Origin of the sequence: Vibrio sp. A2-1, from assembly GCF_021728355.1 — a bacterium.
GTDB classification, from domain to species: domain Bacteria; phylum Pseudomonadota; class Gammaproteobacteria; order Enterobacterales; family Vibrionaceae; genus Vibrio; species Vibrio splendidus_K.
Map to the genome: position 1 here is coordinate 57,672 of NZ_JAKKCO010000007.1, position 112,990 is coordinate 170,661.

The window sequence follows — 112,990 nt, forward strand, 5'->3', positions numbered from 1 at the left end:
TTCATAAATCGAGAACAGATCCAACAAGGTTTGAGTTGGATGTTGGTTTGCACCGTCGCCACCATTCACGACCGGAACACCGTTAGAAAATTCAGAGGCTAAACGTGCCGCGCCTTCTTGTGGGTGACGCATGACAAAGGCGTCGACGTAAGAAGAAATGACCTGCACTGAATCTGCAAGTGTTTCACCTTTCTTAGCCAGTGATGTGTTGCCGCCATTATCGAAGCCAATTACCGTGCCGCCAAGGCGTTGAACTGCGGTTTCAAATGAAAGGCGAGTTCGAGTTGAAGGCTCAAAGAAGCAACTCGCGACAACCTTGTTTTTCAGTAATTCCGGATTTGGCTCAGCCTTGAGCCTTGCTGCGGTATCGACGATAAGCTCCAGTTCATTACGAGTGAGCTCTGGAATAGAGATGATGTGCTTGTTAAATAACGAATGCGCCATAACGGGTCTTCCTTCTATGCATACAGTCAAATTGCAGACAAAAAAAAGCCCCCTAAAAATAGGAGGCTTCGAAACGATCAATAGAGCAAAATAAAAATGATACCAACGCCATTCTAAGGCGTATTGGTTGACAATCATGTGCGACAAAATTGCGGTTCATTTTTTGCTCTCTTAAGACAAATTGCGGAGGATTATACTCAGATAAAAAGGCCATGCAATACTTTCTGTAAAGTATTCATTTTATGGATTTTTATGCGAAATAACGTCCGTTTTTAACTTCCATTTAAGCCTTTGTTGAAACTGAAAAACTTGTGTTTTTTTTGCGATAGTCTCTTCAATCGAATGAAAAAAAATGCGAGCTTTATCCAAGGGCTAAATCCCAAGTACGCCACCCGCATTTCCCTGTTATTGCACTTAACTTATTAACGTCTTGCGAACAAGTGAGTGCTTAACTGCTTAACTTCTTAACTTCTTAACTTCTTAACTTCTTAACTTCTTAACTTCTTAACTTCTTAACTGCCTAGTGTCGCGACCATTACTGCTTTGATGGTGTGCATGCGGTTTTCAGCTTCATCGAACACGATAGAGTATTCAGACTCAACCACTTCATCTGTCACTTCAACGCCGTCTTTTAGCTGAGGGTACTCAGCCGCAAGTTGTTTACCGATCGTGGTGTCTTCGCCGTGGAAAGCGGGTAGGCAGTGCATGAACTTCACATGTGGATTACCTGTTGCTTTGATCATTTCCATGTTGACTTGGTAAGGCATCATTAGGTTGATGCGCTCAGCCCACGCTTCTTTTGCTTCGCCCATAGATACCCAAACGTCGGTGTATAGGAAATCACAACCTTGCACGCCTTCTTGAACATCTTCAGTTAGCGTGATTTTGCCGCCAGTGTGTTCTGCGATTTCACGACATTGAGCCAATAGCTCTTCTTGTGGCCAGAATTGTTTTGGAGCAACAAGGCGAATGTCCATGCCCATTTTCGCAGCGCCAACCATCAGAGAGTTACCCATGTTGTTGCGAGCATCACCTAGGTAAGCAAAGCTGATTTCATGCAGTTGTTTACCACGACCGTATTCCGTCATAGTTAGGAAGTCAGCAAGGATCTGTGTTGGGTGGAATTCGTCAGTCAGACCATTCCATACCGGTACACCAGCGTAAGCGCCTAGCTCTTCAACGATTTCTTGACCGAAGCCGCGGTATTCAATGCCATCGTACATACGGCCAAGAACGCGAGCGGTATCTTTCATTGATTCTTTGTGGCCAATTTGAGAGCCAGATGGGCCTAAGTAAGACACTCGAGCACCTTGGTCGAACGCGGCAACTTCAAATGCACAACGAGTACGAGTAGACGTTTTCTCAAAGATAAGCGCAATGTTTTTGCCAGTCAGTGTTGGCTGTTCGTAACCGTTGTACTTCGCTTTTTTTAGCTCCATAGAAAGATCTAACAAGTGTTGAATTTCGCGTGGAGTGAAATCTAGTAGTTTTAGGAAGTTACGATTGCGTAGGTTAAAAGCCATGATGTATTCCTTCTTAGATTTAGGCGCTTTCTTGTTACAGGGAAAGAAAATTCAAGAAAGCGCGATTCAATTTTTTAGTTAAATTTGTTCGGTTCTGTTTGTTTCGTTTAATTCTGTTTTCGCAAGTTTTAAAAGCTCTCAAGGTTTCAGCTTCTTAAGCTTTAAGGTTCTCAAGCTTTAAGTTTTTCAAGATGATAAAGCTCGCTAGTGCGTTAATCTTTGGTGATATTGGTGCCCGCTTGGCCTTGCAGTATTTGCAAGCCATCTTCGAGTGCGCCGATACCAACCACTTTGCCGCCTTGTTGAATGAATTCGCATGATGCTTCAATTTTTGGCCCCATTGAGCCTTCATCAAATTCAAACTTCTCCAATTCACCTGGTGTGGTACTGCGTAGTGCGTGTTGAGTTGGTTTGCCCCAATCAAGGTATACAGCGTCAGCGTCGGTCAAAATAAGCAGCGCATCTGCATCCAATTGTTTAGCTAAGAAAGCGGCCGACATGTCTTTATCGATAACAGCTTCAACCCCGACTAATTTGCCATTCTCTTTTTTCACTGGGATACCACCGCCACCAGTACAAATGACTAGGTGACCCGCCTCAATAAGCTGTGTGATCGCTTCGTGTTCAACAATGCCTGTCGGTCTTGGGCTTGGTACTACACGACGGAAATGTTTGCCATCTGGTTTTACTATCCAGTGGTATTTTTCCGCCAATTCACGTGCTTCTGCTTCTTCGTAGATCGGGCCAATTGGCTTCGTTGGATCAGCAAATGCAGGGTCGTTCGGATCGACGGTCATTTGCGTTAGCATGCATGAGATGTTGCGGTCAGGCAGGTAGTTCTTAAACTCTTGCATCAACATGTAGCCGATCATGCCTTGAGTTTCACTGCCCAAAACATCTAGCGGGTATGGGTTTACTTTTTTGTATTCCAAACCTTGCAAGGCAAGTAAGCCAACTTGTGGGCCATTACCATGCACTAACACGACGTTGTACACTTTCGCGATTTCAGAGATGGTTTTAACCGCTGTTTCAATATTACGGCGTTGAACGTCGGCTTCTAACGGCTCACCGCGACGAAGTAGGGCGTTACCGCCGAGTGCAACAACAACAGTTTGCTTAGTCATAATTGTGTTCTCTCATTTTGGCCAAGTTGAGATTATTTAAGATTGTTCAACTTGGCCGTTTTCGTCTTAGTGATTAGATACCATCACGCTCAATTGGGCAGCTCATGCAGCGTGCGCCACCACGACCGCGGCCAAGTTCGTCTCCTGGAATCGGAAGAACCGTGATGCCTGCTTTGTCGTATTTTTCGTTGGTGTATGTGTTGCCTTCGTAGCCAATAACGACGCCTGGTTTAACTGTCAGTACGTTGTTCGCATCGTTCCACTGTTCACGTTCCGCATGGAAGTTGTCACCACCTGTGGTGATTAGGTTCAGCTTGTCTACGCCAAGTGCTTTTTCGATAGCGGTAACGAAGTAGCCTTCTTCTTTCACTTTTACAGCGCCAGATTCATCGCCAGTTAGGTTCCAACACTGCACATCTTTACTCACCACTTCAGGGTAAACAGAGAACGTATCTTCACGCATGTGAGTCATAACGGTGTCTAAGTGCATGCAAGAGCGGTGTTTTGGTAGCTGCATTGCGATAACTTGTTTCGCTTGGCCGTGTTTGAATAGGCTAGATGCTAAGTGCTCAACACCTTGTGCTGTTGTACGTTCAGACATGCCGATAAGCACCGCGCCACGACCGAGCACAAGAACGTCACCACCTTCAATTGTTGAGTTGTCGTAGTTGATTTTTTCTTCATCGCCGAAGTATTTAATGAAGTCTTGTCCTGCGAATGTTGGGTGCCAGCGGTAAATAGCGCGAACGTGGTTTGTTTCACGTTGACGAGCAGGTTTCGCCATTGGGTTGATAGATACACCGCCGTATACCCAGCAAGACGTGTCGCGAGTAAATAGGTGGTTTGGTAGAGGCTCGATAATGAAGTCGGTTGGTGCGTGCATGCCTTGCATCATTGAAGATGATTTCATTGGCATCTCAGCGTAAGACAAACCGCCCGTTAGAATTTTTGCTAGCTCTAGGTTTGGTAAGTCACCCAAGTAGCAGCGCACATCATTGGCGAATGTTTTACCCAAACGGTAATCAGATACTTGGCAGCTTAGTAGCCAATCTTTCGCTTCTGACACCGCTAGTGTGTCGGCTAGCAAGTCAGTAAGAAGAAGAACCTCAACACCTTGATCACGTAGCGTTTGAGTAAATGCGTCATGCTCTTTACCTGCACGCTCAACAGCCAGTACGTCATCAAACAGCAAATCGTGACAGTTAGAGGGTGTTAGGTGAGTCAGTGCGCGTCTTGGACGGTGAACTAGAACGCGGCGTAATTGACCTATTTCAGAACCTACATAGAACTTACTCATGATCGTCTCTCTCTTATATATGTGAATTACTTTTATTGCTAAGAGTAATTATTTATTTTCAGTTGAGAAGAATGAATTATTTTATTCATATCTCTTGTCTGGAATTAATATTACGCCTGCTAGTCAGGTATTCTTAGAGATCTATCACAAATCGTTTTTTATCCCACAGCCCTTTAAAATCAAGGGTTTTAACAAACTTTATGCACTTTCAACTATTGTCAGACTTTTCTAAATAGTTAACTCCTTGGGAATATTATGCATGCTTTTTTCATTCGCCTAGCTAGAATCCAATTTGTGAGGGATTATATGCAAAATGGTTTTATTGATAAGAATGAGCTTAGATTGGAAGTATGCAATGTTAGTATTTATATATTTAATTTTGTACGTAGAATTAATTATTATTTAACAATTTAAATGCGAATAAAGCTATTGTGGTCACACTTTATAATTGGGCTTTTTAAGCCGGTTTTCTATAAAAATCACTACTGTTTCCTCTTTGGTTATTACGGAGTGAATTACTTTAAATATAATTAACGCTAATAAATGACTAAATATTTGTATAAATATAAGAGCGAAGAATAGTTGGCGTTTTATTAGCCTTAATGTTGATATTTAAACGTTGGCTTACTCTTTGTCGCAAGTGGTTTTTGCTTGTTTAAGCTTTGCTACTGAGATAGGTCATAGAGAGGCGTTAAATGAAGCGTGTGCAGCTCGGCAGGTTGTTTTGGTGATTGGGCTGGAATTGGATTAGATAGCAATAAAAAAAGCCGCTATGGAAGCGGCTTTGGATGAGAACGGAGTGAAGTGCTTTAAGTTAGATAAGCGCACCAATACTTAGTACAACGATGCAGAACACCATTAAGATACCGACTAATGGCATTACCCATTTAACCCAGCGAACATAAGGGACGCGGGCAATTGCCAAGCCACCCATTACTACCGCAGAGGTCGGTGTGATTAGGTTCACCAAGCCGGAAGCGGATTGGTAAGCGGTGATAACAAGGTCACGACCGACGCCTGCAAAATCGGCCAACGGTGCCATGATCGGCATAGTCAGTACCGCTAAACCAGAGGTCGAAGGTACCAAGAATGACAAGAGAATCTCTAAGAAGAACATCACGTTAATAAAGATAACCGAAGATAGCCCGGTCACCATTTGTTCTGCAGAGAAGAGAATGGTGTCGGTGATCATACCGCGGTCCATTACGACAACGATACCACGTGCGATACCTATGATAAGCGCAACGCCCAGTAGGTCTCGAGCACCGTCAATGAAGCTAGTGGTAAACTCTTCCTCGCTCATACGAGATACAATTCCGACGATGATGGTCGCCGCTAAGAACATCGCGGAGATCTCAGCCATCCACCATCCAGCAACGGATACGCCGTAAATCATCACAGCGAAAGAGCCACCGAAAATGGTCAAAATCAGTTTACGAGTGGCGGTGAATTCAAGTTTTTCACCACTCGCGTTACCAAGGAAATGTGCTTTGTTCTCTTCGTATTTGTCGTAGACAATCGATGTTGTTGGGTCAGCTTGAACCATTCTTGCGTAACGCATGACGTAAGCGACACAAATACCCCAACCAATAATCAGCATACCAACACGCAGCACGATACCGTCGGTGAATGGGATACCAGAGGCGTTGGCAGCAATAACGGTCGCGAATGGGTTAATCGTTGAACCTAGTACCCCAATCCCTGCGCCAAGCAGTACCGTGGCAGCAGCCACTAGAGGGTCAAAGCGAGCGGCCATCATTACTGGTACTAGCAGCGTATAGAATGGCAGTGATTCTTCCGCCATGCCGTAGACGGTACCGCCAGCAGCAAACAGCGCCATCAGTATCGGTATCATCAACTCTTCTCGCCCTTCTAGGCGGGCGGTGACACGTTCGATACCGGCATCAATAGCACCAGTTTTGGTTACTAGTCCTAAGAAGCCACCAATGATTAGAATGAACAGTGAAACGTCGATGGCTGCAGCTTCATAGCTATTGTGGTCGTAGAAACCGTCAATGGGCGCGAGTAGTACGTCAATCACACCTTGAGGGTTACCTTCTACTGCTTGATAGGTGCCGGTTACCGGTACTTCTCGACCTAACTCTTCATTCATTGCTCGGTCGTATTGGCCTGCTGGAACAACCCAGGTAAGCAGGGCTACGAATGCAATTAGAATAAATAGAATGGTGTAGGCAGAAGGGAATTTAAAGTTGGCAAAGAAGCCGCCCTTTTTTTTCTCGCTTGGTATCGTCTGAGTCGTCATGGCTATCTCCTTACATCATCCTAAATAGAATTGACGTGAATTAGCGACTAATGTTTATAGATTGTAAATACAGTGATATTTATAAAGCATTCAACGATATGAAATTATTGCCCTTATAGAGCGGTTATCTATATGACGTTGCCGACTTTAAATATAAGTATCTTTATATTTATATATCCAAATGAATTAAGATTTAATTTAACTGCGGTTATTTTATTCCTTACGTCGCCATTTAATTTTGGTATTGTTCACAAAAATAGTGACCAATGAATAGGCTTAAAAACGTTAGAAAAAGAGCAAGGTTTTTTGGTTAGTTAGCTTGGATTAATATTCGATGTAAATTAGATAGAAACAAGGGGTGGTTGCGTTGGCAGGCATTGTTAATGAATGGCGTGAATATTCTTGGAATTTTATTCAAACGTTATTTTTGTTCGGGTTTTTAAGTTTATAATGTTTATTTGATACGTATCAAATAAACACATTGTTCAGAAAAGAAAAAAGGAAGCCGAAGCTTCCTTTTAGGTTTGGTTTTTCAGCGAGTGTTAGATAAATAGACCGCCGAATGCGAAGCCTAGTGCTACCGCTGTACTGATTGTTGCTACACCAGGAATGAAGAATGGGTGGTTAAATACGTACTTACCAATACGAGTTGAACCTGTGTCATCCATCTCAACTGCTGCCAGTAGCGTAGGGTAAGTTGGAAGTACGAACAGTGCACTTACTGCAGCAAAAGAAGCTACGGCTGTTAGTGGTGCTACGCCAATCGCTAGAGCTGCAGGCATCAGTGCAACCGTTGTTGCGCCTTGAGAGTAAAGCAGCATAGAAGCGAAGAACAGAACAAGAGCCAGCATCCAAGGGTAGTCAGCCAGTAGAGCACCAGCAACGTCTTTGATTTCAGCAACGTGTGCATTCACAAACGTTGAACCTAACCAAGCCACACCCAGTACACAAACACACGCTGTCATACCTGAACGGAATGTTGGAGCCGAAGAAATCTTCGCTGCATCAATCTTAGTGAACATCACGATTGCCGCTGCTGCTGCCAGCATCACAGACATGATCGCTTCATTACGGCCCAGTGCTGGGTTTTCAATTAGGCCAACAGAGCTAGAGATAGCGGCTGCGTAGCAAACAACAAAACCAATCGCCGCAAGGAAGATGTAAGTCGCTTTTTTCGCTGTTGGTAGAATTTCGCGTTTCTCTTCTGTTGCTAGCTTGATTAGACCTTTCTCTAGACGTTCTTGGTAAATTGGATCGTCTTTCAGTTCACTGCCCATGTAGTTCGCGACAACCGCACCAACCATACAAGCGATGAAGGTTGTTGGAATACAAACCATCAATAGCGTTAGGTAATCGACACCAAAGGGTGCAAGCATCGCTGCGAAAGCTACAACTGCTGCCGAAATAGGCGAAGCTGTGATCGCAATTTGAGAGGCTACAACTGCGATAGACAGTGGACGAGAAGGACGAACACCTTGGCCTTTTGCTACTTCTGCAATAACAGGCAGCGTAGAGAATGCTGTGTGACCAGTACCCGCCATTAGTGTCATTACAAAGGTCACAATCGGCGCGTAAAAGGTGATGCGTTCAGGGTGTTTACGCAAGAAGTTTTCTGCAATTTGTACCAACCAGTCCATACCGCCAGCAACCTGCATTGCTGCAATTGCGGTGATAACCGACATGATGATCAAAATTACATCGACCGGGATAAAAGATTGGCTTGTTGGAACACCAAGAATTAATGAAAGGGCAATAACACCAGCACCACCGGCAAAACCAATACCGATACCGCCAATTCTGGCCCCCAAAAAGATAAAGAGCAGGACGACAAATAGTTCTACTGCAATCATAAGTAACACCTCATTTTAGATTTTATTATGTGAACATTCGCCACTGGAATGTTCACATAATAGTTCTATGGTTTAGGTCTAATTAAGCAAAAACGCAACTAACGGAAATCCACAAGAACAGCATGGTTAACCGTATTGGAGCCTAAAAAAGGGCTCCGTTTGGAGCCCTTTCTCGCTACCGTTATTCGTAGCGTTTAGCTTTATACTGAGGATGCATCAGATTTTCAACAGAGAAAATGTCATCAAGTTCTTCTTCGCTCAATAAACCGCGCTCTAGAACCACATCACGAACACTCTTACCTGTTTCAGCACAAATCTTACCTACAATGTCACCCTCGTGGTGGCCAATGTATGGGTTTAGGTAAGTAACGATACCGATAGAGTTAAATACGTGAGATTCACATACTTCTTTGTTCACAGTAATGCCGTCTACACACTTGTCGCGTAGGTTCACACATGCGTTTGTTAGGATGTCTAAAGACTCAAACATGCTTTGTGCGATAACAGGTTCCATTACGTTCAATTGAAGCTGACCGCCTTCTGCTGCGAAAGAAACCGTGTTGTCGTTACCTAGAACTTTAAAGCAAACTTGGTTTACTACTTCAGGTACAACTGGGTTTACTTTAGCAGGCATGATTGAAGAACCCGCTTGCAGTTCCGGTAGGTTTAGCTCGTTGAAGCCAGTACGTGGGCCTGAAGAAAGAAGACGTAAGTCGTTACAGATCTTAGACAGTTTAACCGCTAGACGTTTAAGTGCGCCGTGCGTCATTACGTATGCGCCACAGTCAGACGTTGCTTCGATTAAATCTTCAGCCGCTACACACTCTAGGCCTGTTACTTCTGCTAGGTGTTTAACTGCTAGGCCTTGGTAGCCAGGAGCTGCGTTCAGACCAGTACCGATAGCTGTTGCGCCTAGGTTAACTTCAAGCAGAAGCTTTGAAGTGTATTCTAGGTTTTTGATTTCTTCATTGATGGTTACAGCCCAAGCGTGGAACTCTTGGCCAACCGTCATAGGCACAGCATCTTGAAGTTGAGTACGACCCATCTTCAAAATTGTGTTGAATTCTTGGCTCTTAAGCTCAAATGCACCTTTTAGGTATTCGATAGCATCGATCAGTTTACGAACGCTGTTGTAAACAGAGATACGGAAGCCAGTTGGGTAAGCACAGTTTGTAGATTGGCTGCGGTTTACATGGTCATTTGGGTTGATGAACTCGTATTGGCCTTTTTCTTTGCCCATAAGTTCAAGCGCCACGTTTGCCACGACTTCGTTAGCATTCATGTTTACAGAAGTACCAGCACCACCTTGGAAAACGTCCGATGGGAACTGATCCATGCACTTGCCAGTGTCTAGAATGAGATCACAAGCTTCGATGATGTATTTAGCCACTTCGCTTGGAATTACACCTAACTCTTTGTTTGCTAAAGCCGCTGCTTTCTTTGTCATCACCATACCGCGAACGAATTCAGGTACATCTGAGATCGTTACATTTGAGATGTTGAAGTTTTCAACTGCGCGTAGAGTGTGGATGCCGTAGTAAGCATCAGCCGGAACATGACGTTGACCTAATAGATCTTCTTCGAGACGAGTAGCTTGAGGAGCTTCAACTTGAGCTTCTGATTGAGTAGCCATAACAGGATCCTTAGAGAATTATTCTGATTATATAGTTAGTTATTAGCCTATTCTGTGTGCAAATACTCCGTTCGCTAGAATATTGGGCTGATAAATCCGTCCTGACTTATGTGGCACATGATACTGTACTTAGCGCATAAAAATATTAAGTTGATCACCTTTTTCGTTTTTGTTTCGTCAATATTTAGCAAACTTATTCCGGGTCAATAAACACGCTTATTTACAGGATAAATTTGAGATTGGTAGGGCTTTCAGCGTAAACTGGACGTAACAAAGGAGGGCGTGTGTTTCCTATCTTATTATTACTCTTTATCTTCGTACCCATCATTGAGATTGGGCTATTTATTCAAGTTGGTGGCTTCTTAGGATTGTGGCCAACTATCGCGTTGGTTTTGATCACTGCATTTGTTGGTGCATCGCTGGTTCGTAGCCAAGGCATTCAGACACTTATGTCTGTTCAAGGTCGGTTGCAACAAGGCGAAATGCCAGCACAACAGATTCTTGAAGGCGTGATGCTTGCGGTTGCAGGCGTATTGCTGCTGACTCCGGGCTTTATGACGGACGCACTCGGTATGTTGGTATTGTTACCAGCACCAAGAGCGATGATTGCCAAGAAAATGATGGAAAAAATGGTGGTGACCAATATGTCTGGTGGTTTTCATGCGGGTGGACAAGCTGGTTTTGGCCAGAGCCCATTTGGACAAGACCCATTCAATTCAGGTCCATCTGACCAATCAAAAGACGGCAACACCTTTGAGGGTGAGTTTGAGAAGAAAGACGACGACAACGATCGTAACCGCTTAAATTAATGGTTTGTCTCTTTATATAGAGAGACAAACAGAAAAGGCTCTTACCGTTATCCTTCGCAAGAAAGTGATAATGGTAAGAGCCTTTTTTATTGCATGTTACCTGCTATTTACGATTGCTAGTAGGAACAGATAACAGGCCGTGTGAACAGTTATTTACTGAGATTAATTTACTGAGATTGGGTTATATCGCGCCTTCAAAACCCATTTGTCGCCATGCTTCGAACGCAATAATGGCCACTGCGTTAGACAGGTTCAAGCTACGTGCTTCTGGCATCATTGGAATACGAATGCGTTGCTCCATTGGCATGCTTTCGATGAACTCAGCAGGCAGACCGCGAGACTCAGGGCCAAACATCAGTACATCACCTTGTTGGAATTTCGCATCAACGTGGTGGCCAGTGGTCTTGGTCGTACAAGCAAAGATACGGTAGTCACCCTCACGTTCATTCTCTAGATACTCAAGGAAGGCTTCTAGATTCTTGTGACGCTTTACTCGTGCGAGGTCGTGATAATCTAAACCCGCACGACGAACTTTCTTCTCTTCGAAATCAAAACCAAGCGGCTCGATAAGGTGCAGGTTTGCGCCGCAGTTAGCTGATAGGCGGATGATGTTACCCGTATTGGGCGCGATTTCTGGTTCATATAGAGCGATATCAAACATGTTGGTTCACAAGAATAATCAAAGATAGCCAGAGTATACGGTGGCAAGCTGAGTGAGTACAGTTCGCCACCCTCAGCTTAGGCCTGGTTCGCTAGTGCCTGCGCGTAGTTTTCAGATACCGCATTCCAATTCACTACGTTCCACCATGCATTGATGTAATCAGGACGACGGTTTTGGTAGCTGATGTAGTAGGCGTGTTCCCAAACATCGAGTGCAAGGATGGGCTCGCCATTACTGGCAACCGTATCCATCCACGGATTGTCTTGGTTCGAAGTCGAGATGATCTTCAGTTGTCCTTCTTCAACCACTAGCCAAGCGAAGCCTGAACCAAAGGTATTGATTGCCGCTTGAGCGAACTGATCTTGGAATGTCTCGAAATCTCCGAAAGTACTTTTGATAGCCTCGCCAAGCTCGCCCGTGGGTTCACCACCACCGTCTTGCGACATGCAGTTCCAATACAAGATGTGGTTGTAGTAACCGCCACCATTGTTACGAACCGCTGGGCTGTGCTGAGAAATGTTAGCGAAGATCTCGGTCAGAGACTGTTGCTCTAGCTCGCTGCCAGAAATAGCCGCAACAAACTTATCGTAGTAGGTTCTATGGTGCTTGCTGTAATGCACTTCCATCGTCTTAGCATCAATGTAAGGTTCTAGGGCGTCGTAAGCGTAGGGTAAAGTAGGGAAAGTGTGTGACATGGTAAATCCTCCTTAATTAGAGGATTTACCATAATGATAATGACAATCATTATCAACTGTGATCTTTGTGGGGGTATTATACCGGCAAGATTGGTAGGGTGATTTCGAGTTGTAATCCACCGAGCTGGCTACGGCTTGCAGTGATGGTTCCGCTGTGTTGGCGAATCGCACTTTCTGTAATGGTGAGGCCAAGCCCAGTGCCACCTGAATTACGATCGCGTGCCGTTGAAACTCGGTAGAAAGGTCTGAAGATAGAATCCAGTTCATCCTCCGGTACACCATCACCGTTGTCATTGACGCAAATCGTCAGTTGATCTTGGACAACATGGAATTGCACATCGACTTGGTCTTTACCGTAGTAGATAGCATTGCGCGTAATATTGTCTAAGGCACTCATCAGTAGCTTAGGATTACCTGAAATAGAACGTTCTGGGATCTCTGAAAACGTCAGTAATTTACCCATCTGTTCAGCTTCAAACTCTGCATCTTTTAAGATCTCTTCCCATAAGCTCGAGATAGGTTGAACCTCGCGAGTTATGTGGCTGTCGACCTGCATACGAGATAGCGTCAGTAGCTCACTGATCATTTGTTCCAAACGCTGCGCTTCGGTATCAATACGTTCTAATTCTTGGCTCTCACCTTGCTTACGAATTGCCAGTGCATTGGCCATACGTAGACGAGTCAATGGCGAGCGCAGTTCGTGTGAGATATCAGAAAGTAGTCGCTGTTGCCCTGAAATCATCTGGTTTACCGCTTCCACCATTTGGTTAAAGCTTTCACCCGCTTGTCTGAATTCTGATGTGCCTTTTTCAAGTGTTGGATCAACCTCAAATTGCCCTTTTGCTACACGCTGCGCTGCGCGTTCAAGCCTACGTGCGGGTTGACTCAATGCCCAAGCTAACCAAAGCAAGAGCGGGGTGCTTGCTAGCATTACCGCGAGCAACAGCTGTAAAGGTCTATCAAACAGTCGTAGCAAAAATGGCGGTGGTTGGTTCCACTTTACTCCGGCATACATCAGTAATTCTTCACCAGCGAGTGTGATAGGTACTGGCCCTGCCACCATGTAGTGTCCGTACAGTTTCTGTTTTGGTACTTCAGGGTTATCAATCGAGGTAACAAAGTTGCGAATCGCCTTAAGTTTATAGTCCGAATGTCTTTTCGACGTAAGGACAGCACCTTCAAGGTCGGTTAAATAGATGCGAGCTCGAGAATCCTTGCGGCTACGTGGTGCCTCAAGTTGGAAAACAATTTTGCCTAGATTAGGTTCTTTGGCGTAGCGTTTCTCTGTGATTTTAGCGATACGCTCCAATTTATTTAGATGATCGGTAGGCACATCACGCGCCACTCTAGGGTCTAAATGAGGAAGTGACAGCACCGATAAAAGCACCAGTAACATGGTGAACCAAAAGATGGCAAAGATACGTCCATATAAGCTGGTGATTTTAGGGATGCGCATTAATCTTCCTCTACCAATAAGTAGCCACGGCCTCGTAAGGTTTTGATGCGAGACTTACCATCGCTGCGTTCTGGAATCTTCTTGCGCAAATTGGAGATGTGCATGTCTATCGCGCGGTCAAACGCCGCCAGCCTTTTTCCTAAAACATCCAAGCTCAGTGCTTCTTTGGTGATCACTTGTCCCGGGTTTTGGATGAGATGGCTCAGCAAAGCGAATTCTGTGGTGGTGAGATCGATAATCTGTCCATTACAGTAAGCCTCTTGTTTGCCAGGGAAGACTTCGATGTCTTGGTATTGAATGGTGTCGCTGGCTGATTTAGGCGCGGTGTTAGTCTGTGTTCGACGCAAGATGGCACGAATACGAGCGAGCAGTTCTCGGTCACTGAACGGCTTTGGCAAGTAATCATCTGCACCAAGTTCAAGGCCAATAACACGGTCGATCTCTTCGCCTTTGGCAGTCAGCATCAATACTGGTGTTTCCCAGTTTTCTCTCAATTTCTTTAGCGTTTCCATACCGTTAAGGCGCGGCATCATCACATCCAAAAGAATCAGATCAATCTCATCATTGATAGCGTCAAGCCCCGCATAGCCATCATTGGCTTCGGAAACAGTGAAGCCCTCAAAGCTCAGGATGTCTTTAAGTAAACTGGTTAGTTCTGTGTCGTCATCAATAAGAAGAATGTTCGCCATTGGGAAGCCTTAATCGGTTATCTACTATTTACACGTTAATAATACTGCTAATTATTCGTCAACTTTCACTCTTTACGATTCTTTACGCTTTCTAAACGTCACTTTACGAGGGAAAGACTAATCTATATCTAAGCGCTGAGAAACAGACGCAATACATGACTTATTATACCGAATCGAGGCAACAATTATGAAAATGACTAAGAAACTTGTACTAGTAGCTGCGGCACTTCCACTTATGTTAGGTACAGCGAGTGCGTTTGCATACGGCGGCGGTGATAAAGGTGATCACAAAGGTATGCACGGTAAGTGTGGTGGCTTCGATAAGAAAGTGATGCGCCAACTAGACCTGTCGGATGCTCAAAAAACAGAACTAAAAGAGATGCGCGAAGCGAATCGTGCTGAGATGAAAGCAAAACACTCAGGCAACAAAGCCGATAAAATGGCGCAAATGAAAGCGCATCACGAGAAAGTTCAAGATCTAGTTCTCGCGGATACTTTTGATGAAGCTGCAGCAAACGACCTAGCAAGCCAAATGGTTGAGAAGCAAACAGAGCGTCGCGTAGCAATGCTTAAGAAGCAACACCAAATGATGAGCGTACTAACACCTGAGCAAAAGACTCAGCTGAAAGAAATCCAACAAGAGCGCATGGCGAAGTGTGCTGACAAAATGGAAAAACGCATGAACAAAGACAAGTAATTCATGGCTTGAGAAAGCTGAATTGATTGAAAGTGTTTAGAAAGAAGCGGCCTAGTGCCGCTTTTTTGATCTTTAAAAATGAATGTATTACATCATGGCTGTCATATTCAATCGGTTGTTTGCGGGTTATACTTTGTGCTATCAGTCACTTTATAGCCAATTTATGAAACAAGAATACGCACGTTTAGTTACGCTCGCCGCTTGGGCTGCCACCATCATTGCCTCCATATTATTGGTTGTGAAGGTTGCTGCGTGGTGGGTGACAGGTTCAGTCAGTTTATTAGCTTCTGTGGTCGATTCGCTGTTGGATATCGCCGCTTCTGTCGTCAATCTGGTGGTGGTTCGCTACTCTCTTCAGCCTGCCGATAAAGAACATACCTTTGGCCATGGTAAGGCAGAATCTCTTGCTGCATTAGCGCAGGCAATGTTTATTTCCGGTTCCGCTTGTTTCCTTATTCTTAATGGTATTGAGCGTTTCTTCCGACCGCATGAGCTGAACTCTCCTGAAATTGGTATTTATGTCAGCTTGTTCGCGATCGTAATGACCTTTGGTTTGGTTCGATTCCAAAAACATGTTGTCAGCAAAACGGGCAGCCAAGCGATAGCCGCCGATTCACTGCATTATCAATCCGACCTTTATATGAATGCAGCGATCATGCTCGCGCTAGCACTGAGCTGGTTTGGCATTGGTCAAGCGGACTCGGTATTCGCGATTGGTATCGGTATCTACATTCTTTACAGTGCCTACCAAATGGCAACAGAAGCCATTCAATCTTTGCTTGATAGAAAGCTGCCAGATGAAGAATTAAAACAGATAAAAGAGACATCGCTGAGTGTGGAAGGTGTGCTTGGCGTGCATCAACTAAGAACGCGTCGTTCAGGGCCTGTTCGGTTCATTCAATTGCATTTAGAACTCGAAGATAATATCCCACTTATTGAAGCGCACCGCATTTCTGACGAAGTAGAAGACAAGCTTATCTCCGTTTTCCCTGATGCTGATGTATTAATTCATCAAGACCCGTATTCGGTCGTATTTGGACCCGAGAAGCAGCAGAAATTTCACTCATGGTAAGCGAGCTAAAAAAGGGTTGGCAAATGGTAAGTAGGTGGCTTTTGAACTAAAGTGAGTAAAAATCACTAATTCTTCGGTGATTCAAAAATCACCTTAGTAACAATTAATGTTGATTCTGATGTGAATCAACAAAGTTACTGAGTAAAACTGTAATACTCTTACAGAAGTAGAAATGTTACATAATTTTACGCGATTTAAGTGCTATTCCTGTTGAGGAAATGTAACATAACGCACAAATATAGATTTAAAATCTTGTTGATATACAATCAGCAAGAATAAGAATTGAATAATAGATTCCCAAAAATCGAGGGTGAGCATGATTAAGAAGATCGGTGTTTTGACCAGTGGTGGTGACGCTCCAGGCATGAACGCAGCAGTTCGTGGTGTAGTTCGTACTGCGCTATCAGTTGGCATTGAAGTTTACGGTATTTACGATGGCTACCAAGGCCTTGTTGAAGACCGTATCGAAAAGCTTGACCGTTCAAGCGTATCTGACGTGATCAACCGTGGTGGTACTTTCTTAGGTTCTGCACGTTTCCCTGAGTTCAAAGACGTTGCTGTTCGTGAGAAAGGCATCGAGAACCTTAAGAAGCACGGTATCGAAGCACTAGTTGTTATCGGTGGTGACGGTTCTTACATGGGTGCTAAGAAACTGACTGAGATGGGTTACCCATGTATCGGTCTTCCAGGCACAATCGATAACGATATCGCGGGTACTGACTACACAATCGGCTACCTAACAGCGCTTAACACTGTTATTGATTCAATCGACCGTCTACGTGACACGTCTTCTTCTCACCAACGTATTTCTATTGTTGAAATCATGGGCCGTCACTGTGGTGACCTTACGCTTATGTCAGCAATTGCGGGTGGCTGTGAGTACATCATCACACCTGAGACTGGCCTAGATAAAGATCAGCTTATCAGCAATATCCAAGATGGTATTGCGAAAGGTAAGAAGCACGCAATCATCGCTCTAACTGAGTTAATGATGGATGCGAATGAACTAGCGAAAGAGATCGAAGCTTCAACAGGTCGTGAAACTCGTGCAACGGTTCTTGGTCACATCCAACGTGGTGGTCGCCCGACTGCATTTGACCGTGTACTGGCTTCTCGCATGGGTAACTACGCTGTTCACCTTCTTCAAGAAGGCCACGGTGGTCGTTGTGTTGGTATCGAGAAAGAAGCGCTTGTTCACCACGACATCATCGACTGTATCGAGAACATGCAGAACCCAGACCGTTCTGAGCTGTTCCGCGTTGCAGAAGAGTTGTTCTAAGACACGCTTAGCGTTCGCTTAAAATATTAAAAACCGCTGATTTATCAGCGGTTTTTTTGTGCCTGCCATTTGGATTTTAAGCTTGAATCTCAAATTACAGCCAATAAAAAAGGCCAACCTAAGTTGACCTTTCATTTAATCTAAACGGTGAAGTTTAAACTAAGCTTTTGCTTCAGCAGCTGCTTTAGCGATAGCTGCGAAGCTTTTCGCGTCTAGAGCTGCGCCGCCAACTAGAGCACCGTCGATGTCTGGTTGTGCGAAGTAAGCTGCTGCGTTTTCTGGCTTAACAGAACCGCCGTATTGGATAACAACTTTCTTAGCAACGTCTTCAGATTTCTCTGCGATGTGTGCACGGATTTGAGCGTGGATGCGTTGTGCATCTTCAGCTGTAGCTGCTTTACCAGTACCGATAGCCCAGATTGGTTCGTAAGCGATGATAGCGCCTTCAAGAGCTTCAACACCTTGAGTGTTGATAACAGCGTCAAGTTGACGAGCACATACAGCAACAGTTTCGCCTGCTTCGTTTTGTGCATCAGACTCACCGATACAAAGAACTGGAGTTAGGCCGTTCTCTTTTAGGAATGCGAATTTCTTAGCAACGAATTCGTCAGACTCAGCGTGGTATTCACGACGCTCAGAGTGACCGATGATGATGTGAGATGCGCCGAACTCTTTAAGCATTGCTGGAGACATGTCGCCAGTGAATGCACCGCTGTTGTTTAGGTCAGAGTTTTGAGCACCTAGGATGATAGCGCTGCCCGCTTCAGTAAGCGTACGCTCAGCAAGATCAACGAAAAGTGCTGGTGGAGCAACTGCTACGTCTACGCCTGTTACGCCTTCAAGTTCAGCGTTAAGACCGTTTAGTAGATCAACAACCATTTCTTTGCTGCCGTTTAGTTTCCAGTTACCCATAACTACAGGATGACGCATAGGAATATCTCCAAAGTATTTAAATAAATCGAATGTAAAAAAGTAAACTTTATTACGAAATAATATAACAGAATAATATCAACAGATCATGACTGTGGTCATGACTTTCTTGGATCTTACTCAATGGTCAGAGTAGATTTTGAGCATATATCAGTGATCCGGCAGACAGAATAATAGCTAACTTCTCGGATTTTTCATCGTTAGTTGCTATTAAGGGACAAACGATTGCGTTAACAATAGGAAGTAATAATGCCGAATCTAGTTCTAGAGTACTCAAATTCAGTGGATGAGCGAGTGAATATCCAAGGTTTACTGGAAGACCTTCATCAAGTTACATTAAACTGTGGTTTGTTTGATGTACCTTCTGTGAAGTCTCGTTCACTGCGCTGTCATAACTGGTTGGTCGGTGATGAAGAGGACAATGTGGATTTTGTTCATATTAGCTTTGAGTTACTTTCAGGACGTACCGAAGAACAGAAAAGAGAATTGTCGCGTTTGTTGATGCAAACCCTACAAGAACAGGCAAGCCATATCCGTAGCCTAACGGTCAACATACGAGATATGGATAAAAGTTGCTTTCAGAAAGTGATGAACTAGCTAAAAAGAATCAACGAACTAAAAGTGATTAACTGACTATTTGCTGCTAACTTTTTGGTAGCGTATTAATTTTTGAGTATTTAAGATGTCGATGAAAGATTTACTGCTCTCTTTCAAGGGGAGAATTGGTCGTAAGATTTACTGGATTTGGAATGTTTTCTACTATGTAGCGATTACTGGTTTTGCTTCCGGTATTTCTGTTCTGTTCCCTGCATATTCCTATATCCTGCTACCAATCTTCCTACTGTTGCTGGTTATCCCGGATCTTGCAATTACCGCTAAACGCTGGCACGATCGCAATAAGTCGAACTACTGGCTGTTGTTGAACGTGCCACTGGTGCTTGGGCGTTTGGCTTCGCCAATGGTAGCAACGACAACAGAGTCGGTATCGCCAGTTCATATGGCGGCAACCGTTGCAGCATTAGTGTGTGGCTTGTGGATTCTGATTGAGTGTGGCTTGTTGAAAGGCACAGAAGGCCGCAATGATTACGGCGAAGATCCCGTTTAAAGGTTGAATGATTGATAAGTAAGAAGGGAGCCTTGTGCTCCCTTTTTCTTTTTAAGGCGTTTTTCTTTGAATGGTTTTTGTCGCTAGTCCCTTTCAACGGTTAGTACATTTCAACAGTTAGTATACTTTAACGGTTAGTACATTTTTGGCTCTGTATTTGGCCTGAAAGGCACGACATTTTCAGGCAGAGATTCTTCAAAATCGCAGCGGCCTTTGAGTGCATCTTGGAATTTACAGACCTGACAGCGCAGCTCTTGCATCAGAACAACATTAGCGTGATGTGGATTCTTGCAGCGGCTGACGACTAAATCGATATGACTTTGTTGAGCGCGAAGCCTGTTTTGCATGGTCTCTGAGGCTGAGCAAATCATCTGTTCGCACATCTCGTGTTTGAATTGATCGAATGCTTTCGGATCGCTTTTCGCGAGTTGGACCAGTTCATCAAAAGGGGGCAGTTTTTGATTGGGCTGTGGATGTGCCATGATTCCTTCCTTAGCATTAAGCATGTTTCATATGCTTTAAGCTTAAGAAAGAAATTTGTACAAATTTTAATCTATTGGTGTTTTCTCAATATTGAGACAGGATCAGTAACTTGGCGTTAGGGTATAAGTACAACGACGCTCGCCAGTAATGATGTGTTCAGTGCGGCTCACATGACATTCATCTTTGAGTAATTCTTTGAAAACATTGAGCTCAGATTGGCACAGGCTAGGGCAGCGAGTTGCAGCTTTGCAGATAGGGCAGTGGTTCTCGATCAAGATGTAGTGATCGTCATGCTCTTGAAGTTCTGCCATGTAGCCTTCGTCTTCACGCAGCTGGGTGAGTGTTTTAAGTTTGCTGAGCAGCGAGTCACAATCAGACAGCGCGGTTTGATATTGCTTAAGGGTGTGTTGTTCGCGCTCGGCCGCAACCTTAGCTAACCCCTCTTTACCAAACAGATTCTCGACAGCGTCGATCACTTGAATGGTGAGTTCACCGTGTCGATCTGAAAATTGACCATGGCCTTGTTGAGTCAGGGACCAGTGGCGAGTCGGGCGACCCACTTTTACTTTAACATCATGAAACGCAAGAATACCGTCATCTTCCAGACTTTGCAGATGTTGCCTTGCACCCATTGTCGTCATGCCAAATTCTTCTGACAACTGTTTCGCGGTTACCGCGCCTTGACGCTTAATGGTCTGTAAGATTTTGTCGCTTGTTTTCATACTATCTCTACCTCATGAACCTTACTATTATGAGGCAAGGTGTTTATAAAGCAAACCATTTACTATGGTGTAGGTGAAATGCACAGATTATTGATGACCAATAAAACAAAAGGCTGATACTTGGTATCAGCCTTCGAATGTTCTGCTTGAGCGAGTTTAGGTCTACAGGATGTGACCGATTACTTCTGGGTCTTTACGCTCTAGGTAGTGGATAGATTTGATGCGGCGAATCGTACGGCAGCGACCACGGATAAGCAGTGTTTCTGTGGTTGCGATATTACCTGTACGTGTGATGCCCTCTAGAAGGTCACCCTTAGTAATACCGGTTGCTGAGAATACAACGTTGTCGCTACGAGCCATGTCTTCCATCTTCAGCACGATACCCGCTGTTACGCCCATTTCAGCACAACGCTCTAGTTCAAGCTCACCGTGTTTGCGGTTCTCTTCTGTATCGCCTTTTACTTCATGACGAGGAAGCAGACGTGCGTGCATGTCGCCGTCGAGTGCGCGAATAACCGCAGCCGAAACCACACCTTCAGGCGCCCCGCCGATGCAGTACATTACGTCCACTTCGCTGTCTGGCATACACGTGAGGATAGAAGCAGCAACATCACCGTCTGGCACTGCGAATACACGAACGCCCATCGCCTGCATGTCGGCAATCACTTGATCATGGCGTGGCTTAGCCAGTGTCGTTACTACCAGTGTATCGAGTGTTTTACCTAGTGCTTTCGCAATGTTTTCTAGGTTTTCTGTCAGCGTCAGTTCTAGGTCAATCACGCCTTTTGCGCCAGGACCAACAACCAATTTTTCCATGTACATGTCAGGTGCTTTTAGGAAGCTACCTTTTTCGCCTGCAGCCAATACAGCCAATGCATTTGATTGACCCATTGCTGTCATGCGTGTCCCTTCAATTGGGTCAACGGCGATATCTACCGCATCACCGCCAATACCGACGTTTTCACCGATGTATAGCATAGGTGCATCATCGATCTCACCTTCGCCGATAACGATTTCGCCGCTAATTTCGGTTTTGTTCAGTAGGCTACGCATTACTTCTACAGCAGCGCCATCTGCAGCGTTTTTATCGCCGCGGCCAAGCCACTTGTAACCAGCTAGTGCTGCACCTTCAGTGACACGAGAGAATGACATTGCTAAATCGCGTTTCATGCGGACTCCAAAATTTTCAAAAGGGGAATAGAAATTTCGCGGCGAATTTTACCATATCCCAAAGGAAACGTTTGCCTTTTTGTTTTTTTGGGATTGCTCTTGATCAATTTGCGGGTGAAAACAGGTAATATTCATCAAAATAATCAGTCTGTTGTCGCGGTAGTAATAATTCACGTCAATATTCGGTAAAAAGCGCTGTTTTTTTCATCGAATGGCGCAAAATATCGAATATATTGAGTGTTTATCCTTGCTCTGCTGAGTAGAATGGGGAAATAAGTGGAGTAGACCTTCACCATCAAACGGATAACTTAAAGGTAGGCCAGAATGTCTTTTGAAGTACTAGAGCAGCTAGAAGCAAAAATTCAAACAGCAGTAGATACAATTGCACTTCTTCAAATGGAAGTGGAAGAGCTTAAAGAAGAGAAACAAGCACTAGCAACAGAAGCTGGTGAGCTTAAAGAAAGCCGTCACGAGCTAGAGCAAAAAACTCAGCAAATGCAGGAAGAGCATTCAGCGTGGCAAGATCGCATCCGTAACCTTCTTGGTAAAATGGATGACGTAGAGTAATTGACTCTTCAGATTTAAAAAAACGCCCGCTACTGAGTAGCGGGCGTTTTTGTTTGTATTCTTATGCTTCGTGTTCTTATGGTTTGTTTTATTATTTGAAGCTGAGTGAGAGTTACTCGATCTCTTCTTCTTCAACATCCAGATCAAGTTCTACATCTAAAGGCTCTGCCGAAAGAATAATGCCGGTGTTGTCAGCGTAGAGGTAATCTTCCGGTAAGAAGGTTACGCTGCCAAAGTTGACCGGTACGTCCAATTCGCCGACACCTTCTTGGCTCGCACCAACAGGGATTGAAGCCAAAGCCTGAATACCAATGTTCATGTCTTCTAGCTCATCGACTTCACGAACGCAGCCGTAAACCACAATACCTTCCCACTCATTGTCTTCGGCAAGCAGGGCAATCTCAGCATCGATCAGCGCTTTGCGTAGTGAGCCGCCACCGTCGATTAACAACACTCGTCCTAGACCATCTTGCTCTAATACGGAGCGAATTAAAGCGTTGTCTTCAAAACACTTTAATGTCGTGATCTGTCCGGCGAAGGATGCTCGTCCACCGAAGTTGCTGAACATTGGCTCCACGACATCAACTTGATCCAGATATATGTCGCACAGTGCTGAAGTGTTGTATTCCATTTGCGTACCTTTTGAACAATGAGCTTAGTTTGAGTATATCGGTGCTTGATCCCTTTGCAATGATTAGTCTCAATTAACTCAATAGAGTTTGAGCTACGACAACCCCTGCAAACAATAGGTTAGTGACCAGTGAGCATTTAACAATAACAGGCATCATTGGCGCGATCTGTGCAGGTTTCTCTGTTTCCCAAACGGCCTTGCCATGCTTGTAGACAATAATAATACTGAGCAAAAACGGCAGGCTGATCCAGACCGGTTTCTCTTGAATGAGCAGGTATAGAGCGAAAGAGGCAAGGGCAAGGCCAAGCAGAGCAAAATGATAGTGCTTGGCTTTACGTTGGCCTAGGCGAACCGCCATGGTGCGCTTACCACATTCGCTGTCGTTTTCAATATCACGCATGTTGTTGATGTTGAGAACGGCAACCGCCATGAGTCCACAGCCTAGTGCTGGAAGGAATAAGCTTGGTTCAACATGGCCAGTGTGTAAAAAGTAAGTACCGGATACACCGAGTAGGCCAAAGAAGATAAATACCGATAAGTCGCCAAGGCCAATATAACCATAAGGTTTATTGCCCACGGTATAGGCAATGGCTGCGACAATCGCTAAAACACCCAAAGCAATGAAAGATAAGATGCTTTCGAGTGAACTCAGTGCATGAAAAATAAGAATCAACCCAGCGATTACCGTGAACACGATATTGAGAATGATCGCTTGTTTCATGGTTTGGGCGGTGACAGCGCCCGATTGCATGGCTCTCATTGGGCCTAGGCGTTTGTCGTTATCCGTGCCTTTAACCGCATCACCATAGTCATTCGCTAAATTCGATAAAATCTGTAATAGCGTGGCAGTTAAAAATGCCAGCAGGGCTATCGACAAAGAAAATTGGTCGTTGGCGAACGCTAAACTACTTCCTGTAAGAATAGAGACAAGTGCGAGAGGCAGAGTTTTTGGTCGTGCGGCATCAAGCCAAATCAGTAGAGATTGTTTCATCGTAGGTCTAATTCTTTGTAAGTCTTCGTTTCAAACTGTGTTTTGAGTATACGCCCATTTTTCGGGTAATAAAAAGCCCACTCGAAAGTGGGCCTTGAATTCGCTTACTAGCTGCTATTTCTTTGAGATAGAGCAATAAGTTGGAGTTTCCTGTGCTACAGGATGAAGCGACTTAGGTCTTCGTCTTCCACGAGCTCGCCAAGCTTAGATATTACATAAGCTTCATCAATCAGCAATTTACTGCCTGCTCGGTCTGTTGCGTCAAATGAAATTTCATCCATTAGGCGCTCCATGACTGTGTGTAGACGACGCGCACCGATGTTTTCAGTAGTTTCGTTCACACGCCATGCTGCGTCTGCAATTTGGTTGATGCCATCTTCAGTGAACTCAATGCCGACATCTTCTGTTTTCATCAGGGCAATGTACTGTTCTGTCAGTGACGCCTTTGGTTCAGTAAGAATACGTTTGAAGTCATGTGCTGATAGTGCTTCAAGTTCTACACGGATTGGTAGACGACCTTGTAGTTCAGGGATCAGGTCTGATGGCTTAGCCACTTGGAATGCGCCTGAAGTGATAAACAAGATGTGGTCAGTTTTAACCATGCCGTGCTTCGTTGATACTGTGCTGCCTTCGATTAGAGGCAGTAGGTCGCGCTGAACACCTTCACGAGATACGTCTGGGCCTGAGCTGTCGCCACGCTTACAGATTTTGTCGATCTCATCGATGAATACGATGCCGTTGTTTTCAGCGTTGAAGATCGCGCTCTCTTTTAGCTCTTCTTGGTTCACAAGCTTCGCAGCTTCTTCTTCCGTCAGTGCTTTGAATGCGTCTTTGATTTTCATCTTACGTTTTTTCTTGGTGTCGCCCGCTAGGTTTTGGAACATGCCCTGCAGCTGGTTCGTCATCTCTTCCATACCAGGAGGTGACATGATTTCAACGCCCATTTGCGGTGCGGCTACATCGACTTCGATCTCTTTGTCGTCTAGCTTACCTTCGCGCAGTTTCTTGCGGAAAATTTGGCGAGTGTTTGAAGAGGTGGTGTCTTCAGTTGATTGCTCGTTCTGACCCCAAGCATCACGTGCTGGTGGTAGAAGGGCATCAAGAATACGTTCTTCAGCTTGCTCTTCAGCGCGGTATTGTACTTTTTCCATCGCTTGTTGATGCGTCATCTTGATCGCAACGTCCGTTAGATCACGGATGATGGTCTCAACTTCTTTACCAACGTAGCCAACTTCGGTGAACTTAGTCGCTTCTACCTTGATGAACGGCGCATTAGCGAGTTTCGCTAGACGGCGAGCAATTTCAGTTTTACCCACACCCGTTGGGCCAATCATCAGGATGTTCTTTGGTGATACTTCAACACGCAGGCTTTCTTCAAGCTGCATACGACGCCAGCGGTTACGTAGAGCGATAGCCACTGAACGCTTAGCGTTGTCTTGGCCGATAATGTGGCGATTGAGTTCGTGAACAATTTCGCGAGGAGTCATCTCAGACATGGTTTTTCCTTAATTCTTTAATCACTGTTGAATACAACGTTATTGATGGAAGCGGTCGTTACTCTGGCTTTGGCAGCTCAACGGTGCTTTCTAGTTCTTCAATAGTGTGGTGATGGTTGGTGAATACACAGATATCGCCAGCTATGTTCAGCGACTTTTCTGCGATTTCACGCGCATCTAAATCAGTATTTTCTAATAGTGCAGTCGCTGCTGCTTGAGCGAAGTTACCGCCCGAACCGATCGCAATCAGGTCGTTCTCTGGTTGAACGACGTCACCGTTACCAGTAATGATCAGCGAAGCGGTTTCATCCGCGACTGCTAGCAGTGCTTCTAATTTACGTAGAGCACGGTCGCTACGCCAATCCTTCGCCAGCTCAACGGCAGCTTTGGTTAGGTGGCCTTGGTGCATTTGCAGCTTGCTTTCAAATTTTTCGAATAGCGTGAAAGCATCTGCCGTACCGCCAGCAAAACCAGCCAGTACTTTGTTGTTGTATAGGCGACGTACTTTACGGGCATTGCCCTTCATTACAGTATTGCCTAGAGATACTTGTCCATCACCCGCGATGACGACTTTATTATTACGACGTACAGATACAATGGTAGTCACGAGTAGGGCCTCTTAATATTTCTTATCTTTGGGTATAAAAAGTATATGAGGATGGTGCTCGGATAATTCAAGGAAGGGCGAGTGATGTCGCGCAACTTATCGGCGGAAGTTGTAAGGAAAACTGACTAAAGGGAGTAAATAAAAGAAAACCTCCACAATGGGAGGCTTTCGGAGTTTGGTTTTCGGCTTTTGTTAAGATTAAGACTGCGACTATCGCTAAATCTAATCGGTGTCTTTCCAAATAGCGCAAGGTTCAATTTTCGCCCGTTGCAGCTTATGGCGATCGCGCTCGGCGTCACGCTTCAACTTGTATGGCCCTAGAACCACACGGTACCAGCTACTGCCGTCTTTTTTACGGATTTCACTCGAGATACCTTGGAACGCAATATCTAACTTGCGCGTTTCTGCCTGTGCTGACGTTTTGTAAGCGCCACACTGCATCACGTAAGGGATCTTAGAGATCTCTTGCTCTTTGGCTTTAACTTCAATCTCGCGGCTTGGCAGCGTTTCAACGTAGTCCCACTTCTCTTCTGGAGGCGGTGGAATCACTTTCGCTGGTTTTGGCTTAGGTTTTGGTTTGGTAGCCACAGGTGTTGGTGCTGGCGGCTCAGGATCATTACTCAATAAGTAAAGTCCATAACCAAAACCACCGGCAAGGAGGATCGCCAAAAGACCACTGCGCCAAGGTTTACGGCGAGGGGCTTGTTTCTTGGTCGGTTTTTTCGTGCCACGACCGCGCTTTACATAATCTCTATTAGCCACAAGACAATTCAATAGTTGCTGATTCTGTCCTCATGGTAATCCAGATTGCGCGAGGATAATAGTGCAGAAATGGAAGCGGCACATCAAAATGTGCCGCAGATTTATAAGGGTATTTCTGAGGGTTACATTCGAGGTGGTGCGGTGCTGCCTCTAACGACTAATTTAGCTTCAAGCAGACGCGAACCTGCTTGCACATCGTTGCCCTTCAATAGATCAAGCATCATCAACATCGCTTGGCGTCCAATCTCATAGCGAGGCTGAGAAATAGTGGTTAGCGGTGGATCGCAGTATTGAGCGAATTGGATGTCATCGAAGCCAACAATCGATAGGTCTTGAGGAACGCGTAAACCTAGCTTCTTCGCTTCTTGAATCGCACCAATCGCCATCGCATCGTTATGACAGAAGATCGCTGTAGGTTGTTCAGGAAGTGCAAGTAATTGACGAACCGCTTGCGCACCCGCTTCAAAGGTGAAATCGCCCACAGTGCTGTAAGCTGGGTTCATTGATACTCCAGCGCGGCGCAATGCTTGTTGGTAGCCTTGCTGACGGAACTTACACAGGGTTGCAGTCGTTGGCCCAGAGATCTGAGCGATGCGCTTATGACCTAACTGAGCGAGGTAATTCACGGCTTCAAATGCAGAGGTTAGGTTGTCGATGTGAACCGTTGGCAGTTCAAGCTCAGGTGCGAATTCACACGCCATAACCATTGGCGGTAAATTCTTTTGCTCAGGCTTACTGACATCAAACGGATGATCAGTGCCAAGCAGTAGCATACCGTCTGCTTGCTTTGTGAAGACCAAGTTAACAAATGAAGACTCACGCTTCTTTTGTTGACCACTGTCACCCAGTAGAACGAGGTAGTCATTCTCTACAGCGGCATCTTCGATACCACGAATGATTTCGGCGAAGTAAGGGTCACAGATATCAGGAACGATAGTGATGATGGTTTTTGATTCGTTGCGACGTAAATTTCTAGCTAATGTATTGGGTGAGTATCCAGCTTCAAGTACTGCTGTCTCAACTCGTTTACGAGTCGAAACCGAGACTTTTTCAGGGTTCATCAATGCACGTGATACCGTTGCCGTTGAGACGCCTGCTAGCTGGGCAACATCCTTCATTGTCGCCATAAATTAAACCCTCTTTTAAGTTCCTTTGTCGCCTAAGTATTTAAGGCGTGAATAATTAATACAATCGGATAGATATTATGAAAGTGTTGCTAACACTTTTTTTATTGCAATATTTTATTCGTTTCATCCGTGTAAAGTTACGGCTAGATTAACAAAAATCACATGACTAGTGTGAGGTTGCTCACGAGAAATATGAAATATTTGTGAACAAACTTATCATTAGTTTTAACCCAAGTAGGTTTAGCTCAAATCTTGCGGCTCAATATCGAGTGACCAACGGACTTTTTTCGCAGCAGGTAACATATTAATTGCCGGCTTCGCACTCATTAATAACTTCTGCATTAACGAACGAGTCTGAGTTTGTAGAATCAACTGCCAGCGTGATTTACCCGCTCGCTTGGCCAGTGGCGCTGGGGTGGGGCCTAGAACCATGCAATATTGGTCAAACAAGGGGTGCGATTCTAATGTATGACGAACCTGACGCAAGAACTCTTCCACCAAACGTGTGTCATTGGCTTCCGCTCTAAACAGAGTCATAAAGGTATAAGGTGGTAGCATCGCTTGTTTACGCTCGGCCAATGCGGTTTGGGCAAAGTGGTTATAGTCTTTGTGCAGCAATGCTTGCAACAAGCCATGTTCTGGATGGTGAGTTTGTAAGATAACCTCACCCGGCTTACTGGCACGGCCTGCTCGACCGGCGACTTGAGTAAACAGTTGCGCCAACCGTTCAGAGGCGCGGAAGTCACTACTATATAAAGAGGCGTCCACATCCAATAACGCCACAAGTGTCACGTCAGGAAAGTGGTGACCTTTAGCAAGCATCTGTGTACCGATAAGAATTTGGTATTCACCTTTACGAATCGACTCGAGCGCGCTTTCTAAGCTGCCTTTGCGGCGGGTGCTGTCTCGGTCAATACGAATGGTTTTGTATTCAGGGAATAGCTGACCAAGTTGAGCCTCTAACTGTTCGGTACCTACACCCACCGTCACCAAGTTCGCTGAACCACAGCCTTGGCAATTGTGCACGATATGCTGTTGCGAACCACAATGGTGGCAGCGCATTTCATTACTGTACTGGTGATAGGTGTAGTAGGCATCACAGCGCTTACATTCGGCTGTCCAACCACAATCGTGACACATCAATGCGGGAGAGAACCCACGACGGTTGAGAAACAACATCACTTGGTTGCCTGCTTTGAGGTGTCTTTGCATTTCAGCAATCAACGACGCAGACAAGCCACTTTCTAGATATTCACCCTTAACATCCAACACCTTATTGGTGGTCGGCAGTGCGACACCCGCGCGTGAGGTCAGGGTGAGGTAACTGTATTTACCGATCTGAGCGTTGTGCAGCGTCTCAAAGGCCGGAGTCGCCGAGCCTAACACAACCGGGATCTGTGCTTTATGAGCACGCATGATCGCTACATCACGAGCGTGGTAGCGTAAGCTATCTTGCTGCTTATAAGAGGCGTCGTGCTCTTCATCGACAATGATAATTCCCAGATCAGCGAAGGGGGTGAACAGAGCCGAGCGCGTACCAATTACAATGCCCGCTATTTTGTCTCGTGCTGATAACCAAGCATTCAGTCGTTCAGAATCGTTTAATCCAGAGTGAATCACCTCAACAGGCACATTAAAACGACGCTTAAAGCGATTAATCGTTTGTGGAGTGAGGCCTATTTCCGGTACCAAGACTAACGCTTGTTTACCTTGGTCGAGAATCGGCTTGATCATATTCAGGTAGACTTCAGTCTTACCTGAGCCGGTAACCCCCTCGAGCAAGAAGCAACTAAAATCGGTTTGGCTATTTACTGTCGCAATAGCGATCGCTTGTTCAGCATTGAGCTTCGGCTTGTCTTGTTCGTTTTCAAGTTCAACTGGCCATGGTTGGCGCTTTGGCTTTTTCTCTACCGACTCAATCCAACCTTTCTCTTCCAAAGTCTTAAGCACCGCGCTCCCGACTTCTTCACCAATGAATTCTTGATGAGGAACAGGGCCGTGCTCAAGCATGTGCATCACTTTGGCTTGCTTAACCGCACGACCAAAGCCTTGCATCAGTTGATCTCTGCCTGATGGGGTCAATTGCCACTCGACAAGCGTTGCGAAGTCGGCAGCTTTGCCTTTTCGTAAAGCGCTTGGTAGAGCATTAGCCAAGGTTTCACCCAGTGGATACTGATAGAACTGGCTGCACCATACCAAGAGTGAGTAGACCGATTCTGGCCAAACGGGTTGGTTGTCTAATAAGGCTTTAATGGGCTTGAGCTTGTCTAGCTCGAATTCAGATTCGTTAACCAGAGCTGTAACAATACCTGTTAAGGTTTGTCGTCCAAAAGGCACAGAGACTCGTCCACCAATAATCGGGAATAGGTGGTTAGGAATCTTGTAATCGAACTGCTTGTCTAGTGGAACAGGCAGTGCCACGCGGGCAATCATTGGACGCATAAAGGGACAGCTTTATCTGAGTTGACGAGAGCGAACAGTCTAATGGATAAGGGCGTTAAATTCGAGGAGCAGTTTGGATGAGAGTATCGAGTTAACGCAGGAAGATAACGAGAGCCCGAAATCTCAGGCCGACAAAGGAAATAAAGAGGCTATTGGTGAAAAATGTATCAAATCAGTTGATCCTGCCTTATAGATTCATTACTATACTGCGCCTTAAAGGTATGGCTTTATCGCAGTTTAGTGATGCAGCGGTGTCTTTATTTTATTTTTTAACTACGTGTGGTGTGCGGCTTAGAATCGTATAGCGACACGGCCTACTTGAGGTTATCCCATGAAAACTGGTATCCACCCAGAATACAAAGCAGTTTCTGCAACTTGTTCTTGCGGCAACACATTTGAGTTCAACTCAACGCTTGCAAAAGAATCTATCCACCTAGACGTATGTGACAAATGTCACCCATTCTACACTGGTAAGCAACGTATCGTAGATACTGGCGGCCGTGTTGATCGCTTCAACAAGCGTTTCGGTGCTCTTTCTAGCAAGAAGTAATTCTCGCTATTTAGACATAAAAAGGACACTTCGGTGTCCTTTTTTGTTGCCTGAAATTTAAGAAAACGCTGAATCTTATTCAGCTATCAACATATCGAAAACGACAGGCAACCCGCTTGAGTTTTGTTTCATAACTTACACCCAATACTCCATTCTCGAAATCCGCTCGAAAGTTCAACAAGCGACAGTAATTTCAACTGCTCACTGGTCTTATTAGTAGTGAAATCTCGTTTTTTAATGAGACAGAGGCTTTAACCACCTAGGAACTTTGAAGTACATCTATTAACATGAACAAGATCCCCCAAATAATAATATCCTAGGAACCTACACCTATGTCTGAAGACAGCCGCCAAGATCAATCCTCTCAAGCGTTATCGCCTCAAGAACAATTCCGTCAGCAAGCTCTTGATTACCATGAGTTCCCAATTCCAGGCAAAATTGCCGTAGAACTGACGAAGCCTGCAAACTCTGCAGAAGACCTAGCACTTGCATACAGCCCAGGCGTGGCTGAGCCTGTTCGCGAGATCGCACAGAACGTTGATAACGTTTATAAGTACACAGGTAAAGGCAACATGGTTGCAGTTATCTCTAACGGTACAGCGATTCTTGGCCTAGGTAACCTTGGCCCTATTGCTTCTAAACCTGTTATGGAAGGTAAAGCGCTGCTGTTTAAGCGTTTTGCTGGTTTAGATTCTATCGATATTGAAGTTAAACACCGCACAATCGATGAGTTCGTTGATACGGTTGCGAATATCGCAGATACATTCGGCGGTATTAACCTAGAAGACATCAAAGCACCTGACTGTTTTGAGATTGAGCGTCGCCTGATTGAGCGTTGTGATGTCCCTGTTTTTCACGATGACCAACACGGTACAGCGATTGTAACGGCTGCTGGTATGCTGAACGCGATTGAGCTTCAAGGTAAGAAGCTTGAAGAGTGTAAGATCGTTTGTTTGGGCGCTGGCGCAGCGGCGGTTGCTTGTATGGAACTGCTGATTAAGTGTGGCGCTCAGCGTGAGAAGATTTACATGCTTGACCGTAAAGGTGTAATCCATACTCGTCGTGAAGACCTGAATGAATACAAAGCGCTATTCGCAAATAACACGGACAAGCGCACGCTTGAAGATGTTATCGAAGGCGCTGACCTGTTCTTGGGCGTATCAGGTCCCAACCTGTTACCAGCAGAAGCACTCACGCTGATGGCTGATAAGCCTGTTGTGTTTGCATGTTCAAACCCAGATCCAGAGATCAAGCCAGCGCTTGCTCATGAAGTTCGTTCTGACCTTATCATGGGTACAGGCCGTAGCGATTACCCGAACCAAGTAAACAACGTACTTTGTTTCCCATTCATTTTCCGTGGTGCGCTTGATGTGCGTGCGAGCGAAATCAATGATGAGATGAAGCTGGCGGCGGTTAAAGCGATTCGTGAACTAGCGAAAGAAGAAGTTCCGGCTGAAGTACTCGCTGCTGCAGGTGAGACTGCACTGGAGTTTGGTAAAGGCTACATCATTCCTAAGCCAATGGACCCACGTCTACTTCCTCGCGTAGCAAAAGCGGTTGCAGTAGCGGCCGTTGAATCTGGCGTAGCTCGTATTGAGATGCCTGCTAACTATATGGCTTAATGCTTTAATAGCTTAATAGCTTAATAGCTTAATAGCTTAATAGCTTAATAGCTGTTGCTCTATTGAGCGAAAAAGAATAATAAAAAACCGACTCATAGGAGTCGGTTTTTTTTATGTCTATCATTCACAGAGCAGCTACCGATAACGTAGTGGGTGATGTGACAAATAAGGTTCAGCTATAGCGAATCAATATTGAAGGCAGTGACTGAGTTGTTTTTATTCTTCGTCAAACGCTTCGAATTCGATACCCATCTCTGTCATCAGCTTTTTCACTTCAGTCGGGATGTCGTCTGGACGGTCTTTACGGAGATCTTCATCCGTTGGCAGTGGTTGGCCTGTGTACGCATGTAGAAAGGCTTCGCACAGTAGCTCACTGTTTGTTGCATGGCGTAGGTTATTAATCTGGCGGCGAGTGCGCTCGTCAGTAAGAACCTTTAACACTTTTAGAGGGATAGAAACTGTAATTTTTTTTACTTGTTCGCTTTTCTTTCCATGCTCAGCATATGGGCTTATGTATTCACCATTCCAGTCGGCCATTGCGTACCTTCATCACTTTAGTTGTTAGAATAAATTAATAGTGGTGATTTTAGCGGGATTTACTGCCATAAGCAAAGACATATAGACGTCCAGAAGTGTTGACGTCTCACATTTATGAAAGTAAAGTGAATAACATATATCTAACACAGCCGCAGAATGCCGACAAGCCGCTGTGATTCTCAGACGCAAAACTTGTAAGGAAGCACCTATGAGCAGCCGGAAGCCAGCAACAATCGCAGTACGTACTGGTATCGAGTCAGACACGCAACACCATGCCGTTGTCCCACCTATTTATCTTTCGACTAACTATGGGTTTCCCGCTTTTGGTGAAGTGCCAAAGTACGATTACACCCGTTCTGGTAACCCAAATCGTGGTTTATTAGAAACGGCATTGTTTGAGCTTGAGTCTGGCAAAGGTGCAGTGGTGACTAACTGCGGTACTTCGGCGCTTAACTTATGGGTTTCGGCTTTCTTAGGTGGCGATGATCTTATTATCGCTCCGCACGACTGCTACGGCGGTACTTACCGCCTGTTTAATACCCGCTCGTTAAAAGGTGACTTCAAAGTTTTGTTCGTTGATCAATCGGATCAAGCAGCGTTGGATGCGGCGATCGCGCTCAAGCCAAAGTTGATCTTAATAGAAACGCCATCGAACCCGTTGGTTCGTGTGGTTGATATTGCAGAGACTTGCCGTAAAGCGAAAGAGGTTGGTGCTCTGGTTGCTGTCGATAACACGTTTTTGACGCCGGTGTTCCAAAAGCCTTTAGAGCTGGGTGCTGATTTTGTTATCCACTCAACCACCAAATACATCAACGGACACTCAGATGTTATTGGTGGCGTTGTCGTGACGAAAACTGAAGAGCACGCTGAAGAGCTTGCATGGTGGGGCAACTGTATTGGTGCGACCGGCACACCATTTGATAGTTACATGACTCTACGTGGTATTCGTACGCTAGGTGCACGTATGCGTGTTCACGAAGAGAGTTCACGTGAAATTCTGACAGCGCTGCAACAACAAGATCTGGTGGGCACTATTTACCACCCAAGCCTTCCTGAACACCCAGGTCACGAGATCGCGAAGAAACAGCAGTTGGGCTTTGGTTCCATGCTGAGCTTTGAGTTTGCGGGCTCTTTTGAAGCGCTTAAATATTTTGTCGATAAGTTAGAGCTATTTTCTTTGGCTGAATCACTGGGTGGTGTTGAAAGCCTGATTTGTCACCCTGCGTCGATGACTCACCGTGCGATGGGCGAAGAAGCATTGGCAGAAGCGGGTGTTTCTCAACAATTACTGCGCCTTTCTGTTGGCCTTGAAGATGCGGAAGACCTAATCGACGATCTCAAGCAAGCGTTTGAAAAAACACAACGCTTTATCGCTGAAGGGGAGGCTTAATAATGGCAACCTTTCGCCAGCTACATAAATTTGGTGGCAGCAGTTTAGCGAACCCTGAATGTTACCAACGCGTGGTCAACATTCTTAGAGAATATTCATCAGCGACGGATTTGGTGGTGGTATCGGCCGCAGGTAAAACAACCAACCGCTTAATTGAGTTTGTCGAAGCGCTCGACAAAGATGGTCGTATTGCTCATGAATGCCTGCAAACCCTTCGTCAGTTTCAACTTGAACTGATTGAGGCTCTGCTTGAAGGTGAAGCCGCCTCGCAACTAACGGCAACCATCCAACAAGAATTTACCGCTTTGGGTGAGCTAACGGCTCCCTTGAGTGAAGCACAAAAAGCACAAGTACTGGGTCATGGTGAGGTTTGGTCTTCACGTTTGTTGGCGACGTTGTTGTGCCAGCATGACTTACAAGCAGTTGCTCAAGATGCACGTGCCTTTTTACGTGCAGAAGCGGGTGCTCAACCTGAAGTTGACCGCGCACGCTCTTATCCTCTGATTAAAGAAGCCTTGGCGCAGCATGCACATTGTCGCGTGGTAATTACTGGCTTTATGGCTCAGAACTGCGAAGGCGAAACGGTGCTGCTTGGGCGTAACGGTTCGGATTACTCTGCAACTGTTATTGGTGCTCTAGCTGAAGTTGAACGCGTGACAATCTGGAGTGATGTGGCGGGCGTATACAGCGCAGATCCTCGTTTGGTTTCGGATGCGTGTTTATTACCTCTGCTTCGCCTTGATGAAGCCAGTGAATTAGCTCGTCTTGCGGCTCCAGTGCTACACAGTCGAACGCTACAGCCTGTCGCTCAAAGTGCCATGGATCTCAGCTTGCGCTGCAGCTACCAGCCGGAGGCAGGCTCTACACAGATAGAGCGAGTACTGGCATCGGGGCGTGGTGCAAAAATCATTACCTCTTTGGATGAAGTTCTTATCGTGCAACTGACCTTTGGTCACGGCCATGATTTCGACCGTCTGGAGAGTGAAGTCCTTGAAGGGCTTAAGCGTGCTCAATTAGAGCCGCTTGCTTATGAATTAGAACCCGATCAACACTGCTTGCGCCTTGCTTACACGGAAGAGATCGCTGGTGGTGCATTAGAATATCTACAAGACCACGCGATTGAAGCTGAGATTAAACTGAAAGAAGGTTTTTCTCTGATTGCTGCAGTGGGGGCGGGTGTGACTAAGAACCCGAACCATTGCTACGGTTTCTACCAACAGCTCAAGAGCTCGCCGGTTGAGTTTATCTCAGAAGCGAACTCAGGCTTAAGCTTGGTAGCCGTGATTCGTAAGAGTGAAACATCAAGCCTAGTGAAAGGCATTCACTCTCAACTGTTCCAAGCTCAGAAGCGTGTTGCGATTGCCTTGTGTGGTAAGGGCAATATTGGCTCAAGTTGGTTAAGTCTGTTTTCCGAGCAAAAAGCGGAACTTGAAAAGCGTCGTGGGATGAACTTTGAATTGGTTGCGGTGGTTGATAGCCAAACCTATTGGTTCGACGATCAAGGCATTGATGCGACTTCAGTTGGTAAACGTTTTGATGATGAAGCGATTGCTAACAATGGTAACGACTGGCTAGAGCGTTTAGGTTCTATTCAGGGTTACGATGAAGCAGTAGTACTCGATGTCACTGCTAGCCCTGTGCTTGCTGCAAAATACCTACAAATTGCACAACAAGGTATCCACCTGATCTCGGCTAACAAGGTGGCAGGATCTGCATCGAGCGAGTATTACCATCAGGTACAAGATGCTTTCGCTAAGATCAGCCGCCACTGGCTGTACAACGCGACAGTGGGTGCTGGTTTACCTATCAACCACACTGTGCGAGACCTGCGTGAGAGCGGTGACGATATCATTGCTCTGTCTGGTATTTTCTCTGGCACTTTATCTTGGTTGTTTCAACAGTTTGATGGCACGGTGCCATTCAGCGAGTTAGTCGATTTAGCGTGGCAACAAGGACTGACTGAACCAGACCCAAGAGCTGACCTTGATGGCTCAGACGTCATGCGTAAGCTGGTGATTCTAGCGCGTGAATCGGGTTTGGATATCGAACCTGAAAACGTAAAAGTGGAATCGCTCGTACCTGCAGAGCTGCAAGAGCTATCAGTGGATGACTTCTTCGATAAAGCTTCTGTTCTAAGCGAAGAGTTGGCTGAGCGTTTGGAAAAAGCGCACTCTCAACAGAAAGTTCTACGTTACGTAGCGCGTTTGGAGAAGAACGGTAAGGCAACCGTAGGCGTTGAAGCACTATCGAAAGAGCACGCACTGGCGAACTTACTGCCCTGCGATAATATCTTTGCGATTGAGAGCAAATGGTACAAAGATAATCCATTGGTTATTCGTGGCCCGGGTGCAGGTCGTGAAGTAACAGCTGGCGCAATTCAATCTGATCTAAACAGAATGTCTAGCCTGTTTTGATTTTCAGATCGGTTGGTTTAGTGTCTAAATAGCATACTATTCACTAAGATAAATAAGGCTGAAAGCACGATGTGTTTGTCAGCCTTTTTTCTACATTATTTCTGCTTTGCGACCCATCTAACGACTTGAGTTTTACTCACGATCTACTTGAGAAAAATTCATAATGGATCTGTTGACATTAAATCGTATTCAATACATTCTACAGACATATAGACGTCTAAACGTTGTTTAAGGATTTGAGTTTTAGTGGTTGCTTTTGCCACAGGGAGAGTAAGATGGGATACACACACGCTAGTCATATCGACGCTTTAAATCAGAATATCGCTGAGCTTTCTGACAACATCAATGTGTCATTTGAGTTTTTTCCACCAAGCAGTGAGAAGATGGAAGAGACCTTGTGGAACTCTGTTCACCGTCTTAAAACACTTCAACCAAAATTTGTATCGGTAACTTACGGTGCAAACTCGGGTGAGCGTGACCGTACCCACTCAATCATTAAAGAAATTAAGAACCAAACTGGCCTAGTGGCAGCACCACACCTAACATGTATTGATGCGAGCCGCGAAGAGCTGATTCAAATTGCCGACGACTACTGGGCAAATGGCATTGAAAGTATTGTTGCGTTGCGTGGTGACATTCCAGCAGGCGGCGGTGCGCCAGAGATGTACGCATCTGACCTAGTTGAACTGCTTAAATCACGTCATGATTTTGATATCTCAGTAGCGGCATTCCCTGAGGTTCACCCTGAAGCAAAAAGCGCTCAATCTGATCTTATTAACCTAAAGCGTAAAGTGGATGCCGGTGCTAACCGTGCCATCACTCAGTTCTTCTTCGATGTAGAAAGCTACCTACGTTTTCGTGACCGTTGTGTGGCGGCTGGTGTTGATGTTGAGATTGTTCCGGGCATCTTACCTGTTTCTAACTTCAAACAAGCGTCTCGTTTCGCTGCGATGAATAACGTAAAAGTACCGGGCTGGATGGCGAAGCAATTCGAAGGCTTGGATGATGATCCAACGACTCGCCAGTTAGTCGGTGCGAGCCAAGCGATCGATATGGTTCGTACGCTGAGCCGTGAAGGTGTGAAAGACTTCCACTTCTACACGCTAAACCGTGCAGAAATGACCTACGCACTTTGCCATACTCTAGGTGTTCGCCCACAACAAGTTGCTGCGCTGTAATTAAGCTTCAGCCTTGTTAAAGCGCTATTTACTGTAAATCTCAAATCCGATAGATACAAAAAAGGCTTGGACTCTAAGAGTTCAAGCCTTTTGCTTTTCTAGCTTAACTTAAGCAAGAGCACCAAGTTCAAGCAGTACTTCGTCCGCCCATACAATCCATGCTTCACGGATAAGTAGGTTACGACGAAGCGTTAAACGCTCTAGGCGTGCTTGCTTGTCTAGTGTAGATGGCGTTGCGTAGTAAGCCGCTTCGATTTCTTTGTAGTGAGAAACCAGTTTGCGAGACTCTTCAACTAGCTCAGCAAGTTGTACACGGTAAGCGTCAGCAGGTTGTACAGCACAAGCCATTAGCTTAGCTGAGAACTCGTCACGAACGGTTGGGTGTGCAGTTGGTTGTTCAAACCATTCACCTAGCGCGCTGCGGCCTGCGTCAGTGATAGAGTAAACTTTACGATCAGGTTTGCCTTCTTGAGGCTCAAGCACGCAAGTTACCTGGTCGTTCTGAGCCATTTTATTTAGCTCGCGGTAAACTTGTTGGTGGCTAGCTTTCCAGAAGTAACCAATGCTTGAGGAGAATTCTTTTGTGATATCGTAACCAGTAGCATCGCGTGTACTTAAAACGGTTAGAATTACGTGTGGTAATGACATGTCTGAAATCCAAATGGTAAACAGTAAACAAATACTTAGACAACAAGTGTGCTTCTAATGGCACGTTATATTGGTTATGTCTAAGTAGCACCAACTCGGCGGTTGGTTATGTCACCTTACAAAGCCGTTTATCACCTAGGTTGACCAGTTTATAGGTCAAGTTGCTGCAGATTATTTTGTTGGAGTGTTTCCGCAGCGGAGCAGTAGTATATCTAAATAATAAGCATAAAGTAGAATACATGGACAAAATAACCCAAAAAACTGACAAAATACTTACTAGTGGTTATCTGGTGAAATAAAAAGGCCGCACATGGCGACCTTTTGTTCTTTTTTTAGATGTAAATGCTGATTAGGTTATAGTAGGAATCACTAATTAACCAGTGTTTCGCATACCTGCTGCAATACCTGCAATCGTCACCATTAGTGCTTCTTCTAGCTCTGCTGGTGGTGTTTCACACTTACGAGTACGGTAAAGCAACTCAGCTTGAAGCATGTTTAGTGGCTCAACATAGATGTTACGTAGGCGAATTGATTCAAGCCCCCATGGGTCACTCTGCATCAGGTTCTCGTTATTTTCTACATTCAGCACGGCTTTGATGTCTTTCTGCAATTGTTCACGCAGTAATTCACCCAACGGCAGCAGTTCTTTATCAACAAGGCGTTGATCGTAGTACTTAGCGATTTCCATGTTGCACTTCGAGTACACCATTTCCAACATACCTAGACGAGTAGAGAAGAATGGCCATTCACGACACATTTCTTCCAGTAGCGCTTGATGGCCTTGATCTACGGAGTATTGGATTGCTTCACCTGCACCTAACCATGCTGGAAGTACCAAACGGTTTTGGCTCCAAGAGAAGATCCATGGAATCGCACGTAAGCTTTCTACGCCACCGTTCGGGTTACGCTTCGCAGGGCGAGAACCAAGGGGCAATTTGCCTAACTCTAGCTCTGGCGTAGCTTGACGGAAATAAGGGACAAACTTCTCTTCACCGCGAACCACGTTACGGTAAGCCTCACAAGAAACTTGAGAAAGCACTTCCATTAGGTCGCGCCACTCTTGTTTTGGCTCAGGTGGCGGCAGAAGGTTCGCTTCTAGAATCGCACTTGCGTATAGGTTGAAACTGTTTACGGCAACATCTGGCAAGCCAAGTTTAAAGCGGATCATTTCGCCTTGCTCTGTTACACGCAAGCCGCCTTTCAAGCTCTTAGGTGGCTGAGAAAGAAGTGCAGCGTGCGCTGGCGCACCACCACGACCAACTGTACCGCCACGACCGTGGAATAGAGTCAGTTCAATGCCCTCTTCTTCACAAACCTTAACCAGCTTATCCATTGCGTCGTATTGCGCCCAACCTGCAGACATTACGCCAGCATCTTTTGCTGAGTCAGAATATCCGATCATCACCATTTGGTGGTTCTGGATAAAGCCACGGTACAAATCGATGCTCATTAGCTGTTTCATTACTGCTTCTGAGTTGTTCAAGTCGTCCAGCGTTTCGAACAATGGACATACGTCCATGCGGTACGGGCAACCACATTCTTGCAGCAACAAGTGAACAGCCAGCACATCCGATGCTGTACGAGCCATAGAAATTACGTAAGCACCAAAGGCTTCGCGAGGTTGAGCAGCAACGACCTTACAGGTGTCTAAAACCTCTTTGACTTGTTCAGAGGGCTCCCAGTCGCGCGGTAGCAGTGGGCGTTTTGAGCTTAATTCATTGGTTAAGAAAGCAATCTTGTCTTGCTCGCTCCACTGGTCGTAATCGCCAATGCCTAGGTAGCGAGTCAGTTCAGATAGGACATCTGAGTGACGTGTACTTTCTTGACGAACATCGAGACGAACTAAATGCACACCGAATGCTTTTAGGCGACGTAGGGTATCAAGCAGAGAACCATCCGCGATTACGCCCATGCCACATTCGTGCAGCGATTGGTAACACGCGTAAAGTGGTGTCCAAAGTTGGTCGATGTTCTGTAGTGTTTCTTTCTTCGGTACTTCAGCATCATGCAGTTTTGCGTCAAGCACTTCTAGCGTGTTGTTCAGCAGAGTGCGTAGGCTCTTAAGGATTGCACGGTAAGCTTCGTGCTCATCGCCAGCCAATTCACGAACGGCATCATTACACTTCGTCATCGACAGTTCGGTAATCAGCTCGTTCACGTCACCTAGGTACAGATCAGCGGCTTTCCAGCGAGATAGGCGCAGTACTTCTTTGGTGATGGTGTGCGTTACGAATGGGTTACCATCGCGGTCGCCACCCATCCAAGATGAGAAGTGAACTGGGCGTGCATCGATTGGTAGGCCTTCACCAAGGTAACCTTTTAGTCGGCCATCCATATCACGTAGGAAATCAGGCACGGCTTCCCATAGAGAGTTTTCTACAACCGCAAAGCCCCACTTAGCTTCATCAAGTGGTGTCGGGCGTTGCTGACGAATCACATCAGAGTGCCAACCTTGAGCGATAAGCTGCTCTAGGCGACGTTCGGTTTTCACACGTTCTTTGTGTGATAGGTCGCTTAATTCTAATTTAGACAGACACTCGTTGATCTTAACTAGCTTGTTGATCATGGTTCGACGAGTGATTTCTGTTGGGTGAGCGGTCAAAACGAGTTCAATGTTCAGGTCGCGAACGGCTTGAGCCGCGTCTAGCTTGCTGATGTCATTTTGATTTAGTTTAGAAAATAGAGATTGCAGCACGTCTGGTTCGCAAACATGCTCCTCACAGTGGCGAGAGATGGTGTGGTATTGCTCTGCCATGTTGGTGAGGTTGAGAAATTGGTTAAATGCACGAGCAACAGGAGTGAGTTGTTCGTTCGGCAGGTTTTTGATTTCTTCAACTAGGCTGTCACGGTCAGCTTTGTTGCCTGCGCGGGCGGATTTGGAAAGTTTACGGATAGTCTCCACTTTCTCTAAGATAACGTCACCATGTGCATCTTGGATTGTGTTACCTAGCAAGCGTCCCAGCATGCTTACGTTACTCTTGAGAGCGGCGTATTTCTCGTTCATTGTCATCCTGCCTCGTAAAAAAATTACATCCATTGTTCCTTGTTAAGTACACAATCTAGCGAAAAGTGCTGTATCTAGTCAAATAAAGCATTCTAAGTTTGCAATTATTAGGTTTAAAAATGCGGGAGAAGTAAATTTTTCAAAACTTAGAGAAAAAGTGAAATTTAATTACAAGATCAGGCTGTGTCAGGGATAACAGAATAAAAGCCACCTTTTTGGGTGGCTTATATACGAAAATATTGGAAGGGAAGTAATAACTAGAAACAATATTTACGGATCGATTTACTCAGAACATCAATTGTTGGGTCAATAAAATCGAAGCTTAAGAACTCATCCGGTTGGTGAGCTTGGTCAATTGAGCCTGGACCTAACACCAAGGTTGGACATAACTCTTGAAGGAAAGGTGCTTCAGTACAGTAGTTCACGGTTTGCGATTCAATCTCACACACCGATTCCATGCCACCGATAAATGGATGGTCGTGCTGGCACTCATAGCCTGGGATTGGCTCATGCAGGGGAGTAATTTCAATTCTGCCCGGCCATTTTGCTTCCACTTCTTTAAGTGCGCTGCGCAGCATGTTATCTAAGCCATCTAAGCTAATACCGGGCAAAGGACGAACGTCATAGTGTAGTTCACAGCAGCCACAGATACGGTTAGCGCTATCTCCTCCGTGAATATGCCCAAGATTTAGAGTAGGGCTTGGAATTGCGAAACCCGGGTGATGATACTCTTTGACTAACTTGTCACGCAGCTGCATTAAAGCAAACAGCACTTCATGCATGATCTCGATGGCGTTAACGCCTAATGCCGGATCAGAAGAGTGGCCTGACTTACCCGTTACTCGCACAGCATTAGCGACATGGCCTTTATGACCACGAATCGGCACGAGGCTGGTTGGCTCACCAATGATGCAGTAATCCGGTTTAAACGGCGAATTTTCAGTGAAATGACGTGCACCCAGCATAGTGGTTTCTTCGTCACAGGTTGCTAATACATAAAGCGGCTTGGTTTGCTTGCTCCAATCCATCTTCTTTGCAGCTTCATAAACGAAAGCGAAAAAGCCTTTCATATCGGCGGTGCCTAATCCGTAGAAGCGGTTGTTGTGTTCGGTCAGTGCGTGAGGGTCGAAGTTCCAACGTCCTTCATCGAATGGCACGGTGTCGCTGTGTCCTGCAAGCAGTAAGCCCCCTTCGCCAGAACCCATCTTTGCGACCATATTATGCTTGCCGGGTTCGACCTCTACCACCTCAACACTAAAGCCTACGTCTTTAAACCATTGAGCCATTTTTTCGATCACTTTCTCGTTGCCATGATCCCAGCTTGGATCGGTGGAGCTAATGGAGTCGGTGGAAATTAGGCCTTTATAGACCTCAAGAAAACTCGGTAATTGCATAATAACTTCACTTCTACTATTGACAGGAAAACCATAAGTCGGTAAAACACATATTAAATCATATTTAATGCATAAGAAATCAAATAAAGCTAAAAATTAAGTATGAATAGTCAAATTTGAAATGTAACTTACCTCAAGAATGGATGTGTTGAGATGTTGAAAACCACGATCATTGGCGCAAGCGGCTACACCGGAGCAGAACTGGCTCTAATGATAAACAGACACCCTGAGCTCACGCTATCAGGTTTATATGTCTCAGCCAATAGTGTAGACGCGGGTAAACCTATCGCTGCACTGCACGGTAAGTTAGCTGGCCTGATTGATATGCCAGTGCAACCTTTAACAAATCCGGAAGAAGTGGCAAAGCAATCAGACGTGATTTTCTTAGCAACAGCGCATGAAGTAAGCCACGACCTAGCCCCCATCTTTCTTGAGAATGATTGCCAAGTATTCGACCTATCGGGCGCGTTTAGAGTTAAAGGCGAAAACTTTTATCAAGAGTTCTACGGTTTTGAGCATCAACATGAACAGTGGCTCGATAAAGCGGCTTACGGCTTAGCTGAGTGGAATGAGCAAGAAATTAAAGAAGCTCAACTTGTCGCAGTAGCCGGTTGTTACCCAACAGCTTCTCAATTAGCGATTAAGCCTTTGGTTGAAGCAAAGCTACTTGATACAAACCAATGGCCGGTGATTAATGCAACCAGTGGTGTAACCGGAGCAGGTCGTAAGGCGAGCATGGTAAACAGCTTCTGTGAAGTGAGCTTACAAGCTTATGGGGTATTCAATCACCGTCATCAACCTGAAATGGCTGCACACTTAGGATGTGATGTGATTTTCACTCCGCATCTAGGGAATTTTAAGCGCGGCATTTTAGCGACCATCACCATGAAATTGGCTGACGGTGTGACAGAACAACAGATACAAGATGCCTTCGAGCAAGCTTATCAAGGTAAGCCAGCTGTGAGATTACTCGAAGAGACATTGCCAAGAATTCAAGATGTAGAACAGACACCTTTCTGCGATTTAGGCTGGAAGGTTCAAGGTCAACATATCATCGTTGTTTCAGCGATTGATAACTTATTAAAGGGTGCATCTAGCCAAGCGATGCAGTGTTTGAATTTACGTTATGGTTTTGCGCCATTAACTGCGTTAGTGTAAGGGAATCTAGATATGAGCCTTAATAATCAACCATTAATCATAAAGTTAGGTGGCGCTGCGCTATCTTGTGGTGAAACACTTAGCAAGTTATTTGGTGCTATCTCTGCTTACCAACAACAGGCACAGCGACCAATCGCGATTGTTCACGGTGGTGGTTATCTTGTTGATGATTTGATGAGTAAGCTAAACCTCGAAACGGTTAAGAAAGAAGGGTTACGTGTTACCCCTTACGAGCAGATTCCTTTGATCGCAGGTGCGCTAGCGGGCACTGCGAATAAATTACTTCAAGGTCAGGCAATTAAAGACGGTATCAACGCCGTTGGTTTGAGCCTCGCAGATGGTGGTCTATGTAAAGTCAGCGAGCTGAACCCTGAATTGGGTGCAGTAGGTAAAGCTGAGCCGGGCGACTCAACCGTTCTGCAAGCTATCCTTAATGCTGGTGCATTGCCAATCATTAGTTCCATTGGTCTGACTGAGCAAGGACAACTGATGAACGTCAATGCAGACCAAGCGGCTGTGGCTGTGGCAGGTGCACTCGATGCTGAATTGGTACTACTTTCTGATGTGAGTGGTGTTTTGGATGGCAAAGGTCACCTCATTCCAAGCCTTAATCAGCAACAAGCCGATGACCTTATTAAAGGTAAAGTGATTACCGATGGCATGATCGTAAAAGTACAAGCTGCACTAGAAGCGGCTAATGACCTAGGACGACCAATTGAAGTTGCAACCTGGCGATACCCAGACAAGCTGACACAACTTTTTGCAGGTAAGAGCATAGGAACACAGTTTTTACCTCAGTAGACCTCACTACGAGTTACTACTAAAGAATTTAGATAAACAGATTAAACATATAATTATTAAAGTGATTTCCAACGCTGACCGCCATGTGCAGTATGGAAACTAGGAGAAAGAAAATGAGCAAAGTTAACGTAAAGAAAGTTGTAGTAGCCTACTCTGGCGGTCTAGACACATCAGTAATCATCCCATGGTTGAAAGAGAACTATGACTGCGAAGTTATCGCATTTGTTGCTGATGTAGGCCAAGGCGATGAAGAGCTGATTGGAATCGAAGAGAAAGCAAAAGCTTCTGGTGCGTCTGAGTGTTACATCGCTGACCTTAAAGAAGAGATGGTGGCAGATTACATCTACCCAACGCTTAAAACAGGTGCTTACTACGAAGGTAAATACTTGTTAGGTACTTCAATGGCTCGTCCAATCATTGCGAAAGCTCAGGTTGAAGTTGCACGTAAAGTAGGTGCAGACGCGCTATGTCACGGTTGTACTGGTAAGGGTAATGACCAAGTTCGTTTTGAAGGTGCATTTGCTGCACTAGCACCAGACCTACACGTAATTGCACCTTGGCGTGAATGGGATCTAGTGAGCCGTGAAGAGTGTCTAGACTACCTAGCTGAGCGTAACATCCCTTGTACCGCTTCTCTAACTAAGATTTACTCGCGTGATGCAAACGCATGGCACATCTCTACAGAAGGTGGCGTACTAGAAAATACATGGAATGCCCCTGATGAAGATTGCTGGGCATGGACTGTAGACCCAGAGCAAGCGCCAAACGAATCTGAAACAGTGACGCTTAAAGTTGAAAAAGGTGAAGTGGTTGCGGTTGATGGCGAAACAATGACGCCATACAACGCGCTGGTTTACCTAAACGAGAAGGGTGCTAAACACGGTGTTGGTCGTATCGATATCGTAGAAAACCGTCTTGTTGGCATGAAGTCTCGTGGTTGTTACGAAACTCCAGGTGGCACAATCATGATGGAAGCACTACGTGCAGTAGAGCAATTGGTTCTTGATAAAGCGGCATTCGAATTCCGTGAAGAGCTGGGTGTTAAGGCTTCTCACCTTGTATATGACGGCCGTTGGTTCACTCCGCTATGTAAGTCAATTCTTGCAGCAACAGATGAGCTAGCACAAGACGTGAATGGTGAAGTGGTTATCAAACTTTACAAAGGCCATGCAACGGTGACTCAGAAGCGTTCTGACAACAGCCTGTACTCAGAAGAGTTTGCAACCTTTGGCGAAGATGAAGTTTACGACCAAAGCCACGCTGAAGGCTTCATCCGTCTTTACTCGCTATCAAGCCGTATCCGTGCTCTGAATAGCCAAAAGTAATCCGAACAATGAGTTAGTGAGCTAGCCTTTAGCGAAAGGTTGAAGGCCAGTAAACAGACATCATTATGCAAAGCCCATTTACTATTGATTAGTGAGTGGGCTTTTTGCTTTCTGTTTGTTTAATAAATCAGCTTCGGTTTTTACTGACGAATGGCATATAATTCGCGCTCCACGCTGAAAATAATCAACGGATTGAACTCTCGATGAATAAATATGTGAAAATAATGAATTAATACTTTATTTTCATTTTGAATTGCCGTAAGTTTAAACCATCAGAAAAATACTGAATCTTAATCAGAATTATCATTTGCAAAAACAGTGAGCACTGTGCAATTAGGAGATACACAATGGCATTATGGGGCGGTAGATTTACCCAAGCAGCAGACACCCGGTTCAAAGATTTTAACGATTCTCTTCGTTTTGATTACCGATTGGCTGAGCAAGACATTGTGGGCTCTATTGCCTGGTCAAAGGCTCTACAATCGGTCAACGTTCTAACAGAAGAAGAACAGCAAAGACTAGAGCTTGCACTGAACGAGCTAAAACTCGAGGTGATGGAAGATCCTGAACAGATTTTACGTTCTGATGCTGAAGATATTCATAGCTGGGTTGAGCAGCAACTTATCGGCAAAGTCGGTGATTTGGGCAAAAAACTGCATACTGGCCGTTCTCGTAATGACCAAGTAGCGACTGACCTTAAACTTTGGTGTCGTCAACAAGGTAACCAACTGCTACTCGCGCTTGATCGTCTGCAAAGCCAAATGGTGAATGTCGCTTCTCAGCATCAAGAAACCGTGCTTCCTGGCTACACTCACTTGCAACGTGCTCAGCCGGTAACTTTTGCTCACTGGTGCTTGGCTTACGTTGAAATGCTTGAGCGTGATTACTCGCGTTTGAATGATGCGATTAAGCGTCTAGATACATGTCCGCTGGGTTCTGGTGCCCTTGCAGGAACTGCTTACCCGATGGACCGTGAAGAGTTAGCTCACAACTTAGGTTTCCGTCGTGCAACACGCAACTCTCTAGATTCAGTCTCTGACCGTGATCATGTGATGGAGCTGATGTCGATTGCATCTATCTCTATGCTTCACCTTTCACGTCTTGCAGAAGATATGATTTTCTATAACTCAGGTGAATCGAACTTCATCGAGTTAGCGGATACTGTGACGTCAGGTTCATCTCTGATGCCACAAAAGAAAAACCCTGATGCGCTCGAACTTATCCGTGGCAAAACTGGCCGTGTTTATGGTTCATTAGCCGCAATGATGATGACAGTGAAAGCCCTGCCTTTGGCGTACAACAAAGACATGCAAGAAGATAAAGAAGGTCTGTTCGACGCTTTAGACACTTGGAATGATTGTATGGAAATGGCTGCTCTTTGTTTTGACGGCATTAAAGTGAACGGCGAACGTACACTTGAAGCAGCGAAACAAGGCTACGCGAACTCAACTGAGCTGGCTGATTACCTAGTAGCGAAAGGCATTCCTTTCCGTGAAGCTCACCATATTGTTGGTGTGACGGTAGTGGCGGCGATTGCTAAAGGCTGTGCATTAGAAGAGTTAACCATCGCAGAGATGAAAGAGTTCTCTGAGGTGATTGAAGAGGATGTGTATGACATTCTGACCATTGAATCGTGTCTTGAAAAACGTAGCGCGCTAGGCGGTGTATCACCACAGCAAGTGGCTTACGCGGTTGACCAAGCTGAGAAGCGTTTATCACAGCGTGACACTTCCATCGTGAAGGTTCGTCCTGCTCGTCTGACGGATATTGAAGCGTTGGAAGGCATGGTGGCCTACTGGGCTAACATGGGTGAAAACCTACCTCGTTCTCGTAATGAACTGGTGCGTGATATTGGCTCGTTTGCTGTCGCAGAACATCATGGTGAGGTGACAGGTTGCGCCTCACTCTATGTGTATGATTCTGGTTTAGCGGAAATTCGCTCGCTCGGTGTTGAGGCTGGATGGCAAGGTCAAGGGCAGGGTACCGCGATTGTGCAGCACTTGGTTGATAAAGCACGACAAATGGCCATTAAGAAGGTGTTTGTACTGACTCGTACTCCAGAGTTCTTTATGAAGCATGACTTCTTACCGACATCAAAATCTCTGCTGCCTGAGAAGGTGCTGAAAGATTGTGACCAGTGCCCTCGTCAACACGCGTGTGATGAAGTGGCCTTGGAAGTGAACTTGGTAGAGCAGATCATCGCTAAGGTTAATGTTGCATAAAGCATTGATTTTATAGCCCCTAAAAAAAAGATCAAAAAATTGATCTTTTTTGGGAACAAATTAAGAAAAGTCCGGTCTATTAAAGTACCACTGCTTTTTCTTAGAATTTTCTAAGAAAGCCCTAGAATCGATTGGTTCTGGGGCTTTTTTCTATCTGCTGTTTGGGAAATGATGATGGCTTGCTAAGTCGGGTCATTTTATTGGGTATCTAGCCTTTATCACTTATCTAGCAAAGTCTCTCTGTTAACGCTTTTTGTTCCTTAAAGGCAGCACCACAAACTTCATTATCCAATGCAACGACAGCAAACCACTGAATGCGAAAGCAGCCATCATCAAAGCGATGGCATTGATGGTTTTTGGGTCTTCTTTGAAAAACAACCACCATACTCCCCAACTTAAAATCGACAACACCATCAGCTGATTCATACAGCGCTGGCAGCGGCCGAGTTTGTTACGGATTTTTTCACTTTTATTGCAATGAATGCATGTCATCTTGGGTTTGATTCGCGTTATGCTTGTTGCCTTGATAATAACACGTCACAAGATATTGGATCACGGTGACACAGAGAGAGAAAGTCGATGATTGAGCGCCAAGAAACCAAACAACGCATGAGCCGTATTGTTAAACACAACGGCACTATCTACCTATGTGGCCAAGTGTGTGCTGATGCAACAAAAGACATCACTGAGCAAACACAAACTATGCTGGATAAAGTGGAAGCCCTACTTGAGCAAGCGGGTAGCGACAAAGAACACATGCTGTCAGCAACGATTTACTTGAAAGACATGAAAGACTTCCAAGAAATGAATGCAGTTTGGGATGCATGGGTTCCAGAAGGTCACGCTCCAGCTCGCGCATGTGTGACGGGTGACATGGCTCGCGAAGCGTTACTTGTTGAGATCTCTGTGATTGCTGCTGAGAAGTAATCGCGAAGTCTATAGCGATAAGTAATTGCTTCAAGAGATTCCAGATACCTCGTTCCTCGATTCTGGAATGACGAGTTTGGACTTCGACTTAATTGTGTATCACAAAGCGTCGTCATTCCCGGTAGCGACGAAGGAGCGTGGTCGGGAATCTATTATTTGCTCGTTGCCAAAAACAAAAAGGAAAGCCAATGGCTTTCCTTTTTAGTATCTAGCGTTTGCTAACTACTTAACAATATTCCGAGGTTAACAACCCGGGCCACAATCTAGACAGTGTTTCACCATCTCTGGACCAAGGTGCAGTTTCGCATTTAGGTCACGTAGCGCTGTTCGTACACCTTCTTCAATTACTGGATGGTAAAACGGCATATCCAACATTTCAGAAACCGTCATCTTTTTCTGGTGTGCCCATGCGAGTAAGTGAGCCAAATGTTCTGCGTTTGGTCCCATCATCTCAGCACCAAGGAAACGGCCTGTACCTTGCTCGCCGTAAACGTGCAGAATACCTTTGTTGCGTAGCATCACTCGTGAACGACCTTGGTTCTCGAAAGACACTTCACCCGTTGCGAAACAACCACATGTGCCTAAGCGGGTTATGATCTCTTTGTATGTTTCACCAACCATCGCGATTTGTGGGTCAGAGAATACCGCAGAGATTTTAGAGCGGCGTAAGCCTGCGCGAATCTCAGGGAAGCGACCTGCATTATCACCCGCAATACGTGCTTGGTCAGCTGCTTCATGTAGCAGAGGCAGTTGGTTACTTGCGTCACCAGCAATAAAGACTGATGGTAGCGATGTTTGTAGCGTGTAGTGGTCGGCGATTGGCACACCACGTTCATCAAGCTCTAGAGAGGTATTATCTAGGCCAAGCTTATCAGTATTAGGACGACGGCCTGTTGCTGCCAGCACATACTCAACGATGTTAGTTTCTAGTTCACCTTGCTTATTGATGAACTGGATTTCGACGCGATCTTCACCTGATTCTGTGGTAACGCGCTTCATGCTTTCGATTTTCACGTCAGCATCAAGGTAGAACTCTTCATTGAAGGCTTTATCTGCATACGCCATGATTTCTGGGTCGGTTACTGGGCCAACTTGACCACCCAAACCGAACAGTTTGGTCTTCACACCTAAGCGATGCAGTGACTGACCAAGCTCAAGACCAATCACACCTGGGCCAAATACTGCGACTGATTCCGGTAAATCATCCCAGCTGAACACGTCGTCGTTAATGATCAGGCGGTCACCAAGCTCATTCCAAACTGCAGGGTATGCAGGGCGAGAGCCGGTCGCGATAACAATACGCTTAGCGTTGACAACCGTGTGGTCATCGATTTGTAGCGTGTTGTCGTCTAAGAACTTTGCGTAGCCAGAGATCTTGTCTTGCTCTGGGATTTCATCAACACCTTCTAAAACAAAACCAACAAAACGGTCACGTTCAAACTTCACTCGGTCCATCACTTCACGGCCGTTAATCACGATATCACCTTGTGGGTGAACGCCAAAAGCCGGAGCTTTCTCGATTTGGTGTACGCTTTCAGCTGCTGCAATAAGCAGTTTGGATGGCATACAACCAACACGAGCACAGGTTGTGCCGTAAGGGCCGCCTTCAATCATCACGACACTGTCAGTGTGTGCTTTTGCAGCGCGGTAAGAACCTAGACCTGCTGTACCGCCCCCGATAACTGCTACATCTACATTGACTTGTTTCATAATAATTTTCTCGCAATGGCTAAATTTAGTGTGAACGAACCCCTCCAACTCTGGTGATTTTTTGAGAGTCAGGATTGCGGTTCAGTTTTGTGATTCTGTTTTATTAGGTTTAGCTTGTGATTCAGCTTTTTGTTACTAACTGCTTCTTGTTACTAACTATAGGTTAGTTAAAAGTTGGCGAGTTAGAAGCTGTATCTTTTTCCAAAGCTCAGATAAGAGTGGTTTGGAATAGCTAACCCACAAAAAGGTGAGTTAGCTGGTATTACTAAGCTATTTAATTACTTAGGTTATTTAATCACTAAGCGTTTATTAGCGACTAAGTGATTAACCTAGGAAAGTTTCTAGTTCTTCGCTGCCACCGATGTGTTTGCCACCGATGAATACTTGAGGAACGGTAGTGCGACCAGAGATTGCACGTAGGCTTACTGTTGTTGCGTCTTTACCCAGAACCACTTCTTCGTAGTTTAGACCTTTGTCGATTAGGTTCTGTTTTGCTTTCATACAGAAAGGACAGCCTGGCTTAGTGAATACTGTGATTGACTCTTGCTCTTTGTGTTCAGGAGCAAGGTAGTTAAGCATAGTATCAGCATCAGAAACCTTGAACGGGTCGCCTGGTACGTCTTCTTCGATGAACATTTTTTCTACCACGCCGTTTTTAACCAGCATGCTGTAGCGCCATGAACGTTTGCCAAAGCCGATGTCGTTTTTCTCAACTAGCATACCCATGCCGTCTGTGAAGTCGCCGTTGCCATCTGGGATGAATGTGATTTTTTCAGCTTCTTGGTCTGCTTTCCATGCGTTCATTACGAACGTGTCGTTTACAGAAACACAAAGGATGTCATCAACGCCGTTTTCTTTGAATACAGAGTGCAGCTCGTTGTAACGAGGTAGGTGGCTTGAAGAACATGTTGGTGTAAACGCACCTGGCAGGCTGAATACGATAACTGTCTTGTCTTTGAATAGCTCTTCCGTCGTTACGTTAACCCATGCATCGCCTTGGCGAGTTGGGAATGTTACTTGAGGGATTGATTGACCTTCTTTAGATGCAAACATATTGATTTCCTTAAATAGTATTTTAATTTTTTTCTATCAGAGCATAACGTTTTTCTTTGCTCTGTTTCGTTTCGTTGAGCCCATTATTAGATAAATCCTTTGATAGCTCTAATCGTTTGATGTTATGGTTTTGATAGGTAAATTCTATCAAGAGCATTTTTCTTTTAAATGTTTCTATTAAAAACCTTGTTCTTATTAAAACCTGAGGTAAGAGACTGAGCATGAACATTCGTGACTTTGAATACTTGGTGGCGCTCGCTGAGCACAAACATTTTCGAAAAGCAGCAGAAGCGTGCTTTGTAAGTCAGCCGACATTGAGCGGTCAAATACGCAAACTGGAAGATGAAATTGGACTTCAGTTAACCGAGCGTAGCCCAAGGAAGGTAATATTTACAGAGTCAGGTTTACAACTTGTTGAGCAAGCCAAGCGCATTCTCAACGAGGTAAAGACGTTTAAAGATATGGCGAGTGGACACGGTGAAGCGATGACGGGACCAATGCACATTGGTTTTATCCCGACCGTTGGCCCATACATTTTGCCAAAGATTATTCCTCATCTAAAAGAGAGTTTCCCAGATCTTGAGCTTTACCTGCACGAAGCGCAGACCCATCAGTTAGTGAGCCAACTAGAAGATGGCAAGCTTGATTGCTTGGTGCTGGCTGCGGTTGATGAAACGGCAGCGTTCAAAGAGATTGATGTCTATGACGAGCCATTAAGCGTTGCCGTACCGTGTGACCATGAATGGGCACAACAGGACGCTGTCGATATGCTGCAGTTAAATGGACAAACCGTACTTGCACTGGGCGATGGTCATTGCTTACGAGACCAAGCCTTGGGTTTCTGTTTTGCTGCGGGTGCAAAAGATGATGAACGCTTTAAAGCGACCAGCTTAGAAACGCTGCGTAACATGGTAGCGGCAGGGGCGGGCATTACCTTGTTACCTCAGTTATCGGTTCCAAAGGAAAAGCAGAAAGATGGCGTGTGTTACGTGCCAGCGGTGAATCCAACACCTTCACGTCGCATTGTTGTTGCCTACCGACCGGGCTCTCCGCTAAAGGGGCGTTTTGAGCAACTGGCTGAGGCTATCCGAACTCAATTGGAAAAAACGGCTTAGCACTCGAGTTTAGAGTGGAGTTCGTTCAGATGTAGATATAAAAAAGGGTTGATATGAATTCATATCAACCCTTTTTTGTTGGTTCATCTTACTAGGTTCAACAAACCCTAGCTAGAATAGCTCTTCTACTGCTTCGCCTGATGACGTTGAGTAGATGTCATCATTGAAACGTTCAGTGATGTACTCAGTTGGCTCTGTGCCTTTCTCGAAGTACTCGAACATCGATGAGCTATCGAACTTGTTAGTCAGTAAGCCAGTTTCACGGTCGATACGAACACGAACGATGTTCTCCGGAATCTCTTTACGTTCAGCAGGAACGCCCGCTAACGCAGTACCCATGAAATCAACCCATGCAGGTTCTGCTGTTTTAGCGCCCGCTTCGGCACCGGTAATTTGGCTCTTGCCAAGGTTAGAGTTCGCTTTAGTTCGACCTAGGTTACGGTTGTGGTTATCAAAACCAACCCATACCGTTGCCACCATGCCAGGGCCGTAGCCGCTGTACCATGTATCTTTCGAGTCATTGGTTGTACCGGTTTTACCGCCAATGTCACGACGCTTCAACGGCTGAGCTCGCCAACCTGTACCATTCCAACCTGTGCCAGCACTCCAGTCACCGCCGCCCCAGATGTTGCTGTACATCATTTCGCGAACAAGGAATGCGTTTTGCTCAGAGATGACTTGAGGCGCGTATTGCACTTTGGCATCCACATCTTGCTCTGCAAACTCATCGGCCATTGGGTCTGTGGCAACCTTATGATCGCAATTGTCCTTACAAACCACTTTTGGTGTTGCTTCGAATTCAGTCTCACCAAATGGCGTTTCAATGCGGCTGATGTAGAAAGGTTCAACGTAGTAGCCGCCATTAGCGAATACTGAGTAACCTTGAGCTACCTTCATTGGCGTTAAGCTACCCGCACCTAGAGCAATGGTTTCAGATCGAGGTACTTCGTCAATATCAAAACCAAAACGAGTTAGGTAGTTACGAGTATCATCTAAGCCAACTTCACGCAGCACACGCACAGCCATTACGTTTTTAGATTGAGCTAAGCCAATACGTAAACGCGTAGGACCCACGTAGGTCGGTGGTGAGTTCTTTGGTCGCCATGCGGTACCTTGGCTCTTATCCCATTGATTGATAGGCGCATCGTTGATCAGTGATGCTAACGTTAGGCCTTTATCAATCGCCGCTGAGTAGATAAATGGTTTGATACCAGAACCCACCTGACGAATAGATTGCGTCGCACGGTTGAATTTGTTGTGAACAAAGTTAAAGCCACCCACCATCGACAATACCGCGCCGTTGTTCGGGTTCATTGCAACAAAAGCAGTGTTCGCATTGGGTACTTGGCTTAGTCGCCATTCAACAGGTGTTTCTGACTTCGCCTCTGCTGACTCTTCTGTCGGTTCTTCAGATACTTCGTCTCCTGTAATTGCTTCATGGCGAACCCAAACTTGTTCACCAACAGCAAGAATCTCTTTCGCTTGAGAAGGGGCTGGTCCTTGGCGATTATCCGTTAGGAATTTACGCGCCCAGTTCATGCCTTGCCACTCAATAGTGCCTTCACCTTGGTTTTTAACCCAAACTTGAGCACTTTTCGAATCAACCGCGGTAACAACAGCAGGTACTAAGTCACCATAGGTTGGTTGAGACTTAAGGTGTTTAACGATTTGTTCCTGATCCCAAGCTGATTGTGCCGTCTGCCATAATACTTTTTCTGCACCACGGTAGCCGTGACGCTCATCGTAGCCAAGTAGGTTCTTAATCGCCGCTTGGTTCGCTGCTTTTTGCAGTTTTGAATCAACGGTCGTGTAAACCTTCATTCCTGATGTGTAAGCGGCTTCGCCATAGCGTTCAACCATCCAAGCACGTGCTACTTCAGCAACATACGGCGCGCTCAGTTCAATCTCTGCACCGTGGTATTTCGATATCAATGTCTCGCTACGAGCTTCATCGAACTCTGCTTGAGTGATGTATTTCTCGTCTAACATACGACGTAATACCACGTTACGACGGTGAGTCGCGCGCTCAAGCGAATAGATAGGGTTCATCGTGGATGGTGCTTTCGGCATCCCCGCCAGCGTAGCAATTTCACTCAGGGTGAGCTCAGGGAGATCCTTTCCGAAATAAACACGCGCTGCCGCGCCAAAACCGTACGAGCGGTGACCAAGGAAGATCTTATTTACATAAAGCTCCATGATCTCTTCTTTGCTAAGCAGTTGCTCGATATGGATCGCAATGAAGATCTCTTTGATCTTACGCATGATCTTTTTCTCATTAGATAAGAAGAAGTTACGCGCAAGCTGCTGAGTAATGGTACTCGCCCCTTGCTTGGCTGAACCCGACATAGCAACGACGAGCGCTGCACGGGTGATACCGATTGGATCAATACCTGGGTGTTCGTAGAAACGGCTATCCTCGGTGGCAATCAGGGCCTCAACTAAGTGGCGAGGAATCTCGTCATAAGTCACTGGGTTACGACGCTTTTCGCCAAATTGAGAGATCAACTTACCGTCTTGACTGAAGACTTGCATTGGCGTTTGGAGCTTCACGTCACGCAAAGTGGCAACATCAGGCAACTCTGGTTTTACGTAATAATAAAACCCAAAAATTGTACTGACTCCAAGAATCATGCAAATCAATGTAAATATGAATAATCGCTTTATGAACTTCACCGGATAATCCCTGATTAGTTAAGGCTGATAAGCAGCAAACCCTTGTACTCTAGGCTAAAAACTTAGCTTTCGTTTATTAACGCTTATTTAACTAATAATCACAACCCCTAGATAATCAACGAAATGCTTGGCACTTCAGGAGCTAGGTCACATGGGTTCATCATTAATTACAGGTATAGATATAAATCATCACAGCATCAAAGCCGTGGTACTAAAACCCGTGGGGGAGTTGTATGCCCTAGTGGGATACAAAGAGCTGCCGATTTCGGACGACATTTTTACAGCTAACCATACTTTGGAGTATCAGAAAACTGTTAAGAAACTTAAAGAACTTAGGAAAGGTCTGCCTTTTGGCTGTTGCAACGTCGCCATTTCAGTACCTGATAACACGGTGATCAGCAAAGTACTGCAAATAGAGAGTGAGTTAGAAGACAGAGAAAAAGAGTTTTCGATCTATCAAACCTTTGCTCATCAATCTCCCTTTCCGATAGAGGAGCTGAGTTTAGATTTTGTAAAGCTAGAAGACAAACGATTTGGTAAAGGTTCGACAAGCAGTTATCAGGTATACGCCACTCGTAAAGAAGTGGTGGATAGCCGAGCGGATGCTTTGACCAAAGCTGGTTTTAAACCTGTGGTGGTAGACACGCAGGCGCATGGGTTGCTTAACATCTGGCAAATGGCATCGCGCCTGTACCCCGAAAAGAAAAACTGGCTGCTGGTGGATGTGGGAATCGACCAAACGTCGTTAGGCATTATTCCACAAGGTTTGGCACCGTTTTATAAAGATATCGCTTTTGGTACCAAAGATCTTCGCAGCAATGGTGCGGCAAGTGATATCGAGAGTGTGTTCGCCACCACTGAAGATACACATCAATTCATTGTTAACCTGATTGAGAAGCTCAAGCGTCAATTGCAGCTCTATTCCTCGGGAAATGCGCAGCAACCTATCTCAGGGATCTGGCTGATGGGCGAGGGCGCCAGCATTCCTATGGTAACCGAAGAGCTAGAACGTCATTTTCAGATGAGTTGCGAGTCACTGAACCCTTTGTCTCTATTTGAGAATAAGGTGGCGAAGCGACGTCGATTACCAACGAACTGGCAACATTTCGGTATTGCGGCGGGTATGGCGATGAGTGGACTCAAGTGGCAGGGAGAAAAGCATGTTGCATCAAATTAACCTGCTGCCGTGGCGTGATGATATTCGCGCTCAGCACAAAAAGCGCTTTATTCATCTGGTCATTCTTGGTGTCATCATCGCGCTTGCAGGGCAATGGGCGGTTGGTCACTATTTTTACGACCAACAAGCCAAGCAGCAAGCACGTCTTAGTTACCTCAATCGATATATTGCCGAGCTCGACCGACAAATTCAGTCATTAAAGGTCGCGGAGCAGGAGCATAAAGCGATTCTGACCAGGCTTGATGTAGTCGAATCATTGCAGCTTGGTCGCAACAAGACCACCGACTTTATGAACCTGATGCCGAAGCTTATTCCTGAGGGTGTGTATGTCGACAAGATAAAGATGAATGGTCAGGAGATTGAAATGTCGGGCATCAGCGACAGCACCGCTCGTCTCGCCACCATGTTGGACAATCTAGAGCGTTCTGATTCTCTGGAAGGGGTCGAGATGCACTCCATCGTTCATAACCGCAAGCGCTTCAATAAAGAGTTTCAGACCTTCAAGGTCTCTTTTGTGTTTAGCCCTATTTCTTTAGAAAACACGACCGCAGAGAGCACAACTGCGAACATAAAAGAGAAGGGGGCGAATCATGGCTAACCTTCAAAATAAGATTAGTTGGCAAAACAGGATGAGTTTGCAAGATCTCGATGTTGATGAGATTACCGAATGGCCATTGCTGCCTCAGCTTCTCGTGATTCTGGTGTTGATAGTGTTAATCCAAGGTGTTGGCACTTGGCTTTATGTGCTGCCGCTCGACGATGAACTGCAACAGATGAAGCAACAAGAGCAGACCTTAAAAGCGACCTTGAGAATAAAGGCCAATAAGGTTGCGGCCTTACCTAAGCTTCAGAGCCAGCTGGATGAGCTAACTAGCCGTTATGACTATCTATTGGAGCAATTGCCCGTTCAAAAAGAGCTAGCCAGTATGTTGGCCTCTGTGAACGAGCTTGGATTGGATAATAAGCTGACATTTACGCGAATTGACTGGGGGCAGAAGCAGAACAAAGAGTTTCTCTATCGTTTACCGCTCAACATCGAGCTGACGGGTGACTACCACGAGATTGGTGATTTCTCTGCGGCCATTGCTAAGCTGCCGCGCATCATCAGCTTTGATGACGTGAATTGGCAGCGAGTCAGTCAAGAAAGTAGCACGCTGCACTTCAGGGTTCGAGCTTATACCTACCAATTTAAATCGGAGGTCAATGATGAAACCCAATAGCGTGTTTTATTCAACATTACTATTGCTTGTGCTCACTGGCTGTAAAGCGAATGAAGATTCGTTAGAAGACTTTGTCGTGCAAGTTGAGGCCAAAGCGAGAAAAGAGGTGGAACAACTGGTTCCTGCGACTGAATTTTTGGCCGCTACTTATCAGCGCCGAGCCTTTCGTCCTCCGTTTGAACTGCCTAAAGAAGCCATCGTGCAAAATCAGCCTTTAGTTAAGAAAGACTGTTGGCAACCTAGCACGCGTTCTCGTAATGGGAAATTAGAGAAGTACCCGTTGAGTAAGCTTCGTTTAAGAGGCGTCATGGGAAGCGGAACAAGTGTGTTTGGGTTAGTGCAAACACCCAAAGGGAACGTGGTAAACGTCAAAAAAGGCCAGTTTATCGGCTTAAACAATGGCCGAGTTACTAAAGTGACGAGCCAGTACGTTCAGATTAATGAAACTCTTCCAGATGGCTTAGGTTGTTGGCATAAGCGCAACGTTAGACTGGCTCTGAAGTAAACCAATGTCACATGATGTGGATATGAGATGTAAATATGATTAAAGGAATAAGTGGATTAGTGAGCAAGGCTCTACAAGGTTTTGCTGTGTCTGTGATGTTGGTCTTTAGTGTGCTCAGTCACGCCGAGAGCTTACCTAATCAATTGGAGAATATTGATTTTAGGGTAAACAAAGATAAAGACGCCGTCATTATTATTGAGCTGGCAACCAGCACCGCTGTGGTGGATGTTCAACGTGCTCAGGAAGGGTTAAGTATCGAATTACTCAATACTCAAGTTAATGACGATAAGCTTTATCTTTTGGATGTGAAGGATTTCGCGACCCTAGTGGAAGGTATTGAAGTCTATAAAGAGACGTCCAGCACACGACTGTTGGCGACGATCGCTGGTGACTATCAGTATGAATATAACCTAAAAGGTCGTTTCATAGAGGTGGTGATCAGCAAGCCTGTTATCAATGAAGCGACCAAAGAGAAAAGCGTTTTAGAAAAAGAGGGCAAACTGATATCGATTAACTTCCAAGATATCCCGGTACGAAATGTCCTGCAGCTGATTGCTGACTACAACGATTTCAATCTCGTCGTGTCTGACTCGGTAGCGGGTAACCTAACTTTACGTTTAGATGGCGTACCTTGGCAGCAAGTTCTCGACATTATCTTGCAAGTTAAAGGGCTAGATAAGCGCGTTGATGGCAATGTTATTTTGGTGGCGCCAAAAGCAGAACTCGATCTTCGAGAGCAACAAGCGTTAGAGAAATCTCGCTTGGAAGAGGAGTTAGGGGAGCTTAAGTCGGAAATCATCAAGATTAATTTTGCTAAAGCCACCGACATTGCCGACATGATTGGCGGTGAAGGTGCGGTAAGTATGCTGTCTGACCGCGGTTCGATTACCATTGATGAGAGAACCAACTCACTGCTCATTCGTGAATTGGAAGAAAACATTGCGGTGATACGAGGCATCATTGAATCGCTAGACATTCCCGTGAAGCAAGTACAGATAGAAGCGCGCATCGTAACCGTTACCGAGGGTAACCTTGATGAGTTAGGGGTGCGTTGGGGTGTTTCTTCCACCAACGGTAGCTTTAAAGTTGGCGGCTCGATAGAGGGCAACCACCCATCGCAAATTACGCCGTATGACGATAATGGTGGGAATAGTGCGATTGACGATTTCCTCAACGTTAATCTAGGGGCGACATCTCCTAATGCATCAAGCATTGCGTTTCAGGTGGCCAAACTGGGTTCAGATACCTTGCTTGATCTTGAATTGTCGGCATTACAACAAGAGTCAAAAGCTGAGATTATTTCCAGCCCACGTTTAATCACCACCAATAAAAAGCCCGCTTATATTGAGCAAGGTACTGAAATTCCTTATTTAGAGTCGTCTTCAAGTGGTGCTACTTCGGTCGCATTTAAGAAAGCAGTGTTGAGTCTTAAGGTGACACCACAAATCACGCCCGACAATCGTTTGGTATTGGATTTAAGCGTGACGCAAGATAGGCCAGGGCAAGTAGTGAAAACAGGAACGGGTGAGGCTGTTGCCATTGACACTCAACGCATAGGGACGCAAGTGCTTGTTAATAATGGTGAAACAGTCGTGCTTGGCGGGATATTTCAACACAGTGTGAGCAGTACAGTGGACAAAGTTCCTCTGTTAGGAGACCTGCCAGTTTTGGGTGCATTATTCCGTCGTAGCTATGAAAATGTGGGTAAAAGTGAACTACTTATTTTTGTTACACCCAAAGTTGTGATTCAGTAATGAGCAATTAGATTAAAAATAAAGTTGCATTAGTGGCACCTAACCTTGATAATTTCGGGTCTTATCACGAATTATCTGTGAGGAATCGGTGCCACGGGCCTTTTAATTTCAGTACTTGTACTGACCTACCTTGTGGCGATGTCATTGAATTAACGTTGTAAATTACTGCTAAAAACATGGCTGAGAAACGCAATATTTTTCTTGTTGGCCCAATGGGCGCCGGCAAAAGTACAATTGGTAGACACCTAGCTTCCCAACTTCATATGGAGTTTCTAGACTCTGACACTGTGATCGAAGAGCGCACTGGCGCAGACATCGCATGGGTTTTTGATGTTGAGGGCGAAGATGGTTTCCGTAAGCGCGAAGAATCTGTAATCAACGATCTGACAGAAGAACAAGGTATTGTTCTTGCGACAGGCGGTGGTTCAGTGCTGAGCAAAGAAAACCGTAACCGTCTATCTGCACGAGGCATTGTTGTATACCTAGAAACAACAATTGAAAAGCAACTTGCTCGCACTAACCGCGACAAGAAACGCCCTCTACTTCAAACAGACAACCCGCGTGATGTGCTAGAAGATCTAGCTGTATCTCGCAACGCACTATACGACGAAGTGGCGGACTACACAGTTCGTACCGACGATCAAAGTGCAAAAGTGGTAGCCAACCAGATCGTAAAAATGCTAGAAGAACGTTAAGTTCATTTTTTCGGAGAGCAAACCCATGGAACGGATTACGGTCAATCTAGCTGAGCGTAGCTACCCTATCTCTATTGGCGCCGGGTTATTTGAAGACCCGGCGTACCTTTCTTTTTTATCAGGCAAACAGAAAGTTGTTGTTATCAGTAATGTGACAGTAGCGCCTCTTTATGCCGATAAAATTTTATCGTTGTTGGATCAAGTAGGCTGTCAAACTTCTCTTTTAGAGTTGCCAGACGGTGAGCAATACAAAACACTTGAAACGTTCAACTCAGTGATGAGCTACATGCTTGAAGGAAATTACAGCCGCGATGTGGTGGTGATTGCTTTGGGTGGTGGTGTTATCGGTGATTTGGTCGGTTTTGCTGCCTCTTGCTACCAGCGCGGTATTGATTTCATTCAAATCCCGACGACCCTTCTTTCTCAAGTGGACTCCTCTGTAGGTGGTAAAACTGCAGTGAACCATCCTCTTGGCAAGAATATGATCGGCGCTTTTTACCAACCAAAATCTGTCATCATCGATACTAACTGCTTATCAACGCTTCCAGAGCGTGAGTTCGCAGCGGGCATTGCTGAGGTGATCAAATACGGCATCATTTACGATGAAGTCTTCTTTGATTGGTTGGAACAGAATCTAGAGAAACTTTATCAACTTGATGAAGATGCACTGATTACCGCGATTGCTCGTTGTTGTGCAATTAAGGCTGAAGTGGTTGCTATAGATGAAAAAGAGTCAGGAATCAGAGCGTTATTGAACCTAGGTCATACATTTGGTCATGCGATCGAAGCAGAACTAGGCTATGGTAATTGGCTACATGGTGAAGCTGTGTCGTCAGGCACTGTAATGGCAGCGAAAGCCGCTCAATTACAGGGACTGATCTCTCAGCAGCAACTTGAGCGAATTATTTCTATACTCAAGAATGCGAAACTGCCAATCCATACGCCAGAAAGCATGTCTTTTGAAGACTTTATGAAGCACATGATGCGTGATAAAAAAGTGCTGTCTGGTCAGTTACGTTTGGTATTACCAACAAGTATTGGTACCGCTGAAGTGGTCGCTGATGTGCCTCAAGACATCATTAAACAAGCGATTGATTTCTGCCGTACTCTTTAAATTTGGTTGTGAGGTTGCCTAGCTAAACTCTAGGCAGCTGAAGCGTTTTACTGATCGATCTTATCAGTAGGGATCCCCAATGAGTTTGGCTCATGAATTAAGAGTATTAGAGTTAGAGTCTCAAGTTGAGCTGCTAGAGCGCTTACAGCTTTTGACTAACTTTGGTTCAAACCTTGTAACGGTTGCGGGCAAAGCTGGCTCTGGCCGATCTTGGTTGGCTCAACGTTATCTTGAGGCGTGGTCGACAGAAAAAAATCAGTGTTTACTGCTTTGTCACCCAAGCCAAGACGATCAACAACGTCGCGCGCTTATTCTTAGCCAAATTGTTTCTGATCCCCTGTTTAATCAACATGATTCTTTATCAGATAGCCTCGCAAGGCTACTGGATGGAGAGTCGTGTAATGTGGTTATCGTTGTAGATGATGCCCATCGACTGTCTGAGCTATTGGTATCCGAATTATGGATGTTGGTACTTGAAGCTCAATCAAACCCTCAATGGACGATTAATATCGTTCTCTTCTCGGAAATTGGCCATCTAGACACGCTACTAACACGTCTTAGTTACGGGCAACCACACAAGCCTATCGACCTCGAAATCGATGATCTTTCTCAACCAGAAGCGGAACATTTCTTTGAATCCCTAGTGATTCGATATGTTGATGATGAGTCTGAAACTCGCGTGCGACGTGCGTTTAATAAAGCGCAACCTTTGCCCGGCGAGTTAATGGCTTTAGGAGAATTGAAAGTGGAAAAAAGGATTATTATTCGCTCAATTATTGGCTCACCCATCAATATCGCGATGGTGGTGGCCTTGTTGTTGGTTTTAATTGGTGGTGGCTATTGGTGGATGTTCAGTCAACCAACCCCTGACGATAAAGCGCAATCACTTATCGCTCCCATCGAACAAACCGCTATCCCAACGTTTGAAGTGGAAAGTGGTACCGAGCAAGCCGGAGTCGATGGTTCTTCAGATTCTGAAGCCGACATGAGCTATCAAGGTGCTGACGATGACAGTTCATCTTTACCACCGGTTGTGGTGGAAGGTACAGCCAGTGTTGGCGAGGTGAAACAAGAGCAGCAACGTGTGGTGATTACTTCTGATGTGGTTGATGCCTTACTGGATGACAAGCCGAAAAGTGCCGATACCAGTGCGATTGATGCTGCCGTAGAAGAAAACACAGGTGCCGCGGTTAGCGCGCAACCTGATGCGGCGAAAAACGAGTCACAAGCTTCAGTTGATGAAGATACTGACCTAACGGAATCAACACCGCCGACGAAAAAGATCACCTTCTCATTTGCTCGCGAAGAGTTACAAGCTATCTCGCCACGCGCTTATACCTTACAGTTGAGCGCGATGACGTCATTAGAAGATGTTCAGTCTTTTATTGAAGAATATGACGTCGAGGACAAGGTTCGTATTTACCCAACACTTCGCAATGACACTAAGTGGTTTATTATCACTTATCAAGATTATCCAACGATTCAAGTCGCGCGAGATGCCGTAAGTGCGTTATCAAAACCACTTCAGCAGTTGGAACCTTGGGCAAAATCGATGAATCAAGTGCATCGAGAGATAGAACGTGCGAAATAACCCTGAGCTTAGCCTCAAAATATGTTACATTCCGCAGCCTTATTTTTGAGTTGATAGATAGAGCAGTAAATGAAAAAGCAGCGTGCCTTTCTAAAATGGGCTGGTGGTAAATATGGCCTAGTTGAAGACATCCAACGTCACCTGCCACCTGCTCGTAAATTGGTAGAACCGTTTGTCGGTGCCGGCTCAGTATTTCTGAATACTGATTTTGAACAGTACCTGCTTGCAGATATCAATCCCGATCTTATCAACCTATACAATCTACTTAAAACCGATCCTGAAACCTATATCACTGAAGCGAAGCGTTGGTTCTGTCCGGAGAATAACCGTAGAGAGGTGTTCTTAGATGTTCGCGCTGAGTTCAATGGTACAGATAACGTCATGTATCGCTCGTTAGCTTTCTTGTACATGAACCGATTTGGCTTCAATGGCCTGTGTCGTTACAACAAGAAGGGCGGTTTTAACGTTCCATTTGGTTCTTATAAAAAACCTTACTTTCCAGAAGCTGAGTTGGAGTTTTTTGCTGAGAAAGCGAAGAAAGCGACGTTTGTTTGTGAAGGGTATAGCGAGACCTTTAGCCGCGCCCGTAAAGGCTGTGTGGTTTATTGTGATCCTCCTTATGCGCCATTGTCTAGTACTGCTAACTTTACCTCTTATGCGGGTAATGGCTTCAGCTTAGATGATCAAGCGGCCTTGGCTGATGTTGCAGAAAGAGCGGCAATGGAACGAGGCATTCCTGTCTTGATTTCAAACCATGATACGACCTTAACGCGCCGTTTATACCATGGTGCGGAACTGAACGTGGTCAAAGTTAAGCGCACCATTAGCCGTAATGGCGCAGGGCGTAATAAAGTTGATGAGTTACTGGCACTTTTTCATAAAGAGAAAAACCAGCAACACGTTTCAACAGAATTGTAGTCGTCAGCATAATCCCCAAACTCATTAAATTGAGTGACCAACGGGTACTTTCATAAACTAATCTTTCGAACTGCTAGAATCTGCTTAGGTGCTTAGGTAGAATTGCACACCAAATAGTCTTGGGATTGAGTCTTGTATTCGTGTACGAGATGTCACAAGGCGGTGATATTCGCAATTTACTCACTCTTAAGAGGTTTGGTATGAAAGATTTTCTAATCGCTCCATCGATTTTGTCTGCAGATTTTGCTCGTCTTGGTGAAGACGTAGAAAAAGTACTCGCAGCCGGTGCCGACGTTGTGCACTTCGATGTGATGGATAACCACTACGTACCTAACCTGACTTTTGGTGCTCCGATCTGTAAAGCGTTGCGCGACTACGGCATCACAGCTCCTATCGATGTTCACCTAATGGTTAAGCCAGTAGACAGCATCGTACCTGAGTTTGCTAAAGCCGGCGCATCAATGATTACCTTCCACGTTGAAGCATCTGAGCACGTTGACCGTACTCTACAGCTAATCAAAGAACACGGCTGTAAAGCGGGTGTCGTACTTAACCCAGCAACGCCACTTTCTTGCCTTGATTACATCTTAGATAAAGTAGATATGATTCTACTGATGTCAGTGAACCCTGGCTTTGGCGGTCAATCTTTCATTCCTCATACTCTTGATAAGCTGCGCGCTGTTCGTAAACTTATTGATGAATCTGGCCGTGATATCCGCCTTGAAATTGATGGTGGCGTGAAGGTAGATAATATCCGTGAAATCGCAGAAGCGGGCGCAGATATGTTCGTTGCTGGTTCAGCTATCTTCAATCAACCAGATTACAAAGAAGTGATTGATGAGATGCGTGCAGAGCTTGCAAAAGTAAACGCATAATCGTAAAACTACAGATAGATTGAATATTAAGGGGCTAATTGGCCCCTTTTTTACGTCTTGGAGCTCAACTCATAAGACGAACATAATAAATAGGAAAGTAAGATGTCATTAAGCTCAATAAAACTGATTGCCTTTGATTTGGATGGAACCTTGTTAGATAGCGTGCCTGATTTGGCTGTCGCCGCTGACCAAGCTTGTCAGGAACTGGGTTTTTCTTCAGTAAGCGAAGAACAAGTTCGCGACTATGTGGGTAATGGTGCTGATGTTCTTATTGGACGTTCATTGAGCCGTAATCTTACGGTTGATCCAAGCCTTGAGCCTGATCTTTTGAAGAAAGCGCGTATCCTGTTTGATGATTTCTACGAGCAGGGCGGCCATAAGCTGAGTCACCTTTATCCATCGGTTAAAGAGACGTTAGTTGAGCTAGACAAAGCGGGCTTCACCATGGCGCTTGTCACCAACAAGCCTTCGAAATTTGTACCAGATGTTCTGGCGCAGCACGGTATCGATAAGTACTTTGTTGATGTGTTGGGTGGCGACTCTTTCCAAGAGAAAAAACCGAACCCAGTAGCGCTGAACTGGTTGCTGGAAAAGCATAATGTGAAGGCTGAAGAGATGCTGATGGTAGGCGATTCAAGCAACGACATCAAAGCGGCTAAGAACGCAGGCTGCCACTCGTTTGGTCTGACTTACGGCTATAACCACGGTGAGCCTATTTCAGTATCAAACCCTGACTATGTCGCAGACAACATTGCACAATTACTAGATGTCGTTCTAGTTTCAGCATAAAGCGGACAAAAGTTAGCTAACCTACTAGCAAAATACTTATCAATGAGTACACTGGATGAGCCGTACAGAAGAGCTGTGCGGCTTTCTATTTTAAAGTTAAGAAGCTAAGTTTTTCAGATACTACGTTAAGAAACTAAGTTAACGAGCTTAGCGAACAAGCAAAGGAATTAAAAGCATGAGCAAGCCCATCGTATTGAGTGGTGTTCAACCATCTGGTGAACTAAGTATCGGTAACTACTTGGGTGCTCTACGTCAATGGCAACAGATGCAAGATGATTACGATTGCCAATACTGTGTTGTAGACCTTCACGCAATTACGGTTCGCCAAGATCCGAAAGCACTGCATGAAGCGACTCTAGACGCATTAGCAATCTGTCTTGCTGTCGGTGTTGATCCAAAGAAGAGCACGCTATTTGTTCAGTCACACGTACCAGAGCATGCTCAACTTGGTTGGCTTCTTAACTGTTACACACAAATGGGTGAACTGAGCCGTATGACTCAGTTTAAAGATAAGTCTGCACGTCACTCAAATGACGTAAACGTAGGCCTATACGACTACCCAGTGTTGATGGCTGCAGATATCCTGCTTTACGGTGCTCACCAAGTGCCAGTAGGTAGCGACCAGAAACAACATCTAGAGCTAGCGCGTGATATCGCCAATCGCTTTAACAACATCTACGGTCCTGAAACGCCAATCTTCCAAGTACCAGAACCTTACATTCCAACAGTGAATGCACGTGTAATGAGCCTGCAAGATGCGACTAAGAAGATGTCTAAATCTGATGATAACCGTAAGAACGTGATTACTCTGCTAGAAGAGCCTAAGTCGATCATCAAGAAGATCAACAAAGCGCAGACTGACGCAGAAACACCACCACGTATTGCTCACGATTGGGAAAACAAAGCGGGTATCTCTAACCTAATGGGTCTGTACTCTGCAGCGACGGGTAAAACGTTCGAAGAGATCGAAGCGCAATACCAAGGCGTTGAAATGTACGGTCCGTTCAAGAAAGATGTAGGCGCAGCATTGGTTGAGATGCTTGAGCCAATCCAAGCTGAATACCATCGTATCCGTGCTGACCGTGCTTATATGGATGCAGTAATGAAAGCGGGTGCTGAAAAAGCCTCTGAGCGCGCTGCTGTGACTCTGAAAAAAGCATACGAAGCGGTAGGTTTTGTTACTCGCCCGTAGATTGGCATGTAAATCACTTTAAAAATCACTAATTATAAATAAAAGGTCACCTTTAATAGGGTAATGCCGTTCGGATAAGCATTACTGCTTGAACCTAAACGGATATTTGGCTGGAACAAAGAGGACTGAACGTGGAAACGTTCGGTCCTTTCTTTTATCTGGAAGAATGAAGTGACTCAGACTTTCTCTCATCCTTTTAAGTTTGACTGGTAGGGTTCCATCTGGACTTAAAGCTAACCAACGTAACTGAGCATCTATAAGGTTAATTGCAGCAGTAAAGCTTACCCTAGTCGCTCGAACCCCGGCTTCTGAAGCTATCTTAACCATCTCTAATCGCACTAAGTTATAGGCAAGTAATACGCCCCAAAGCTCTTGCTTCACACCGGCAGAAAAACGACTTCGTAAAGTGACGTGACTTTGCAGTTGAGTCTGTTTAATTTCACCATAACCCTCTTCAATCTCCCAACGTGCGGGTAAATTCGGATTCTGCCGTTGAGCTTGAGGAGAGATAGGCATTGAAATGAGCATGTCGTTTTCCGCATATTTCTCCAACACTTCATAGCGTAGTTTACGTTTTGCAGGCATTAACCAGTGAGTATTTTCCGCACTCTCTTGCCACGACAACAAAAGGTCTGCCGAGAAATAACAACGATCAAATAAGGTCAATGAGTGTGCGGGGATATCATGGAATAGGCGCTTAGCTAAGGTCGTTTCACCGACATGACAACCATCAAAAGCCGCCCCCATAATCATTCGTGTTTCTGTTGACATCAAAGCGACTAAACGAAGTTGAGGGTAAGGTTTCAATTTTTTAGAGATGAACCCAAATTCTTCAGCGTTCTCTGGGGAATCTTGACACCTAAATGTTGTTCCATCCACAGCAAGTACATTAAGTTCTAAGTCTCTGTCTTGTTGAAGGATATCTCCTGGGCTCTCATCTAGACGTCGACGTGAATCAGTTAGGACACTAGGTGCGACACGAGACCAACTATCTTCAGGTTTAGGCTGAAGCGCAATGTCTAATGAACTGCATACCTCTTTGATAGACATGTTGCGTTGCAACCCCATCAACATTGTTGATGAGGATTATCTTCTAACTGCAGGATCGTTCAAGTCTTCTTAAACGATCGGCATTAACCTTTAATAGGGTGGCCTTTTTATTAGTGATTACTAATTTAATGTCAAATCATATAAAGCAAAATGAAAACAAAAAATGGGTAATAGCTCTAATTTTTACTACGTTATGTAAAAAAATGTTGCTTAGCCTCGAGTTCTGTTGGAACTGGACAGTGAGTCAAAAGAGTGAAAAGTCACTAGCGATTAATCTCTCATTAAAATGCTGAATTACTTTTGTGTGTTTCATAAAAAAGAGACATTGGCTAAATAAGATAATAACGCTGATTTTTGCCATAAGTCATAATGTGTAGAGACTTCCCTATTTTTAGTCTCACGTTTGGCAAAGTTCAGTAATGGCCATCTTTGGTAGAGCAAGTGCAAATAAACCAGTGGAATTTGTGCTTGCTCTCGATATCAAGTTCATTATTAAAGGTAAATAACCATGGAACGCAAACTTACCCATACCGCAATCGCCCTCGCGGTGAGTAGTGTCTTTGCCGCGAGTGCATCGGCTGAAATCATCATTTCGCAATACGTAGAAGGCGGCAGCTACAATAAAGCCATTGAGATCGCTAATACTGGTGACAGCGCGGTTTCTCTTGATGGCTTCTCGCTTGCCAAATCAAGTAACGGTGGTGGTATCTGGGAGACTAAAATAGACTTGACTGGTAAAATACTTAACGCAAAAAGTGTTTGGGTGTTAGCTCACTCAAGAGCCAGTGATGCAATTAAAGCACTAGCAAATCAGCAAGACGGAGCAGTAGCTAACTTTAATGGTGACGATCCGATTGCGTTACTAAACGCGCAAGGTGAAGTACATGACATGTTTGGTGTTATGGGCGATGTTGATTTTGCTAAAGATAAAACTTTTATCCGTAAAGATGAAGCAATGACGTCAAATGCTTCTTACGATAAAGCACAGTGGAAAGAACTTGTTAAAGATGACATCACAGGCCTTGGATCTCTAGGATATGATGCGCCAGAGCCGCCACCAGCCTTTACTTGTACCGATGATGGTGCTACTCCAACGTTTACCTCTATTCAAGCCGTTCAGGGGGATGGTGATCGTTCGCCACTAATACCTGACGGTAAATTTGAATCAGAGCAAGATATCTTTGTTACTGGTGTCGTTTCAGCTGTAACGAAAAGCATTACTAAAGGCTTCTACTTACAAGCCCTAGAGGATGACTACAACGCTAAAACATCCGAAGGTCTCTTTGTAGAAACAGGCAGTTCAGATACTGGCTTATCCCCTGGCGATGTGGTGTGTGTGAAAGGTAAGGCGCATGAGCTGTTTAACCGAACGCAATTGAAATCAGATGCTAATAGCTTTGTTAAGCAAAGTTCGCAAGCTGCGCCAACAGCGGTAGAGTTTGTTGTTGCCGATGGTGAAACATTGCATCAAGCGTTAGAGCGTTACGAGGGCATGAATGTAGAGCTGTCAGCAGACTCCAAGTTGTTTGTCACTCGAAACTTTAGCTACGACTATGCAGGTCGTCGAAATAACATGGTATTGGCTCATGAGAAGCCACTGATGAAGCCAACTCAAGTTTTCGCCGCTGAAAGTGCACAAGCAACCGATCTGGCAAAGAAAAATGCAGTAAGCCAAGTTTACCTAGAGTCGGATTATAAAGCCGCTTCTGGCGAAATACCGTACTACCCTGATTTTGCTAAAGATACAGACCAAGACGGCAGTTCAGAAAACCACATTCGTTTGGGTTCTCGCGTGGAAGGCCTACAAGGGGTTGTAGATTACAGCTATGGCCAATATCGTTTAATCGCGACTAATACAGCAACCAAAGATACTTTTGTAACAAAAGCTGTTGATGCTCAAGGTAACACAATTTTTGATGTGACCCGTAAAGCAGCACCGGAACTGACGAATGCTGATATACGTATTGCTAGTTTCAACGTACTGAACTACTTCAATAGCCACAGCAGTATTGGTGGGCCGCTGAATGCATCTTGTAGTGATCAGGCAGATGCTGATGCCTCAAGAGGCTGTAACCGTGGTGCCAAAGTGAATGATGAGTTTTTGCTTCAAAAAGCAAAAATTATAAAAGCACTAGCTGCAATGGATTCTGACATTATCGGCTTGATGGAAGTTGAAAACAATGGCTTTGGAGATGGTAGTGCACTTAAAGATCTAACCGATGGCCTCAACGCGACAATTGATGACGTTAAAAAGCACTACAGCTATGTAGAAATCAAAAAAGCGGACATGACCAAGGGGGAGTTCTTTGGTAGCGACGCCATTATGGTAGCTATGCTATACCGTGCTGACAAAGTAGTACCAAAAGGCAAAGCGAAAGTTATAGTTACTCCTGAGCAGCATATTCCTGCGGATGTGTTAACACGAACGAAAGAAGACGGAACGCAAGAGTCAAATACTGCGCTTTCTAAATATCAGCGTCATAGCCTGCTACAAACCTTTACTGCAAAAGGTAGTACCGTACCGCTGTCGGTTGTTGTTAACCACTTAAAATCAAAAGGCTCTCACTGTATTGAGCAGTGGCAGAGTTTTGAAGAGAAATCTGATCCAGCAGATCTACAAGGTAAGTGTAATCGCTTCCGTACTTCAGCAACTAAAGTATTAGGCGATAGCCTTAAATCAGTTAAAGGTGATGTGCTGATTATTGGTGATTTGAATGCTTATGGCATGGAAGATCCTGTTCTTACTCTAACTGACTATTCTGAAGCGAAATATGATCGCGAGATCCGCACAGCTTCATTTACTACATTAGGTAAAGATGACGCTGGTGAAAATAAACCTTATGAAGCTACGGGTAGTGTCATAACGAAAGGTTTTGGTTACATTAACTTGAATACTAAGTTCCACGGAGCTGATACGTTCTCTTACACTTACGGCGGTGAGCAAGGTAACTTGGATCATGCTTTAGCAAATCCATCGCTGGCTAACAAAGTAACCTCAATTACAGACTGGCATATCAATGCGTCAGAAAGCACAATGTTTGAGTATTCATCTAAGTATACGGGCAAGATGCCAAAGTACGCAGATGTGTTCTCGGCATCGGATCATGATCCAGTGATCATTGCTCTTGATTACGCGAAATCGAATAAGATCAAATTGCCTGCTAAAGGCGAAAAACTGAAGGTTGAATATTACTTACCTGAAGAGGCTGTTGTTGGAGATGTTGTGACGGTTCGTTTAGCGAAGAAAAGCCAGGCGGCATTAAAAGCAATGGCTGCTTCTGATGATCTAACAGCTTCAACTACTTTAACTCAACCAGATGTTGATGCAGGTGTTGTACAAGTTAGCTTTGATAAAGAGCCAGAAAAAGCTAGTTATGTTATGACTCAAGAATTGGCTGACAGTGCGGGTACCGTGAAATCAACAGTTTCTGCAGATATCACTATTAGTGAAGCCGCTACAGAAAACGTTGAAACCAGTTCGAAATCAGGTGCATCATTTGGTCTAAGCGGTTTATTTGCTCTGTTCGGCTTTGGCTTCCTACGCCGTCGTACTCGCAAATAGATTAGCCATAAGTCATACAAGCTAATTCAGGTAACTGAAAGTTATCTGTAAACAATTAAGGTCAACTTAGGTTGGCCTTAATTATTGGCGAAATGCAGTTTCCACTTGCCTTTCGCCATGGGTATTGCACAATACCGCCCCTATATCTCCCAATCATTTAGTATTTAGCAAACGATTTCGACCCATGTTACTTATCATCGATAACTACGACTCTTTTACCTATAACTTGTATCAGTATTTCTGTGAGTTAGGGGTCACTGTAAAAGTTGTTCGCAACGATGAGATTGATATTGCCGGTATTGAAGCGCTGAATCCTAGCCATCTTGTTATCTCGCCGGGCCCGTGTACGCCTGATGATGCGGGAATCTCTCTACAAGTCATTGAACACTTCGTGGGTAAACTGCCGATCTTAGGTGTGTGTCTTGGTCATCAAGCCATCGCTCAAGTGTTTGGTGGTGAAGTAGTACGAGCCAGACAAGTGATGCACGGTAAAACCTCTCCAATACGCCACAATGGTAAGAGCGTTTTTCAAGGGCTTAATAACCCTCTAACTGTGACACGTTACCATTCCCTAGTGGTGAAAAATGGCATGCTTCCTGACTGCTTTGAACTGACGTCTTGGACGGAATTTGAAGATGGCAGCATGGATGAGATCATGGGGTATCAACACAAAACCTTGCCGATTGATGCGGTGCAATTTCACCCTGAGTCGATTAAAACAGAGCAAGGACACCAGCTTCTCGCTAACTTCTTAGCGCGTTGAGTGTTTAAATTTGACCCTTTCTCCGCCTAAATAAGCCAGTTAAACCTGTTAGTCCATTCGTTAAGCGTTTAAATTCGGGCGCTACGCGTCTCTTACTCCTCTGACGCTGATCACTTTTTATAACATTTCTCCCTCTTAAGGCTAAGTTTTTAGCCTATGCAAAATTATTCGCCTTATTTCGTCTCGAACCCAATATACCGCAATGCCAGTAAGGCTTTGCCGTTGCAGGTTATACGTTTAGGTAAAAAAAGCTTCATAAAACAGATTAATTGATGCATAAATAGTCACAGGTAGTGACGTTTAGCTGGTTGTTAGGGATAGCTAAAGAATAATCTACTATTGAAAACGTTAATTAAATGTAAATATAATGCTGCAGCGGGATTATGGCGAGAGAAAATATCTTTGTCTCACTTATGAACCAGTACGCTTATTTGCGAAGCTTGCGGTATCGAAAAGGAATGTACGATGACAGTGGAAAAAAAAGTAGAACGTAGTCTGTTTAATGAGGTGATGGTGCCTTGTTATAACCCAATGGAAATGATCCCGGTAAAAGGGGAAGGCGCACGCGTTTGGGACCAACAAGGCCGAGAATATATCGACTTTGCTGGTGGTATCGCTGTGAGCTGTTTGGGTCACTGTCACCCAGCAATGGTTAACGCAGTTACTGAGCAAGCAAACAAGATTTGGCATTTAAGTAATGTCATGACCAACGAACCTGCATTGCGTCTAGCGAAGAAGCTAACCGACGTATGTTTTGCAGAAAAAGTATTCTTTGCCAACTCTGGTGCAGAAGCGAACGAAGCTGCATTGAAGCTAGCTCGTCGTTGGGCTGCGGATGTTCACGGTCCTGAGAAATCTGAAATCATTGCATTCAAACAAGGTTTCCACGGTCGCACTTTCTTTACCGTAACGGTGGGTGGTCAAGAGGCTTACTCTGATGGCTTCGGTCCTAAACCGGGCGATGTAACTCACCTGCCTTACAACGATATTGCCGCGCTAGAAGCGCACATCTCAGATCGCACATGTGCAATCATGATGGAACCTCTGCAAGGCGAGGGCGGTATCATATCTCCAACATCTGAGTTCGTGAACACGGTTCGTGAACTGTGTGATAAACACAATGCGCTGCTTATCTTTGATGAAGTGCAAACAGGTAATGGCCGTACGGGTAACTTTTACGCTTACCAAGGCCTAGGTGTGACACCTGATATCCTAAGTACAGCGAAATCACTAGGTGGCGGTTTCCCAATCGGCGCAATGCTAACGACCACCGAACTCGCGACACACCTAAAAGTCGGTACACACGGTTCTACTTACGGCGGCAACCCACTGGCGTGTGCCGTTGCTGAAGCGGTTGTTGATGTCGTTAGCCAACCTGAAACGCTAGCTGGCGTGAAAGAACGTGAAGCAATGTTCCGTGATGGTTTAGCTAAGATTAACGACAAATACCAAATATTCAGTGAAGTTCGCGGTAAAGGCCTATTGCTAGGTGCTGCACTTAATGAAGCATGGCAAGGTCGTGCTCGTGATGTATTAGTAGCAGCAGGCGAACAAGGCTTGATGGTACTGGTTGCGGGTGCAAACGTGGTTCGTTTCACGCCATCACTGGTTATCACTACACAAGAAATTGAAGAAGGTTTATCAAAACTAGACAAAGCAATCGCTACGCTAGTTTAGCCTGAGCGGCGTCATAGGAATGATCGCCATTAGAGCGATCCCATGACGTACTGCTAAAGGCCCAAGATTCTCGTTTTGGGCCTGTTTTGCATCTGGAGGGAATATTGATGCTAGTTGTTCGCCCAATAAAATTATCTGATTACGATGCGTTGCATACCTGCGCGGTTGAGTCTGGTCACGGATTCACATCTCTTCCGGTTAACGAAGAACTGTTAACCAACCGTATTACTCACTCTGAATACAGCTTTGCTAAACAAGATGTGACTGAACCCGGCGACGAAGGCTACCTAATGGTTGGCTTCGATACCGAAACCGGAGAAGTCGCGGGTACCACAGGCATCGAAGCCTCAATTGGCTGGGATGTGCCGTTTTACTCTTACCACATCAGCAAAGTGGTTCACTCATCGCAGAAGCTTGGCGTTAATAACGTCGTGAAGCTACTGACTTTCGGCAATAACTACACCGGATGCAGTGAAATCTGCACACTGTTCTTACGTCCTGCTTTCCGTGGTGGATTGAATGGTCGTTTGATGTCTAAGTGTCGCTTCTTGATCATGTCAGAACACCCAGAGCGTTTCTCGAAAACGATTTTTGCTGAGATGCGTGGCGTATCAGATGCAGAAGGTAACTCTCCTTTCTGGAAATGGCTGCAAGAGCATTTCTTCTCGATTGATTTTACGCTCGCTGATTATCTAACGGGTATTGGTAAGAAAGGCTTCATTGCTGACCTAATGCCGAAGTTACCTATCTATGTGAACCTACTGAGCAAAGAAGCTCAGGCAGTCATTGGGGTGGTTCATGACAATACGCGCCCTGCACTTAAGTTGCTGGAACGTGAAGGTTTCACCAACCGTGGCTATGTCGACATCTTTGATGGGGGCCCAACGGTTGAGTGTGATCTAAGAAATATCGAATCAGTGCGTCATGCGATTCGAGCTCAAGTGACAATTGCAGAGCATTCAAGCTCTAAAGACTTCCTCATTGGTAATACCTCGTTTGAGAACTTCCGCGCAGTAGCCGCGAAAGGCGCGTATGACCAAGCTAGCGACACAGTGATTTTATCATCTGAAGTAGCAAGCGCTCTTGAAGTAAAAGAAGGCGAATTCGTTCGCATGTTGGCTCAATAAGAGCGGCGATTATCTGTCGAAGATTTTAAGGATAGAAGTATGACTCAGTGGATAGCAGGACAGTGGGTGGCAGGTCAAGGCGACGCCATGACATCAGTAAGCCCATACAATAATGAAGTCGTGTGGCAAGGCGATAGTGCAACTCCAGCACAGGTTGAATCTGCAGTAGCAGCGGCGCGTGACGCTTTCTTAGTATGGAAAAAGATGAGCTTTGCAGAGCGTGAAGCGATCGTGTTGAACTTTGCTGAGAAGGTAAAAGAGAACAGCGAAGAAATTGCACAGATTATTGCAAAAGAGACGGGTAAACCGATTTGGGAAACTCGCACTGAAGCGGGTGCGATGGCGGGTAAAATCGCTATCTCTATTCGATCTTACCACGAACGTACGGGTGAAGCTTCACGTGAAGCCGCAGGCAACCAAATCGTACTGCGTCATCGCCCATTAGGCGTAATGGCGGTATTTGGTCCTTACAACTTCCCTGGTCACCTACCTAACGGTCATATTGTTCCGGCACTGCTATCGGGTAATACCGTGGTATTTAAGCCGTCAGAGCAGACACCTTGGACGGGTGAGTTTGCGATGAAGCTATGGCAAGAAGCTGGCCTTCCTGCTGGCGTGATTAACCTAGTGCAAGGCGCTAAAGAAACTGGTATCGCACTGGCGGATGCTAAAGGTCTTGATGGCGTGCTATTCACGGGCAGTGCCAATACTGGTCATATCCTTCACCGTCAATTCGCAGGTCAACCGGGCAAGATGTTAGCGCTAGAGATGGGCGGCAACAACCCTATGGTGATCACTGACCAATTTGGTGATGCTGACGCGACGGTTTATACCATTATCCAGTCGGCCTTCATCAGTGCAGGCCAACGTTGTACATGTGCACGTCGCTTGTATGTACCTGTTGGCGAGAAGGGCGATCAACTGCTTGATAAGCTTGTTGCGGCTACCTTGAAAATTCGTGTTGATCAGCCATTCGCTGAACCTGCACCCTTCATGGGACCACAAATCTCTGAAACGGCCGCTAAGTTCATTCTGAACGCACAAGCTAATCTGCAATCACTAGGTGGTGTAAGCCTAGTCGAAGCAAAAGCGGGCGAAGCGGCGTTTGTTTCTCCGGGTATAATCGATGCAACCAACATTGCTGAGTTGCCAGATGAAGAGTACTTCGGCCCATTGTTGCAAGTGGTTCGTTACCAATCGTTAGAGCAAGCCGTTGAATTGGCTAATGACACGCGCTTTGGTTTGTCTGCCGGTTTAGTATCAACAGACGATTCAGAGTGGGAATACTTCGTTGACCATATCCGTGCGGGTATTGTTAACCGTAACCGCCAGCTAACAGGCGCAAGTGGTGATGCACCATTTGGTGGCCCGGGTGCTTCAGGCAACCTACGCCCAAGTGCTTACTACGCGGCGGACTACTGTGCTTACCCAATGGCGTCAATGGAAGGTGGTGAAACTCAACTGCCAGCTACGTTTAGCCCAGGTATTGAGCTGTAGTTTTAGCGCTTAAGCTATAAATTCATGAGTCAAAAGTTTATAAATCATAAACTTATGAGCTCTAGGCTCATGAATAACAGATTCATTGGTTAATTGTGTAATGAGGAAGCGGTGTTATCGCTTCCTTTTTCCATCACGTCCGACACCTAGATTGGGCGGTAGATAATAATAGAACAAGTATGTCACAGGCTGATGGCTGCTGACTTTGTGTCCAGCCTCTCCCTCTCTAATCCAAATTACTAGCTTGCTAGAACCTCTGACAAGGAGTCACCATGACGCCCGATCTACTCTTTAAATCACTATGGGACGATTACATTCACAGGCTTTGCCCATCGGCTGAGAAAGTTCATCATCTGTTGAAAGAAGACGAAGCCCTGATTAATGATCATATTGCACTGCGTACTTTCAATGTTGCACCTCTGGGCATTGAAACACTGGCCAAGCCTTTCCTTGAATTAGGCTACAAGGCGTGTGGCGACTATTTGTTTGAGAGCAAGAAGTTAGTGGCTAAGCACTACGAGCACCCAGACCCAAACCAACCGAAAGTGTTCATTAGTGAGTTGAAGGTAGAAGAGTGTTCAAGTGACTTACAACAGATCGTTGCTAAGTTGGTTGAGCAAGTGGACGCAAGCAAGCTTCAAGGTCATGAGTTCTTGTTTGGTGGTCGCCTTTGGGATCTGAGCTTCGCGGATTTCCAAGTTCTAGCAAAAGAGAGTGAATACGCGTCTTGGTTAGCGGCTCATGGTTACGGTGCAAACCACTTTACGGTAAGTGTGAACCAGCTTAATGAGTTCGATGAAGTACAGACAGTGAATGACTATTTGAGTGATTCAGGTTTCACTATCAATGCATCTGGCGGTCAGGTTAAAGGCTCTCCAGAGGTCTTATTAGAGCAATCATCTACAATGGCAGACAAAGTCCCAGTTTCATTTGTTGAAGGCAGCGAGGTGATTCCTGGTGGCTTCTACGAGTTCGCTAAGCGTTATGCGATGGCGAATGGTGAGCTTTATACAGGATTTGTTGCAGCATCGGCTGACAAGATCTTTGAGAGCACCAACGGTTAAAGAAAGATACGAGCACGGGCTTTACCCTAAAGATGCGGGTACGCTTCGCTTTGAGAGTGTTTGCGCTTGGACGCGGGAGGTGCTCCATTCGCATCTGCTCTCTAGATCTTTATAAAACAAAAAAGCCACCAAATTTGCATTTGGTGGCTTTTAAATTTTTGGCTCAGTTAATCGAGATTAACGAGTGCCGTATACCACGATAGTTTTACCGTGTGCAGAAATTAGGTTCTGCTCTTCTAGCATCTTCAAGATACGACCTACTGTCTCACGAGAACAACCAACAATCTGGCCAATCTCTTGACGAGTGATCTTGATTTGCATGCCGTCAGGGTGAGTCATTGCATCTGGCTGTTTCGCTAGGTTAAGTAGCGTTTGAGCGATACGACCTGTTACGTCAAGGAACGCTAAGTCACCAACCTTTTGGCTAGTTACTTGTAGACGGTTTGCCATTTGCGCTGAAAGGCGCATTAGGATATCTGGGTTCACTTGGATAAGTTGACGGAATTTCTTGAAAGAAATTTCAGCTACTTCACAAGGAGATTTTGCACGAACCCATGCAGTACGCTCTTGGTCTTCTTCGAAGAGGCCAAGTTCACCAATGAAGTCACCTTGGTTTAGGTAAGAAAGAATCATTTCCTTACCTTCTTCGTCTTTGATAAGAACTGCCACAGAACCTTTAACGATGTAGTACAAGGTTTCTGCCTTTTCACCAGCATGAATCAAAGTACTTTTTGAAGGGTACTTATGAATATGACAGTGTGAAAGGAACCACTCTAATGTTGGATCGGTTTGGGGTTTACCTAGAACCATAATATCTTACTTCCTCTGCAGGGTATGCTTGCCGCTTTCCGTATTTTAGCTAAGCCTGGATTGACTTGTAGGATAAGAGCACTCGTTGAGCGCTGCAAGCTATCTTGTGTTTCGTTTAAGAATAGTATCCTTTTTCAGGTACTATTTCTTGATTTTAATCGTGACCAAGCTACGATTTTTTACGCAAAATTGTGCACATGATCACGGTATGAAAAGTAATCAACCAGAATGGTGTCTTGTTAACCTATTTTTCCGGTTTCGATGAGCTGTTGTAGGATGGGCCTTACAATGAGCTCCATAGCAAAACTCATCTTACCGCCTGGCACCACAAGCGTGTTGTGGCGTGACATAAATGAGCCATCTATCATAGCTAGAAGGTAGGGGAAATCGACGTTTTTGATGCCACGCAAACGTATAACAACGAAGCTTTCGTCTAAACTTGGAATCCCTTTAGCGTTCAGTGGATTCGATGTATCTACGGTTGGAACACGCTGAAAGTTGATGTGAGTACGCGAAAATTGTGGGGTGATGTAATTAAGGTAATCATCCATTGAGCGAACAATAGAATCCATTACTGCTTCGCGTGAGTGGCCACGATCGCGTGTGTCACGAACGAATTTTTGGATCCACTCAAGGTTGACGATTGGCACCATGCCGATCAGCAAGTCGACGTGTTGTGAGACATTGATGTCGCCATCTACCACGCCACCATGAAGACCTTCGTAGAACATCACATCGGAATTTTCTGGGATCTCTTGCCATGGCGTAAAGGTGCCCGGCATTTGATTGTAAGGCACGGCTTCATCGAAGGTATGTAGGTAACTACGGACTTTACCCGTGCCTTCATTACCGTATTGACGGAAGAACTCTTCTAATGCGCCAAAATCGTTGGCTTGTGGACCAAAGTAGCTGATGTGCTTACCTTGCTCGCGAGCCTTACGGATCTCGACATCCATCTCTGGTCGAGTGAAGCGATGGAAACTATCCCCTTCAACCCAAGCGGCCTTCACGTCCATCATATTGAACATTTTTCGGAAGGCTTCTGAGGTAGTGGTGGTGCCGGCTCCTGATGAACCCGTCACCGCAATAATTGGATGTTTAGCGGACATGACAACCCTTGTCTTTTGAGTAACTTACTTGTTAGCAATCGTTTACCACTATAACACGGCTCCTTTATGAGCGCAGCCTAGAAGCGTTTTGTGACTTGAATATCAACGGTTTCATGCAGCTCAGAAAACACGATGCTGACTTCCTTTGAGGCTAATTGATGTTTCACTTGATCAATCTTGTTTTGCAGTGAAACCTCTACGTCACCGTAGTCTGTGCCTTCACGCAGCACGAATTCTTTAATGAGGTTTTCCAGCGTTTCTGGCGCAATGTCTTGCCATGGGATGATCATAAATACTTCTCTCTTTTATGTTCATAAATAGGTTTATTGATGTGTTGATTACTGCGTCTAGTGACGTCTACCACTCAGTCCTTAAAAAGGCTCGGCCATTATGCCGAATCTTGAATACTTTCATAGTAGGCGGGTAATGCTTCTTCTAACCAAAACCTTGGTTTGAGCGTGCTACCGGTAATGAACCCCACATGGCCGCCTTTTTGAAACAGGCGATAGTCGATGTTGTCAGGCAACACGAACTTTGGAATTACGTCGTCTGTCATAAACGGATCGTCTTTGGCATGGATGATCTGAGTCGGTAGTTTAATCTTATTAAGTTTAGGAAGCGCTGAGCACTGAGCATAGTAGTCCTGAGCATTCTTGAACCCGTGCAGAGGCGCAGTAATCCGTTCATCAAACTCATACAGCTTGTCTATCTTCTTAATGGTTTCGGCGGTGATACCGAGCTTTTCTTGCAGCAGCTTAATCTTTTTCAAGGCATTCGATTTGAGAGAGTTGAGCAGGTACTTTTTATAGAGCTTAGAGAAACCTCGCTCAATACGACTAGAGCAACAAGCCAGATCAAAAGGTGCAGAGACAATCGTCGCCGCCGACAGCAATGGGTCGTCCGCGTACTCTGCCAAATAGTTCGCCAGCATGTTACCGCCCAAAGAGATACCAACCGCTACCTTAGGGTTATTGGGAAACTGGGCGTGTAGATGTCTTAGGAAAAAGCGTGCATCTTCGACTTCACCTGAATGGTAAGCGCGAGCTAAGCGATTGGGCTTTCCGCTGCAGCCTCTAAAGTGCATCATCACTGATAGCCAGCCATCTTTAGCAAAGGCATTCATCAGTCCGTTGGCATAAGGGCTTTCAAAGCTTCCCTCTAAGCCATGGAATAGAACGAATATCGGCTTGTTACTTCGAGCCTCATTACTTGGGGTGTCACCCTCTGGCGATTCGCTCCAAGCAAGATCGAGAAAGTCACCGTCGGGTGTTTCTAAGGTTTGCCATTGAGGGTCAAACAACGCCTGCTTTCTAATAAATCGTGGCACTAAGGTTTGTAAGTGCGGATTAGATAAACCAGCGGCTGCGGTAAATATTGTCATAAAAACAGTCCATGCTTCTTTTATGGGCTTTGATAAAGTGTTGAGCTTTTAGCGAAACGCCCACGTTTTTATTTGAGCTTGGTTGATTCTCGGTATAAGCGCAAGGGTTTCACTGATACGGGCTACAAAAACAAGGTGTAGGTAACTAGTTGAATATTGTCGAGATTGAGATTCAAACATATTACCAGTCATGCGCGCCACTCCCGTGTGAAAACGAAGAGCGATACTACCAAGGTAAGCTTGGATCTTGATTGAAGATAAGAGAAAGGAAACGCGTTAGGGTTGAGGTGCTGGTTCAGAAAAAGCGTCGTAGAGGTTTTCAGCCCCTAATAAGCGACAGTATTGAAAAGCGAGTGGTGATTGCTGGTTAGCCGTAAGCTGAAGAGAATTAATGCAGTCGACGAGATCAGATTGCTGTTGCTTCTCTAACTGCAGTTCAAATTGGAGCGCTTCACGGTAGAGGGAATCGACGACTTGAGGTTTGAGATGCTTACGCAGCTCTCGATAGCTATGAAGCAGGGTTTCAGAGCGGCTTAAGCACTGTTGTACCTTGTGCCACTCTTCTTCGGCAAAAGACAATTGCTGCTCATCAAGCCATTTGAGAAGCAGCAGTAGATTGACGTTGCCGTGGAATTGGTTTTGCAAAGCTAGGCACGCATCCTTTACACCGCGCACACTGTAATACTGAAGGCTAAATTGCCATAGTCGTTCCAGTGTTAGTGATATTGGGGCGTGCTCTGGGCTCATAAGCTATCCATATCCTGTTCCATCTGCTCAAGCTCTTCTTGAGTGGACATCCAATCCATTTCAACTTCTTCTAGCTGTGACTTACTGCTCGCTTGGAGAGCGAGTACTTTATTCAGTTTAGCCTTATTTTCAGCTTCATACAGTGAAGTGTCGGATAATTCTTGCTCAGCTTCTTCGAGAGATAGCGTTAACTTATCCATCTGCTTTTCAAATTGAGTCAGCTTTTTACGAAGTGGTGCCGTCAGTTTACGGAACTCTGCTTCTTTACGTTTCTGCTCTTTTTTCGCTGCGGCACTGTTGGCGCCGTCTTTTGCTGGTGCCAATGCTTGTGCTTCTTTGCGCTCAACTTTCTGCTGTTCGGTTAGCCACTTGTAGTAATCGCTTAGGTCACCATCAAACGGTGCCACCTGGCGGTCGTGCACAAGGTATAAATCATCAGTAGTCGCACGAAGTAGGTAACGGTCGTGCGATACGATAACCATCGCGCCTTCAAACGTCTGTAGGGCGAAGGTCAACGCCTGACGCATGTCGAGATCCAAGTGGTTGGTTGGTTCATCGAGTAGCAACAGGTTCGGCTTTTGCCATACCAGTAGCGCTAATACCAAACGCGCTTTTTCGCCACCCGAAAATGGCGCCACTTTATCGAGTGCTTTTTCACCTTGGAAGCCAAAGCTGCCTAGATAATCACGCAGTTGTTGTTCTGTGTGTTTAGGCGCAATCTGCATCATGTGTTGCAGTGGCGTTTCTTCTGGATGCAGCGTCTCTAATTGATGCTGAGCGAAGTAACCCATCTTAACGCCTTGCGAATAGCTCAGCTCACCACCTTGCTGTTTCAGTTCGCCTGAAAGCAGCTTGATTAGTGTCGACTTACCCGCACCGTTTCGACCAAGCAGACCGATACGGCTGCCGGGAACAAGGTTAAGGCGAATCTTTTCTAGAATCAGGTTGTCGTCGTAACCTGCCGATACTTCATCCATCATCATGATTGGATTTGGTAGCGCGTCCGGCTCTCTAAATTCAAAACTGAATGGGTTATCAAACTGAGCGGGCAGCACTTGTTCCATTTTCTCTAGTGCTTTAATACGGCTTTGCGCTTGGCGAGCCTTTGATGCTTTGTAGCGAAAACGGTCAATGTAGCTCTGCATGTGAGACATTTGTTTCTGCTGCTTTTGGAACATTGCCTGCTGCAGGATTAACTTTTGTGCTCGTTGGGTTTCAAACGATGAGTAGTTACCGGTGTATTCATTGAGCTGCTGGTTTTCAACATGCACGATGCGGTTGACGATAGGATCTAAGAAGTCTCTATCGTGCGAGATAAGAACCAGTGTGCCTGGGTAGTTTTGTAACCAACGCTCTAGCCACATTACTGCGTCTAAATCCAAGTGGTTGGTAGGCTCATCGAGTAGCAGTAAGTCACTGCGACATAGAAGGGCTTGCGCTAAGTTCAAACGCATACGCCAACCACCCGAGAACTGGGTTAGGTTCCATGTCATTTGCTCTTGGCGAAAGCCTAGGCCATCCAATAACTCGGCAGCACGTGCTTTGATGCTGTAACCACCAATGGTTTCAATCTTGCCGTGGATCTCTGCGACTAATGTGCCGTTGTCGGCTTGTTCCGCTTTCTCTAGTTGATCTTCAAGGCCACGGTATTCACGGTCGCCATCAATCACGTATTCAATGGCTGTTCTTTCTAATGCTGGTGTTTCTTGAGCAACCCAAGCCATTTCCCAATGAGCTGGTTTACTGAACGAGCCTGCATCAATAGACAGTTCGTCCTTGATTAGGGCGAACAGCGTAGATTTACCACAGCCGTTTTTACCAACCAAACCGATCTTGTCGCCAGGATGAAAAGTCGCAGATGCTTGGTCGAGGAGTGGCTTACCACCGCGGAGCAATTGAATATCAGAGAAAGTAATCATAATTGAAATAGCATAGAAATTAGAGGTGAACAGACGCCTGCATAGTAGGCTGAAACCAGATAAAAGTCGATCACAATGCAATTTGCGTTATGATGCCAATAACATATTAATAACTTTTGCTTAAATTCTTGTGGCCTTGCCACCGTTTAGCCCTCAAAGGAATGTTTCAAAGGAATGAGTACTACTCCCTCGACAGACAAAGCCGTGCCAAAGGTGTTAATAATCTACGCACACCCAGAGCCACACACCTCTATTGCTAATCAAATGATGGTTAAAAAGGTCGAGTCGCTCGGTCATGTCAAAATTCACGATCTCTACGCCATCTACCCAGACTTCTTTATCGATGTGCCTTATGAGCATGACTTACTCCTAGAGTACGATGTGATTGTGTTCCAGCATCCTCTGTTTATGTATTCCTGTCCTTCGTTATTGAAGGAGTGGTTTGATCGTGTGTTAGGAAAAGGATTTGCATTCGGTGAGCAGAGTGCGCTTAAAGGCAAACACTGGCGCAGCGTTATTACTACCGGTGGTAAAGAAGAGGCGTTTGGCGCCGCAGGCTATAATAAATATCCATTACAAGAGATCTTGCAACCATTCGAGTTAACCGCTGCTTTGTGTCAGATGCACTGGATATCCCCCTTAGTTTTACACTGGGCGAGAAATGTTTCGGATATGACGCTTTACCAACACGCAGAAGCGTATCGAAATTGGCTGCGAGACCCGCTACAAGATATAGGAGCGAATGATGGCTCTGACTAATGATTTTCTACAAAGTAGCGTTATATTTTTAGCGGCTGCTGTGGTTGCGGTTCCTATCGCGCAGCGAGCTGGCTTAGGTTCAGTACTCGGCTATCTATTAGCTGGCGTGGCGATTGGCCCGTGGGGGCTTGGTTTAATCAGTGATGTCGAGGCGATTCTGCATTTCTCCGAATTCGGGGTGGTGCTGCTGCTTTTCTTGATTGGCTTAGAGCTTAACCCTAAAAAACTGTGGCAGATGAGGGCACCTATTCTCGGACTCGGTGGAGCGCAAGTGCTGATCACCACCTTGATTATTACCGCTATCGCCTGTTTGTTCGGATTAACATGGCAAACTAGCCTCGTAATAGGTATGGGTTTAGCGCTGTCTTCGACAGCCATAGCCTTACGTGTTATTGAAGAGCGAGAGCTTGGCGGAAAAGAAGCGGGGCAATCCGGCTTTGCAGTACTACTTTTTCAAGATATTGCTGTTATTCCAATGCTAGCGATGTTGCCTCTACTTGCGGGTAATACGGGCGGCAGTTGGGCTGACATGTTGTGGATGCTAGGTGGTGTCATTGGCTTGCTTGTCGGTGGTCACTTCTTATTGAGACCACTGTTCCGATACGTAGTCATGAGCGGTGTGCGTGAGTTGTTCACGGTCGCGGCGCTATTATTGGTTATTGGTATTGCCGTCATCATGCAGCAGATTGGTTTGTCGATGGCATTAGGTACTTTCTTAGCGGGCGTACTTCTGGCTGAAAGTGAATATCGACATGAGCTTGAAATCGCCATAGACCCATTTAAAGGGTTACTGCTCGGCCTGTTCTTTATCTCTGTGGGTATGGCGGTGAACCTAGGTTTACTGGCAGAAAGTCCATTCGCAATATTGATCGCGGTGTCGTCTCTGGTCGTATTGAAAGGCTTAGTGCTGTATACGCTGGCTCGTATCTTCGGCACTCAAACTAAAGCGCGCAGTCGTATGGCGATGATTCTCAGCCAAGGTGGTGAATTCGCTTTCGTTATTTTTACCGCAGCGAGTGCACAAGGCATCCTAAGTGGTGACCAAGTGTCGTTCTTACTGGTTGTTGTGAGCCTTTCGATGGTGACCACGCCATTGATGCTTAAGCTGCAAGATCGTTTCTTTGCTCGTCAACTCAATCAAATCAGTGAAAGCGCAATGTCTTCGGATGTGGTTGATCGCAGCCCTCGAGTGATTATTGCGGGCTTTGGTCGTTTCGGTCAGATCATTGGGCGTCTAATGTATGCCAACAAGATTCGTATCACCGTTCTTGAAAGTGATGCCAGCCAAATCCATATCCTTAGAAAATTCGGCTACAAGGTATTCTACGGTGACTCAACTCACCTTGAACTATTACGAGCTGCGGGAGCGGATAAGGCTGAAGCCATTGTGCTGTGTACCGACTCTCCCGATGAAATCATGAAGACCGTCGATTTGTGTAAGCAGCATTTCCCGCAGTTGAAGATCTTAGCGCGTGCTCGAAGCCGTGTTGAAGCGTATCAATTACTTAACCATGGTGTAAGCAACTATTCTCGTGAAACTTTCCTTGGGGCTCTAGATTTAGGTCGTCAAACATTGACTGAACTTGGTATGCATCCATATAAAGCGAAGCGAGCAGAAGCACATTTTAGGAAATTGGATAATGGTATGCTCAAAGAGTTGCTTCCTCAGCATAGCGAAGATGCCGAGTTAGCTCAGAGAGCGAAAGAGGCTCGTAAAGAGCTTGAAGAGATCTTTGGACATGAGATGGAAAATGATCACCAATCTAGAAACTATTGGCAATAGCCTGAACTTAGAACTTAGAACTTAGAACTAATCGCTTGAGCTTAGCTCTATAGTTGTTCTTAAAAACTGTAACTTAAAGAACCAATCTAATAATAAACGCGGTCTCTGCTTAGTCTCGAATAGAGCATGTGGGAAGAACTGCGAACCCAGAGTAGTAAAGGATATGAACGTGAAACAGAAAAAACGCTTTATCGCAGGGGCGAGCTGCCCAAGCTGCAAGACTCAAGACACACTCCGCTGGTGGGTTGAAAATAATATTGAGCTGGTGGAATGCGTCGATTGTGACTTCACAGAGCAGCGCAAACCGAAAACTGTAGAGAAATCTGAACACGCGAATCAAGAAATGATCGGTATTTTTAAGCCAGAATGATTGAGTTTCGTTAATTGATCCCCATAATATCCCGGTACAGAATTTTTCCTAAGCTCAACTGTTCGAGCTTAGTCCAAACCTCCTTGGAGCTCTCATGAAAATTGAAAAGAACGTAGTAGTTAGTGTTGCATATCAAGTGAAACTTGAAGATGGCGTAGTAGTTGACCAATCAACTGCAGAAGCTCCACTAGATTACCTTCACGGTCACAACAACCTAATTACAGGTCTTGAAAAAGAGCTTGAAGGCAAAGTAGCTGGCGACAAGTTCTCAGCAACGGTTACTCCAGAAGACGCTTACGGCGAGCACAACGATGACTTAGTTCAACGTGTTCCTGCAGACGTATTCCAAGGTGTTGAGCAAATCGAAGTTGGCATGCGTTTCCTAGCGGATACTGACCAAGGTCCAATCCCAGTTGAAGTTACTGAAGTAGATGGCGACGAAGTTGTTGTTGATGGTAACCACATGCTAGCTGGCCAAACTCTAACGTTTGACGTTGAAGTTGTAGCCGTTCGTGAAGCGACTGAAGAAGAAGTTCAACACGGTCACGTACACCAAGAAGGCGGCTGTGGTAGCCACGGTCACGACCATGATCATGACCACGAAGGCGGTTGTTGTGGTGGCGAAGGCCATGACCACGCTGAAGAGAAAAAAGACGGCTGCTGCGGCGGCGGTAGCTGTGGTTCTCACTAATACCGAACTAGCGGTTTAGTTTAAGAATATTGAAAGCCTCCCTTGCGGAGGCTTTTTTCGTTTAAGGAGTCTCGCTTTTTGAGCTGACTTTTAATCTAGCGAACTAAGTGTCTGCAAATCTAAGTGTCCACAAATCTAAGCATTCGTAAAAAGTTTGGTTTTCGCTATCAGACATCAAACCATGGATGTGGTATTGATAGCACAACATTATAAGACGACGTCAGTGGAGAGTTTGCATGTCACAGCCTTTTTCAATTGCCATTCATGGTGGCGCAGGAACTATCTTGCGAGAGCAAATGAGCGATGAATTAAAAACGGGTATTACCGAGGCTTTGGAGAAGTCGGTTTTGGCTGGCTATCAAGTTTTGCAATCGGGTGGCGATGCGTTGGATGCGGTGGTTGCGTCAGTCAAGGTGATGGAAGACAGCCCGCATTTTAATGCCGGTAAAGGCTCCGTTTTAACTCATGATGAATTTGTTGAGATGGATGCTTCTGTGATGCACGGTCGCGAAATGGATGCGGGTGCTATTGCCGGTGTCCGCCATATCAAAAACCCCATTGAGCTGGCGCGTGATGTGATGCTTAAAAGCGATCATGTGCTGTTGATTGGTGAAGGCGCAGAGAAGTTTGCGTTTGAGCATGAGTATATCTTCACCGAGCAAGATTACTTCTTTACTGTGCGTCGTTATGACCAACTTCAATCGATGAAAGAGAAAGGCATCTTTGCGCTGTCTGAAGCGAAATATGATGAACAACAAGCCCAGAAATACCCAGATGATAAGAAATACGGCACGGTTGGCGCAGTAGCATTAGACCAAGCCGGTAACTTAGCTGCAGCAACCAGTACCGGTGGTGTAACCAATAAAAAATACGGTCGTGTGGGAGATTCTCCAATCATAGGTGCAGGCACTGTTGCTGAAAATGGCAACGTGGCCGTATCAACGACAGGTATGGGTGAGTTCTTCCTTAGAAAGATGGTCGCCAGTGATGTGGCGGCAAGAATGCGTTATCTCAAGGAAGATGTGCATACGGCTTGTGAACACATCATTCAAGGTGAACTGAAAACCATGGGTGGCGAAGGCGGCTTGATTGCTATCGATGGCCAAGGTGATATTCACTTCGGTATGAACAGTTCAGGGATGTATCGTGCGAGTGTTGATACTAACGGTTGCGTGGAAGTGAAGATTTATGCCGATGACTAAGATTGTATTGGCTTAATTGGCTTTAGCTTATTCACTCAGATGAAATAAACAAAAGGGCGACAGATAAGCATCTGTCGCCCTTTTGTTTTCTATGTCCCGTCCTGAAATGTGTTTACACATCGAGGACGAGAGGCTAGCGATATGCGTCACTAGAACCAATTCGTTATTTGTAACCGCACTTAATAGTGTGGAGGTGGCGTCTCTTCTGATGCATCAGCGAGGTTTGAGCCATCCATATTTTTCACTTTACCCACCACGAACTTCATTTGGTCTTGCATTCTCGTGATCAACATCTGTTGTTGGCTAAGCGCTTCATTGAGTTCTTCAATGGTCTGTTCTTGGAAAGCTAGCTGACACTCTAGGTCATTCACGCGGCTTTCTAGTTGTTCAATTCGCTTTTCTGTCATCGTTCTTAATCCACATTCCAAGCTTGGGCGATGCCCGCAGAGGTGCCCGATATCACACGGTTCTTTTCATCAAAGGCTGCATCATACACTACCGCACGGGGAGGGCGAGCATCTTTTAATGGCTCGGCATCGTGACGAGAAATGCGTTTTCCATCTTGAGTATTCCACACACTCACTTGGCTGGATGGCGTACCTGTCACCAACATACTGCCGTCGTCAGAAAAGCGAGCACTAGAGAATATCAGCTGTCGAGACCAGCTCTGCAATTGCGCTTGAGGTTCACCTGTTTCCAAATTCCAGATCATCGCTTGGTTGCCGCCATCGGAAGTAAAAGCCAATTCTCCATCCCGTTGTAGCGCAACTCGTACTACTCTTTGTTCATGCTCGAAGGTACGTAACACCAAGCCTGATTCGGTATCCCAAAGATAAGCTTTGTAGTCGTTGCCGCCTGATAATGCGTAGCGGCCATTAGAAGAGAGGGAGACTGAATTAACTTTTTCTCGGTGAGCAAGGAACTCAAGACGGCGTCCGGTGACTAAGTCCACATAGATAGCTTTGCCATTAGACAGGCCAAGTAAGACTTTTTCACCATTGCTGGATATATCGACATCACGAATTAGGCCATCGGATATAGACCAAAGCCCTTCAGCTTGAGTCCAAGATAAGTCCCAAACGGCGAAATTCATCTGGCTGGCGGTAATGGCGAAGCGGCCGTTGTCAGAGATGCGGATACGCGATACTTGGTTTTCGGATTGATCTTGCGGGCCGAGTTGAGCGAGCTCTTTGTTTTGGTCTAAGTCCCAGAGCAGTAAGTGTTTTTGCTGAGAGTAGAGTAGAGCGAAGCGTCCATCTCTGCTTAGGGCAAAGCTGGTGGCACCATTGGGTTCAATTTCCCAACGCTGTTCATCATCTTGAAAGAAAAAGCAACCATTTAACAAGGTGATGACAATCGTACATAGCAATGAGTGGAAAAATATTCGCATCACATCTAATAATCCGGTTTGTGTCGAAAGACATATGACTAGTATATTGTTATAACTAACGTATTCACACCAATCTAATCATTAGATTTGTGCACAATAACCAATGGCTTGGCCATTAATTGGAGAATTCAATGAAATCAGTTTTAAAAGTATCACTGCTTGCCGCAACGGTTATGCTAGCAGTTGGTTGTCAGAAAGAAGAACCAAAGGCAGAAGCTCCACAGGTAGAAGAAGCTAAAGTTGCAGCAGTAAACTTTAAAACAGAAGATGACAAAGCGGCATACGCAATCGGTGTATCTTTCGCGAACTACCTAAGCACAAGCATTGATAAGCCAAGCGAGCTAGGCATTAACCTAGACAAAGATATGGTTCTTCAAGGTATCGAAGACGTATTCGCAGAGAAAACAGCACTTAACGAAGAAGAAACTCGCGCAGCTCTTGAAGCTCTAGACAAGCGTGTTGCTGAAACAATGCAAGCACAAGCGGCAGAAAAATCTGCAGAAGTGAAGAAAGCCGGTGATGATTTCCGTGCTGAGTTCGCTAAAACTGAAGGCGTTAAGCAAACTGAATCTGGTCTACTTTACCAAGTAATGACTGCTGGTGAAGGTGCTTCTCCAAAAGACACTGATACCGTTCAAGTACACTACAAAGGTACGCTAACAGACGGTACTCAGTTCGACAGCTCTTACGATCGTGGCGAACCAGCAACATTCCCACTAAACCGCGTAATCCCAGGCTGGACTGAAGGCGTACAACTGATGCAAGTTGGTTCTAAGTACAAATTCGTAATCCCGCCAGAGCTAGCATACGGTGAGCAAGACACACCGACTATCCCTGCTAACTCAACGCTAGTATTCGAAGTTGAACTACTTAAAATTGATAACGCTGAAGCGGCTCCTGCTCAGTAATATCAGCTAAAAGTTTTATTCTAAAATACGTTGATTGAACAAAAAGCCTAACTTTGAGTTAGGCTTTTTTTATGATTTGAAGGTGAGTATTTGATTTTTAAACTTGTTCTAAATCACTAGTTGCAATGTTAGCTAGGTGTGCAATTAAAATTTTCTGATAAACTTACATAAATTTGTTGATTTTTCACACGAAGGTAAGGAATAAGTGACTACTACAGAAACAGTCAATGCAGATGTGTTACTTGAAATGGAATCAGTCCACGTTATGCCATTCAGTGAACACGATAAAATCATTCTAAGATCTTATGAGGCCGTGGTTGACGGTATTGCGAGTCTTATCGGTCCGTTTTGTGAAATCGTTTTACACTCTTTAGAAGACCTCAATACTTCTGCGATTAAAATTGCCAACGGCGAAAATACAGGTCGTCAGGTTGGTTCGCCGATCACCGATCTCGCATTGAAGATGCTGAAAGATATTGAAGGTTCTAAGCGTAACTTCTCACGTTCATACTTTACTCGCGCTAAAGGCGGAGTATTGATGAAGTCGATCACGGTTGCTATCCGCAATGGTGAAGACCGAGTGATTGGTTTGTTGTGTATTAACGTAAACTTAGATGCGCCATTCTCACAAGTACTGCAATCTTTCATGCCTACCCAAGATGCGGACGAAGCAGCATCATCAGTAAACTTTGCGAGTGATGTGGAAGAGCTTGTCGACCAGACGGTTGAACGCACCATTGAAGAAATCAATGCCGACAAATCAGTATCGAACAATACTAAGAACCGTCAAATCGTGATGGAGCTTTACGACAAAGGTATTTTCGATATCAAAGATGCGATTAACCGTGTTGCCGAGCGATTGAACATCTCTAAGCACACCGTATACCTATACATCCGCCAACGTAAAACAGAGGATGAAGAGGGTTGTTAAGCTATACACTTTTAGTGAATGGACCGGTCTACGGTTCACAATCGGCAAGAAGTGCTTACCAGTTTGCTGTGGCTCTTATTAATCAGGGCCACAAACTTCACAGTGTATTCTTCTATCAAGATGGCGTCAGTAATGGCTCTGGCATTACTGTGCCTGCTAATGATGAATTCGACTTGGCTTCCGCTTGGCAAAAACTGGCGGATGAGCACAATGTTAGCCTTGAAACGTGTGTGGCTGCTGCGCTTAGACGCGGAGTGATCAGCACGGATGAAGCAACGCAACATCAATTGAGTGCATCTAACTTGGCGGCTGGGTTTACCCAAGCTGGGTTAGGGAGCTTATCTGAAGCACTTTTGACGCAAGATAGGGTTGTACAGTTTTGAGTAAATTGGCCTTTGTATTTAACACTTTTCCTCATACGACGGCTGCGGGCAGGGAAGGGCTAGACGCACTGCTAGCGGCTTCAGCCTATAGTGAAGACATTACCGTGTTCTTTGTCGGTAATGGCGTTACACAGCTTCTCAAGGCTCAACAGCCTGATGAATCTCTATCACGTGACTATATTTCTGCATTCAAGCTTATGGACCTCTACGACATTGAGCAGGTTTACGTATGTCAACATAGCCTCAATCAGTTTGGTCTTTCGACCGATAACTTACTGATCGATGTGACTGCGCTAGAAGTGAATGAGTTGACGCAGAAGCTAGCTCAGAGCCAAAAAATACTGACTTTCTAGGGAACGTTATGCTTCATATTGTAAAATCAGTAGACAAACTCAAGCTTGCATTGGCGTACTCGCAACAAAAGGATCACATCCTTTTGGTTGAAGATGCGGTGTATGTTTGCCTTCCAAATCATGAGTTATTCAATCAAATCTCAAATGTTGATCATGTGTCGGTATTAAAAACAGATCTCGATAGCCGAGGTTTACAACAACTTGCTTCAAGCACTCTGAAACAAGTGGACTTCGACGGATTCGTCAAACTGACGGTTTTGAACGACAAATCAGTAACTTGGTAGCTGCGTTTTATCAGTATGGTTAAAAAAAGACCATCCTGAGCTCTAGACGGCTAAAAAAGATCTGTATATTTCTTGACACACATCCCACTGCTGAATAGAATTTTGCGTCCCTATTTACACTATGTGTAATAGGGCTAGATTTTTCATCAAGCTTACTTTCAAGTAAATCAGGAGCTAGTTAATGGCAACTATTAACCAGTTGGTACGTACTCCTCGTGTAAAGCAGGTTGTTAAAAGCAACGTGCCTGCACTAGAAGCGTGCCCACAAAAACGTGGTGTATGTACTCGCGTATATACTACTACTCCAAAAAAACCGAACTCAGCACTACGTAAAGTATGTCGTGTTCGTCTAACTAACGGCTTTGAAGTTACTTCATACATCGGCGGCGAAGGTCATAACCTTCAAGAACACAGTGTTGTTCTTATCCGTGGTGGTCGTGTTAAAGATTTACCAGGTGTGCGTTACCACACTGTTCGCGGTGCACTTGACTGTGCAGGCGTTAACGACCGTAAGAAAGGTCGTTCTAAGTATGGTGTGAAACGTCCTAAGTCTTAATGCGTCTTTTTTAAAAAGAAAGCGTTAAGTAAGGCCAAACACTATTTATTTATTATTCTGAAAAGTTTTGGAAAAAACCTGAAGAAGACAACGGAGAAATTCCATGCCACGTCGTCGCGTAATAGGCCAGCGTAAGATCCTTCCAGATCCTAAGTTCAAATCTGAACTGCTGGCAAAATTCGTTAACATCCTTATGGTTGACGGAAAAAAATCTACTGCAGAGAAGATTGTTTACACTGCACTAGAAACTATGGCTGAGAAATCTGGTAAAGATCACTTAGCTGTATTTGAAGAAGCTCTTGAAAATGTTCGCCCAGCGGTAGAAGTTAAATCTCGCCGTGTGGGTGGTTCAACTTACCAAGTACCTGTAGAAGTTCGTCCGGTTCGCCGTAACGCTCTTGCTATGCGTTGGGTAGTTGAAGCTGCGCGTAAGCGTGGTGAAAAATCTATGGCTCAACGCCTAGCTGCTGAAATGCTAGACGCGTCTGAGAACAAAGGTACTGCGGTTAAGAAACGTGAAGACGTTCACCGCATGGCTGACGCAAACAAAGCGTTCGCACATTACCGCTGGTAATACCTTTTTAGTGCTGCAAGGTTCCTTGCAGCACTTCTTTAGTTCCTATGCTTATGCTAGGAACTATTGCTATTTCTAGGGCAAGCACTTTTTAGCGAAGCATCGCTTTTAACGCATAATCTAGACATAGCAATAGTCCCTAAGTCTCTAATAAGAGGATTCAACCGTGGCTCGTAAAACTCCTATAGAGCAATACCGTAATATCGGTATCGTTGCTCACGTAGATGCAGGTAAAACAACCACAAGTGAACGTATTCTGTTCTATACCGGTCTTTCTCACAAAATCGGCGAAGTTCACGATGGTGCAGCAACCATGGACTGGATGGAGCAAGAGCAAGAGCGCGGTATTACGATCACTTCAGCAGCAACGACTACGTTTTGGCGTGGTATGGAAGCTCAGTTCTCGGACCACCGTATCAACATCATCGACACTCCTGGACACGTTGACTTCACAATCGAAGTAGAGCGTTCTCTGCGTGTACTTGATGGTGCAGTTGTTGTGTTCTGTGGCTCATCTGGTGTTGAACCTCAGTCAGAGACAGTATGGCGTCAAGCTGATAAGTACCAAGTTCCGCGTATGGTTTTCGTTAACAAAATGGACCGTACAGGCGCAGATTTCTTGCGCGTAGTTGAACAGATCAAGGACCGCCTAGGCGCAACTCCTGTTCCAATTCAACTGAACATTGGTGCTGAAGAAAACTTCCAAGGTGTTGTCGATCTTATCAAGATGAAGGCAATTAACTGGAACGACGCTGACCAGGGCATGACTTTCACGTACGAAGATATTCCTGCAGACATGCAAGAAATGGCTGAAGAATATCGTACTGAACTTGTTGAAGCTGCTGCGGAAGCAAATGAAGATCTGATGGATAAGTACCTTGAAGAAGGTGAGTTAACAGAAGCTGAAATCAAGCAAGGTCTTCGTATTCGTACCCTTAATAATGAAATCGTACTTGCCACTTGTGGTAGTGCATTCAAAAACAAAGGTGTACAAGCTGTTCTAGATGCAGTGGTTGATTTCCTTCCTTCTCCAGTCGATGTACCAGCAATTAAAGGTGTTGATGACGACGAGAATGAAATTGAGCGTCACGCGGACGACAAAGAACCGTTCTCAGCGCTAGCATTTAAAATTGCAACAGACCCATTTGTTGGTACTTTAACTTTCATCCGTGTTTACTCTGGAGTTGTTGAAAGCGGTAAAACAGCTTACAACTCTGTGAAGAAACAACGTGAACGTTTAGGGCGCATTGTTCAAATGCACTCAAACAAACGTGAAGAAGTAAAAGAAGTACGAGCAGGTGACATCGCAGCCATTATCGGCCTTAAAGATGTTACTACTGGTGAAACTCTATGTGATCAGAACCATAAAATCGTTCTTGAGCGTATGGAATTCCCAGATCCAGTTATTCAGATCGTTGTAGAGCCTCGCTCTCAAGCTGATCAAGATAAAATGACTATCGCTCTAGGTAAACTAGCAGCAGAAGACCCATCATTCCGCGTTGATATGGATGCGGAAACTGGCCAGACACTAATTTCTGGTATGGGCGAACTACACTTAGATATCATCGTTGACCGTATGAAGCGTGAATTTAACGTCAACTGCAACGTTGGTAACCCGCAAGTAGCTTATCGTGAAACGATTCGCGGTACTGCGAAAGCGGAAGGTAAATTTATCCGTGAGCATGGTGGTAAAGGTCAGTACGGTCACGTGTGGCTAAAACTTGAACCATCAGAAGCTGGCGAAGGCTTTGTCTTCGTTGATGAAATTGCCAACGGTATCGTACCTAAAGAGTTTATCGCTTCAGTCGCTAAAGGCATTGAAGAGCAGATGAACAATGGTGTACTTGCTGGCTATCCAGTTTTGGATATCAAAGCTACACTATATGATGGTTCTTACCATGAAGTAGATTCAAGTGAGATGGCGTTTACAATCGCTGCCTCTATGGCTTTCAGATCGGGTGCACTTGAAGCGCAACCGGTTCTGCTTGAGCCTATGATGAAAGTTGAAGTAACTACTCCAGAAGACTGGATGGGTGATGTTGTTGGCGATATTAACCGTCGTCGCGGCATCATCGAAGGTATGGACGAGGGGACAGCTGGCCTGAAGATAATTCGTGCACAAGTTCCGTTGTCTGTCATGTTCGGTTACGCAACTGATTTACGTTCTGCGACACAAGGCCGTGCTTCTTACTCTATGGAGTTTAGTGAGTACGCTGAAGTGCCTAACAATGTTGCAAAAGCAATCATTGCAGAGCGTGGTTAAACAAAAGGGACGCATTTTTTTCATTTTTTGAAAGATCAATGCGTCCAAATATTGCGCTAACGAGAGTTGGCGCATAAAATAGCAATTTCTGGCGCGTCTCGCTCAATAATGAACGTGGCGAATCATAACTAGGAAGGAACACGATTGTGTCTAAAGAAAAATTTGAACGTACGAAACCGCACGTAAACGTTGGTACTATCGGCCACGTTGACCACGGTAAAACAACTCTAACTGCTGCTATCTGTACTACACTTGCAAAAGTGTACGGCGGTGTTGCTAAAGATTTCGCATCTATCGATAACGCTCCAGAAGAGCGCGAGCGCGGTATCACAATCGCAACTTCTCACGTTGAGTACGATACTCCTGAACGTCACTACGCACACGTAGACTGTCCTGGACACGCCGATTATGTTAAAAACATGATCACTGGTGCTGCTCAAATGGACGGCGGTATCCTAGTTGTTGCTGCTACAGATGGCCCTATGCCACAAACACGTGAGCACATCCTACTTGGTCGTCAAGTTGGTATCCCTTACATCATCGTATTCATGAACAAATGTGACATGGTTGATGACGAAGAGCTACTTGAGCTAGTAGAAATGGAAGTACGTGAACTTCTTTCTGAGTACGAGTACCCAGGAGACGACCTTCCAGTAATTCAAGGTTCTGCACTTGGCGCTCTAAACGGCGAAAAGCAGTGGGAAGACAAGATTGTTGAGCTTGCAGAAGCACTAGATTCTTACATTCCACTTCCAGAGCGTGCTGTTGACCTACCGTTCCTACTTCCTATTGAAGATGTATTCTCAATCCAAGGTCGTGGTACTGTAGTTACTGGTCGTATCGAGCGCGGTATCCTACGTGTAGGTGACGAAGTAGAAATCGTTGGTATCAAAGAAACTACTCTTACTACTTGTACTGGTGTTGAAATGTTCCGTAAGCTGCTTGACGAAGGTCGTGCAGGTGAGAACGTTGGTGCACTTCTACGTGGTACTAAGCGTGATGACGTTGAACGTGGCCAAGTACTTTCTGCTAAAGGTTCAATCAACCCACACACTAAGTTTGAGTCTGAAGTATACGTACTTTCTAAAGACGAAGGCGGCCGTCACACTCCTTTCTTCAAGGGTTACCGTCCACAGTTCTACTTCCGTACAACTGACGTAACAGGCGATATCACTCTACCAGAAGGCGTAGAAATGGTAATGCCAGGTGACAACGTTCAAATGACTGTTGAGCTAATCGCTCCAATCGCAATGGACGAAGGTCTACGTTTCGCAATCCGCGAAGGTGGCCGTACAGTTGGTGCTGGTGTTGTAGCTAAAATCTTCGCTTAATAGCATTTAGATTTTTGCACACTCTTCATTAGAAGAGCACGCATCTGAAAAGGGAAGCTTCGGCTTCCCTTTTGTTATTTATAGAGAAACATTCCTTTCCCGCGCAATACTCCATACCTCCCCAAGTTCCTTTTTCAATATATTCCGATTATTTTCCCAACACTACTTGCATACTAAAACGTGATCTGTATAATGCATCGCACTGGCTAACGCCGGTTTGTGAACCAATGAGCACTGAGGAGTAGGTCTTACCTAGTAATGTATACTCAGCTTATGTTCGCGGTTAATAAAAATAGTAAACTTCGTGTTTACTTCAAAAGTTAACTGACAATGCGTCCTGATTTTGGATGCTACGGTTTCACATAAATCAATCGGCATTCTCTCGTTCTTTCGAGCTTGAGTGGCGATATTGTTTGTGTAATTTTTAATAATTGGAGCTCTGTCTCATGCAGAACCAACGTATTCGTATCCGCCTTAAAGCGTTTGATTACAAGCTAATCGATGCTTCAACTGCGGAAATCGTTGAAACAGCAAAACGTACTGGCGCACAGGTTCGTGGTCCTATTCCACTTCCTACTCGTAAAGAGCGTTTCACTGTTCTTACCTCTCCACACGTCAACAAAGATGCACGTGACCAGTACGAAATTCGTACTCACAAGCGTTTGATCGACATCGTTGAGCCAACAGATAAAACTGTTGATGCTCTAATGCGTCTTGATCTTGCAGCTGGCGTTGATGTTCAAATCAGCCTAGGTTAAGGGAGATAAGAATAATGATTGGTCTAGTCGGACGTAAAGTGGGTATGACCCGCGTATTTACTGAAGAAGGCGTTTCTATCCCAGTAACTGTTGTTGAGGTTGAAGCGAACCGTATTTCTCAAGTTAAAACTCTTGAGACAGACGGCTACGCAGCAATCCAAGTAACTACTGGTGCTAAGAAAGCTAACCGTGTAACTAAACCTGAAGCTGGTCACTTCGCGAAAGCGGGTGTAGAAGCAGGTCGCGGTCTTTGGGAATTCCGTTTAGAAAACGGCGAAGAGTTTGAAGTTGGCGCTGAGCTAAACGTAGAACTTTTCAACGAAATTAAAAAAGTAGACGTTACTGGTACATCTAAAGGTAAAGGCTTCCAAGGCGCTATCAAGCGTTGGAATTTCTCTACTCAAGATATGACTCACGGTAACTCTTTGTCTCACCGCGCACCGGGTTCAATTGGCCAATGTCAAACTCCAGGCCGCGTGTTTAAAGGCAAGAAAATGGCAGGTCACATGGGAGCTGAGCGTGTAACGACTCAAAACCTAGAGATCGTACGTGTTGACGCTGAGCGCAATCTACTCCTTATTAAAGGTGCAGTACCAGGCTCAACAGGCGGTAACGTGATCGTAAAACCTGCTGTTAAAGCATAACGTCTAGGAGTAAGTAATGGAATTGATGGTTAAAGGTGCTGATGCACTAACTGTTTCCGAGACTACTTTCGGACGTGACTTTAACGAAGCTCTAGTACACCAAGTAGTTGTTGCATATGCAGCAGGTGCTCGTCAAGGTACTCGTGCTCAAAAGACTCGTTCTGAAGTATCAGGCGGCGGTGCTAAGCCATGGCGCCAAAAAGGTACTGGCCGTGCACGTGCTGGTACAATTCGTAGCCCAATCTGGCGTACAGGTGGTGTTACTTTTGCTGCGAAACCACAAGATCACAGCCAAAAAGTAAACAAAAAAATGTACCGCGGTGCTATGAAGAGCATTCTGTCTGAGTTGATTCGTCAAGAGCGTCTAATCGTTGTTGATAACTTCTCTGTAGAAGCACCAAAAACAAAAGAACTTGTAGCTAAGCTTAAAGAGCTTGAGCTAAACGACGTTCTGATTGTGACTGGCGAAGTAGATGAAAATCTATTCTTAGCTGCTCGTAACCTATACAAAGTAGATGCACGTGATGTTGCTGGTGTTGATCCAGTATCACTAATCGCTTTCGACAAGGTTCTGATGACTGCTGACGCAGTTAAGCAAGTTGAGGAGATGCTAGCATGATCACTGAAGAGCGTATCTTAAAAGTTCTACGTGCTCCGCACATCTCTGAAAAAGCAACTATGGCAGCTGAGAAAGCGAACACTATCGTTTTCAAAGTAGCTAAAGATGCAACTAAGAAAGAGATCAAAGCAGCTGTAGAAAAGCTATTTGAAGTTGAAGTTAAGTCTGTAAATACTCTTGTATTAAAGGGTAAGACCAAACGTCAAGGTATGCGTGAAGGCCGTCGTTCAGACGTTAAGAAAGCCTACGTTACTTTGAAAGAAGGTCAAGATCTTGACTTCGTTGGCGGCGCGGAATAACAGGAGTAGTAAAAATGGCTATTGTTAAATGTAAGCCGACTTCCCCTGGTCGTCGTCACGTCGTTAAAGTTGTTAACGCTGACCTGCACAAGGGTAAGCCATACGCACCACTTTTAGAGAAAAACTCTAAGAACGGTGGTCGTAACAACAACGGTCGTATTACAGTACGTCACATCGGTGGTGGTCATAAACACCATTATCGTCTGATTGACTTCAAACGTACTAAAGATGGCATCCCAGCGAAAGTTGAGCGTCTAGAATACGATCCAAACCGTAGTGCTAACATCGCTCTAGTTCTGTACGCAGACGGTGAGCGTCGTTACATCATTGCACCTAAAGGTGTTAACGCAGGCGACCAGATTCAATCTGGCGTAGATGCTGCAATCAAAGCAGGTAACACTCTGCCGATGCGCAACATCCCAGTAGGTTCTACTGTACACTGTGTTGAACTTAAGCCTGGTAAAGGTGCACAACTAGCTCGTTCGGCTGGTGCTTATGCTCAAATCATCGCTCGCGATGGTGCATACGTAACTATCCGTCTACGTTCTGGTGAAATGCGCAAAGTACTTTCTGAAGGTCGTGCAACGATCGGTGAAGTTGGTAACTCTGAGCATATGCTACGTGAACTTGGTAAAGCTGGTGCTTCACGCTGGCGCGGCGTACGTCCAACCGTACGTGGTGTAGTAATGAACCCGGTGGATCACCCACATGGTGGTGGTGAAGGCCGCACATCTGGTGGTCGTCACCCAGTATCTCCTTGGGGCGTTCCTACTAAGGGCTTCAAGACTCGTAAGAATAAGCGCACTGACAAGTACATCGTACGTCGTCGCACTAAATAATTTATAAAGAGGAATCGCCATGCCACGTTCTCTCAAGAAAGGTCCTTTTATTGACCTACACTTGCTGAAGAAGGTAGAGAAAGCGGTGGAAAGCGGAGACAAAAAGCCTATTAAGACTTGGTCCCGTCGCTCAATGATCATCCCAACAATGATTGGTTTGACCATCGCTGTCCATAATGGTCGTCAGCACGTCCCTGTTTTCGTTACCGAAGAAATGATCGGTCACAAACTAGGCGAATTTGCACCAACTCGTACTTATCGCGGTCATGCTGCAGATAAGAAAGCTAAGAAGAAATAAGGAGTAGATGATGGAAGCTTTAGCTAAACATAACTTTGCTCGTATTTCTCCACAGAAAGCTCGCTTAGTTGCAGACCAAATTCGCGGTAAGTCGGTAGACCAGGCTCTAGAAATTCTAACTTTCAGCAACAAAAAAGCTGCTGTTTTAGTTAAGAAAGTTCTTGAGTCAGCTATCGCTAACGCGGAACATAACGAAGGTGCAGATATCGACGATCTAAATGTCGCTAAAATCTTCGTAGATGAGGGCCCTATCATGAAGCGTATTATGCCTCGTGCTAAAGGCCGTGCGGATCGTATCTTGAAGCGTTCAAGCCACATCACTATTGTTGTAGCAGATCGCTAAAGACTAGGAGAGTAAGCAATGGGTCAGAAAGTACATCCTAATGGTATTCGTCTTGGCATCGTCAAGCCTTGGAATGCTACATGGTTTGCTAATACCAACGAATTCGCTGACAACCTAGACGGCGACTTCAAGGTACGTCAGTTCCTTACCAAGGAACTACAAAAAGCATCATTATCTCGTATCGTTATCGAGCGTCCAGCGAAGAGCATCCGTGTGACTATTCACACAGCTCGTCCTGGCGTTGTTATCGGTAAGAAAGGTGAAGACGTAGAGAAGCTACGCGCAGCTGTAGCTAAAATCGCAGGTGTACCAGCGCAAATTAACATCGCTGAAGTACGTAAGCCTGAGCTAGATGGTCAGCTTGTAGCTGATAGCATCGCGTCTCAACTAGAGCGTCGTGTTATGTTCCGTCGTGCAATGAAGCGTGCGGTACAAAATGCTATGCGTCTAGGCGCTAAAGGCATCAAAGTACAAGTAGGCGGCCGTCTTGGCGGTGCTGAAATCGCACGTTCAGAGTGGTACCGTGAAGGCCGTGTGCCTCTACACACTCTACGTGCAGACATTGATTACGCAACTTCTTCGGCTCACACTCAATACGGTGTGATCGGCATTAAAGTTTGGATCTTCAAAGGTGAGATTCTAGGCGGTATGCCAGCTGCTAACGCAGTAGAGCCAAAAGGCGATAAGCCTAAGAAGCAGCGTAAAGGCCGTAAGTAAGGAGTCGAACGATGCTACAACCAAAACGTACTAAGTTCCGCAAGGTTATGACTGGTCGTAACCGTGGTCTAGCTAAAGGTACTGAAGTAAGCTTCGGCGAATTCGGTCTTAAAGCTGTTGGCCGTGGTCGTCTGACTGCACGTCAAATCGAAGCGGCACGTCGTGCTATGACACGTCACATTAAGCGTCAAGGTCAAATCTGGATCCGTGTTTTCCCAGACAAACCAATTACTGAAAAGCCTCTTGAAGTTCGTCAAGGTAAAGGTAAAGGTTCAGTTGCGTACTGGGTTGCTCAAATCCAACCAGGCAAAGTTATGTACGAGATGAATGGCGTACCTGAAGAGTTGGCACGTGAAGCGTTCCGCCTAGCGGCGCGTAAACTGCCTGTTAAAACTACTTTTGTAACTAAGCAGGTGATGTGATGAAAGCACAAGATCTACGCGAAAAGAACGTTGAAGAGCTTAACGCTGAGCTATTGAATTTGCTACGTGAACAGTTCAACTTGCGCATGCAAGCTGCAACTGGTCAACTTCAGCAAACTCATACTCTAAAAGCTGTACGCCGTGACATCGCACGTGTGAAAACTGTTTTGACTGAAAAGGCAGGCGCATAATGAGCGAAACTAACCGCATCCAGCAAGGCCGTGTAGTAAGTGACAAGATGGACAAGTCTATCGTTGTTGCTATTGAGCGTACTGTAAAACACCCAATTTACGGTAAGTTCATCAAACGCACGACTAAAGTACACGCACACGACGAAGACAACACTTGTGGCCTAGGCGACAAAGTTGAAATCGCTGAGTGTCGTCCTCTGTCTAAGACTAAGTCTTGGACATTGGTTAAAGTTCTAGAAAAAGCGAAGATTTAATCTTTGTAATTCTATAACTTATAAGCGGCTCCAAATTATTTTTTGGAGCCGCTTGTTTTTTGTCTACCCAATTTAAAAAAAGGGTGGTACAATTCGCGTCCCTTTTAAAGAGGCAGCCCGACCCGAGAGGGTCTAGTTTTAATATTTAGCGGAGCACTAACAATGATCCAGATGCAAAGTACACTTGACGCAGCAGATAACTCTGGCGCGCGCAAGGTAATGTGTATTAAGGTTCTGGGTGGCTCTCACCGCCGTTATGCACATATCGGTGACGTCATCAAGGTTACAGTGAAGGAAGCGATTCCTCGCGGTAAAGTAAAGAAAGGTGATGTTCTGAAGGCGGTAGTAGTGCGCACCCGTAAAGGCGTTCGTCGCCCAGACGGTTCTGTCATTCGCTTCGACAGTAATGCTTGTGTATTGTTAAATGACACTACTGAGCAACCAGTCGGCACACGTATCTTTGGTCCTGTGACTCGTGAACTTCGTAACGCGAAATTCATGAAGATTGTATCACTTGCACCTGAAGTTCTGTAAGGAGCGGCAACATGGCAGCTAAAATCCGTCGTAACGACGAAGTAATCATTCTTGCTGGTAAAGATAAAGGCAAGAAAGGTAAAGTAACTAAGGTTCTGACAACTGGTAAAGTTGTTGTTGAAGGCATCAATCTTGTTAAAAAACACCAAAAGCCGGTTCCGGCTCTAGGTCAACAAGGTGGCATCGTTGAACAAGAAGCAGCTATTGATGCTTCTAACGTTGCAGTCTTTAACGCGGCTACTGGTAAAGCAGACCGTATCGGTTTCCGTATCGAAGATGGCAAGAAAGTTCGTTTCTTCAAATCTAACGGCGAAACTGTTTCTAACTAATTAGAAGTAATTTGGAGTTCTACTATGGCGAAACTGCATGATTACTACAAGTCGTCTGTAGTCGCTGAGCTTACCAAAGAGTTCAGCTACACAAGCGTCATGCAAGTCCCTAGGATTGAGAAAATCACCCTAAACATGGGCGTTGGTGAAGCAATCAACGATAAGAAACTGCTAGAAAACGCAGCATCTGATATGGCAACGATCTCTGGTCAAAAGCCACTTATCACGAAAGCGCGTAAATCTGTAGCTGGTTTCAAAATTCGTGAAGGCTACCCAATTGGTTGTAAAGTAACCTTGCGTGGTGAGCGCATGTGGGAATTTTTAGAGCGTTTAATCTCTATCGCACTTCCACGTGTACGTGATTTCCGTGGTGTTAGCGCTAAGTCTTTTGACGGACGCGGTAACTACAGCATGGGCGTTCGCGAGCAAATCATCTTTCCGGAAATCGACTACGATAAAGTCGATCGTGTCCGCGGTCTTGATATTACTATCACGACATCTGCGGGATCCGATGAGGAAGGCCGAGCTCTGCTGGCTGCCTTTAACTTCCCATTCCGTAAGTAAGGGTAGGGTTACTGTTATGGCTAAACAATCAATGAAAGCACGTGAAGCTAAACGTGCAAAACTAGTAGTTAAGTTCGCTGAAAAGCGTTCTGCGCTAAAAGTTATCATTAGCGATGTAAACGCATCTGAAGAAGATCGTTGGAATGCGGTTCTTAAACTGCAATCTCTTCCACGTGATTCAAGTGCATCACGTCAGCGCAACCGTTGCAACCAAACTGGTCGTCCACACGGTTACCTACGTAAATTCGGTCTAAGCCGCATTAAGGTTCGTGAAGCTTGCATGAAAGGCGAGATTCCGGGTCTTCGTAAGGCTAGCTGGTAATTGCCACTTAATCATTTGGAGTAAATCTTATGAGCATGCAAGATCCGATTTCGGATATGCTGACCCGAGTTCGTAACGGTCAGGCAGCAAATAAAGTTGCTGTAAAAATGCCTTCTTCAAAGCTTAAAGTTGCAATTGCTGCATTACTTAAAGCTGAAGGTTACATCGTAGACTTCGCTGTTGACAGCGAAGTAAAACCTGAGCTAGAAGTTACTCTTAAGTACTTCCAAGCTAAACCTGTAATCGAGCAAATCAAGCGTGTATCACGTCCTGGTCTAAGAGTTTATAAAAATAAAGACTCTTTACCTACAGTGATGGGTGGTCTTGGTATTGCAGTTGTTTCTACTTCCAAGGGTCTGATGTCTGACCGTGCTGCTCGCAAAGCAGGTCTTGGCGGTGAAATCATCTGTTACGTAGCTTAAGGAGTAGATTATGTCTCGTGTTGCTAAAGCACCTGTCGCTATTCCAGCTGGCGTAGAGGTGAAACTAAACGGCCAAGAAGTTACTGTAAAAGGTAGCAAAGGTGAGCTTACTCGCGTTCTTAACAGCGCCGTAGTTATTGCACAGGAAGAAAACAACCTAACTTTCGGTCCGAAAGAAGGTGTTACTAACGCATGGGCACAGGCTGGTACAGCTCGCGCTCTAGTTAATAACATGGTTGTGGGTGTTACTCAGGGCTTCGTTAAGAAGTTAACTCTTAAAGGTGTTGGTTACCGTGCTGCTATCAAAGGCAACTCTGTAGGTCTAACACTAGGCTTTTCTCACCCAGTAGAGCACGCTCTACCTGAAGGTATTAAAGCTGAGTGCCCTAGCCAAACTGAGATCATTATTACTGGTTGCGATAAGCAAGTAGTAGGTCAAGTTGCGGCTGACATTCGTTCTTACCGTGCTCCTGAACCTTATAAAGGTAAAGGTGTTCGTTACGCAGATGAAAATGTGCGTACTAAAGAAGCTAAGAAGAAGTAAGGTATCACTATGGATAAGAAAGCATCTCGCATCCGTCGTGCTACACGTGCACGTCGTAAGATTGCAGAACTTGGCGCAACTCGCTTGGTAGTACACCGTACTCCTCGCCATGTTTACGCTCAAGTTATCTCGGCAAACGGCTCTGAGGTTATCGCAGCTGCTTCTACTGTAGAAAAAGCGATCCGTGAGCAAGTTAAGAACACTAGTAACGTTGATGCAGCTAAAGCAGTTGGTAAAGCTGTTGCTGAGCGCGCTCTTGAAAAAGGCGTAGCTACAGTTGCATTTGATCGTTCTGGTTTCCAATACCACGGTCGAGTAGCGGCGCTAGCAGATTCTGCTCGCGAAGCTGGTCTGAAATTCTAAGGTAGGGTTGGAAGATGGCTAAAGAACAACAACAAGCTAATGATTTGCAAGAAAAGCTGATCGCTGTTAACCGTGTATCTAAGACGGTTAAAGGTGGTCGAATCATGAGCTTCACTGCACTAACAGTAGTTGGTGACGGTAATGGTCGTGTAGGTTTCGGTTACGGCAAAGCTCGTGAAGTACCTGCTGCGATTCAAAAAGCAATGGAAAAAGCGCGTCGTAACATGGTTACTGTTGCGCTTAACGAAGGCACTCTTCACCACCCGGTGAAAGGTCGTCATTCGGGCTCTAAAGTTTACATGCAGCCAGCTGCTGAAGGTACAGGTGTTATTGCCGGTGGTGCAATGCGTGCCGTACTTGAAGTTGCAGGCGTACATAACGTACTTTCTAAAGCATACGGTTCAACGAACCCAATCAACGTTGTTCGCGCAACGATTGGTGCTCTAGTAGACGTTAAGTCACCAGAAATGGTTGCTGCTAAACGTGGTCTAACTGTTGAATCTATTTCGGAGTAAGAACACGATGGCAACTATTAAAGTAACTCAAACTAAAAGCTCAATTGGTCGCCTACCTAAGCACAAAGCGTGTCTTAAAGGTCTAGGTCTTCGTCGCATCAACCATACAGTAGAACTTGAAGATACACCGTGCGTACGCGGTATGATCAACAAGGTTTACTACATGGTTAAGATTGAGGAGTAATCAGAATGCGTTTGAATACTCTATCACCGGCTGCTGGCTCTAAACCTTCTAAGAAGCGTGTAGGTCGTGGTATCGGTTCTGGCCTTGGTAAAACAGGTGGCCGCGGTCACAAAGGTCAAAAGTCACGTTCTGGCGGCTCTGTTCGTCCAGGTTTTGAAGGCGGTCAAATGCCTCTAAAACAACGTCTACCTAAATTCGGTTTCACTTCTCGTAAGAGCCTAGTGTCTGCTGAAGTTCGTCTAGCTGAGCTAGCGAAAGTAACAGGTGACGTAGTTGATCTTAACAGCCTTAAAGCTGCTAACGTTATCACTAAGAACATCGAGTTTGTTAAGATCGTTCTTTCTGGTGACCTAAGCAAAGCTGTGACTGTTAAAGGTCTACGCGTGACTAAAGGCGCTAAAGCTGCAATCGAAGCTGCAGGCGGTAAAATCGAGGAATAATCTCGAGGAACGAGGTACAGATGGCTAAGAAACCAGGAAAAGATTTTCGTAGTGCTCAAAGCGGCTTAAGTGAACTAAAGTCGCGCTTATTATTCGTAATTGGTGCACTTTTAGTATTCCGAGCCGGCTCTTTTGTGCCGATCCCTGGTATTGACGCAGCTGTACTTGCCGATTTGTTCGATCAGCAAAAAGGTACCATCGTAGAAATGTTTAACATGTTCTCCGGTGGTGCTCTTGAGCGTGCATCTATATTAGCATTGGGTATCATGCCGTACATTTCGGCATCGATCGTAGTCCAATTGCTAACTGTAGTTCATCCAGCGTTAGCGGAACTCAAGAAAGAGGGTGAAGCAGGCCGTCGTAAGATAAGCCAATATACACGCTACGGCACGCTTGTACTTGCAACATTCCAAGCTATTGGTATCGCAACAGGCTTACCAAACATGGTCGACAATCTGGTTGTTATCAACCAAACCATGTTTACGCTTATTGCTACCGTGAGTTTAGTAACTGGTACCATGTTTTTGATGTGGTTAGGTGAACAAATCACTGAGCGAGGAATCGGTAATGGTATTTCCATTCTGATTTTTGCAGGTATTGTTGCTGGATTGCCTTCTGCAATCGGTCAAACAATCGAGCAAGCGCGTCAAGGTGAATTGCATGTGCTTCTTCTGTTGTTTATCGCGGTATTGTCTTTTGCTGTAATTTACTTCGTGGTTTTCATGGAGCGTGGTCAACGTCGTATCGTCGTTAACTATGCGAAGCGTCAACAAGGTCGTAAAGTGTTTGCAGCACAAAGTTCTCATTTGCCACTTAAGATTAATATGGCAGGTGTTATACCAGCGATTTTTGCATCAAGTATTATTTTGTTCCCAGGAACATTAGCGCAGTGGTTTGGTCAAAATGGTGAAAGCAGCGCGTTCGGTTGGTTAACTGACGTGTCATTAGCTCTTAGCCCAGGTCAACCGTTGTATGTAATGCTTTATGCAGCAGCTATAATCTTCTTCTGTTTCTTCTATACAGCGTTGGTGTTTAACCCACGTGAAACAGCTGATAACTTGAAGAAGTCTGGTGCATTCGTACCCGGTATCCGCCCAGGTGAGCAGACAGCGAAATATATCGATAAAGTGATGACTAGACTAACCCTTGCGGGCGCTCTATACATTACTTTTATATGTCTGATTCCTGAGTTCATGATGGTCGCGTGGAACGTTCGTTTCTACTTTGGCGGCACTTCCCTACTAATCGTAGTGGTTGTTATCATGGATTTCATGGCACAGGTACAGACTCATCTGATGTCACAACAGTATGATTCTGTGTTAAAGAAAGCGAATCTGAAAGGTTACGGCCGTTAATTCGGTAGTAATTATTTCGATTCCATTTACGGAGTTTAGCAATGAAAGTTCGTGCTTCCGTTAAAAAAATCTGCCGTAACTGTAAAGTTATCAAGCGTAACGGTGTCGTTCGCGTGATTTGCAGTGAGCCAAAGCATAAGCAACGCCAAGGCTAATCAGCAGAAATTTTTACTTGAAATACTAGGTAGAGTCGAGTATATTCCTCGGCCTACCTTTTGCGTGCAAAAGAAGTAGTATGCCGCAGCGTATCCATAACGGGCTTTGCTGCGGATAATTCTTTTATGAACCCCCTTAGGAGTGAATAATGGCCCGTATAGCCGGCATTAACATTCCTGATCATAAGCATTCTGTAATTGCACTTACTGCAATCTACGGTATTGGTAAAACTCGCTCTCAAGCTATTCTAGCTGAAGTGGGTATTGCTGAAGATGCTAAGATCAGTGAACTAACTGAAGAGCAGATCGATCAACTGCGTGATGGTGTAGCTAAATACACTGTAGAAGGTGATCTACGTCGTGAAGTATCGATGAACATCAAGCGTCTTATGGACCTTGGCTGTTACCGCGGTCTTCGTCATCGTCGCAGTCTACCACTACGTGGACAGCGTACTAAAACCAACGCTCGCACCCGTAAGGGTCCGCGCAAGCCGATCAAGAAATAGTCGGATAAGGTAGAGTACAATGGCAAAACAACCAACTCGCGCGCGTAAGCGCGTACGCAAGCAAGTAGCTGATGGCGTAGCGCACATTCATGCTTCTTTCAACAACACAATCGTAACTATCACTGACCGCCAAGGCAACGCTCTTGCATGGGCTACAGCAGGTGGTTCAGGTTTCCGTGGTTCTCGTAAATCTACTCCGTTCGCAGCACAAGTTGCAGCTGAGCGTTGTGGTGAAATGGCTAAAGAATATGGCCTAAAGAACTTGGAAGTTATGGTTAAGGGTCCAGGTCCAGGTCGCGAATCTACTGTTCGTGCACTGAACGCTGCTGGTTTCCGTATCACTAACATTGTTGATGCGACACCAATCCCTCATAACGGTTGTCGTCCACCTAAGAAACGTCGCGTTTAAGTTTCGTTTCTAGGAATATTGGAGAAAGATCATGGCAAGATATTTGGGTCCTAAGCTGAAGCTTAGCCGTCGCGAAGGTACTGACTTATTCCTTAAGTCTGGTGTCCGTGCGATCGATACCAAGTGTAAAATTGATAACGCACCAGGTGTACACGGCGCTCGTCGCGGTCGTCTATCTGAGTATGGCGTTCAGCTTCGTGAGAAGCAAAAAGTTCGTCGTATCTACGGCGTTCTAGAAAAACAATTCCGCAACTACTACAAAGAAGCTGCACGTCTTAAAGGCAACACAGGTGCAAACCTGCTTCAGCTTCTTGAAGGTCGTCTTGATAACGTAGTTTACCGTATGGGTTTTGGCGCTACTCGTGCTGAATCTCGTCAACTAGTTAGCCACAAGTCTGTTCTAGTTAACGGTAAAGTTGTAAACGTTCCTTCTTTCAAAGTAGCGGCTAACGACGTTGTTTCTATCCGCGAGAAAGCTAAACAGCAATCTCGTATTAAAGCGGCTCTAGAAGTTGCTGAACAACGTGAAAAGCCAACTTGGATTGAAGTAGATGCTAGCAAAATGGAAGGTACATTCAAGCGTATGCCTGAGCGTTCTGACCTATCAGCTGACATCAATGAACACTTGATCGTCGAACTTTACTCTAAGTAAGGTTAAAAAAAGAGAGGACACAATGCAGGGTTCTGTAACAGAATTTCTTAAGCCGCGTCTTGTTGACATTGAACAGATCAATACGACACACGCGAAAGTAACTCTTGAGCCATTAGAGCGCGGTTTCGGCCACACTCTAGGTAATGCTCTTCGCCGCATTCTTCTATCTTCTATGCCGGGTTGTGCCGTAACAGAAGTTGAAATTGAAGGTGTGCTACACGAATACAGCACTAAAGAAGGCGTTCAGGAAGATATCCTGGAAATCCTTCTAAACCTTAAAGGTTTAGCTGTACGCGTTGCTGAAGGCAAAGATGAAGTGTTTATTACACTGAACAAATCAGGCTCAGGCCCTGTTGTTGCAGGTGACATCACCCACGATGGTGATGTAGAGATCGCTAACCCTGAGCACGTAATTTGTCACCTAACGGATGACAATGCTGAGATCGCTATGCGTATCAAAGTAGAACGTGGTCGTGGTTACGTTCCAGCTTCAGCTCGTATCCATACTGAAGAAGATGAGCGTCCTATCGGTCGTCTATTAGTTGACGCTACTTACAGCCCGGTTGATAAAATCGCCTATGCTGTAGAAGCGGCACGTGTAGAACAACGTACTGATTTAGACAAGCTTGTTATCGATATGGAAACGAACGGTACTCTAGAACCTGAGGAAGCAATCCGTCGTGCAGCTACTATTTTAGCTGAACAACTGGATGCGTTCGTAGATCTTCGTGATGTACGTGTACCTGAGGAGAAGGAAGAGAAGCCAGAATTCGATCCTATCCTACTACGTCCTGTAGACGATCTTGAACTAACAGTTCGCTCTGCTAACTGTTTGAAAGCAGAAGCGATTCACTACATCGGTGATCTTGTACAGCGCACTGAGGTTGAGCTACTTAAAACGCCAAACCTTGGTAAGAAATCTCTTACAGAGATTAAAGATGTGCTTGCTTCACGTGGTCTTTCTCTAGGCATGCGCCTAGAAAACTGGCCACCAGCGTCAATCGCTGAAGATTAATCGAAAAGTTAGAAGGATTAGGTCATGCGCCATCGTAAAAGTGGTCGTCAACTCAACCGCAACAGCAGTCATCGCAAAGCGATGTTCAGCAACATGGCTAGCTCTCTTGTTCGTCACGAAGTTATTAAAACTACCGTGCCTAAAGCAAAAGAACTACGTCGCGTAATTGAGCCATTGATTACCCTAGCTAAGACAGACAGTGTTGCTAACCGTCGTCTTGCATTTGCTCGCACTCGTGATAACGAAGTTGTGGCAAAACTATTTAATGAACTAGGCCCGCGTTTCGCGGCTCGCCAAGGTGGTTACACTCGCATTCTTAAATGTGGTTTCCGTACTGGTGATAAAGCTCCAATGGCTTACATTGAGCTTGTAGACCGCCCAGCTGCTGAAGAAGCTGCTGAGTAATCTATACTAGATTCTTAATACAAAAAGCCGAGCATTAGCTCGGCTTTTTTTGTTTCTATCGAATTGAAAAATTGCACCACGATGTTTGGCATTTTTGCTTGCCTGCTCAGCTCTATTTTTTAAAAATATCTCGTATCTCGTATCTCGTATCTCGTATCTCGTATCTCGTATCTCGTATCTCGTATCTCGTATCTCGTATCTCGTATCTGATGTGACCCCATAAAAGTAGACACTTAATACAGAGCATTGAGTGTCATGAAAGTAAAATCACAAAGACAATATACAGACGAATTTAAACGAGAAGCTGTTCAGCGATCTCTCGATTCTTCTGA

At 45.2% G+C, this 112,990-nt stretch carries 117 protein-coding genes and 1 pseudogene (1 of these 118 running past the window's edge); 78 read left to right on the top strand and 40 right to left on the bottom strand.

Translation table 11 applies throughout. The features are described from left to right. The 7 genes from pyrB to aspA all read right to left on the bottom strand — a co-directional run. A protein-coding gene (pyrB, locus tag L3V33_RS18635; RefSeq protein WP_017073751.1) for an aspartate carbamoyltransferase crosses the window boundary here: on the bottom strand, positions 1-444 show its beginning. It extends 486 nt beyond the left edge of the window; 444 of the gene's 930 nt are visible here — the first part of the coding sequence; its start codon is at positions 442-444; its stop codon lies beyond the left edge, outside the window. Positions 445-956: 512 nt separating this feature from the next. Continuing rightward, positions 957-1,967 (bottom strand): ornithine carbamoyltransferase, encoded by a 1,011-nt coding sequence (locus tag L3V33_RS18640; RefSeq protein ID WP_237291026.1) that lies wholly within the window; start codon positions 1,965-1,967, stop codon positions 957-959. 212 nt (positions 1,968-2,179) lie between these two features. After that, positions 2,180-3,091 (bottom strand): carbamate kinase, encoded by a 912-nt coding sequence (gene arcC / locus L3V33_RS18645; protein WP_114634083.1) that lies wholly within the window; start codon positions 3,089-3,091, stop codon positions 2,180-2,182. Between the two features lie 73 nt (positions 3,092-3,164). Beyond that, positions 3,165-4,388, bottom strand: coding sequence for an arginine deiminase (gene arcA, locus L3V33_RS18650; protein ID WP_237291027.1), 1,224 nt, complete (start codon positions 4,386-4,388; stop codon positions 3,165-3,167). Between the two features lie 814 nt (positions 4,389-5,202). Beyond that, on the bottom strand, positions 5,203-6,651 hold the full coding sequence (locus tag L3V33_RS18655; protein ID WP_114634081.1) for a YfcC family protein: 1,449 nt from the start codon (positions 6,649-6,651) through the stop codon (positions 5,203-5,205). A 542-nt stretch (positions 6,652-7,193) separates the two neighbouring features. Further along, positions 7,194-8,501 (bottom strand): anaerobic C4-dicarboxylate transporter, encoded by a 1,308-nt coding sequence (locus L3V33_RS18660; protein ID WP_004729714.1) that lies wholly within the window; start codon positions 8,499-8,501, stop codon positions 7,194-7,196. A 181-nt stretch (positions 8,502-8,682) separates the two neighbouring features. Beyond that, positions 8,683-10,134, bottom strand: a complete 1,452-nt coding sequence (gene aspA / locus L3V33_RS18665; protein WP_004729713.1) for an aspartate ammonia-lyase — start codon at positions 10,132-10,134, stop codon at positions 8,683-8,685. Positions 10,135-10,418: 284 nt separating this feature from the next. On the opposite strand from aspA, the gene L3V33_RS18670 reads away from it, so the two are divergent. Further along, positions 10,419-10,943 (top strand): FxsA family protein, encoded by a 525-nt coding sequence (locus L3V33_RS18670; protein ID WP_004729712.1) that lies wholly within the window; start codon positions 10,419-10,421, stop codon positions 10,941-10,943. Between the two features lie 181 nt (positions 10,944-11,124). Here the strand turns inward: L3V33_RS18670 and L3V33_RS18675 are convergent, their stop codons facing one another. The 4 genes from L3V33_RS18675 to L3V33_RS18690 form a co-directional block, all read right to left on the bottom strand. Continuing rightward, on the bottom strand, positions 11,125-11,604 hold the full coding sequence (locus tag L3V33_RS18675; RefSeq protein ID WP_065207422.1) for a tRNA (cytidine(34)-2'-O)-methyltransferase: 480 nt from the start codon (positions 11,602-11,604) through the stop codon (positions 11,125-11,127). Positions 11,605-11,681: 77 nt separating this feature from the next. Beyond that, entirely contained in the window at positions 11,682-12,299 is a 618-nt protein-coding gene (locus L3V33_RS18680; RefSeq protein WP_054548233.1) for a superoxide dismutase, read from the bottom strand. A gap of 76 nt (positions 12,300-12,375) precedes the next feature. Then, complete coding sequence (cpxA, locus tag L3V33_RS18685) at positions 12,376-13,755, bottom strand: envelope stress sensor histidine kinase CpxA (RefSeq protein WP_237291028.1); 1,380 nt, start codon at positions 13,753-13,755, stop codon at positions 12,376-12,378. Beyond that, complete coding sequence (locus tag L3V33_RS18690; RefSeq protein WP_017080183.1) at positions 13,755-14,444, bottom strand: response regulator; 690 nt, start codon at positions 14,442-14,444, stop codon at positions 13,755-13,757. Before L3V33_RS18690 ends, cpxA begins: the two co-directional genes overlap by 1 nt. Positions 14,445-14,631: 187 nt before the next feature. On the opposite strand from L3V33_RS18690, the gene L3V33_RS18695 reads away from it, so the two are divergent. The 3 genes from L3V33_RS18695 (at position 14,632) to pfkA (ending at position 17,492) form a co-directional block, all read left to right on the top strand. After that, positions 14,632-15,141 carry a CpxP family protein gene (locus tag L3V33_RS18695; RefSeq protein ID WP_237291029.1) on the top strand — a complete coding sequence of 170 codons (510 nt, stop codon included), beginning with the start codon at positions 14,632-14,634 and terminating at the stop codon, positions 15,139-15,141. Positions 15,142-15,304: 163 nt separating this feature from the next. Then, positions 15,305-16,213: a CDF family cation-efflux transporter FieF gene (gene fieF, locus L3V33_RS18700; RefSeq protein WP_026012358.1), complete on the top strand. Its 909-nt coding sequence runs from the start codon at positions 15,305-15,307 to the stop codon at positions 16,211-16,213. A 316-nt stretch (positions 16,214-16,529) separates the two neighbouring features. Further along, entirely contained in the window at positions 16,530-17,492 is a 963-nt protein-coding gene (pfkA, locus tag L3V33_RS18705) for a 6-phosphofructokinase (RefSeq protein ID WP_004729705.1), read from the top strand. Between the two features lie 159 nt (positions 17,493-17,651). Here the strand turns inward: pfkA and tpiA are convergent, their stop codons facing one another. Then, positions 17,652-18,422 (bottom strand): triose-phosphate isomerase, encoded by a 771-nt coding sequence (tpiA, locus tag L3V33_RS18710; RefSeq protein WP_004729704.1) that lies wholly within the window; start codon positions 18,420-18,422, stop codon positions 17,652-17,654. 249 nt (positions 18,423-18,671) lie between these two features. Between tpiA and L3V33_RS18715 the strand changes: the two genes are divergently transcribed. After that, entirely contained in the window at positions 18,672-19,019 is a 348-nt protein-coding gene (locus tag L3V33_RS18715; protein WP_017077592.1) for a 5-carboxymethyl-2-hydroxymuconate Delta-isomerase, read from the top strand. A gap of 85 nt (positions 19,020-19,104) precedes the next feature. Further along, positions 19,105-19,527 (top strand): DUF805 domain-containing protein, encoded by a 423-nt coding sequence (locus L3V33_RS18720; protein ID WP_237291030.1) that lies wholly within the window; start codon positions 19,105-19,107, stop codon positions 19,525-19,527. A gap of 134 nt (positions 19,528-19,661) precedes the next feature. Here L3V33_RS18720 and L3V33_RS18725 read toward each other — a convergent pair whose 3' ends face one another. The 3 genes from L3V33_RS18725 to glpX all read right to left on the bottom strand — a co-directional run bounded on the left by L3V33_RS18725 (position 19,662) and on the right by glpX (position 21,902). Next, on the bottom strand, positions 19,662-20,009 hold the full coding sequence (locus tag L3V33_RS18725) for a DUF3135 domain-containing protein (RefSeq protein WP_017077594.1): 348 nt from the start codon (positions 20,007-20,009) through the stop codon (positions 19,662-19,664). Positions 20,010-20,111: 102 nt separating this feature from the next. Then, positions 20,112-20,732 carry a metalloregulator ArsR/SmtB family transcription factor gene (locus L3V33_RS18730; protein WP_114634078.1) on the bottom strand — a complete coding sequence of 207 codons (621 nt, stop codon included), beginning with the start codon at positions 20,730-20,732 and terminating at the stop codon, positions 20,112-20,114. 162 nt (positions 20,733-20,894) lie between these two features. Next, positions 20,895-21,902: a class II fructose-bisphosphatase gene (glpX, locus tag L3V33_RS18735; RefSeq protein ID WP_171316656.1), complete on the bottom strand. Its 1,008-nt coding sequence runs from the start codon at positions 21,900-21,902 to the stop codon at positions 20,895-20,897. Between the two features lie 324 nt (positions 21,903-22,226). On the opposite strand from glpX, the gene zapB reads away from it, so the two are divergent. Continuing rightward, positions 22,227-22,469: a cell division protein ZapB gene (zapB, locus tag L3V33_RS18740; RefSeq protein WP_004729696.1), complete on the top strand. Its 243-nt coding sequence runs from the start codon at positions 22,227-22,229 to the stop codon at positions 22,467-22,469. Positions 22,470-22,581: 112 nt separating this feature from the next. Here zapB and rraA read toward each other — a convergent pair whose 3' ends face one another. The 7 genes from rraA to priA form a co-directional block, all read right to left on the bottom strand. Further along, the gene (gene rraA / locus L3V33_RS18745) at positions 22,582-23,100 is read right to left on the bottom strand and encodes a ribonuclease E activity regulator RraA (RefSeq protein ID WP_004729695.1); all 519 of its coding nucleotides are present in this window, start codon (positions 23,098-23,100) and stop codon (positions 22,582-22,584) included. A gap of 73 nt (positions 23,101-23,173) precedes the next feature. Then, positions 23,174-24,091: a 1,4-dihydroxy-2-naphthoate polyprenyltransferase gene (locus L3V33_RS18750; protein WP_054548229.1), complete on the bottom strand. Its 918-nt coding sequence runs from the start codon at positions 24,089-24,091 to the stop codon at positions 23,174-23,176. Positions 24,092-24,246: 155 nt separating this feature from the next. Further along, positions 24,247-25,587, bottom strand: coding sequence for an HslU--HslV peptidase ATPase subunit (gene hslU / locus L3V33_RS18755; protein WP_017077598.1), 1,341 nt, complete (start codon positions 25,585-25,587; stop codon positions 24,247-24,249). Between the two features lie 58 nt (positions 25,588-25,645). Next, positions 25,646-26,194 (bottom strand): ATP-dependent protease subunit HslV, encoded by a 549-nt coding sequence (hslV, locus tag L3V33_RS18760; protein ID WP_004729692.1) that lies wholly within the window; start codon positions 26,192-26,194, stop codon positions 25,646-25,648. A 222-nt stretch (positions 26,195-26,416) separates the two neighbouring features. Then, positions 26,417-26,956, bottom strand: a complete 540-nt coding sequence (ftsN, locus tag L3V33_RS18765; protein WP_029222060.1) for a cell division protein FtsN — start codon at positions 26,954-26,956, stop codon at positions 26,417-26,419. Between the two features lie 122 nt (positions 26,957-27,078). Further along, positions 27,079-28,083, bottom strand: a complete 1,005-nt coding sequence (cytR, locus tag L3V33_RS18770; protein ID WP_004729690.1) for a DNA-binding transcriptional regulator CytR — start codon at positions 28,081-28,083, stop codon at positions 27,079-27,081. Between the two features lie 240 nt (positions 28,084-28,323). Next, positions 28,324-30,525, bottom strand: a complete 2,202-nt coding sequence (gene priA / locus L3V33_RS18775) for a primosomal protein N' (RefSeq protein ID WP_102498698.1) — start codon at positions 30,523-30,525, stop codon at positions 28,324-28,326. Positions 30,526-30,856: 331 nt separating this feature from the next. Here priA and rpmE point away from each other — a divergent pair, with 331 nt between their 5' ends. Continuing rightward, the gene (rpmE, locus tag L3V33_RS18780) at positions 30,857-31,075 is read left to right on the top strand and encodes a 50S ribosomal protein L31 (protein WP_004729688.1); all 219 of its coding nucleotides are present in this window, start codon (positions 30,857-30,859) and stop codon (positions 31,073-31,075) included. A 332-nt stretch (positions 31,076-31,407) separates the two neighbouring features. Then, the gene (locus L3V33_RS18785; RefSeq protein ID WP_237291031.1) at positions 31,408-32,697 is read left to right on the top strand and encodes a malic enzyme-like NAD(P)-binding protein; all 1,290 of its coding nucleotides are present in this window, start codon (positions 31,408-31,410) and stop codon (positions 32,695-32,697) included. 216 nt (positions 32,698-32,913) lie between these two features. On the opposite strand, the gene metJ is transcribed toward L3V33_RS18785, so the two are convergent. Further along, on the bottom strand, positions 32,914-33,234 hold the full coding sequence (gene metJ, locus L3V33_RS18790) for a met regulon transcriptional regulator MetJ (RefSeq protein ID WP_004729686.1): 321 nt from the start codon (positions 33,232-33,234) through the stop codon (positions 32,914-32,916). A 208-nt stretch (positions 33,235-33,442) separates the two neighbouring features. Here metJ and L3V33_RS18795 point away from each other — a divergent pair, with 208 nt between their 5' ends. The 3 genes from L3V33_RS18795 to metF all read left to right on the top strand — a co-directional run bounded on the left by L3V33_RS18795 (position 33,443) and on the right by metF (position 38,216). Further along, complete coding sequence (locus L3V33_RS18795; RefSeq protein ID WP_029224093.1) at positions 33,443-34,624, top strand: O-succinylhomoserine (thiol)-lyase; 1,182 nt, start codon at positions 33,443-33,445, stop codon at positions 34,622-34,624. 2 nt (positions 34,625-34,626) lie between these two features. After that, positions 34,627-37,038: a bifunctional aspartate kinase/homoserine dehydrogenase II gene (locus tag L3V33_RS18800; RefSeq protein ID WP_004729684.1), complete on the top strand. Its 2,412-nt coding sequence runs from the start codon at positions 34,627-34,629 to the stop codon at positions 37,036-37,038. Between the two features lie 275 nt (positions 37,039-37,313). Next, positions 37,314-38,216, top strand: coding sequence for a methylenetetrahydrofolate reductase (gene metF, locus L3V33_RS18805; RefSeq protein WP_237291032.1), 903 nt, complete (start codon positions 37,314-37,316; stop codon positions 38,214-38,216). Positions 38,217-38,324: 108 nt separating this feature from the next. On the opposite strand, the gene L3V33_RS18810 is transcribed toward metF, so the two are convergent. The 3 genes from L3V33_RS18810 to argE all read right to left on the bottom strand — a co-directional run bounded on the left by L3V33_RS18810 (position 38,325) and on the right by argE (position 43,262). After that, complete coding sequence (locus L3V33_RS18810; protein WP_065207413.1) at positions 38,325-38,864, bottom strand: PadR family transcriptional regulator; 540 nt, start codon at positions 38,862-38,864, stop codon at positions 38,325-38,327. A 373-nt stretch (positions 38,865-39,237) separates the two neighbouring features. Next, positions 39,238-41,874 (bottom strand): phosphoenolpyruvate carboxylase, encoded by a 2,637-nt coding sequence (ppc, locus tag L3V33_RS18815; protein ID WP_017077604.1) that lies wholly within the window; start codon positions 41,872-41,874, stop codon positions 39,238-39,240. 251 nt (positions 41,875-42,125) lie between these two features. Beyond that, positions 42,126-43,262, bottom strand: a complete 1,137-nt coding sequence (argE, locus tag L3V33_RS18820; protein ID WP_171308883.1) for an acetylornithine deacetylase — start codon at positions 43,260-43,262, stop codon at positions 42,126-42,128. A 153-nt stretch (positions 43,263-43,415) separates the two neighbouring features. On the opposite strand from argE, the gene argC reads away from it, so the two are divergent. The 4 genes from argC to argH all read left to right on the top strand — a co-directional run bounded on the left by argC (position 43,416) and on the right by argH (position 48,768). Continuing rightward, positions 43,416-44,420 carry an N-acetyl-gamma-glutamyl-phosphate reductase gene (gene argC / locus L3V33_RS18825; protein ID WP_102553496.1) on the top strand — a complete coding sequence of 335 codons (1,005 nt, stop codon included), beginning with the start codon at positions 43,416-43,418 and terminating at the stop codon, positions 44,418-44,420. Between the two features lie 12 nt (positions 44,421-44,432). Beyond that, a complete protein-coding gene (gene argB, locus L3V33_RS18830) occupies positions 44,433-45,221 on the top strand; it encodes an acetylglutamate kinase (RefSeq protein WP_237291033.1) in 789 nt (262 codons plus the stop codon). A 113-nt stretch (positions 45,222-45,334) separates the two neighbouring features. Further along, positions 45,335-46,546 (top strand): argininosuccinate synthase, encoded by a 1,212-nt coding sequence (locus L3V33_RS18835; protein WP_009848894.1) that lies wholly within the window; start codon positions 45,335-45,337, stop codon positions 46,544-46,546. 347 nt (positions 46,547-46,893) lie between these two features. Further along, on the top strand, positions 46,894-48,768 hold the full coding sequence (gene argH, locus L3V33_RS18840; protein ID WP_004729676.1) for an argininosuccinate lyase: 1,875 nt from the start codon (positions 46,894-46,896) through the stop codon (positions 48,766-48,768). Positions 48,769-49,011: 243 nt separating this feature from the next. On the opposite strand, the gene L3V33_RS18845 is transcribed toward argH, so the two are convergent. Continuing rightward, a complete protein-coding gene (locus tag L3V33_RS18845) occupies positions 49,012-49,260 on the bottom strand; it encodes a DUF3624 domain-containing protein (protein ID WP_029405376.1) in 249 nt (82 codons plus the stop codon). 87 nt (positions 49,261-49,347) lie between these two features. Here L3V33_RS18845 and L3V33_RS18850 point away from each other — a divergent pair, with 87 nt between their 5' ends. Beyond that, positions 49,348-49,695: a RidA family protein gene (locus tag L3V33_RS18850; RefSeq protein WP_004729674.1), complete on the top strand. Its 348-nt coding sequence runs from the start codon at positions 49,348-49,350 to the stop codon at positions 49,693-49,695. A 243-nt stretch (positions 49,696-49,938) separates the two neighbouring features. On the opposite strand, the gene L3V33_RS18855 is transcribed toward L3V33_RS18850, so the two are convergent. From L3V33_RS18855 to L3V33_RS18865, 3 genes are all read right to left on the bottom strand, one after another. Then, entirely contained in the window at positions 49,939-51,405 is a 1,467-nt protein-coding gene (locus tag L3V33_RS18855) for a dihydrolipoyl dehydrogenase (protein WP_237291034.1), read from the bottom strand. 324 nt (positions 51,406-51,729) lie between these two features. Beyond that, positions 51,730-52,458, bottom strand: a complete 729-nt coding sequence (locus L3V33_RS18860; RefSeq protein ID WP_004729672.1) for a glutathione peroxidase — start codon at positions 52,456-52,458, stop codon at positions 51,730-51,732. A 22-nt stretch (positions 52,459-52,480) separates the two neighbouring features. Beyond that, entirely contained in the window at positions 52,481-52,681 is a 201-nt protein-coding gene (locus L3V33_RS18865; protein WP_114634072.1) for a hypothetical protein, read from the bottom strand. Here L3V33_RS18865 and oxyR point away from each other — a divergent pair. Then, positions 52,680-53,573 carry a DNA-binding transcriptional regulator OxyR gene (oxyR, locus tag L3V33_RS18870; protein ID WP_114634071.1) on the top strand — a complete coding sequence of 298 codons (894 nt, stop codon included), beginning with the start codon at positions 52,680-52,682 and terminating at the stop codon, positions 53,571-53,573. The two genes, L3V33_RS18865 and oxyR, sit on opposite strands and share 2 nt — an antisense overlap. A gap of 111 nt (positions 53,574-53,684) precedes the next feature. On the opposite strand, the gene L3V33_RS18875 is transcribed toward oxyR, so the two are convergent. Next, on the bottom strand, positions 53,685-56,246 hold the full coding sequence (locus L3V33_RS18875; RefSeq protein ID WP_171316629.1) for a PBP1A family penicillin-binding protein: 2,562 nt from the start codon (positions 56,244-56,246) through the stop codon (positions 53,685-53,687). A gap of 151 nt (positions 56,247-56,397) precedes the next feature. Between L3V33_RS18875 and pilM the strand changes: the two genes are divergently transcribed. The 12 genes from pilM (at position 56,398) to trpS (ending at position 68,076) form a co-directional block, all read left to right on the top strand. Next, the gene (gene pilM, locus L3V33_RS18880; RefSeq protein ID WP_102481611.1) at positions 56,398-57,423 is read left to right on the top strand and encodes a type IV pilus assembly protein PilM; all 1,026 of its coding nucleotides are present in this window, start codon (positions 56,398-56,400) and stop codon (positions 57,421-57,423) included. Then, entirely contained in the window at positions 57,407-58,021 is a 615-nt protein-coding gene (locus L3V33_RS18885; protein ID WP_237291036.1) for a PilN domain-containing protein, read from the top strand. The genes pilM and L3V33_RS18885 overlap by 17 nt, the downstream gene beginning before the upstream one ends. After that, positions 58,014-58,643: a type 4a pilus biogenesis protein PilO gene (gene pilO, locus L3V33_RS18890; protein WP_004729667.1), complete on the top strand. Its 630-nt coding sequence runs from the start codon at positions 58,014-58,016 to the stop codon at positions 58,641-58,643. The genes L3V33_RS18885 and pilO overlap by 8 nt, the downstream gene beginning before the upstream one ends. After that, a complete protein-coding gene (locus L3V33_RS18895) occupies positions 58,630-59,148 on the top strand; it encodes a pilus assembly protein PilP (RefSeq protein ID WP_114634067.1) in 519 nt (172 codons plus the stop codon). The genes pilO and L3V33_RS18895 overlap by 14 nt, the downstream gene beginning before the upstream one ends. Positions 59,149-59,183: 35 nt before the next feature. Further along, positions 59,184-60,902, top strand: coding sequence for a type IV pilus secretin PilQ family protein (locus L3V33_RS18900; protein WP_054542267.1), 1,719 nt, complete (start codon positions 59,184-59,186; stop codon positions 60,900-60,902). Positions 60,903-61,078: 176 nt separating this feature from the next. Beyond that, positions 61,079-61,597 carry a shikimate kinase AroK gene (gene aroK, locus L3V33_RS18905; RefSeq protein ID WP_004729664.1) on the top strand — a complete coding sequence of 173 codons (519 nt, stop codon included), beginning with the start codon at positions 61,079-61,081 and terminating at the stop codon, positions 61,595-61,597. 25 nt (positions 61,598-61,622) lie between these two features. Then, positions 61,623-62,711, top strand: a complete 1,089-nt coding sequence (aroB, locus tag L3V33_RS18910; protein ID WP_146456913.1) for a 3-dehydroquinate synthase — start codon at positions 61,623-61,625, stop codon at positions 62,709-62,711. 79 nt (positions 62,712-62,790) lie between these two features. Then, positions 62,791-64,302 carry an AAA family ATPase gene (locus tag L3V33_RS18915; RefSeq protein ID WP_237291037.1) on the top strand — a complete coding sequence of 504 codons (1,512 nt, stop codon included), beginning with the start codon at positions 62,791-62,793 and terminating at the stop codon, positions 64,300-64,302. 69 nt (positions 64,303-64,371) lie between these two features. Then, positions 64,372-65,220 (top strand): Dam family site-specific DNA-(adenine-N6)-methyltransferase, encoded by an 849-nt coding sequence (locus L3V33_RS18920; protein ID WP_065207402.1) that lies wholly within the window; start codon positions 64,372-64,374, stop codon positions 65,218-65,220. Positions 65,221-65,420: 200 nt separating this feature from the next. Next, a complete protein-coding gene (gene rpe / locus L3V33_RS18925) occupies positions 65,421-66,095 on the top strand; it encodes a ribulose-phosphate 3-epimerase (RefSeq protein WP_029222055.1) in 675 nt (224 codons plus the stop codon). A gap of 102 nt (positions 66,096-66,197) precedes the next feature. After that, positions 66,198-66,884: a phosphoglycolate phosphatase gene (locus L3V33_RS18930; RefSeq protein WP_237291038.1), complete on the top strand. Its 687-nt coding sequence runs from the start codon at positions 66,198-66,200 to the stop codon at positions 66,882-66,884. Positions 66,885-67,059: 175 nt separating this feature from the next. Next, positions 67,060-68,076 (top strand): tryptophan--tRNA ligase, encoded by a 1,017-nt coding sequence (trpS, locus tag L3V33_RS18935; protein ID WP_004729658.1) that lies wholly within the window; start codon positions 67,060-67,062, stop codon positions 68,074-68,076. Positions 68,077-68,157: 81 nt separating this feature from the next. Here the strand turns inward: trpS and L3V33_RS18940 are convergent. After that, a pseudogene (locus L3V33_RS18940) lies at positions 68,158-69,160 on the bottom strand (IS4 family transposase); the annotation flags it as partial. A 474-nt stretch (positions 69,161-69,634) separates the two neighbouring features. Here L3V33_RS18940 and L3V33_RS18945 point away from each other — a divergent pair. The 6 genes from L3V33_RS18945 to L3V33_RS18970 all read left to right on the top strand — a co-directional run bounded on the left by L3V33_RS18945 (position 69,635) and on the right by L3V33_RS18970 (position 78,816). Further along, positions 69,635-72,688 (top strand): ExeM/NucH family extracellular endonuclease, encoded by a 3,054-nt coding sequence (locus L3V33_RS18945; RefSeq protein ID WP_237291039.1) that lies wholly within the window; start codon positions 69,635-69,637, stop codon positions 72,686-72,688. A gap of 184 nt (positions 72,689-72,872) precedes the next feature. After that, complete coding sequence (locus L3V33_RS18950) at positions 72,873-73,451, top strand: aminodeoxychorismate/anthranilate synthase component II (RefSeq protein WP_237291040.1); 579 nt, start codon at positions 72,873-72,875, stop codon at positions 73,449-73,451. Between the two features lie 465 nt (positions 73,452-73,916). Next, the gene (locus L3V33_RS18955) at positions 73,917-75,128 is read left to right on the top strand and encodes an aspartate aminotransferase family protein (RefSeq protein WP_004729655.1); all 1,212 of its coding nucleotides are present in this window, start codon (positions 73,917-73,919) and stop codon (positions 75,126-75,128) included. 107 nt (positions 75,129-75,235) lie between these two features. Next, positions 75,236-76,255: an arginine N-succinyltransferase gene (gene astA, locus L3V33_RS18960; protein WP_065207399.1), complete on the top strand. Its 1,020-nt coding sequence runs from the start codon at positions 75,236-75,238 to the stop codon at positions 76,253-76,255. Between the two features lie 39 nt (positions 76,256-76,294). Beyond that, positions 76,295-77,752: a succinylglutamate-semialdehyde dehydrogenase gene (gene astD / locus L3V33_RS18965; RefSeq protein ID WP_237291041.1), complete on the top strand. Its 1,458-nt coding sequence runs from the start codon at positions 76,295-76,297 to the stop codon at positions 77,750-77,752. A gap of 272 nt (positions 77,753-78,024) precedes the next feature. Next, complete coding sequence (locus L3V33_RS18970; RefSeq protein ID WP_054548211.1) at positions 78,025-78,816, top strand: DUF1338 domain-containing protein; 792 nt, start codon at positions 78,025-78,027, stop codon at positions 78,814-78,816. Positions 78,817-78,993: 177 nt separating this feature from the next. Here L3V33_RS18970 and crp read toward each other — a convergent pair whose 3' ends face one another. The 6 genes from crp to L3V33_RS19000 form a co-directional block, all read right to left on the bottom strand. Continuing rightward, complete coding sequence (crp, locus tag L3V33_RS18975) at positions 78,994-79,626, bottom strand: cAMP-activated global transcriptional regulator CRP (RefSeq protein WP_004729651.1); 633 nt, start codon at positions 79,624-79,626, stop codon at positions 78,994-78,996. 239 nt (positions 79,627-79,865) lie between these two features. Next, on the bottom strand, positions 79,866-80,735 hold the full coding sequence (locus tag L3V33_RS18980; protein ID WP_004729650.1) for a phosphoribulokinase: 870 nt from the start codon (positions 80,733-80,735) through the stop codon (positions 79,866-79,868). A gap of 77 nt (positions 80,736-80,812) precedes the next feature. Beyond that, entirely contained in the window at positions 80,813-81,025 is a 213-nt protein-coding gene (locus tag L3V33_RS18985; protein WP_004729649.1) for a YheU family protein, read from the bottom strand. A gap of 98 nt (positions 81,026-81,123) precedes the next feature. Continuing rightward, complete coding sequence (locus L3V33_RS18990) at positions 81,124-82,116, bottom strand: hydrolase (RefSeq protein WP_017095847.1); 993 nt, start codon at positions 82,114-82,116, stop codon at positions 81,124-81,126. A gap of 276 nt (positions 82,117-82,392) precedes the next feature. Then, positions 82,393-82,863 (bottom strand): TIGR02444 family protein, encoded by a 471-nt coding sequence (locus tag L3V33_RS18995; protein ID WP_004729647.1) that lies wholly within the window; start codon positions 82,861-82,863, stop codon positions 82,393-82,395. Then, on the bottom strand, positions 82,860-84,782 hold the full coding sequence (locus L3V33_RS19000) for an ABC transporter ATP-binding protein (RefSeq protein ID WP_004729646.1): 1,923 nt from the start codon (positions 84,780-84,782) through the stop codon (positions 82,860-82,862). Before L3V33_RS19000 ends, L3V33_RS18995 begins: the two co-directional genes overlap by 4 nt. A 174-nt stretch (positions 84,783-84,956) precedes the next feature. On the opposite strand from L3V33_RS19000, the gene kefG reads away from it, so the two are divergent. The 5 genes from kefG to L3V33_RS19025 all read left to right on the top strand — a co-directional run bounded on the left by kefG (position 84,957) and on the right by L3V33_RS19025 (position 89,587). After that, positions 84,957-85,541: a glutathione-regulated potassium-efflux system ancillary protein KefG gene (kefG, locus tag L3V33_RS19005; RefSeq protein WP_054548209.1), complete on the top strand. Its 585-nt coding sequence runs from the start codon at positions 84,957-84,959 to the stop codon at positions 85,539-85,541. Beyond that, positions 85,528-87,324 carry a glutathione-regulated potassium-efflux system protein KefB gene (gene kefB, locus L3V33_RS19010; RefSeq protein WP_004729644.1) on the top strand — a complete coding sequence of 599 codons (1,797 nt, stop codon included), beginning with the start codon at positions 85,528-85,530 and terminating at the stop codon, positions 87,322-87,324. Before kefG ends, kefB begins: the two co-directional genes overlap by 14 nt. Positions 87,325-87,493: 169 nt before the next feature. Next, complete coding sequence (locus L3V33_RS19015; protein ID WP_086048637.1) at positions 87,494-87,694, top strand: YheV family putative zinc ribbon protein; 201 nt, start codon at positions 87,494-87,496, stop codon at positions 87,692-87,694. 94 nt (positions 87,695-87,788) lie between these two features. Next, complete coding sequence (slyD, locus tag L3V33_RS19020; RefSeq protein ID WP_017083786.1) at positions 87,789-88,385, top strand: peptidylprolyl isomerase; 597 nt, start codon at positions 87,789-87,791, stop codon at positions 88,383-88,385. Positions 88,386-88,621: 236 nt separating this feature from the next. Next, a complete protein-coding gene (locus L3V33_RS19025; RefSeq protein WP_237291042.1) occupies positions 88,622-89,587 on the top strand; it encodes an isoaspartyl peptidase/L-asparaginase in 966 nt (321 codons plus the stop codon). Between the two features lie 179 nt (positions 89,588-89,766). On the opposite strand, the gene L3V33_RS19030 is transcribed toward L3V33_RS19025, so the two are convergent. Continuing rightward, a complete protein-coding gene (locus tag L3V33_RS19030; RefSeq protein ID WP_004729640.1) occupies positions 89,767-89,994 on the bottom strand; it encodes a SlyX family protein in 228 nt (75 codons plus the stop codon). A 5-nt stretch (positions 89,995-89,999) separates the two neighbouring features. Further along, a complete protein-coding gene (locus tag L3V33_RS19035; protein ID WP_102481600.1) occupies positions 90,000-90,977 on the bottom strand; it encodes a hypothetical protein in 978 nt (325 codons plus the stop codon). Positions 90,978-91,108: 131 nt separating this feature from the next. On the opposite strand from L3V33_RS19035, the gene fkpA reads away from it, so the two are divergent. The 37 genes from fkpA to rplQ all read left to right on the top strand — a co-directional run bounded on the left by fkpA (position 91,109) and on the right by rplQ (position 112,658). Then, on the top strand, positions 91,109-91,885 hold the full coding sequence (gene fkpA / locus L3V33_RS19040) for an FKBP-type peptidyl-prolyl cis-trans isomerase (protein WP_004729852.1): 777 nt from the start codon (positions 91,109-91,111) through the stop codon (positions 91,883-91,885). Positions 91,886-92,090: 205 nt separating this feature from the next. Further along, positions 92,091-92,816, top strand: coding sequence for a transcriptional regulator (locus tag L3V33_RS19045; protein ID WP_004729851.1), 726 nt, complete (start codon positions 92,091-92,093; stop codon positions 92,814-92,816). Further along, complete coding sequence (gene tusD, locus L3V33_RS19050; protein WP_054548206.1) at positions 92,810-93,199, top strand: sulfurtransferase complex subunit TusD; 390 nt, start codon at positions 92,810-92,812, stop codon at positions 93,197-93,199. The genes L3V33_RS19045 and tusD overlap by 7 nt, the downstream gene beginning before the upstream one ends. Continuing rightward, positions 93,196-93,552, top strand: a complete 357-nt coding sequence (gene tusC / locus L3V33_RS19055; RefSeq protein WP_017085994.1) for a sulfurtransferase complex subunit TusC — start codon at positions 93,196-93,198, stop codon at positions 93,550-93,552. Before tusD ends, tusC begins: the two co-directional genes overlap by 4 nt. An 8-nt stretch (positions 93,553-93,560) precedes the next feature. Beyond that, complete coding sequence (tusB, locus tag L3V33_RS19060) at positions 93,561-93,836, top strand: sulfurtransferase complex subunit TusB (protein ID WP_171329920.1); 276 nt, start codon at positions 93,561-93,563, stop codon at positions 93,834-93,836. A gap of 181 nt (positions 93,837-94,017) precedes the next feature. Next, entirely contained in the window at positions 94,018-94,392 is a 375-nt protein-coding gene (rpsL, locus tag L3V33_RS19065; RefSeq protein WP_012604917.1) for a 30S ribosomal protein S12, read from the top strand. A 103-nt stretch (positions 94,393-94,495) separates the two neighbouring features. Further along, positions 94,496-94,966, top strand: a complete 471-nt coding sequence (gene rpsG / locus L3V33_RS19070; protein WP_017073678.1) for a 30S ribosomal protein S7 — start codon at positions 94,496-94,498, stop codon at positions 94,964-94,966. Positions 94,967-95,132: 166 nt separating this feature from the next. Next, positions 95,133-97,229 carry an elongation factor G gene (gene fusA / locus L3V33_RS19075; protein WP_237291043.1) on the top strand — a complete coding sequence of 699 codons (2,097 nt, stop codon included), beginning with the start codon at positions 95,133-95,135 and terminating at the stop codon, positions 97,227-97,229. Between the two features lie 146 nt (positions 97,230-97,375). After that, positions 97,376-98,560 carry an elongation factor Tu gene (gene tuf, locus L3V33_RS19080; protein ID WP_012604914.1) on the top strand — a complete coding sequence of 395 codons (1,185 nt, stop codon included), beginning with the start codon at positions 97,376-97,378 and terminating at the stop codon, positions 98,558-98,560. A gap of 446 nt (positions 98,561-99,006) precedes the next feature. Beyond that, positions 99,007-99,318, top strand: a complete 312-nt coding sequence (gene rpsJ, locus L3V33_RS19085) for a 30S ribosomal protein S10 (RefSeq protein ID WP_004736761.1) — start codon at positions 99,007-99,009, stop codon at positions 99,316-99,318. Between the two features lie 14 nt (positions 99,319-99,332). Then, positions 99,333-99,962: a 50S ribosomal protein L3 gene (gene rplC / locus L3V33_RS19090; RefSeq protein WP_004736763.1), complete on the top strand. Its 630-nt coding sequence runs from the start codon at positions 99,333-99,335 to the stop codon at positions 99,960-99,962. Positions 99,963-99,978: 16 nt separating this feature from the next. Beyond that, complete coding sequence (gene rplD, locus L3V33_RS19095; RefSeq protein ID WP_004736764.1) at positions 99,979-100,581, top strand: 50S ribosomal protein L4; 603 nt, start codon at positions 99,979-99,981, stop codon at positions 100,579-100,581. Further along, positions 100,578-100,880: a 50S ribosomal protein L23 gene (rplW, locus tag L3V33_RS19100; RefSeq protein WP_004736765.1), complete on the top strand. Its 303-nt coding sequence runs from the start codon at positions 100,578-100,580 to the stop codon at positions 100,878-100,880. The genes rplD and rplW overlap by 4 nt, the downstream gene beginning before the upstream one ends. Before the next feature lie 14 nt (positions 100,881-100,894). Then, positions 100,895-101,719, top strand: coding sequence for a 50S ribosomal protein L2 (rplB, locus tag L3V33_RS19105; RefSeq protein ID WP_017076297.1), 825 nt, complete (start codon positions 100,895-100,897; stop codon positions 101,717-101,719). A 19-nt stretch (positions 101,720-101,738) separates the two neighbouring features. Further along, positions 101,739-102,017: a 30S ribosomal protein S19 gene (rpsS, locus tag L3V33_RS19110; protein ID WP_004736729.1), complete on the top strand. Its 279-nt coding sequence runs from the start codon at positions 101,739-101,741 to the stop codon at positions 102,015-102,017. Positions 102,018-102,027: 10 nt separating this feature from the next. Continuing rightward, positions 102,028-102,360: a 50S ribosomal protein L22 gene (gene rplV, locus L3V33_RS19115; RefSeq protein WP_004736732.1), complete on the top strand. Its 333-nt coding sequence runs from the start codon at positions 102,028-102,030 to the stop codon at positions 102,358-102,360. 18 nt (positions 102,361-102,378) lie between these two features. After that, positions 102,379-103,077, top strand: a complete 699-nt coding sequence (rpsC, locus tag L3V33_RS19120) for a 30S ribosomal protein S3 (RefSeq protein ID WP_004736734.1) — start codon at positions 102,379-102,381, stop codon at positions 103,075-103,077. A gap of 11 nt (positions 103,078-103,088) precedes the next feature. Continuing rightward, positions 103,089-103,499 (top strand): 50S ribosomal protein L16, encoded by a 411-nt coding sequence (gene rplP / locus L3V33_RS19125; RefSeq protein WP_004736736.1) that lies wholly within the window; start codon positions 103,089-103,091, stop codon positions 103,497-103,499. Further along, positions 103,499-103,690: a 50S ribosomal protein L29 gene (gene rpmC, locus L3V33_RS19130; protein WP_004736737.1), complete on the top strand. Its 192-nt coding sequence runs from the start codon at positions 103,499-103,501 to the stop codon at positions 103,688-103,690. Before rplP ends, rpmC begins: the two co-directional genes overlap by 1 nt. Further along, complete coding sequence (rpsQ, locus tag L3V33_RS19135; RefSeq protein WP_004736739.1) at positions 103,690-103,944, top strand: 30S ribosomal protein S17; 255 nt, start codon at positions 103,690-103,692, stop codon at positions 103,942-103,944. Before rpmC ends, rpsQ begins: the two co-directional genes overlap by 1 nt. 162 nt (positions 103,945-104,106) lie before the next feature. Further along, the gene (rplN, locus tag L3V33_RS19140) at positions 104,107-104,478 is read left to right on the top strand and encodes a 50S ribosomal protein L14 (protein ID WP_004736740.1); all 372 of its coding nucleotides are present in this window, start codon (positions 104,107-104,109) and stop codon (positions 104,476-104,478) included. 11 nt (positions 104,479-104,489) lie between these two features. Beyond that, positions 104,490-104,807, top strand: coding sequence for a 50S ribosomal protein L24 (rplX, locus tag L3V33_RS19145; protein WP_004736742.1), 318 nt, complete (start codon positions 104,490-104,492; stop codon positions 104,805-104,807). 24 nt (positions 104,808-104,831) lie between these two features. Then, positions 104,832-105,371 carry a 50S ribosomal protein L5 gene (gene rplE / locus L3V33_RS19150; RefSeq protein ID WP_004736744.1) on the top strand — a complete coding sequence of 180 codons (540 nt, stop codon included), beginning with the start codon at positions 104,832-104,834 and terminating at the stop codon, positions 105,369-105,371. Between the two features lie 16 nt (positions 105,372-105,387). Then, the gene (rpsN, locus tag L3V33_RS19155) at positions 105,388-105,693 is read left to right on the top strand and encodes a 30S ribosomal protein S14 (RefSeq protein ID WP_004736747.1); all 306 of its coding nucleotides are present in this window, start codon (positions 105,388-105,390) and stop codon (positions 105,691-105,693) included. A 29-nt stretch (positions 105,694-105,722) separates the two neighbouring features. Further along, a complete protein-coding gene (gene rpsH, locus L3V33_RS19160; RefSeq protein WP_004736749.1) occupies positions 105,723-106,115 on the top strand; it encodes a 30S ribosomal protein S8 in 393 nt (130 codons plus the stop codon). Positions 106,116-106,125: 10 nt separating this feature from the next. Next, on the top strand, positions 106,126-106,659 hold the full coding sequence (rplF, locus tag L3V33_RS19165) for a 50S ribosomal protein L6 (RefSeq protein WP_004736750.1): 534 nt from the start codon (positions 106,126-106,128) through the stop codon (positions 106,657-106,659). Positions 106,660-106,668: 9 nt separating this feature from the next. Beyond that, positions 106,669-107,022, top strand: coding sequence for a 50S ribosomal protein L18 (gene rplR / locus L3V33_RS19170; protein ID WP_004736752.1), 354 nt, complete (start codon positions 106,669-106,671; stop codon positions 107,020-107,022). A 14-nt stretch (positions 107,023-107,036) separates the two neighbouring features. After that, positions 107,037-107,537 (top strand): 30S ribosomal protein S5, encoded by a 501-nt coding sequence (rpsE, locus tag L3V33_RS19175; protein WP_004736754.1) that lies wholly within the window; start codon positions 107,037-107,039, stop codon positions 107,535-107,537. A gap of 7 nt (positions 107,538-107,544) precedes the next feature. Continuing rightward, the gene (rpmD, locus tag L3V33_RS19180) at positions 107,545-107,721 is read left to right on the top strand and encodes a 50S ribosomal protein L30 (protein WP_004736756.1); all 177 of its coding nucleotides are present in this window, start codon (positions 107,545-107,547) and stop codon (positions 107,719-107,721) included. 5 nt (positions 107,722-107,726) lie between these two features. Continuing rightward, entirely contained in the window at positions 107,727-108,161 is a 435-nt protein-coding gene (rplO, locus tag L3V33_RS19185) for a 50S ribosomal protein L15 (RefSeq protein WP_004736758.1), read from the top strand. A 20-nt stretch (positions 108,162-108,181) separates the two neighbouring features. Then, a complete protein-coding gene (gene secY / locus L3V33_RS19190) occupies positions 108,182-109,516 on the top strand; it encodes a preprotein translocase subunit SecY (protein ID WP_004736759.1) in 1,335 nt (444 codons plus the stop codon). Between the two features lie 41 nt (positions 109,517-109,557). Then, the gene (gene rpmJ / locus L3V33_RS19195; protein WP_000868186.1) at positions 109,558-109,671 is read left to right on the top strand and encodes a 50S ribosomal protein L36; all 114 of its coding nucleotides are present in this window, start codon (positions 109,558-109,560) and stop codon (positions 109,669-109,671) included. Positions 109,672-109,820: 149 nt separating this feature from the next. Further along, positions 109,821-110,177 (top strand): 30S ribosomal protein S13, encoded by a 357-nt coding sequence (gene rpsM, locus L3V33_RS19200; RefSeq protein WP_004738779.1) that lies wholly within the window; start codon positions 109,821-109,823, stop codon positions 110,175-110,177. A gap of 19 nt (positions 110,178-110,196) precedes the next feature. Continuing rightward, a complete protein-coding gene (gene rpsK, locus L3V33_RS19205; protein WP_004738778.1) occupies positions 110,197-110,586 on the top strand; it encodes a 30S ribosomal protein S11 in 390 nt (129 codons plus the stop codon). Between the two features lie 31 nt (positions 110,587-110,617). Continuing rightward, a complete protein-coding gene (gene rpsD / locus L3V33_RS19210) occupies positions 110,618-111,238 on the top strand; it encodes a 30S ribosomal protein S4 (RefSeq protein ID WP_004729814.1) in 621 nt (206 codons plus the stop codon). A gap of 22 nt (positions 111,239-111,260) precedes the next feature. Beyond that, positions 111,261-112,253 carry a DNA-directed RNA polymerase subunit alpha gene (gene rpoA, locus L3V33_RS19215; RefSeq protein WP_004729813.1) on the top strand — a complete coding sequence of 331 codons (993 nt, stop codon included), beginning with the start codon at positions 111,261-111,263 and terminating at the stop codon, positions 112,251-112,253. A 24-nt stretch (positions 112,254-112,277) separates the two neighbouring features. Continuing rightward, complete coding sequence (rplQ, locus tag L3V33_RS19220) at positions 112,278-112,658, top strand: 50S ribosomal protein L17 (RefSeq protein ID WP_004729812.1); 381 nt, start codon at positions 112,278-112,280, stop codon at positions 112,656-112,658. The last annotated feature ends 332 nt before the right edge of the window (positions 112,659-112,990 follow it).

What these genes read in the sequence shown, in the direction of transcription:
- L3V33_RS18640 (WP_237291026.1), bottom strand. Translation starts at nt 1,967, where the DNA reads ATGGCTTTTAACCTACGCAATCGTAACTTCCTAAAACTACTAGATTTC.
- arcC (WP_114634083.1), bottom strand. Translation starts at nt 3,091, where the DNA reads ATGACTAAGCAAACTGTTGTTGTTGCACTCGGCGGTAACGCCCTACTT.
- arcA (WP_237291027.1), bottom strand. Translation starts at nt 4,388, where the DNA reads ATGAGTAAGTTCTATGTAGGTTCTGAAATAGGTCAATTACGCCGCGTT.
- L3V33_RS18655 (WP_114634081.1), bottom strand. Translation starts at nt 6,651, where the DNA reads ATGACGACTCAGACGATACCAAGCGAGAAAAAAAAGGGCGGCTTCTTT.
- L3V33_RS18660 (WP_004729714.1), bottom strand. Translation starts at nt 8,501, where the DNA reads ATGATTGCAGTAGAACTATTTGTCGTCCTGCTCTTTATCTTTTTGGGG.
- aspA (WP_004729713.1), bottom strand. Translation starts at nt 10,134, where the DNA reads ATGGCTACTCAATCAGAAGCTCAAGTTGAAGCTCCTCAAGCTACTCGT.
- L3V33_RS18675 (WP_065207422.1), bottom strand. Translation starts at nt 11,604, where the DNA reads ATGTTTGATATCGCTCTATATGAACCAGAAATCGCGCCCAATACGGGT.
- L3V33_RS18680 (WP_054548233.1), bottom strand. Translation starts at nt 12,299, where the DNA reads ATGTCACACACTTTCCCTACTTTACCCTACGCTTACGACGCCCTAGAA.
- cpxA (WP_237291028.1), bottom strand. Translation starts at nt 13,755, where the DNA reads ATGCGCATCCCTAAAATCACCAGCTTATATGGACGTATCTTTGCCATC.
- L3V33_RS18690 (WP_017080183.1), bottom strand. Translation starts at nt 14,444, where the DNA reads ATGGCGAACATTCTTCTTATTGATGACGACACAGAACTAACCAGTTTA.
- L3V33_RS18695 (WP_237291029.1), top strand. Translation starts at nt 14,632, where the DNA reads ATGAAAATGACTAAGAAACTTGTACTAGTAGCTGCGGCACTTCCACTT.
- fieF (WP_026012358.1), top strand. Translation starts at nt 15,305, where the DNA reads ATGAAACAAGAATACGCACGTTTAGTTACGCTCGCCGCTTGGGCTGCC.
- pfkA (WP_004729705.1), top strand. Translation starts at nt 16,530, where the DNA reads ATGATTAAGAAGATCGGTGTTTTGACCAGTGGTGGTGACGCTCCAGGC.
- tpiA (WP_004729704.1), bottom strand. Translation starts at nt 18,422, where the DNA reads ATGCGTCATCCTGTAGTTATGGGTAACTGGAAACTAAACGGCAGCAAA.
- L3V33_RS18715 (WP_017077592.1), top strand. Translation starts at nt 18,672, where the DNA reads ATGCCGAATCTAGTTCTAGAGTACTCAAATTCAGTGGATGAGCGAGTG.
- L3V33_RS18720 (WP_237291030.1), top strand. Translation starts at nt 19,105, where the DNA reads ATGTCGATGAAAGATTTACTGCTCTCTTTCAAGGGGAGAATTGGTCGT.
- L3V33_RS18725 (WP_017077594.1), bottom strand. Translation starts at nt 20,009, where the DNA reads ATGGCACATCCACAGCCCAATCAAAAACTGCCCCCTTTTGATGAACTG.
- L3V33_RS18730 (WP_114634078.1), bottom strand. Translation starts at nt 20,732, where the DNA reads ATGAAAACAAGCGACAAAATCTTACAGACCATTAAGCGTCAAGGCGCG.
- glpX (WP_171316656.1), bottom strand. Translation starts at nt 21,902, where the DNA reads ATGAAACGCGATTTAGCAATGTCATTCTCTCGTGTCACTGAAGGTGCA.
- zapB (WP_004729696.1), top strand. Translation starts at nt 22,227, where the DNA reads ATGTCTTTTGAAGTACTAGAGCAGCTAGAAGCAAAAATTCAAACAGCA.
- rraA (WP_004729695.1), bottom strand. Translation starts at nt 23,100, where the DNA reads ATGGAATACAACACTTCAGCACTGTGCGACATATATCTGGATCAAGTT.
- L3V33_RS18750 (WP_054548229.1), bottom strand. Translation starts at nt 24,091, where the DNA reads ATGAAACAATCTCTACTGATTTGGCTTGATGCCGCACGACCAAAAACT.
- hslU (WP_017077598.1), bottom strand. Translation starts at nt 25,587, where the DNA reads ATGTCTGAGATGACTCCTCGCGAAATTGTTCACGAACTCAATCGCCAC.
- cytR (WP_004729690.1), bottom strand. Translation starts at nt 28,083, where the DNA reads ATGGCGACAATGAAGGATGTTGCCCAGCTAGCAGGCGTCTCAACGGCA.
- priA (WP_102498698.1), bottom strand. Translation starts at nt 30,525, where the DNA reads ATGCGTCCAATGATTGCCCGCGTGGCACTGCCTGTTCCACTAGACAAG.
- rpmE (WP_004729688.1), top strand. Translation starts at nt 30,857, where the DNA reads ATGAAAACTGGTATCCACCCAGAATACAAAGCAGTTTCTGCAACTTGT.
- L3V33_RS18785 (WP_237291031.1), top strand. Translation starts at nt 31,408, where the DNA reads ATGTCTGAAGACAGCCGCCAAGATCAATCCTCTCAAGCGTTATCGCCT.
- metJ (WP_004729686.1), bottom strand. Translation starts at nt 33,234, where the DNA reads ATGGCCGACTGGAATGGTGAATACATAAGCCCATATGCTGAGCATGGA.
- L3V33_RS18795 (WP_029224093.1), top strand. Translation starts at nt 33,443, where the DNA reads ATGAGCAGCCGGAAGCCAGCAACAATCGCAGTACGTACTGGTATCGAG.
- L3V33_RS18800 (WP_004729684.1), top strand. Translation starts at nt 34,627, where the DNA reads ATGGCAACCTTTCGCCAGCTACATAAATTTGGTGGCAGCAGTTTAGCG.
- metF (WP_237291032.1), top strand. Translation starts at nt 37,314, where the DNA reads ATGGGATACACACACGCTAGTCATATCGACGCTTTAAATCAGAATATC.
- L3V33_RS18810 (WP_065207413.1), bottom strand. Translation starts at nt 38,864, where the DNA reads ATGTCATTACCACACGTAATTCTAACCGTTTTAAGTACACGCGATGCT.
- ppc (WP_017077604.1), bottom strand. Translation starts at nt 41,874, where the DNA reads ATGACAATGAACGAGAAATACGCCGCTCTCAAGAGTAACGTAAGCATG.
- argE (WP_171308883.1), bottom strand. Translation starts at nt 43,262, where the DNA reads ATGCAATTACCGAGTTTTCTTGAGGTCTATAAAGGCCTAATTTCCACC.
- argC (WP_102553496.1), top strand. Translation starts at nt 43,416, where the DNA reads ATGTTGAAAACCACGATCATTGGCGCAAGCGGCTACACCGGAGCAGAA.
- argB (WP_237291033.1), top strand. Translation starts at nt 44,433, where the DNA reads ATGAGCCTTAATAATCAACCATTAATCATAAAGTTAGGTGGCGCTGCG.
- L3V33_RS18835 (WP_009848894.1), top strand. Translation starts at nt 45,335, where the DNA reads ATGAGCAAAGTTAACGTAAAGAAAGTTGTAGTAGCCTACTCTGGCGGT.
- argH (WP_004729676.1), top strand. Translation starts at nt 46,894, where the DNA reads ATGGCATTATGGGGCGGTAGATTTACCCAAGCAGCAGACACCCGGTTC.
- L3V33_RS18845 (WP_029405376.1), bottom strand. Translation starts at nt 49,260, where the DNA reads ATGACATGCATTCATTGCAATAAAAGTGAAAAAATCCGTAACAAACTC.
- L3V33_RS18850 (WP_004729674.1), top strand. Translation starts at nt 49,348, where the DNA reads ATGATTGAGCGCCAAGAAACCAAACAACGCATGAGCCGTATTGTTAAA.
- L3V33_RS18855 (WP_237291034.1), bottom strand. Translation starts at nt 51,405, where the DNA reads ATGAAACAAGTCAATGTAGATGTAGCAGTTATCGGGGGCGGTACAGCA.
- L3V33_RS18860 (WP_004729672.1), bottom strand. Translation starts at nt 52,458, where the DNA reads ATGTTTGCATCTAAAGAAGGTCAATCAATCCCTCAAGTAACATTCCCA.
- oxyR (WP_114634071.1), top strand. Translation starts at nt 52,680, where the DNA reads ATGAACATTCGTGACTTTGAATACTTGGTGGCGCTCGCTGAGCACAAA.
- L3V33_RS18865 (WP_114634072.1), bottom strand. Translation starts at nt 52,681, where the DNA reads ATGCTCAGTCTCTTACCTCAGGTTTTAATAAGAACAAGGTTTTTAATA.
- pilM (WP_102481611.1), top strand. Translation starts at nt 56,398, where the DNA reads ATGGGTTCATCATTAATTACAGGTATAGATATAAATCATCACAGCATC.
- L3V33_RS18885 (WP_237291036.1), top strand. Translation starts at nt 57,407, where the DNA reads ATGTTGCATCAAATTAACCTGCTGCCGTGGCGTGATGATATTCGCGCT.
- pilO (WP_004729667.1), top strand. Translation starts at nt 58,014, where the DNA reads ATGGCTAACCTTCAAAATAAGATTAGTTGGCAAAACAGGATGAGTTTG.
- L3V33_RS18895 (WP_114634067.1), top strand. Translation starts at nt 58,630, where the DNA reads ATGAAACCCAATAGCGTGTTTTATTCAACATTACTATTGCTTGTGCTC.
- L3V33_RS18900 (WP_054542267.1), top strand. Translation starts at nt 59,184, where the DNA reads ATGATTAAAGGAATAAGTGGATTAGTGAGCAAGGCTCTACAAGGTTTT.
- aroK (WP_004729664.1), top strand. Translation starts at nt 61,079, where the DNA reads ATGGCTGAGAAACGCAATATTTTTCTTGTTGGCCCAATGGGCGCCGGC.
- aroB (WP_146456913.1), top strand. Translation starts at nt 61,623, where the DNA reads ATGGAACGGATTACGGTCAATCTAGCTGAGCGTAGCTACCCTATCTCT.
- L3V33_RS18915 (WP_237291037.1), top strand. Translation starts at nt 62,791, where the DNA reads ATGAGTTTGGCTCATGAATTAAGAGTATTAGAGTTAGAGTCTCAAGTT.
- L3V33_RS18920 (WP_065207402.1), top strand. Translation starts at nt 64,372, where the DNA reads ATGAAAAAGCAGCGTGCCTTTCTAAAATGGGCTGGTGGTAAATATGGC.
- rpe (WP_029222055.1), top strand. Translation starts at nt 65,421, where the DNA reads ATGAAAGATTTTCTAATCGCTCCATCGATTTTGTCTGCAGATTTTGCT.
- L3V33_RS18930 (WP_237291038.1), top strand. Translation starts at nt 66,198, where the DNA reads ATGTCATTAAGCTCAATAAAACTGATTGCCTTTGATTTGGATGGAACC.
- trpS (WP_004729658.1), top strand. Translation starts at nt 67,060, where the DNA reads ATGAGCAAGCCCATCGTATTGAGTGGTGTTCAACCATCTGGTGAACTA.
- L3V33_RS18945 (WP_237291039.1), top strand. Translation starts at nt 69,635, where the DNA reads ATGGAACGCAAACTTACCCATACCGCAATCGCCCTCGCGGTGAGTAGT.
- L3V33_RS18950 (WP_237291040.1), top strand. Translation starts at nt 72,873, where the DNA reads ATGTTACTTATCATCGATAACTACGACTCTTTTACCTATAACTTGTAT.
- L3V33_RS18955 (WP_004729655.1), top strand. Translation starts at nt 73,917, where the DNA reads ATGACAGTGGAAAAAAAAGTAGAACGTAGTCTGTTTAATGAGGTGATG.
- astA (WP_065207399.1), top strand. Translation starts at nt 75,236, where the DNA reads ATGCTAGTTGTTCGCCCAATAAAATTATCTGATTACGATGCGTTGCAT.
- astD (WP_237291041.1), top strand. Translation starts at nt 76,295, where the DNA reads ATGACTCAGTGGATAGCAGGACAGTGGGTGGCAGGTCAAGGCGACGCC.
- L3V33_RS18970 (WP_054548211.1), top strand. Translation starts at nt 78,025, where the DNA reads ATGACGCCCGATCTACTCTTTAAATCACTATGGGACGATTACATTCAC.
- crp (WP_004729651.1), bottom strand. Translation starts at nt 79,626, where the DNA reads ATGGTTCTAGGTAAACCCCAAACCGATCCAACATTAGAGTGGTTCCTT.
- L3V33_RS18980 (WP_004729650.1), bottom strand. Translation starts at nt 80,735, where the DNA reads ATGTCCGCTAAACATCCAATTATTGCGGTGACGGGTTCATCAGGAGCC.
- L3V33_RS18985 (WP_004729649.1), bottom strand. Translation starts at nt 81,025, where the DNA reads ATGATCATCCCATGGCAAGACATTGCGCCAGAAACGCTGGAAAACCTC.
- L3V33_RS18990 (WP_017095847.1), bottom strand. Translation starts at nt 82,116, where the DNA reads ATGACAATATTTACCGCAGCCGCTGGTTTATCTAATCCGCACTTACAA.
- L3V33_RS18995 (WP_004729647.1), bottom strand. Translation starts at nt 82,863, where the DNA reads ATGAGCCCAGAGCACGCCCCAATATCACTAACACTGGAACGACTATGG.
- L3V33_RS19000 (WP_004729646.1), bottom strand. Translation starts at nt 84,782, where the DNA reads ATGATTACTTTCTCTGATATTCAATTGCTCCGCGGTGGTAAGCCACTC.
- kefG (WP_054548209.1), top strand. Translation starts at nt 84,957, where the DNA reads ATGAGTACTACTCCCTCGACAGACAAAGCCGTGCCAAAGGTGTTAATA.
- kefB (WP_004729644.1), top strand. Translation starts at nt 85,528, where the DNA reads ATGGCTCTGACTAATGATTTTCTACAAAGTAGCGTTATATTTTTAGCG.
- slyD (WP_017083786.1), top strand. Translation starts at nt 87,789, where the DNA reads ATGAAAATTGAAAAGAACGTAGTAGTTAGTGTTGCATATCAAGTGAAA.
- L3V33_RS19025 (WP_237291042.1), top strand. Translation starts at nt 88,622, where the DNA reads ATGTCACAGCCTTTTTCAATTGCCATTCATGGTGGCGCAGGAACTATC.
- L3V33_RS19030 (WP_004729640.1), bottom strand. Translation starts at nt 89,994, where the DNA reads ATGACAGAAAAGCGAATTGAACAACTAGAAAGCCGCGTGAATGACCTA.
- L3V33_RS19035 (WP_102481600.1), bottom strand. Translation starts at nt 90,977, where the DNA reads ATGCGAATATTTTTCCACTCATTGCTATGTACGATTGTCATCACCTTG.
- fkpA (WP_004729852.1), top strand. Translation starts at nt 91,109, where the DNA reads ATGAAATCAGTTTTAAAAGTATCACTGCTTGCCGCAACGGTTATGCTA.
- tusB (WP_171329920.1), top strand. Translation starts at nt 93,561, where the DNA reads ATGCTTCATATTGTAAAATCAGTAGACAAACTCAAGCTTGCATTGGCG.
- rpsL (WP_012604917.1), top strand. Translation starts at nt 94,018, where the DNA reads ATGGCAACTATTAACCAGTTGGTACGTACTCCTCGTGTAAAGCAGGTT.
- rpsG (WP_017073678.1), top strand. Translation starts at nt 94,496, where the DNA reads ATGCCACGTCGTCGCGTAATAGGCCAGCGTAAGATCCTTCCAGATCCT.
- rpsJ (WP_004736761.1), top strand. Translation starts at nt 99,007, where the DNA reads ATGCAGAACCAACGTATTCGTATCCGCCTTAAAGCGTTTGATTACAAG.
- rplC (WP_004736763.1), top strand. Translation starts at nt 99,333, where the DNA reads ATGATTGGTCTAGTCGGACGTAAAGTGGGTATGACCCGCGTATTTACT.
- rplD (WP_004736764.1), top strand. Translation starts at nt 99,979, where the DNA reads ATGGAATTGATGGTTAAAGGTGCTGATGCACTAACTGTTTCCGAGACT.
- rplW (WP_004736765.1), top strand. Translation starts at nt 100,578, where the DNA reads ATGATCACTGAAGAGCGTATCTTAAAAGTTCTACGTGCTCCGCACATC.
- rplB (WP_017076297.1), top strand. Translation starts at nt 100,895, where the DNA reads ATGGCTATTGTTAAATGTAAGCCGACTTCCCCTGGTCGTCGTCACGTC.
- rpsS (WP_004736729.1), top strand. Translation starts at nt 101,739, where the DNA reads ATGCCACGTTCTCTCAAGAAAGGTCCTTTTATTGACCTACACTTGCTG.
- rplV (WP_004736732.1), top strand. Translation starts at nt 102,028, where the DNA reads ATGGAAGCTTTAGCTAAACATAACTTTGCTCGTATTTCTCCACAGAAA.
- rpsC (WP_004736734.1), top strand. Translation starts at nt 102,379, where the DNA reads ATGGGTCAGAAAGTACATCCTAATGGTATTCGTCTTGGCATCGTCAAG.
- rplP (WP_004736736.1), top strand. Translation starts at nt 103,089, where the DNA reads ATGCTACAACCAAAACGTACTAAGTTCCGCAAGGTTATGACTGGTCGT.
- rpmC (WP_004736737.1), top strand. Translation starts at nt 103,499, where the DNA reads ATGAAAGCACAAGATCTACGCGAAAAGAACGTTGAAGAGCTTAACGCT.
- rpsQ (WP_004736739.1), top strand. Translation starts at nt 103,690, where the DNA reads ATGAGCGAAACTAACCGCATCCAGCAAGGCCGTGTAGTAAGTGACAAG.
- rplN (WP_004736740.1), top strand. Translation starts at nt 104,107, where the DNA reads ATGATCCAGATGCAAAGTACACTTGACGCAGCAGATAACTCTGGCGCG.
- rplX (WP_004736742.1), top strand. Translation starts at nt 104,490, where the DNA reads ATGGCAGCTAAAATCCGTCGTAACGACGAAGTAATCATTCTTGCTGGT.
- rplE (WP_004736744.1), top strand. Translation starts at nt 104,832, where the DNA reads ATGGCGAAACTGCATGATTACTACAAGTCGTCTGTAGTCGCTGAGCTT.
- rpsN (WP_004736747.1), top strand. Translation starts at nt 105,388, where the DNA reads ATGGCTAAACAATCAATGAAAGCACGTGAAGCTAAACGTGCAAAACTA.
- rpsH (WP_004736749.1), top strand. Translation starts at nt 105,723, where the DNA reads ATGAGCATGCAAGATCCGATTTCGGATATGCTGACCCGAGTTCGTAAC.
- rplF (WP_004736750.1), top strand. Translation starts at nt 106,126, where the DNA reads ATGTCTCGTGTTGCTAAAGCACCTGTCGCTATTCCAGCTGGCGTAGAG.
- rplR (WP_004736752.1), top strand. Translation starts at nt 106,669, where the DNA reads ATGGATAAGAAAGCATCTCGCATCCGTCGTGCTACACGTGCACGTCGT.
- rpsE (WP_004736754.1), top strand. Translation starts at nt 107,037, where the DNA reads ATGGCTAAAGAACAACAACAAGCTAATGATTTGCAAGAAAAGCTGATC.
- rpmD (WP_004736756.1), top strand. Translation starts at nt 107,545, where the DNA reads ATGGCAACTATTAAAGTAACTCAAACTAAAAGCTCAATTGGTCGCCTA.
- rplO (WP_004736758.1), top strand. Translation starts at nt 107,727, where the DNA reads ATGCGTTTGAATACTCTATCACCGGCTGCTGGCTCTAAACCTTCTAAG.
- secY (WP_004736759.1), top strand. Translation starts at nt 108,182, where the DNA reads ATGGCTAAGAAACCAGGAAAAGATTTTCGTAGTGCTCAAAGCGGCTTA.
- rpmJ (WP_000868186.1), top strand. Translation starts at nt 109,558, where the DNA reads ATGAAAGTTCGTGCTTCCGTTAAAAAAATCTGCCGTAACTGTAAAGTT.
- rpsM (WP_004738779.1), top strand. Translation starts at nt 109,821, where the DNA reads ATGGCCCGTATAGCCGGCATTAACATTCCTGATCATAAGCATTCTGTA.
- rpsK (WP_004738778.1), top strand. Translation starts at nt 110,197, where the DNA reads ATGGCAAAACAACCAACTCGCGCGCGTAAGCGCGTACGCAAGCAAGTA.
- rpsD (WP_004729814.1), top strand. Translation starts at nt 110,618, where the DNA reads ATGGCAAGATATTTGGGTCCTAAGCTGAAGCTTAGCCGTCGCGAAGGT.
- rpoA (WP_004729813.1), top strand. Translation starts at nt 111,261, where the DNA reads ATGCAGGGTTCTGTAACAGAATTTCTTAAGCCGCGTCTTGTTGACATT.
- rplQ (WP_004729812.1), top strand. Translation starts at nt 112,278, where the DNA reads ATGCGCCATCGTAAAAGTGGTCGTCAACTCAACCGCAACAGCAGTCAT.